Source organism: Haladaptatus sp. AB618 (genome assembly GCF_024136965.1).
In the GTDB taxonomy this organism is placed as follows: domain Archaea; phylum Halobacteriota; class Halobacteria; order Halobacteriales; family Haladaptataceae; genus Haladaptatus.
The window spans coordinates 893693-1004627 of the sequence record NZ_JAMYJX010000001.1 but is presented as its reverse complement, the minus strand read 5'-3'; the positions used below and the strand labels follow the sequence as shown (position 1 = coordinate 1004627).

Annotated in this window: 119 protein-coding genes, 1 tRNA gene and 1 pseudogene (1 of these 121 only partly in view); 64 read left to right on the top strand and 57 right to left on the bottom strand. The window is 61.4% G+C overall.

What is annotated here, in order from left to right; all coding sequences use genetic code 11:
* Positions 1–295: the final stretch of a DNA repair protein NreA gene (nreA, locus tag NKF26_RS05375; protein ID WP_253227202.1), read on the top strand. Its footprint begins 965 nt before the window's first position; the window shows 295 of its 1260 coding nt (coding positions 966–1260); its start codon lies off the left edge, out of view; the stop codon is at positions 293–295.
* 18 nt (positions 296–313) lie between these two features.
* On the opposite strand, the gene corA is transcribed toward nreA, so the two are convergent.
* The 7 genes from corA to NKF26_RS05340 all read right to left on the bottom strand — a co-directional run bounded on the left by corA (position 314) and on the right by NKF26_RS05340 (position 5536).
* A complete protein-coding gene (corA, locus tag NKF26_RS05370) occupies positions 314–1294 on the bottom strand; it encodes a magnesium/cobalt transporter CorA (RefSeq protein ID WP_253234063.1) in 981 nt (326 codons plus the stop codon).
* A 48-nt stretch (positions 1295–1342) separates the two neighbouring features.
* Complete coding sequence (locus NKF26_RS05365) at positions 1343–1513, bottom strand: hypothetical protein (RefSeq protein WP_253227201.1); 171 nt, start codon at positions 1511–1513, stop codon at positions 1343–1345.
* A 40-nt stretch (positions 1514–1553) separates the two neighbouring features.
* Positions 1554–2189, bottom strand: coding sequence for a DUF6517 family protein (locus NKF26_RS05360; RefSeq protein ID WP_253227200.1), 636 nt, complete (start codon positions 2187–2189; stop codon positions 1554–1556).
* Between the two features lie 345 nt (positions 2190–2534).
* Positions 2535–4022 (bottom strand): cysteine--tRNA ligase, encoded by a 1488-nt coding sequence (gene cysS, locus NKF26_RS05355; protein WP_253227199.1) that lies wholly within the window; start codon positions 4020–4022, stop codon positions 2535–2537.
* A gap of 134 nt (positions 4023–4156) precedes the next feature.
* Positions 4157–4657 carry a hypothetical protein gene (locus tag NKF26_RS05350; RefSeq protein ID WP_253227198.1) on the bottom strand — a complete coding sequence of 167 codons (501 nt, stop codon included), beginning with the start codon at positions 4655–4657 and terminating at the stop codon, positions 4157–4159.
* A 92-nt stretch (positions 4658–4749) separates the two neighbouring features.
* Positions 4750–5301 carry a hypothetical protein gene (locus NKF26_RS05345; protein WP_253227197.1) on the bottom strand — a complete coding sequence of 184 codons (552 nt, stop codon included), beginning with the start codon at positions 5299–5301 and terminating at the stop codon, positions 4750–4752.
* Between the two features lie 49 nt (positions 5302–5350).
* Entirely contained in the window at positions 5351–5536 is a 186-nt protein-coding gene (locus tag NKF26_RS05340) for a methytransferase partner Trm112 (protein WP_253227360.1), read from the bottom strand.
* 229 nt (positions 5537–5765) lie between these two features.
* Between NKF26_RS05340 and NKF26_RS05335 the strand changes: the two genes are divergently transcribed.
* Both NKF26_RS05335 and NKF26_RS05330 read left to right on the top strand, forming a co-directional pair.
* On the top strand, positions 5766–6872 hold the full coding sequence (locus NKF26_RS05335) for a hypothetical protein (protein ID WP_253227196.1): 1107 nt from the start codon (positions 5766–5768) through the stop codon (positions 6870–6872).
* Between the two features lie 120 nt (positions 6873–6992).
* The gene (locus NKF26_RS05330; protein WP_253227195.1) at positions 6993–8537 is read left to right on the top strand and encodes a molybdopterin-dependent oxidoreductase; all 1545 of its coding nucleotides are present in this window, start codon (positions 6993–6995) and stop codon (positions 8535–8537) included.
* Between the two features lie 25 nt (positions 8538–8562).
* On the opposite strand, the gene NKF26_RS05325 is transcribed toward NKF26_RS05330, so the two are convergent.
* On the bottom strand, positions 8563–9927 hold the full coding sequence (locus NKF26_RS05325; RefSeq protein WP_253227194.1) for an adenylosuccinate synthase: 1365 nt from the start codon (positions 9925–9927) through the stop codon (positions 8563–8565).
* 233 nt (positions 9928–10160) lie between these two features.
* Here NKF26_RS05325 and NKF26_RS05320 point away from each other — a divergent pair, with 233 nt between their 5' ends.
* Positions 10161–10466, top strand: a complete 306-nt coding sequence (locus tag NKF26_RS05320; RefSeq protein WP_066142221.1) for a hypothetical protein — start codon at positions 10161–10163, stop codon at positions 10464–10466.
* Here NKF26_RS05320 and NKF26_RS05315 read toward each other — a convergent pair.
* From NKF26_RS05315 to NKF26_RS05305, 3 genes are all read right to left on the bottom strand, one after another.
* Positions 10463–12430 (bottom strand): hypothetical protein, encoded by a 1968-nt coding sequence (locus tag NKF26_RS05315; RefSeq protein ID WP_253234062.1) that lies wholly within the window; start codon positions 12428–12430, stop codon positions 10463–10465. The genes NKF26_RS05320 and NKF26_RS05315 overlap by 4 nt on opposite strands.
* A 109-nt stretch (positions 12431–12539) precedes the next feature.
* Positions 12540–12818 carry a UPF0058 family protein gene (locus NKF26_RS05310; protein WP_066142214.1) on the bottom strand — a complete coding sequence of 93 codons (279 nt, stop codon included), beginning with the start codon at positions 12816–12818 and terminating at the stop codon, positions 12540–12542.
* Positions 12819–12888: 70 nt separating this feature from the next.
* Complete coding sequence (locus NKF26_RS05305; RefSeq protein ID WP_066142210.1) at positions 12889–13104, bottom strand: ribbon-helix-helix domain-containing protein; 216 nt, start codon at positions 13102–13104, stop codon at positions 12889–12891.
* A gap of 144 nt (positions 13105–13248) precedes the next feature.
* Here NKF26_RS05305 and NKF26_RS05300 point away from each other — a divergent pair, with 144 nt between their 5' ends.
* The 5 genes from NKF26_RS05300 (at position 13249) to NKF26_RS05280 (ending at position 17754) form a co-directional block, all read left to right on the top strand.
* Positions 13249–13416, top strand: a complete 168-nt coding sequence (locus NKF26_RS05300) for a hypothetical protein (protein WP_253227192.1) — start codon at positions 13249–13251, stop codon at positions 13414–13416.
* Positions 13417–13583: 167 nt separating this feature from the next.
* A complete protein-coding gene (locus tag NKF26_RS05295) occupies positions 13584–14180 on the top strand; it encodes a sulfite oxidase-like oxidoreductase (RefSeq protein WP_253227191.1) in 597 nt (198 codons plus the stop codon).
* 33 nt (positions 14181–14213) lie between these two features.
* Complete coding sequence (locus NKF26_RS05290; RefSeq protein WP_253227190.1) at positions 14214–15536, top strand: isochorismate synthase MenF; 1323 nt, start codon at positions 14214–14216, stop codon at positions 15534–15536.
* On the top strand, positions 15533–17302 hold the full coding sequence (menD, locus tag NKF26_RS05285; protein WP_253227189.1) for a 2-succinyl-5-enolpyruvyl-6-hydroxy-3-cyclohexene-1-carboxylic-acid synthase: 1770 nt from the start codon (positions 15533–15535) through the stop codon (positions 17300–17302). The genes NKF26_RS05290 and menD overlap by 4 nt, the downstream gene beginning before the upstream one ends.
* Positions 17303–17370: 68 nt before the next feature.
* Entirely contained in the window at positions 17371–17754 is a 384-nt protein-coding gene (locus NKF26_RS05280; RefSeq protein WP_253227188.1) for a hypothetical protein, read from the top strand.
* A 29-nt stretch (positions 17755–17783) separates the two neighbouring features.
* Here the strand turns inward: NKF26_RS05280 and NKF26_RS05275 are convergent, their stop codons facing one another.
* On the bottom strand, positions 17784–17996 hold the full coding sequence (locus tag NKF26_RS05275; protein WP_253227187.1) for a hypothetical protein: 213 nt from the start codon (positions 17994–17996) through the stop codon (positions 17784–17786).
* A 38-nt stretch (positions 17997–18034) separates the two neighbouring features.
* Positions 18035–19276, bottom strand: coding sequence for a tripartite tricarboxylate transporter permease (locus NKF26_RS05270; protein ID WP_253227186.1), 1242 nt, complete (start codon positions 19274–19276; stop codon positions 18035–18037).
* Positions 19277–19427: 151 nt separating this feature from the next.
* Here NKF26_RS05270 and NKF26_RS05265 point away from each other — a divergent pair, with 151 nt between their 5' ends.
* From NKF26_RS05265 to NKF26_RS05255, 3 genes are all read left to right on the top strand, one after another.
* A complete protein-coding gene (locus NKF26_RS05265; protein ID WP_253227185.1) occupies positions 19428–19670 on the top strand; it encodes a glutathione S-transferase N-terminal domain-containing protein in 243 nt (80 codons plus the stop codon).
* Positions 19667–20200 carry a cob(I)yrinic acid a,c-diamide adenosyltransferase gene (locus NKF26_RS05260; protein WP_253227184.1) on the top strand — a complete coding sequence of 178 codons (534 nt, stop codon included), beginning with the start codon at positions 19667–19669 and terminating at the stop codon, positions 20198–20200. The genes NKF26_RS05265 and NKF26_RS05260 overlap by 4 nt, the downstream gene beginning before the upstream one ends.
* 90 nt (positions 20201–20290) lie before the next feature.
* Positions 20291–20512 (top strand): hypothetical protein, encoded by a 222-nt coding sequence (locus tag NKF26_RS05255; RefSeq protein WP_253227183.1) that lies wholly within the window; start codon positions 20291–20293, stop codon positions 20510–20512.
* 36 nt (positions 20513–20548) lie between these two features.
* On the opposite strand, the gene NKF26_RS05250 is transcribed toward NKF26_RS05255, so the two are convergent.
* Positions 20549–21691: an acyl-CoA dehydrogenase family protein gene (locus tag NKF26_RS05250; RefSeq protein ID WP_253227182.1), complete on the bottom strand. Its 1143-nt coding sequence runs from the start codon at positions 21689–21691 to the stop codon at positions 20549–20551.
* A gap of 138 nt (positions 21692–21829) precedes the next feature.
* On the opposite strand from NKF26_RS05250, the gene NKF26_RS05245 reads away from it, so the two are divergent.
* From NKF26_RS05245 to NKF26_RS05230, 4 genes are all read left to right on the top strand, one after another.
* Positions 21830–22648, top strand: a complete 819-nt coding sequence (locus NKF26_RS05245; protein WP_253227181.1) for an RIO1 family regulatory kinase/ATPase — start codon at positions 21830–21832, stop codon at positions 22646–22648.
* Between the two features lie 45 nt (positions 22649–22693).
* The gene (locus NKF26_RS05240; RefSeq protein ID WP_253227180.1) at positions 22694–23197 is read left to right on the top strand and encodes a cupin domain-containing protein; all 504 of its coding nucleotides are present in this window, start codon (positions 22694–22696) and stop codon (positions 23195–23197) included.
* A gap of 100 nt (positions 23198–23297) precedes the next feature.
* Positions 23298–24833, top strand: coding sequence for an aldehyde dehydrogenase family protein (locus tag NKF26_RS05235; RefSeq protein WP_253234061.1), 1536 nt, complete (start codon positions 23298–23300; stop codon positions 24831–24833).
* A 536-nt stretch (positions 24834–25369) separates the two neighbouring features.
* Positions 25370–25867, top strand: coding sequence for a ferritin-like domain-containing protein (locus NKF26_RS05230; protein ID WP_253234060.1), 498 nt, complete (start codon positions 25370–25372; stop codon positions 25865–25867).
* Positions 25868–25888: 21 nt separating this feature from the next.
* Here the strand turns inward: NKF26_RS05230 and NKF26_RS05225 are convergent, their stop codons facing one another.
* On the bottom strand, positions 25889–27595 hold the full coding sequence (locus NKF26_RS05225; RefSeq protein WP_253227177.1) for a tRNA uridine(34) 5-carboxymethylaminomethyl modification radical SAM/GNAT enzyme Elp3: 1707 nt from the start codon (positions 27593–27595) through the stop codon (positions 25889–25891).
* A gap of 126 nt (positions 27596–27721) precedes the next feature.
* Between NKF26_RS05225 and NKF26_RS05220 the strand changes: the two genes are divergently transcribed.
* From NKF26_RS05220 to NKF26_RS05210, 3 genes are read left to right on the top strand one after another with little or no spacing between them, the layout of a single operon-like run.
* Positions 27722–28219, top strand: a complete 498-nt coding sequence (locus NKF26_RS05220; protein ID WP_253234059.1) for a PH domain-containing protein — start codon at positions 27722–27724, stop codon at positions 28217–28219.
* Complete coding sequence (locus NKF26_RS05215; protein WP_253234058.1) at positions 28216–29727, top strand: PH domain-containing protein; 1512 nt, start codon at positions 28216–28218, stop codon at positions 29725–29727. Before NKF26_RS05220 ends, NKF26_RS05215 begins: the two co-directional genes overlap by 4 nt.
* Positions 29728–29758: 31 nt before the next feature.
* Positions 29759–30109, top strand: coding sequence for a hypothetical protein (locus NKF26_RS05210; protein ID WP_253227174.1), 351 nt, complete (start codon positions 29759–29761; stop codon positions 30107–30109).
* Positions 30110–30214: 105 nt separating this feature from the next.
* Here NKF26_RS05210 and NKF26_RS05205 read toward each other — a convergent pair whose 3' ends face one another.
* The 6 genes from NKF26_RS05205 to NKF26_RS05180 all read right to left on the bottom strand — a co-directional run bounded on the left by NKF26_RS05205 (position 30215) and on the right by NKF26_RS05180 (position 34644).
* Positions 30215–32329 (bottom strand): DHH family phosphoesterase, encoded by a 2115-nt coding sequence (locus NKF26_RS05205; RefSeq protein ID WP_253234057.1) that lies wholly within the window; start codon positions 32327–32329, stop codon positions 30215–30217.
* 82 nt (positions 32330–32411) lie between these two features.
* Positions 32412–32585: a zinc-ribbon domain-containing protein gene (locus NKF26_RS05200; RefSeq protein WP_253227172.1), complete on the bottom strand. Its 174-nt coding sequence runs from the start codon at positions 32583–32585 to the stop codon at positions 32412–32414.
* A 120-nt stretch (positions 32586–32705) separates the two neighbouring features.
* Positions 32706–32954 carry a hypothetical protein gene (locus NKF26_RS05195; protein WP_253227171.1) on the bottom strand — a complete coding sequence of 83 codons (249 nt, stop codon included), beginning with the start codon at positions 32952–32954 and terminating at the stop codon, positions 32706–32708.
* Between the two features lie 130 nt (positions 32955–33084).
* Positions 33085–33348: a hypothetical protein gene (locus tag NKF26_RS05190; RefSeq protein ID WP_066142152.1), complete on the bottom strand. Its 264-nt coding sequence runs from the start codon at positions 33346–33348 to the stop codon at positions 33085–33087.
* 85 nt (positions 33349–33433) lie between these two features.
* The gene (locus tag NKF26_RS05185) at positions 33434–34021 is read right to left on the bottom strand and encodes a thymidine kinase (protein WP_253227170.1); all 588 of its coding nucleotides are present in this window, start codon (positions 34019–34021) and stop codon (positions 33434–33436) included.
* A gap of 41 nt (positions 34022–34062) precedes the next feature.
* Positions 34063–34644 (bottom strand): NADPH-dependent FMN reductase, encoded by a 582-nt coding sequence (locus tag NKF26_RS05180; RefSeq protein WP_253227169.1) that lies wholly within the window; start codon positions 34642–34644, stop codon positions 34063–34065.
* 56 nt (positions 34645–34700) lie between these two features.
* Here NKF26_RS05180 and NKF26_RS05175 point away from each other — a divergent pair, with 56 nt between their 5' ends.
* On the top strand, positions 34701–35498 hold the full coding sequence (locus NKF26_RS05175) for a hypothetical protein (RefSeq protein WP_253227168.1): 798 nt from the start codon (positions 34701–34703) through the stop codon (positions 35496–35498).
* Here NKF26_RS05175 and NKF26_RS05170 read toward each other — a convergent pair.
* The gene (locus tag NKF26_RS05170; protein WP_253227167.1) at positions 35488–36393 is read right to left on the bottom strand and encodes an A/G-specific adenine glycosylase; all 906 of its coding nucleotides are present in this window, start codon (positions 36391–36393) and stop codon (positions 35488–35490) included. The genes NKF26_RS05175 and NKF26_RS05170 overlap by 11 nt on opposite strands.
* 164 nt (positions 36394–36557) lie before the next feature.
* Between NKF26_RS05170 and NKF26_RS05165 the strand changes: the two genes are divergently transcribed.
* Both NKF26_RS05165 and NKF26_RS05160 read left to right on the top strand, forming a co-directional pair.
* Positions 36558–36833, top strand: coding sequence for a hypothetical protein (locus tag NKF26_RS05165; protein WP_066142124.1), 276 nt, complete (start codon positions 36558–36560; stop codon positions 36831–36833).
* Between the two features lie 39 nt (positions 36834–36872).
* Entirely contained in the window at positions 36873–37196 is a 324-nt protein-coding gene (locus NKF26_RS05160; protein WP_253227166.1) for a hypothetical protein, read from the top strand.
* Here NKF26_RS05160 and NKF26_RS05155 read toward each other — a convergent pair.
* From NKF26_RS05155 to NKF26_RS05140, 4 genes are read right to left on the bottom strand one after another with little or no spacing between them, the layout of a single operon-like run.
* Positions 37187–37561 carry a hypothetical protein gene (locus NKF26_RS05155; protein ID WP_253227165.1) on the bottom strand — a complete coding sequence of 125 codons (375 nt, stop codon included), beginning with the start codon at positions 37559–37561 and terminating at the stop codon, positions 37187–37189. The two genes, NKF26_RS05160 and NKF26_RS05155, sit on opposite strands and share 10 nt — an antisense overlap.
* A 60-nt stretch (positions 37562–37621) precedes the next feature.
* On the bottom strand, positions 37622–38284 hold the full coding sequence (locus NKF26_RS05150; protein ID WP_253227164.1) for a helix-turn-helix domain-containing protein: 663 nt from the start codon (positions 38282–38284) through the stop codon (positions 37622–37624).
* 30 nt (positions 38285–38314) lie between these two features.
* Positions 38315–39646: an aminotransferase class III-fold pyridoxal phosphate-dependent enzyme gene (locus tag NKF26_RS05145; protein ID WP_253234056.1), complete on the bottom strand. Its 1332-nt coding sequence runs from the start codon at positions 39644–39646 to the stop codon at positions 38315–38317.
* 46 nt (positions 39647–39692) lie between these two features.
* Positions 39693–40964, bottom strand: a complete 1272-nt coding sequence (locus tag NKF26_RS05140; protein ID WP_253227162.1) for a DUF4010 domain-containing protein — start codon at positions 40962–40964, stop codon at positions 39693–39695.
* 93 nt (positions 40965–41057) lie between these two features.
* Here NKF26_RS05140 and NKF26_RS05135 point away from each other — a divergent pair, with 93 nt between their 5' ends.
* Positions 41058–42281 carry an AI-2E family transporter gene (locus NKF26_RS05135; protein WP_082837744.1) on the top strand — a complete coding sequence of 408 codons (1224 nt, stop codon included), beginning with the start codon at positions 41058–41060 and terminating at the stop codon, positions 42279–42281.
* Positions 42282–42314: 33 nt separating this feature from the next.
* Here the strand turns inward: NKF26_RS05135 and NKF26_RS05130 are convergent, their stop codons facing one another.
* Positions 42315–42587: a PadR family transcriptional regulator gene (locus NKF26_RS05130; protein ID WP_066142107.1), complete on the bottom strand. Its 273-nt coding sequence runs from the start codon at positions 42585–42587 to the stop codon at positions 42315–42317.
* Between the two features lie 266 nt (positions 42588–42853).
* Between NKF26_RS05130 and NKF26_RS05125 the strand changes: the two genes are divergently transcribed.
* The gene (locus NKF26_RS05125) at positions 42854–45142 is read left to right on the top strand and encodes a glycoside hydrolase family 3 N-terminal domain-containing protein (RefSeq protein WP_253234055.1); all 2289 of its coding nucleotides are present in this window, start codon (positions 42854–42856) and stop codon (positions 45140–45142) included.
* A gap of 332 nt (positions 45143–45474) precedes the next feature.
* On the opposite strand, the gene NKF26_RS05120 is transcribed toward NKF26_RS05125, so the two are convergent.
* Positions 45475–45621 carry a hypothetical protein gene (locus NKF26_RS05120; RefSeq protein WP_190303728.1) on the bottom strand — a complete coding sequence of 49 codons (147 nt, stop codon included), beginning with the start codon at positions 45619–45621 and terminating at the stop codon, positions 45475–45477.
* A 253-nt stretch (positions 45622–45874) separates the two neighbouring features.
* Here NKF26_RS05120 and hisD point away from each other — a divergent pair, with 253 nt between their 5' ends.
* Together hisD and NKF26_RS05110 are read left to right on the top strand one after the other, a co-directional pair.
* Entirely contained in the window at positions 45875–47146 is a 1272-nt protein-coding gene (hisD, locus tag NKF26_RS05115) for a histidinol dehydrogenase (protein WP_253234054.1), read from the top strand.
* Positions 47147–47236: 90 nt separating this feature from the next.
* Positions 47237–48094 (top strand): formate/nitrite transporter family protein, encoded by an 858-nt coding sequence (locus NKF26_RS05110; protein WP_253227159.1) that lies wholly within the window; start codon positions 47237–47239, stop codon positions 48092–48094.
* Positions 48095–48097: 3 nt separating this feature from the next.
* On the opposite strand, the gene NKF26_RS05105 is transcribed toward NKF26_RS05110, so the two are convergent.
* Entirely contained in the window at positions 48098–49297 is a 1200-nt protein-coding gene (locus NKF26_RS05105) for an ABC transporter substrate-binding protein (protein WP_253234053.1), read from the bottom strand.
* Positions 49298–49475: 178 nt separating this feature from the next.
* Between NKF26_RS05105 and NKF26_RS05100 the strand changes: the two genes are divergently transcribed.
* Positions 49476–50501 carry a DUF4352 domain-containing protein gene (locus tag NKF26_RS05100; RefSeq protein ID WP_253227157.1) on the top strand — a complete coding sequence of 342 codons (1026 nt, stop codon included), beginning with the start codon at positions 49476–49478 and terminating at the stop codon, positions 50499–50501.
* Between the two features lie 45 nt (positions 50502–50546).
* On the opposite strand, the gene NKF26_RS05095 is transcribed toward NKF26_RS05100, so the two are convergent.
* On the bottom strand, positions 50547–51731 hold the full coding sequence (locus NKF26_RS05095; protein ID WP_253227156.1) for an alanine--glyoxylate aminotransferase family protein: 1185 nt from the start codon (positions 51729–51731) through the stop codon (positions 50547–50549).
* Positions 51732–51923: 192 nt separating this feature from the next.
* On the opposite strand from NKF26_RS05095, the gene NKF26_RS05090 reads away from it, so the two are divergent.
* From NKF26_RS05090 to NKF26_RS05070, 5 genes are all read left to right on the top strand, one after another.
* Positions 51924–52604 (top strand): four-helix bundle copper-binding protein, encoded by a 681-nt coding sequence (locus tag NKF26_RS05090; RefSeq protein WP_253227155.1) that lies wholly within the window; start codon positions 51924–51926, stop codon positions 52602–52604.
* A gap of 330 nt (positions 52605–52934) precedes the next feature.
* The gene (locus tag NKF26_RS05085) at positions 52935–53879 is read left to right on the top strand and encodes a metal-dependent hydrolase (RefSeq protein WP_253227154.1); all 945 of its coding nucleotides are present in this window, start codon (positions 52935–52937) and stop codon (positions 53877–53879) included.
* A 104-nt stretch (positions 53880–53983) separates the two neighbouring features.
* Positions 53984–54595, top strand: coding sequence for a hypothetical protein (locus NKF26_RS05080; protein ID WP_253234052.1), 612 nt, complete (start codon positions 53984–53986; stop codon positions 54593–54595).
* Positions 54592–55239 carry a hypothetical protein gene (locus NKF26_RS05075; RefSeq protein WP_253227152.1) on the top strand — a complete coding sequence of 216 codons (648 nt, stop codon included), beginning with the start codon at positions 54592–54594 and terminating at the stop codon, positions 55237–55239. The genes NKF26_RS05080 and NKF26_RS05075 overlap by 4 nt, the downstream gene beginning before the upstream one ends.
* 96 nt (positions 55240–55335) lie before the next feature.
* On the top strand, positions 55336–55533 hold the full coding sequence (locus tag NKF26_RS05070; RefSeq protein WP_253227151.1) for a dodecin: 198 nt from the start codon (positions 55336–55338) through the stop codon (positions 55531–55533).
* Positions 55534–55591: 58 nt separating this feature from the next.
* Here NKF26_RS05070 and NKF26_RS05065 read toward each other — a convergent pair whose 3' ends face one another.
* The 3 genes from NKF26_RS05065 to NKF26_RS05055 all read right to left on the bottom strand — a co-directional run bounded on the left by NKF26_RS05065 (position 55592) and on the right by NKF26_RS05055 (position 57643).
* A complete protein-coding gene (locus tag NKF26_RS05065; RefSeq protein ID WP_066142078.1) occupies positions 55592–55960 on the bottom strand; it encodes an iron-sulfur cluster assembly accessory protein in 369 nt (122 codons plus the stop codon).
* Positions 55961–56149: 189 nt separating this feature from the next.
* Positions 56150–57145: a DUF1028 domain-containing protein gene (locus tag NKF26_RS05060; RefSeq protein WP_253234051.1), complete on the bottom strand. Its 996-nt coding sequence runs from the start codon at positions 57143–57145 to the stop codon at positions 56150–56152.
* Positions 57146–57256: 111 nt separating this feature from the next.
* Positions 57257–57643, bottom strand: a complete 387-nt coding sequence (locus NKF26_RS05055; RefSeq protein WP_253227149.1) for a hypothetical protein — start codon at positions 57641–57643, stop codon at positions 57257–57259.
* 363 nt (positions 57644–58006) lie between these two features.
* Here NKF26_RS05055 and NKF26_RS05050 point away from each other — a divergent pair, with 363 nt between their 5' ends.
* Complete coding sequence (locus NKF26_RS05050) at positions 58007–58723, top strand: TFIIB-type zinc ribbon-containing protein (RefSeq protein ID WP_253227148.1); 717 nt, start codon at positions 58007–58009, stop codon at positions 58721–58723.
* Between the two features lie 19 nt (positions 58724–58742).
* On the opposite strand, the gene NKF26_RS05045 is transcribed toward NKF26_RS05050, so the two are convergent.
* From NKF26_RS05045 to glyA, 4 genes are all read right to left on the bottom strand, one after another.
* Positions 58743–59636 carry a bifunctional methylenetetrahydrofolate dehydrogenase/methenyltetrahydrofolate cyclohydrolase gene (locus NKF26_RS05045; RefSeq protein WP_253227147.1) on the bottom strand — a complete coding sequence of 298 codons (894 nt, stop codon included), beginning with the start codon at positions 59634–59636 and terminating at the stop codon, positions 58743–58745.
* A 98-nt stretch (positions 59637–59734) separates the two neighbouring features.
* On the bottom strand, positions 59735–60187 hold the full coding sequence (locus NKF26_RS05040; protein ID WP_253227146.1) for a hypothetical protein: 453 nt from the start codon (positions 60185–60187) through the stop codon (positions 59735–59737).
* Between the two features lie 5 nt (positions 60188–60192).
* Complete coding sequence (locus NKF26_RS05035; protein WP_253227145.1) at positions 60193–60363, bottom strand: hypothetical protein; 171 nt, start codon at positions 60361–60363, stop codon at positions 60193–60195.
* A 63-nt stretch (positions 60364–60426) separates the two neighbouring features.
* Positions 60427–61674 (bottom strand): serine hydroxymethyltransferase, encoded by a 1248-nt coding sequence (glyA, locus tag NKF26_RS05030; RefSeq protein ID WP_253227144.1) that lies wholly within the window; start codon positions 61672–61674, stop codon positions 60427–60429.
* A gap of 106 nt (positions 61675–61780) precedes the next feature.
* On the opposite strand from glyA, the gene NKF26_RS05025 reads away from it, so the two are divergent.
* The 4 genes from NKF26_RS05025 (at position 61781) to NKF26_RS05010 (ending at position 67288) form a co-directional block, all read left to right on the top strand.
* Entirely contained in the window at positions 61781–63883 is a 2103-nt protein-coding gene (locus NKF26_RS05025; RefSeq protein ID WP_253234050.1) for a hypothetical protein, read from the top strand.
* A gap of 480 nt (positions 63884–64363) precedes the next feature.
* The gene (locus NKF26_RS05020; protein WP_253227142.1) at positions 64364–65188 is read left to right on the top strand and encodes a transcriptional regulator TbsP; all 825 of its coding nucleotides are present in this window, start codon (positions 64364–64366) and stop codon (positions 65186–65188) included.
* An 82-nt stretch (positions 65189–65270) separates the two neighbouring features.
* Positions 65271–66977, top strand: coding sequence for a YcaO-like family protein (locus tag NKF26_RS05015; protein ID WP_253234049.1), 1707 nt, complete (start codon positions 65271–65273; stop codon positions 66975–66977).
* A 149-nt stretch (positions 66978–67126) separates the two neighbouring features.
* Complete coding sequence (locus NKF26_RS05010; RefSeq protein WP_253227140.1) at positions 67127–67288, top strand: hypothetical protein; 162 nt, start codon at positions 67127–67129, stop codon at positions 67286–67288.
* On the opposite strand, the gene NKF26_RS05005 is transcribed toward NKF26_RS05010, so the two are convergent.
* The 3 genes from NKF26_RS05005 to NKF26_RS04995 form a co-directional block, all read right to left on the bottom strand.
* Positions 67285–68415, bottom strand: coding sequence for a DUF63 family protein (locus NKF26_RS05005; RefSeq protein WP_253234048.1), 1131 nt, complete (start codon positions 68413–68415; stop codon positions 67285–67287). The two genes, NKF26_RS05010 and NKF26_RS05005, sit on opposite strands and share 4 nt — an antisense overlap.
* Positions 68416–68458: 43 nt before the next feature.
* Positions 68459–68926: an Lrp/AsnC family transcriptional regulator gene (locus tag NKF26_RS05000; RefSeq protein ID WP_253227138.1), complete on the bottom strand. Its 468-nt coding sequence runs from the start codon at positions 68924–68926 to the stop codon at positions 68459–68461.
* Between the two features lie 85 nt (positions 68927–69011).
* Complete coding sequence (locus NKF26_RS04995) at positions 69012–69818, bottom strand: inositol monophosphatase (protein WP_253227137.1); 807 nt, start codon at positions 69816–69818, stop codon at positions 69012–69014.
* 88 nt (positions 69819–69906) lie between these two features.
* On the opposite strand from NKF26_RS04995, the gene NKF26_RS04990 reads away from it, so the two are divergent.
* A tRNA-Leu gene (locus NKF26_RS04990) sits at positions 69907–69991 on the top strand.
* A gap of 227 nt (positions 69992–70218) precedes the next feature.
* Here NKF26_RS04990 and NKF26_RS04985 read toward each other — a convergent pair.
* Positions 70219–71916, bottom strand: a complete 1698-nt coding sequence (locus NKF26_RS04985; RefSeq protein WP_253234047.1) for a Na+/H+ antiporter — start codon at positions 71914–71916, stop codon at positions 70219–70221.
* Between the two features lie 175 nt (positions 71917–72091).
* Positions 72092–73672, bottom strand: a complete 1581-nt coding sequence (locus NKF26_RS04980; RefSeq protein WP_253227135.1) for a S8 family peptidase — start codon at positions 73670–73672, stop codon at positions 72092–72094.
* Between the two features lie 215 nt (positions 73673–73887).
* Between NKF26_RS04980 and NKF26_RS04975 the strand changes: the two genes are divergently transcribed.
* The 5 genes from NKF26_RS04975 to hmgB all read left to right on the top strand — a co-directional run bounded on the left by NKF26_RS04975 (position 73888) and on the right by hmgB (position 80174).
* Complete coding sequence (locus NKF26_RS04975) at positions 73888–74352, top strand: NYN domain-containing protein (protein WP_253227134.1); 465 nt, start codon at positions 73888–73890, stop codon at positions 74350–74352.
* A 46-nt stretch (positions 74353–74398) separates the two neighbouring features.
* Positions 74399–75247: a TatD family hydrolase gene (locus tag NKF26_RS04970; RefSeq protein ID WP_253227133.1), complete on the top strand. Its 849-nt coding sequence runs from the start codon at positions 74399–74401 to the stop codon at positions 75245–75247.
* Positions 75248–75457: 210 nt separating this feature from the next.
* Positions 75458–76039, top strand: a complete 582-nt coding sequence (locus tag NKF26_RS04965; RefSeq protein ID WP_253227132.1) for a DUF2150 family protein — start codon at positions 75458–75460, stop codon at positions 76037–76039.
* A 44-nt stretch (positions 76040–76083) separates the two neighbouring features.
* Positions 76084–78768 carry a hypothetical protein gene (locus NKF26_RS04960; RefSeq protein ID WP_253227131.1) on the top strand — a complete coding sequence of 895 codons (2685 nt, stop codon included), beginning with the start codon at positions 76084–76086 and terminating at the stop codon, positions 78766–78768.
* A 68-nt stretch (positions 78769–78836) separates the two neighbouring features.
* Positions 78837–80174: a hydroxymethylglutaryl-CoA synthase gene (gene hmgB, locus NKF26_RS04955; protein WP_253234046.1), complete on the top strand. Its 1338-nt coding sequence runs from the start codon at positions 78837–78839 to the stop codon at positions 80172–80174.
* A gap of 82 nt (positions 80175–80256) precedes the next feature.
* Here hmgB and NKF26_RS04950 read toward each other — a convergent pair whose 3' ends face one another.
* Positions 80257–80481: a hypothetical protein gene (locus NKF26_RS04950; protein ID WP_253234045.1), complete on the bottom strand. Its 225-nt coding sequence runs from the start codon at positions 80479–80481 to the stop codon at positions 80257–80259.
* Positions 80482–80523: 42 nt separating this feature from the next.
* Between NKF26_RS04950 and NKF26_RS04945 the strand changes: the two genes are divergently transcribed.
* Positions 80524–81609, top strand: a complete 1086-nt coding sequence (locus NKF26_RS04945) for a helix-turn-helix domain-containing protein (RefSeq protein ID WP_253234044.1) — start codon at positions 80524–80526, stop codon at positions 81607–81609.
* A 31-nt stretch (positions 81610–81640) separates the two neighbouring features.
* On the opposite strand, the gene NKF26_RS04940 is transcribed toward NKF26_RS04945, so the two are convergent.
* The 5 genes from NKF26_RS04940 to NKF26_RS04920 form a co-directional block, all read right to left on the bottom strand.
* Positions 81641–82252 carry an NUDIX hydrolase N-terminal domain-containing protein gene (locus NKF26_RS04940; protein ID WP_253227127.1) on the bottom strand — a complete coding sequence of 204 codons (612 nt, stop codon included), beginning with the start codon at positions 82250–82252 and terminating at the stop codon, positions 81641–81643.
* Between the two features lie 96 nt (positions 82253–82348).
* Positions 82349–83152 carry an archaeal proteasome endopeptidase complex subunit alpha gene (locus tag NKF26_RS04935; RefSeq protein WP_253227126.1) on the bottom strand — a complete coding sequence of 268 codons (804 nt, stop codon included), beginning with the start codon at positions 83150–83152 and terminating at the stop codon, positions 82349–82351.
* Positions 83149–83775, bottom strand: a complete 627-nt coding sequence (locus tag NKF26_RS04930) for a proteasome subunit beta (protein ID WP_253227125.1) — start codon at positions 83773–83775, stop codon at positions 83149–83151. Before NKF26_RS04930 ends, NKF26_RS04935 begins: the two co-directional genes overlap by 4 nt.
* 48 nt (positions 83776–83823) lie before the next feature.
* Positions 83824–84048, bottom strand: coding sequence for a hypothetical protein (locus tag NKF26_RS04925; protein ID WP_253227124.1), 225 nt, complete (start codon positions 84046–84048; stop codon positions 83824–83826).
* A 226-nt stretch (positions 84049–84274) separates the two neighbouring features.
* Positions 84275–84982 carry a helix-turn-helix domain-containing protein gene (locus tag NKF26_RS04920; protein ID WP_253227123.1) on the bottom strand — a complete coding sequence of 236 codons (708 nt, stop codon included), beginning with the start codon at positions 84980–84982 and terminating at the stop codon, positions 84275–84277.
* A gap of 280 nt (positions 84983–85262) precedes the next feature.
* On the opposite strand from NKF26_RS04920, the gene NKF26_RS04915 reads away from it, so the two are divergent.
* Together NKF26_RS04915 and NKF26_RS04910 are read left to right on the top strand one after the other, a co-directional pair.
* Positions 85263–85874: a metal-dependent hydrolase gene (locus tag NKF26_RS04915; RefSeq protein WP_253227122.1), complete on the top strand. Its 612-nt coding sequence runs from the start codon at positions 85263–85265 to the stop codon at positions 85872–85874.
* A 24-nt stretch (positions 85875–85898) separates the two neighbouring features.
* Positions 85899–86384, top strand: a complete 486-nt coding sequence (locus NKF26_RS04910; RefSeq protein WP_253227121.1) for a GNAT family N-acetyltransferase — start codon at positions 85899–85901, stop codon at positions 86382–86384.
* A gap of 58 nt (positions 86385–86442) precedes the next feature.
* On the opposite strand, the gene NKF26_RS04905 is transcribed toward NKF26_RS04910, so the two are convergent.
* Positions 86443–86922, bottom strand: a complete 480-nt coding sequence (locus tag NKF26_RS04905) for a dual specificity protein phosphatase family protein (protein ID WP_253227120.1) — start codon at positions 86920–86922, stop codon at positions 86443–86445.
* A gap of 66 nt (positions 86923–86988) precedes the next feature.
* Between NKF26_RS04905 and NKF26_RS04900 the strand changes: the two genes are divergently transcribed.
* The 3 genes from NKF26_RS04900 (at position 86989) to NKF26_RS04890 (ending at position 88141) form a co-directional block, all read left to right on the top strand.
* Positions 86989–87363, top strand: a complete 375-nt coding sequence (locus NKF26_RS04900) for a cyclic nucleotide-binding/CBS domain-containing protein (RefSeq protein WP_190303725.1) — start codon at positions 86989–86991, stop codon at positions 87361–87363.
* Positions 87364–87441: 78 nt separating this feature from the next.
* Entirely contained in the window at positions 87442–87906 is a 465-nt protein-coding gene (locus NKF26_RS04895; RefSeq protein WP_253227118.1) for a DUF5804 family protein, read from the top strand.
* Between the two features lie 76 nt (positions 87907–87982).
* Entirely contained in the window at positions 87983–88141 is a 159-nt protein-coding gene (locus NKF26_RS04890; RefSeq protein WP_253227117.1) for a hypothetical protein, read from the top strand.
* Between the two features lie 226 nt (positions 88142–88367).
* On the opposite strand, the gene NKF26_RS04885 is transcribed toward NKF26_RS04890, so the two are convergent.
* Positions 88368–89450: a PLP-dependent cysteine synthase family protein gene (locus NKF26_RS04885; protein ID WP_253227116.1), complete on the bottom strand. Its 1083-nt coding sequence runs from the start codon at positions 89448–89450 to the stop codon at positions 88368–88370.
* Between the two features lie 98 nt (positions 89451–89548).
* On the opposite strand from NKF26_RS04885, the gene NKF26_RS04880 reads away from it, so the two are divergent.
* On the top strand, positions 89549–89920 hold the full coding sequence (locus NKF26_RS04880) for a thioredoxin family protein (RefSeq protein WP_253227115.1): 372 nt from the start codon (positions 89549–89551) through the stop codon (positions 89918–89920).
* Positions 89921–89947: 27 nt separating this feature from the next.
* Here NKF26_RS04880 and NKF26_RS04875 read toward each other — a convergent pair whose 3' ends face one another.
* From NKF26_RS04875 to NKF26_RS04865, 3 genes are all read right to left on the bottom strand, one after another.
* Positions 89948–92092 carry a thioredoxin domain-containing protein gene (locus NKF26_RS04875; protein WP_253234043.1) on the bottom strand — a complete coding sequence of 715 codons (2145 nt, stop codon included), beginning with the start codon at positions 92090–92092 and terminating at the stop codon, positions 89948–89950.
* Between the two features lie 369 nt (positions 92093–92461).
* A complete protein-coding gene (locus tag NKF26_RS04870; protein ID WP_253227113.1) occupies positions 92462–94717 on the bottom strand; it encodes an NADP-dependent malic enzyme in 2256 nt (751 codons plus the stop codon).
* 74 nt (positions 94718–94791) lie between these two features.
* Entirely contained in the window at positions 94792–95904 is a 1113-nt protein-coding gene (locus NKF26_RS04865) for a Xaa-Pro peptidase family protein (protein ID WP_253227112.1), read from the bottom strand.
* Between the two features lie 424 nt (positions 95905–96328).
* Here NKF26_RS04865 and NKF26_RS04860 point away from each other — a divergent pair, with 424 nt between their 5' ends.
* The 5 genes and pseudogenes from NKF26_RS04860 (at position 96329) to NKF26_RS04840 (ending at position 101165) form a co-directional block, all read left to right on the top strand.
* Positions 96329–96808 (top strand): COX15/CtaA family protein, encoded by a 480-nt coding sequence (locus NKF26_RS04860; RefSeq protein ID WP_253227111.1) that lies wholly within the window; start codon positions 96329–96331, stop codon positions 96806–96808.
* 94 nt (positions 96809–96902) lie between these two features.
* A complete protein-coding gene (locus tag NKF26_RS04855) occupies positions 96903–97733 on the top strand; it encodes a transporter substrate-binding domain-containing protein (protein WP_253234042.1) in 831 nt (276 codons plus the stop codon).
* A gap of 17 nt (positions 97734–97750) precedes the next feature.
* Positions 97751–98581, top strand: a complete 831-nt coding sequence (locus NKF26_RS04850) for an amino acid ABC transporter permease (protein ID WP_253234041.1) — start codon at positions 97751–97753, stop codon at positions 98579–98581.
* Positions 98582–98637: 56 nt separating this feature from the next.
* A pseudogene (locus NKF26_RS04845) lies at positions 98638–99371 on the top strand (amino acid ABC transporter ATP-binding protein).
* A gap of 78 nt (positions 99372–99449) precedes the next feature.
* Complete coding sequence (locus NKF26_RS04840) at positions 99450–101165, top strand: Na+/H+ antiporter NhaC family protein (protein WP_253234040.1); 1716 nt, start codon at positions 99450–99452, stop codon at positions 101163–101165.
* A gap of 144 nt (positions 101166–101309) precedes the next feature.
* On the opposite strand, the gene NKF26_RS04835 is transcribed toward NKF26_RS04840, so the two are convergent.
* Positions 101310–102788, bottom strand: a complete 1479-nt coding sequence (locus tag NKF26_RS04835; protein WP_253227107.1) for a replication factor C large subunit — start codon at positions 102786–102788, stop codon at positions 101310–101312.
* A gap of 167 nt (positions 102789–102955) precedes the next feature.
* On the opposite strand from NKF26_RS04835, the gene NKF26_RS04830 reads away from it, so the two are divergent.
* Complete coding sequence (locus NKF26_RS04830) at positions 102956–103102, top strand: hypothetical protein (protein ID WP_253227106.1); 147 nt, start codon at positions 102956–102958, stop codon at positions 103100–103102.
* 62 nt (positions 103103–103164) lie between these two features.
* Here NKF26_RS04830 and NKF26_RS04825 read toward each other — a convergent pair whose 3' ends face one another.
* Positions 103165–104052: a PhzF family phenazine biosynthesis protein gene (locus NKF26_RS04825; RefSeq protein ID WP_253234039.1), complete on the bottom strand. Its 888-nt coding sequence runs from the start codon at positions 104050–104052 to the stop codon at positions 103165–103167.
* A gap of 172 nt (positions 104053–104224) precedes the next feature.
* On the opposite strand from NKF26_RS04825, the gene NKF26_RS04820 reads away from it, so the two are divergent.
* Positions 104225–104674 (top strand): pyridoxamine 5'-phosphate oxidase family protein, encoded by a 450-nt coding sequence (locus NKF26_RS04820; RefSeq protein WP_253227105.1) that lies wholly within the window; start codon positions 104225–104227, stop codon positions 104672–104674.
* Positions 104675–104739: 65 nt separating this feature from the next.
* Here NKF26_RS04820 and NKF26_RS04815 read toward each other — a convergent pair whose 3' ends face one another.
* Together NKF26_RS04815 and NKF26_RS04810 are read right to left on the bottom strand one after the other, a co-directional pair.
* On the bottom strand, positions 104740–105003 hold the full coding sequence (locus NKF26_RS04815) for a HalOD1 output domain-containing protein (RefSeq protein ID WP_253234038.1): 264 nt from the start codon (positions 105001–105003) through the stop codon (positions 104740–104742).
* Between the two features lie 102 nt (positions 105004–105105).
* Complete coding sequence (locus NKF26_RS04810; protein WP_253234037.1) at positions 105106–105831, bottom strand: bacterio-opsin activator domain-containing protein; 726 nt, start codon at positions 105829–105831, stop codon at positions 105106–105108.
* A 146-nt stretch (positions 105832–105977) separates the two neighbouring features.
* On the opposite strand from NKF26_RS04810, the gene NKF26_RS04805 reads away from it, so the two are divergent.
* The 7 genes from NKF26_RS04805 (at position 105978) to NKF26_RS04775 (ending at position 110645) form a co-directional block, all read left to right on the top strand.
* A complete protein-coding gene (locus NKF26_RS04805; RefSeq protein ID WP_253227102.1) occupies positions 105978–106571 on the top strand; it encodes a GNAT family N-acetyltransferase in 594 nt (197 codons plus the stop codon).
* Positions 106572–106577: 6 nt separating this feature from the next.
* Positions 106578–107186, top strand: a complete 609-nt coding sequence (locus tag NKF26_RS04800; RefSeq protein ID WP_253227101.1) for a GNAT family N-acetyltransferase — start codon at positions 106578–106580, stop codon at positions 107184–107186.
* Complete coding sequence (locus tag NKF26_RS04795) at positions 107183–107416, top strand: flagella cluster protein (RefSeq protein ID WP_253227100.1); 234 nt, start codon at positions 107183–107185, stop codon at positions 107414–107416. The genes NKF26_RS04800 and NKF26_RS04795 overlap by 4 nt, the downstream gene beginning before the upstream one ends.
* 19 nt (positions 107417–107435) lie before the next feature.
* Positions 107436–107981: a GNAT family N-acetyltransferase gene (locus NKF26_RS04790; RefSeq protein WP_253227099.1), complete on the top strand. Its 546-nt coding sequence runs from the start codon at positions 107436–107438 to the stop codon at positions 107979–107981.
* A 177-nt stretch (positions 107982–108158) separates the two neighbouring features.
* The gene (cyaB, locus tag NKF26_RS04785; RefSeq protein ID WP_253227098.1) at positions 108159–108713 is read left to right on the top strand and encodes a class IV adenylate cyclase; all 555 of its coding nucleotides are present in this window, start codon (positions 108159–108161) and stop codon (positions 108711–108713) included.
* Positions 108714–108855: 142 nt separating this feature from the next.
* Positions 108856–110055: a methionine adenosyltransferase gene (locus tag NKF26_RS04780; protein WP_253227097.1), complete on the top strand. Its 1200-nt coding sequence runs from the start codon at positions 108856–108858 to the stop codon at positions 110053–110055.
* Positions 110056–110159: 104 nt separating this feature from the next.
* On the top strand, positions 110160–110645 hold the full coding sequence (locus NKF26_RS04775; protein WP_253227096.1) for a pyridoxamine 5'-phosphate oxidase family protein: 486 nt from the start codon (positions 110160–110162) through the stop codon (positions 110643–110645).
* Positions 110646–110935: the final 290 nt, after the last annotated feature.

Genomic DNA, 110935 nt, shown 5'->3' with positions numbered 1-110935 from the left:
CGGAGCGTACTACGCCTCCCGCCTCGGCGTCCTCGAACATCTCGAAGACATCGGACGGCAAGCCAAGGCACTCGTCCTCCGCGAGGTCAGCGACGACTACTGGGCACCCGTCGGCGTCTGGCAGGTCCGCGAGAGCGTCCGCAACGCCTTCGACGGCCGATTTGGGGAATCAGAATCGTTCCACACGGCCGTCCGGGAAATCGTCCCGCAACTCCCCATCTCGATGAACAGCCTCCGTCGCAAATCCGAGATGGTCTCGGGCGTGCAGGCCAACCTCACTGACTTCGCAAACTGAAACGACGACTGTGGTTCGTCACAGCCACCCTTCCTGACGGAAGTAGACGACCAGAATCGCGGTCATCAAGAACATCCCGAGCATGACGGCGGGGTAGCCGTACTCCCACCCGAGTTCGGGCATGTTGAACGGGCTGTTCTGAAAGTTCATCCCGTAGACGCCGACGATGAGGGTGAGCGGGAGGACGATGGTGGCGACGACGGTCAACTTCTTCATCACCTCGTTGGTCGAGACCGAGAGCATGTTGAGGTAGATGTCACGTGCGCCGCCCGCCAACTCGCGGTAGGTTTCGGTCAGATCCACGAGTTGGACAAGGTGGTCGTACACGTCGCGGAAGTACTTCTCCGTCTCCGGGCGGACTTCCTCGGGGTCGCCGCGGGCGAGGTAGCCGACGGCTTCGCGGGTGGGCCACGCGAGTTTCCGGAAGGCGAGGAGTTCGCGGCGGACGCCGTTGATGGATTCCAGCGTCTCGATGCTGGTGTCGGTGATGACAGCCTCCTCGACGGTTTCTATCTCGTCCTCGATCTCGTCGAGGACGGTGAAGTAGCTATCAACGATGCCGTCGCAGACGCGGTAGGCCGTGAAGTCCGGCCCCCTGTCGAGGATACGGCGGTCGCCATCGAGGGCGGCCTGCCAGATACGGCGGACGGCGTCCACGTCGTGTTCCGAGAGGGTGACGAGCCAGTCCTCGCCGATGAACATGCCGACGGCCTTGACCTGTGTTTCCTCCTCGAAGGTGGTTTCACCGCGGCTCAACTCGACCGTCTTGAGCAGGAGGAAGGTGTAGCCCGCGAACTCCTCGGTCTTCGGTCGGACCCCGTTCTTGATGTCTTCGAGCGAGAGGTGGTGGATGTCGAACGACTCGGCGACGCGTTCGAGTTCGACGGGGTCGGCGTTGTTCGCTCGCACCCACACGATGCCGGGTTCGATACGAGCGGCTTCGTAGTCCTCGACGGTTTCGACTTCGCCTTCGGAAAACCGCAGTGCCTTGATAGTCATCGTCCGCCCTCCAGACCGGGACTCATCGTTCGACCCCCGTGTCGATACTCATCGTACCTCCTCCACGCCGGCCGCGTTGGCGATGGCGAGAAGCGTGATACCGACCATGACGCCGGTGATAGAGAACGCCCGGCCCGGATACGGCGTCTCGATGCCGATGAGGTATCCCACCAATCCGAGCGCGGTGAGTCCGAGTCCCGAGGCGTACGTCCGGTTCATACCACTCGTATCCGGAGGGGGAAGAAAAAACGTTGCCCGTTCAGCCGTCGTGTTGAACGCCGGAAATCAACTGGGACACGTCGTCGGACTCGTCCAACTTCTTCGGGTAGACCGCGAGCACGACGATCCAATCGCCGTCGTGTTTCACCTTCGTAGCCTGAATCGTCACATCGATGCTCACGCCGTGTGTTTTGGCGGTTCCGGTGAACTCGGTGACTTTCGTCTCCGTACCGAGCAGCGTCACGTTCTTCGACCCGACGGTTTTCACGTCGCGGACGTTGGCGTACCCGGCGACGAACTTCTCGACCAAGTCCCTGTTGTCGAACTTCGCCAGCGGGTTGAACGATTTCTTCCCGACGGAGACGGACGGACTGCTCACGACGGTGAACGTCGCAACCGTCTGCTCCCCGACGCCTTCGATGCCGATGGATTTGTGATACTGCGCCACCCAGTTCGTCACCTTCACGTCGCGGCTCTGCCCCGCCGCCTTGAAGGTCCGTTTGATGCCCACCTTCTTGACCTTCGCTTGGTCGTATCCAGTTTGGGAGAGCGTATCGTCCCCCACCGTCGCCTTCGAGGCGCTGACCGATACGGTATCCCCGAGGAGGAACCCGAGACAGCCACTCGAAAGCACGAGGACCGCCAGAAGCGCGCCAGCAACCAGTTTCCGGTTCATTGGTACCTTGCGTGTATGCGCCCCACTATATCAATGCCTTGGTCGGGAATACGCAATATTGGCGGGGAGATATGTTTCCTATTCGAAGATCATTTTTAGTGATCTGAGTCGATGAGGAATATGGATTCGGAGTTGCGAGATGTTCTAAATGGGATCATTTTTAACTTAGTGTTATCACGGGACGTATACTAACGATATATTTGATTGCGGGTGAAGGGAGGACCAGTCCTATTCAGCGAGATCACTGGGTGCCGTTGTTTACGAGCACGATCGTGTTCGCCGTCGCGTATTCGTTGCGATGTCTCGATCAGCTACCGAAGGAGTTCTGAGAACCGGTTTCGGACGCTACGGGAGCTTGAACGACGGGCCGGAATCGGAGTCCTGCACGTCCACGCCGAGCGCTTGCAGGTCGTCTCGCAGCGCGTCGGCGCGGTCGTAATTGCCCTCTTCACGTTCGTTCTCACGCAGTTCGAGGACGAGTTCCACGAGGTCTTCGGCGAGTCGCACGTCACCGCCAGTCTCGCCGCCGAGCGAGAAGCCGAGGACCTCGCCGCCGAGTTCCTCGAACGTCTCGACGGCCGACTTGAGCCCTTCGTAATCGTACCCGTCGCCGTCATCCACGTGCCGGTTGACCGCCGTCACCAGATCGAGCAGGGCCGCGAGCGCGCGCCGCGTGTTGAAGTCGTCGTTCATCGCGTCTTCGAACTCGGCTTGGGTTTCGGCGACCGCCTCGCGCAACTCGTCGTCCTCGACCTTCGTCCGGGCGTTCTCGCTGTCGAGGGCTTCCACGGCGCGGTCGTAGCCGTCGGACAGTCGTTCCCAGCGTTCGACGGCCTCGTTCACGGTCTCGTCGTTGAACGTCTGGCGGTTCGAATACGAGGTCGAGAGCAGGAACATCCGGACGGCGTTCGCACCGATTTCCGAGATAGCGCCGCGAACCGTCGAGTAGTTGCCCAGACTCGAACTCATCTTCTCGCCGTCGGTTTCGAGCAGGCGGACGTGGAGCCAGTAGCGGGCGAACTGGTGGCCCGTCGCGGCCTCGCTCTGGGCCACCTCGTTTTCGTGGTGTGGGAAGACGAGGTCCTGTCCACCGACGTGGATGTCGATGGTCTCCCCGAGGTGTTTCATGCTCATCGCCGAGCACTCGATGTGCCAACCGGGGCGACCCTCGCCCCACGGCGACTCCCACGTCTCGCCGGTCGGGCAGGAGACGGCGTACTCCCGGTCCGACTTCCGGTGGTTCTCGATGGCATTCTCGCTCACGCCGTCGGCCTTCCACAGCGCGAAGTCGCCGGGATTGCGCTTCTCGGAGCGCTCGTCGCTCTCGCCCTGTGCTTCCATCTCATCGACCTTCTGATTCGAGAGTTTGCCGTACTCCTCGAACTTCGTCACGTCGAAGTAGACCGACCCGTTCGATTCGTAGGCGTAGCCCTTGTCGATCAACGTCTCGATGAGGTCGATGACTTCCGGGACGTGTTCGCTGACTCGGGGGTACACGTCGGCGCGCTTCAGGTTCAAATCGCGCATGTCTCGGATGACCTGCGTGATGAAGGTCCGTGCGACATCGGCCTCGCTGTCGCCGAGGTCGTCCTCGCCGACGCGGGCCGCGATCTTCTCGTTCACGTCGGTGAAGTTTTCGACGTGGTGGACGTCGTAGCCGAGGTGTTCCAGCCAGCGATGCATCACGTCGGTGTGAACCCACCCACGTGCGTGGCCCAGATGGGCGAGATCGGAAACGGTCAGCCCACAGTAGTACAGCAGGACGGAATCCGGGTCCCCTGGTTCGAACGGCTCCCGTTCCCCCGTGAGCGTGTTCGTTACGGAGAGTGTCATAGGGAACGGTAGTGTCAGCAACCGTTTTAAATCGTCGGAAGCGACACCAACCGCCTCGACCCACCGAATCGACGCAACCGATCCAACCAACGCAACCGATCCAACCACCCGATTACCGCACCCGTCTCGATCCGCTACTTCGGCACGGCGTCCAAGGCGTCCTCTACGAACCGAACCGCATTCGCGCCGTCCCGTCGTTCGACGACGACGACGAGGGATTCCGCGACGGCGGCCGCGACGACCTCCACGTCTTCGGTGAGGAGGCGGGAGAGGACGGACGCCAGTGACGCGGCATCGACGTTTCCGGTCACGACGATGCCTGTCAGCGACCCCGAATTCGGCGCGAATCCCGTCCCACCCACGGAGAGGACGGCCTCGTCGTCATCGTCATCCTCACCCGTTCGATCCAAGCCGCTCCGCATGGTGACGCGGACGTCACGAGATTCGGTTTCGTACGTCGGTAGTTCGTCGGCGAACCGGGAGAGCGCGGTCGAAACCGCGTCGGTGTCGTCGGCACCGACTTCGGCCGCGAGAAATCCCGCGGCCGCAGTGTAGTTCACGACGTCCGCACGGAGCGCGGCGAGGAGAAACGGTCGTCGCCGCGCCGCGGTTCGGGTGGCTTCTGCGAGAGACATTATCGGGATGCATGAGGAGAGCGGGAAAAAGGAATGCGATTGGGACGTGGAGGCAGTTGAGACGTGTGGAGACGATTGGGACGAGGAATCGGCTACTGCGTGAGGAAGTACGTCGCGACGCCGATACCGATCAGCACCGAAATCGCGCCGAACAGCGCGACGACCCAATCGACGAGGATACCGACGCCGAGGACGAGAACCACGGCCAACACGATGAGGACAATAAGCGGGAGGTTGCGCGTCAGTTCCGACGCTTCGGTCGACTGTTGGGGGGACCGCGGCTTGGGCTTCGAGAGGGCTTCGTCCACCAGAATCTCGTCGGCATCGGGGTCGAACTCCTCGATGTCGACGTCCACATAGGACGTTTCGGCCCCGTAGCTCGTGACGATTTTTAGTTTTCCGCGACCGGGACCGTTGCGGACCGAGATCGGGACGGCCTCCGTTTCGTCCTCCTCGATGTAGTGGTTCGTCGCGGACAACGAGGCCACTTCGGAGAGTTCGTCGTCGAGATGGAGGTGTACGTGGATCGGCGCACCGTGATTTTCGAGCACGACGTCGAACGAATCGTCGGTTTCGAACGACTGCGCTACGTCGATGTGATGCAGGCCGTCACGGTTGATGTGTATCGATAGCGTTCCAGACACAGTACACCTCGTTCGTTAATTGTGCTAAACTCTTCAACTATTAAAAGATTCAGGCCTCTCGCATGTCCGGCGGCAAGAGGTTCGGGATGCCGTCCTCGATGGGATACTCCTCGCTACACTCCGTGCAGGTGAGCGTCCCGAAGAGGACTTCCTCATCCTCTTCCTGGCGCACGTCGAGTTCGAGTTCCTGTTTATCAAGCGGACAGCAGATAATGTCCATCAGGGATTTCTTCATGTCCGGATGCACGAAGGGGCGGGGCAAAAACGTGACGGGTTCGATGGTAGCGACCACGTCGGCGAGTTCATCACTGGTAACGCGGATTACCGGCGCGGAAGCCACGCTACTGCCCCGCGATGGCCACTTCAGCTCGGATTGGCAATCGAAATCCCAGTTCCGGGAAAGGGTGACACTATCCGAGAACGAACGTCGCGTTTTATCGAATCTCTCATCGACTAGATTCCCCATGGTGACCGGAACTGTGAGTCGTCGCCAACTCCTCGCGGGGGTTGCTGGGGGTATCGGGATGGGGCCAATCCAACGGAACCGGCAGAAACTACCGAACGTCCTCGTCATTTTCGGTGGAAGCCCGGGAAACGTCATCGAGTACGAGTTCAGCGTCACTGGCCGCGTCCGAAAGACACGGGAAAACGGTGGTGCGCCGATCGATACGCGATTTCTCACCGTCGACAAGGAGGACAACGTCGGTAACGGAAACGTGACGGGGGCTATCGCCGGAGGCGGCGACGCGTACCGATATTCGGGCGTTATCACGTACTTCAAGGTGAAGGGAAAGGCGAACGTGTATCTGAACGGGAACAAACGCACACCGAAAGAGCTCACCGCGCCAACCGGGTCCGTCAAATTCGACGGGTGTCAGCGGGTGCGCGTCAAGGGGCCCTTCCAAATCGTCGCCATCAACACGGCGTGGTTCGACCAGGTCGGATTCGCGACCTCGTACTTTCAGTTCGGACCGATTCGGCGGCGGCGCGTCCTCCCGCCGAGAGCGCTCGCCGACGAAGGGATCTCCGGGTTCGTCGTGACGAGCGTCACGGCGTACAAGCGATATCCGGACGGACCGCAGATCGACGTGACGAACCCCTCGATCAAGCGGTGTATTCGGCGAATCCGTCCGCCGCGAGTGGAACCCTACTTCGTGGACTGCCGACCGAACGGGGACGGGACGATTCGAGTGCTATTCGGGTACAACAATCCGACCACAACGACGCTCCGTCTTACTAGTTCGTTCGAGGGAACCGTCGAGGGGCGTGCACCACGTCGGTTCCGCCCGAATCGACACGCCTTCGCGGTCGATTGGAAACCGACGGGAGACGACGACCGACTCGTCTGGCGGCTTAATCTCGAATCGTTCGGCTACGCACGGGATGGTATCGCGGTCACGCCGCTCGCCGCGGATTGCGCCGAGACGACTACGACGACCACGACTACCACAACGACGCAAAACGAAGGAACGCCGACTGAAGGAACGCCAACGGAACAACCACCGACGGAGCAACCACCGACGGAACAGCCACGAACTGAACGGGGAGGCACGACGACTTCGTCTTCGTAAGGGGCGACGGGGTCGAGCAGTTCGAGACCGATCAGTAACTCGTCGGAGGGAGAAGACTACTTCCGTCGTCCACCCACGAACGCTATCGTCGTTCCGGCCGTAGTTTCACGAGGGGAGAAAATGGCTCATTCGACGGGGCGCGATGCGCTCGTCGCGCTGCTCGCAGGGAGTGCTGGGGTCGCCGGTTCGTACGCGGTCACCGGGAACACGCCGGACTTCGTCGCCGCACCGGTGAATGCGTTCATCATCGAGGTCACGCCACCGGAGCTCATCGCGTTTTCCATCCAAACACTCGGTGAAGTCGGCGATAAGCTGGCGTTCGCGGTAGCACTGATGCTCACGATACTGCTGTTCGCACTCGGCGCGTTCGTCGGACTCGTCGTCGGGCGGCGGGCGGGGAGGACCAGCGGGTTCGTCAGCGTTCTTCTCGCCGGGGTGCTTGCGTGGGGTACCGCAACCGTACTGACCGGGGCATTCGTGCCCGCGCTCGGCTCTGCACTCGGCATCGGAATCGTCGTGGGAATCGCCAGCGTACCGGTCGGAAACCCGGCGTTCGACACGGGACGACGACGAGTGCTCGGGTCGTTGGTCGGCGCGCTCGGCGTCGGTATCGCGGGCTATCTGCTCGGGTCGCGGCGGACCGGTCAGCCTCGAAAACTACCGGAGCGAACGCCGCCGGAGGGTCACACCGACCAGTCCAATCGGTCGTCGAGTAAGGGGATGGGTAGCGGGAAGAAAAAGCGGATGCCCGACATGCGAACCGTGGAGGACCTGCTCGCGGAAGCCAAACGGAAGTCGCTCGACGTGGAGGGGCTTCCCGGGCTGGTGAGCAGCACGGAAGAATTCTACGAGGTGGACATCTCCTCGTTCAATCCGGACGTGAACGAGACGGAGTGGTCGCTCGCGGTCACGGGAAGCGTGGAGAAGGAACTGCGGCTCGATTATGCGGACCTCACGTCGATGTCGTCGGTGAACGTCTACAAGACGCTTCGCTGCGTCGGCGAGCAGTTGAACGCCCATCTGCTGAACAACGCGATATGGACGGCCGTCCCGATGATGGACGTCATCGAACGCGCGAAACCGAAGGGCGACTGTGGCTGCGTGATGCTCCGAGCGGCCGACGGCTACTACGAGGAGTTTCCGCTGGCCGCGCTCGAAACCGGCCTGCTCGCGTTCGGCATGAACGGGTTCTCCCTGCCGCGAAATCACGGGTATCCCGTCCGCGCCCTGATTCCCGGCCACTGGGGGGAGATCAACGTCAAGTGGCTCACTGAGATAGAGGTTCTCGACAAGCCAGCCGAAGGCTTCTGGGAGGAGAAAGGTTGGCACGGGACGGGACCGGTCACCACCGTGGCGAAACTGTGGGTGGAGAACACGCTCTCGGACGGTCGAAAACAGGTCGGTGGACTCGCCTACGCCGGAACGCGCGGCATCGAGCGCGTCGAGGTATCGACCGACGGCGGTGAGACCTGGGACGATGCACGCCTGTCGAAGCCGCTGAAGGGAGACGACGTGTGGCGGCAATGGACGTACGAGTGGAAACCGTCGGGAACCCACGAGGTCGTCGTGCGGGCAGTCGATGGAACGGGAAAACTGCAACCGAGAGCCGAAAATCAGCCGTACCCGAACGGCGCGACCGGTTGGGTGTCGGAAACGATATCGTAGTCGTTCGACACGTGGTTCGGAACGGTTACTCGAACGGGCGGTTCAGGATGACGGTGTCCTCCCTGCTTGGGCCGACACCGACGGCGTAGACGGGCGCGTCGAGTTCGTCGCTGATGTATTCGAGGTAGGTCCGCGCGTTCTCCGGAATCGCGTCGTAGCCCTCGTCGGCAACCTCGCTCCAGTCCACTTCCGGCCAACCGCCGAAGGAACGGAAGTTCGGCTCACAGCGACCCCAGCGTTCGGTCGTGGCGGGAACCGTGAATATCTCCTCGCCGTCGACATCGTAGCTGTATCCGACTTTCACCTCGTCGAGACCCGCCAACACGTCGATGTGATTGACTGCGAGACCGGTGAACCCGCTGGCGCGGGCGGCGTGGCGGAGCATGGGCATGTCGAGCCACGCGACCCGACGCGGGCGGCCGGTGACGGTACCGTACTCGCCACCCTCCTCGCGGATGTACTCGGCGAGGTCCTCGTTTTCGCCCGCCCCTTGTTCGTCGTAGTCGGGCGTGTCACCGACGACGCCGCCGAGTTCGGTCGGAAGCGGGCCGCTCCCGACGCGCGTGAGATACGCCTTCACGATGCCGATAACATCGCCGTCCCCGACGATACCGGGGCTGAGGCCCGTCCCCGTCGCGGCACCGCCCGCGGTCGGGTTCGAGGAGGTGACGTACGGATAGTTACCGTGGTCGATGTCGATGAGGGTACCCTGTGCGCCCTCGAAGATGATTTCGTCGCCGTCATCGAGACGCGAGGCGAGGAAATCGCCAGCTTCGACGGTCATGTTCTCTTCCTTCATGCGCTCGCCGTAGCGCTGGTACTGCTCGTGGACCGCATCGACGTCGAACGCCTCACCGGTCTCGACGCCGTAGACCTTCTCGGCGAGTGCTCGTTTTTGGGGGACGACGTATTCGAGTTTCTCGCGGAGGAGTTCGGCGTCGAGCAGGTCGCCGACGCGGATACCGCGCCGACCGGCTTTGTCCTCGTAGGTCGGGCCGATACCCCGTCCCGTGGTTCCCACCTTACGGTCCGAATCGCTCTTCACGTCCTCCTCGATGCCGTCGAGCACGCGGTGATACGGGAGAATGACGTGTGCTCTGCGGGCGAGTCGAACGTCGGGTTCGAGGCCACGTTCGCGGAGGGTGTCGATCTCGTCGAAAAGCGTCTCGGGGTTGACGACACAGCCGTTGCCGAGAACGCCGATCTTGCCTCGGACGACGCCGCTCGGAACGAGGGAGAGTTTGTATTCGTTGCCGCCCTCGACGACGGTGTGGCCTGCGTTGTCGCCGCCTTGATAGCGAGCGACCACGTCAGCGGCCGCGCCGTAGAGATCTACGACGCGACCTTTGCCTTCGTCGCCGAGTTGCGAACCCACGATGGTTACGGTCATACCGAAGATGGTTTCTCCCGCACCTCCTAAACCGATTACGGTCTTCGAAGCAAAAGGATACACGAACGTGATCATTTCGGTGTCCGAATCGCGTCAATTCTAGCAGCGACGGGGATATTCACGCGACGAATTCGGAAGTGTTAACTTGTCTCAAGAGAAAGTTTCGTTCTACTCTTCGGCATGCGATGCGGACAATAACCTTTAAAAGCTTCTAAGACAAGTTAACACATGCCATGATAGATCGACTGGAGAAGGAAGTCGATATGCTGGAACGCCACTTGCAGGTCCTGAAAATGGTCATTGAGAGTGAACCGATCGGCATCGTAAAGATGTCGAACGAGACGGGATACCCCCATCACAAGGTTCGCTACTCGCTGCGAGTTCTCGAAGAAGAAAACCTCATCTCGCCCTCCAACCAGGGCGCGATAACGACTGACCGAACGGAGGAGTTCGTCTCCGAACTCGACGAAAAACTCTCCGAAATCACGACCAAGCTCGACTCGATGAAGATCGGCGAGAAGGCGGAAGCCGAAAACTAGAGTTCTGGAACCGTCAAGTGGAATTCACCGTTACGTGATTCGACCAGACACAGATGATATCCCCGCTTTCGGGATAGCTTGACGAAACTCTCCCTTTTTTCTCGCGTTAGCAGCCCGCCACTGGTTGCGTCCTCCGTCGTCTCCAGTGCGGCCGGTTCGAAGAAGCTCTTCGTCACCTGGAACGCCGCGCTGAGTTCGTCGTTCACGCTGGCGACGCTCGTCGCGGCATCGACGAGGGACCCCATCATCTCGCCCGTCGCGGGGTCGCGCGAGTCGTTGATGTTCGCCACGACGAGCGGGTTGCCCATCCGGTCGCGGAGGATGACGTCGAACGTCAGTTCGGTCTCCTCGCCCTCCTCGTCTTCCGTCACCAGATTGCCGTGGAGTTCGATCCGATCGATCTCCTGAATCGCTTCGAACAGGTCACCGAGCCCGCGCTGATGACCCGTCTCGATGATTTCGTACAGGAGGTCGACGACAAGCCACGAGACGAACGTATACTCCATCGAATCGTGGAGGAACGCCTCGAACTCCTGCCCATCGACCGCGATGCCCTCCGCGTCGAACTGCGTGTGATGTTCGAGTTGCAGGTTCGACTCGATGGTCTCGCGGCTGGCATCACCCGCCGCCGCGTCGGCCAGCGTCCCTTTGGCTTTCGACCCGTAGCGAACGAAGAAGTTCGTCTGCGCCAGCGCTTGTTCCGGCGTCAGCTGTCGTTCGGCAGTGATACCCGGACCCTTCTCACGGAGCGTTTCGAGTTCGTCTTGCAGTTCCTCGACCCGTTCTTTCAGTCGGTCGCGTTCCGCTTTCAGTTCGTCACGCTCCGATTCGGCTCGGGCGAGTTTCGACTGCAACGTTTCGATCTTTTCGGCGCGCGCGGTCAGTTCGGCTTCGACCTCCTTCGCCCTGCCAGATGTCGAACGGCTCTGTGACCGTTGTTGCGGAGGTTTTCGCGTCGGACGACGCTGTTTGACACCCACGTCGTGCGACTTCGCGGAGCTGCTCTTGTCGGGGTCGAGCGACGGAATGGTCGTGGTCTCCCGCCACTGCTGTTCGTCCGAGAGCGGATCGGATGCTCCCGTACCTGCGGCGCTTTCCGCGCCGCCGTCGTTTCCAGCGCCCCCGGAACTCGACGCGTTCGGCGTCGAGTGTGCGGACTGGGCTGGTCGTGCGTCCGCCTCGGTCGGCGACTGCTCCATCTCCACCGAAGAGGGTTGAACGGCCTCCGCCTCCGTCGACGACCCCGTTCCTTCAGCCCGTTCCGGCGTGCCGGGGGAGGACTGTGCGGACCCTTCCGGTGGCGTCTCCGGTTCGTTCGTTTCCGCCGGTTCCGAGGTCGAGGTAGATTCCGGTGTCGGTGTTGAGACTGGTTCCGATTCCGGTGTCGCGACTGGCTCAGGATCCGGTTTCGGCTCCGATTCCTCGATCTCCGGCAGGTCGATGACGTTCACGTCGGCCGCGACGACTTCGTAAATCCCGACCTCGTCGTTGGCGCGGGAAAGCGCCTCGTCGCCGGTGTACAGTTGCTCGCTCTGACCGACGTACGCGGCGCTCATCGACCGTCCACCGTGGTACACCACGTAGTAATCGCCGCTGAGAACGTTTTCACTGAGTTCGATGTACCCAGTGAACTTGTTCGATGCGAGCGTTTCGCTCGCCTCCTTCAGCGGTGTGTCGTTCGTGTAGTATTTCGCCTGTGTCTTTCCGCCTCGCTCCTTCATGCTGAACAACAGCGGAAGCGAAGGGTGAGGGGCGTCGAACAGCGTCCCGTCTGCATCCTCGAACGAATCGATAGTGCCGTCAAATACGCCAATGACGCGGCCGTTCAACATGAACAGCCACGCGCCGCCCGCGTCGACCGCACCGGAAAATTCCTCGTCGGCAAGCGTGTGGAGCGTCTCGAACCCACCGGAAAAGGGACGAGAATCCCACTGGGATATCTGCTCGACTGTGCGCGCGTCCATAATACGTCAAAACGGAATCCTCCTCAAATAGTTTCGGGTTAGTCGGATACACGCATCAAGTGGGGGGCCCTCGTCGGGGATGCATAACCGCGCGATAACGCCCGAAAAATCAGATCTTCTGCTCGGCGTCGTCGGCCAACTCCTCCATGCGCTTGCCGATCCGGCCCGCTTCACTGAACTCGTCTTCGCTCATCACGTCCGCGAGCGAGTTGCCGAGAACGAAGACGGCGTGTTTGTGCTCGCTCTTCGATTTGTGGACATGCGAGGGATCGACGTCGAGCTGATCGTATGCGTCGAACGCGCCGTCGGGGACGTCGTCCTGTTCACGGAAATACTCCATGATGGTCACCATCTGCTCGTGTAGCTCGAGAAGCTCATCCTTATGCATGCAGGGCCATTAGAAGTTGGCCGGTTTAAGAGTTTCTGAGAACTATTCACACATCGGGGTGAAACGCCCGCTAGAAGACGTACTCGTCCTCGTGACCCATCATCCCCTCGTCTTCGAGTCCCGGTTCTCTATCGTTGTCCATCGGTCCGCTGGTCTTGTATGCCTTGAGACCAGTTGCGAGCAAGTCCTCGATAGCTTCCTCCCGGTTGACGAACTCACCTTGTTCGACCATTTGGGCGATTTGCATTTCGAGGTGCTCTGGGACGGTAATCTCTACCTTTGGCATTGGAACAGTTGTGGGCTTCGGGAGGGGTGTTCTTAAGTCTGACGGGGCAGATAGTACAGCTATTGAAAACAATAATTTCCTTTATCAAATTATACTTTCCGACATCTGTTTATATTTTTCATTACTTCCGAAGATCGGTCGGGAATGGGACCGAAGAAACGAAAACTTGTTCGTCTCGGTTTCGCCGCCGTCGAACCGATGGTCGTTCGGGACGAGGTCGAACCGATTTCGTACCTGGCCGTCTCGCGTACGACGGTCAGTGACGACACGACGGCCGTCCGCGGTCGGTTACGAAGCTATCGTTTGCGATAGACGACTTTTGTTACTCGGTCCGTACCGAGCCACAGGGTCACGTTGGGCGAAGATATCTGGATTACCCTCCGCCAACCCACGCGTACACTCGACGCTGGACGCAGTCGGTACATCCGACGTTGACCGCAGTCGGTACATCTACGTTTCCAGCGACCCGAGTTCGCTCCATGAGTACGACGGACAAGACGGAGCTCCACCGGGAGTTCGACGGGAAGCGATTGCCGCCGGGGCAACGGAAGACGAACAAGTTTCCGGTCCTCTCGAAGGGGTCAACGCCGGACTGGGACCCGGAGACGTGGGAGTTTTCGGTGACGGGGGCGGTCGAAACCGAACTGGCGTTCTCGTGGGAGGAGTTCCGTGACCTATCGAACGAGACACAAACGCAGGACTTCCACTGTGTCACCGGCTGGAGCAAGTTCGATTGTGAGTTCACCGGCGTCACGTTCCCGACGCTCGCGGAACTGGCCGGTGTGGACGATGACGTGGTTCACGTGATGTTTTCCGCACTCGACGGCTACACCACGAACCTCCCGTTCGAGGACTGCATGCGCGACGAAGTGCTGTTCGTCTGGGAGTACGACGGCGAGGCGCTCCCCCGCGAACACGGTGGACCGCTTCGCGTCGTCACGCCACACAAGTACGCGTACAAAGGGGCCAAATGGGTCGATGGGGTCGAGTTCCTCACTGAACCCGAACGTGGATACTGGGAGAAACGCGGTTACTCTAACACCGCAAACCCGTGGAACGAGGAGCGATATAGTTAGGCTGAAGGGTCACCGCTCCCGAGTTGTCACTAAATGCCACCGCACCGTGACGGTCAACTGTCGGCGGGTTCGCCGCTCGTAACCCGAACGTGCAGAGTACCCGACGTTTCGTTCCGCTCCTTTCTCGCGGGACAGGCGGCTCCACGCCTCTACTGGACTTCTCCGGACGGTCTCGAAATCGCCGCGACTGGCGCAGTCGCGCGCATCACTGCCACTGGTGGAGGGCGGTTCGACGCGGTTCGCAGCCAAGCGACCGATCTCTTCGATTCTGTCGATACCGACGACGGGCCGGACGCGACGCGTCCGCGCCTGTTCGGCGGGTTTTCGTTCGATACCGAACACCAACCGGAACCGCCGTGGGACGGTTTTCCAAGTGCGGAATTCGTTCTGCCACACGTCCAACTGACGCGTACGGAAACCGAGACGTGGCTCTCGGTTTCCGCCCCCGAAACAGCGACTGCCGAGGAAACGCTCACCGAGATGCAGGCGGAAATCGAGACGCTACCGACGATGCGCCCCCGTGGTGAATCGCCGGGAATCGAGTCCACGACCCCCATCACCTCGCGGGAGGAATGGTGTTCCCAGATACGCCGCGCGACGGATCGGATCCAGGGTGGCCAGCTAAAGAAGGTGGTCATCGCGACCGCGCTGGAGGTCGAACTCGGCGAATCGGTCATCGTTCCGGACATCCTCGAACGGCTTCGAACGTCCTATCCGGAGTGTTATCGATTCCTCGTGCAACCCACGTCGTCGGGCGGGTTTTTCGGCGCGCCGCCGGAACGCCTCGTCTCCCTTCGCGGTGGGACGGTCGAGACGGAAGCGCTCGCCGGATCCATCGGCCGCGGCGAGACACCCGAGGAGGACGACGAACTCGCGACTTCGCTCGCGGACAGCGAGAAGGTTCGGGAGGAACACGAACTCGTCGCCGAAACCATCCGTGAGCGGCTCGAACCCCTCGCGTCGTCCGTTTCGGTCGGCGAGCGACGACTCAAGCGACTCTCGACCATTCAACACCTACAGACGCCGATTTCGGCGGATATCGGCGACGGCGAACACGTTCTCTCGGTCGTCGAAGCTCTCCATCCGACTCCCGCGGTCGGCGGGCTTCCGCTGGAAGACGCGATGCGAACGATTCGTGAGACGGAAGGGTTCGACCGTGGCTGGTACGCCTCGCCGGTCGGCTGGTTCGACGCCGACGGGGACGGCGAATTCGCCGTCGGCCTGCGTTCCGGTGTCGCAGCCAACGACCGTGTCACCCTGTTCGCCGGAAACGGCATCGTCGCCGATAGCGAACCCGAAGCGGAATGGGACGAAGTGCAGTTGAAATTCCTGCCGATTTTGAACGAACTCGAATGACCTATCCGAACCGAAACACGCTGTGGGCCGAAACGTTCGTGGACGAGTTGGCCGCTGGTGGGGTCGATTCCGTCTGTCTCTCTCCCGGTAGTCGGTCGACGCCGTTGACCGTCGCGTTCGCCCTGCACGACGATATCGAGGTGTTCTCCCATTTGGACGAGCGCTCGGCGGCCTTCTTCGCGCTCGGGCGAGCGAAGCGCACCGGCAAGCCGACCCCCATCGTCTGCACCTCGGGAACGGCGGCGGCGAACTTCCACCCGGCCGTCATCGAGGCCGACCGAGCACGGGTCCCGTTGCTCGTCTGCACGGCGGACCGACCGCCGGAGCTCCGCGATAGCGGCGCGAACCAGACCGTAGACCAGGAGAAACTCTACGGCGACGCCGTTCGTTGGTACGCCGACGTCGCCGAACCGGAAGCCACCCCGAGGAAACTGCGCTACCTTCGCACGACGGCCGCCCGCGCCCTCGGTTCGACGACCGGAACACCGCCGGGACCGGTGCATCTCAACTTCCCGTTCCGAAAACCCCTCGAACCGACCGACGTCGCTGGGGACGTTCCCGACTCGTTCGCGGACGACGAACCGCTCGCGGCCGAGGGGCGTGACGGGCCGTTCGTTCACCTCTCACAGGGCGTTCCCGAACTCGATTCCGCCGCGCTCTCCCGACTCGCCGAGTCGGTGGGCGACGCGGAACGCGGCCTGCTCGTCGTCGGCCCCGCCGACGCGCCGACACCGGGCCGTGACGAATTGGAAACGCTGGCCGATGCGACCGGCTTTCCCGTGCTCGCCGACCCGCTGTCGGGGCACCGGTTCGGCCACGACCGGCCCATCGTCGGCGGCTACGATTCGTATCTCGTGCCGGACGTGACCGACGAATGGCCCGACCCGGACGTGGTTCTTCGGTTCGGCGCATCCCCGACTTCGAAGACCCTTCGTCAGTATCTCGAACGCGTCGAAACCCAGCAGTTCGTCGTGGACTCGGCGGGCGGATGGCGTGAAGCCTCGTTCACCGCGACGGACCTCGTCGTCGCCGACCCGACGCGCCTCGCTCGGCGACTCGCCGACGAACTCGAAGACGGAGAAAATGGAGGGAACGACGAGTGGAGGGCACGGTTCGAGCGTGCGGATTCCGCCCACCGGTCGCTACTCGCGGAAACGGAGGAGCATTTCGAGGGCGGCGTGCTCGCCGATGTCTCGCGACTCGTTCCGGATCCGGCGACGCTGTTCGTGTCCAACAGCATGCCGGTCCGGGATTTGGACCGCTTTGCCCGCCCGCGGTCGGCCGACGTGACCGTCCTCGGAAATCGCGGTGCAAGCGGTATCGACGGCATCATCAGCTCTGCACTCGGCGCGGGGAGCGCGACGGACGACCCTCTCGTCCTCGTCACCGGCGACATCGCGTACTACCACGACATGAACGGACTGCTCGCACTCGACCGCTGTGGAGTGGACGCGACCATCGTCGAAATCAACAACGACGGCGGTGGCATCTTCCACATGCTTCCCATCGAATCGTTCGACCCGCCATTTTCCGGGCAGTTCCGGACGCCACACGGACTCGATTACGCCGCGACTGGCGACCTCTATGACCTCGATTTCCAGCGCGTGGAGACGCGTTCCGAATTCCGTGACGCGTTTTCGGATTCCCTCGATAGCACCGGGACGCAGGTCATTGAAGTGCTCACGGACGCCGAACCGAGCCATCGGATTCGGGAATCGTTCCAAGAGCGTCTCGTCACCGACCTGTCCTCCGATTTCGGAGTCTAGTTTTCAGCGAAGATAATCCCGGGAAGATTCATGTCTTTCGTTAGCGAACGTGGAGACGGATAGTTATTATGTCTCATACAGCTACGGAATCCAAAGAACTCGTTACGTATCTACAGGAGCACGTCGGGGACCTTCTTCGAAGCGTTCTCTACTACGATGCCGATTCCTGCGAACTGCTCTACATCCGTGACGACGTCGCCGACGCTTACGACGAACAGGAGCGTGCCGACGTACGCCGCGACATGCGACTCGAAGCCATCGAGAAATCGCATCAGGAAGACCTCTACAATCACGGATCGCTGAGCTGTACCATCCGTTGTTTCGACGACGCCATCGAGATGCACTTCACGCACGGCGAGCTTTGCGGTACCGCCGTCGCGCTCGACGGCGAAGCGTTCGCGGTGCAGAACACGTTCGTCGGCGCCTGCCTCGATATCATGAACGGGGAGTAGCCCACGGCGGTCACCGAACTCGGTCACTTCTACTCTCGTTCTCGTTCTCGTTCCCGCGTTTCGAGTTCCGTTCGCAGTTCGTCGACCTCGTCTCTCAGTTCGGATACCTGCTCTTGTGACCGTCGGTGGAGCACGAATATTCCTCCGAAGATGGTCAATGGAACGCCGAACAGCAAGATTGCCATGATGAAGATGACGATCAACTCCATGCCGCCCGGGACGGGACCGAACAGAGGGATCATGACCTCAAATTGACAGCAGGTGCGTAAATGCTTCGTGGTTACACGCCGACGATGAGCGGGCCGAGCAACACCCCCATGAGATGGACCCGTCGGCACCCCAATCGCGGTGGCAGGCAACCGAGGATGGCACTGCAAACGAAGAGACCGACACCGACGACGCCCGCGAACAGGAACGACGCCGCGATCAGCAGACAGAGGATACCGATGGAGAGCCGTCGGTAGTTCAGCCGACCGACCGCTTCGAGGTAGGTGTCGCCGAGAACGAGGACGAGGACGAACCCGACGACACCCGCGATGGCGACGCTGGCGAGAAGCACCGGCAGGTCGAGCGGCGCGTTCGTCTCGCGCAGGGCGACCATCACGCCTGTTCGCGGCGTTCCGAGCGAGACGAGCGCGAAAAGCGCGAAGATGGTGTTCGCGGTGTTGACGCCGCTAGTCGCCACGATGAATCCACGTGCTTCGGTTCTTCGGGGGACCAGTGCCAGCGCGATGACGGCCGCTATCGCGCTCGACACGCCGGGGAGATATCCGACGATTCCACCGGCGAACGCACCCGCGAGTGCGGTTACGGCGATTGCCCGATGGGTCATCGTGAGCGTTGCTTCGGCCTGTGGCGGAACCCCCGCTCCATTCATCGCGTCTACGAGCACCGGCGCGCCGAACAACCCCGCAAACAACGGCGTGAGTACCCCGCCGATACCGAGAGGTGCCGATGGTGAGAGCGGAAGGGCCAGGATACCGAGCACGGCACTCGTGCAGAAGACGACGAGGCCACCGACTTTCCCGCGAGTCGTCGGTTCCGTGAGCACGAGAAACGCCGTGATTCCGACGAGAAAGAACGGGAGATGGTTCCGAACCAGCGGGTAGGCATCCGTCATCGCCGTCGTGACCGGAATCGCCAGCGGCACCGCGAACGCCACCGCCAACCCGCTCCCCAGCGCCGAGAGCCGAAGCGCCTCCCTGCCTTGGCCTTCGATGACCAACCGATGACCGGGGAGCGCCCCCGCCGCCATCACCGGGTCCGGGACCCCGAGCGCCAGCGACGGAACCACGTCCAGAAACGAGTGGACGACCCCCGCCGCGAGTATCGCCGCACCGACCAGTTTCGGCGGTCCGGCTATCGACCCTGCCACCGACGCCAGCAAGAGCGCGAGGTTGTTGACGTGAATTCCCGGTGTAAGCCCGCTTATCGTACCGACAACGATCCCGCCGAAGACGAACGCGAGCGTGGTCATCGTCGTCGATGGACGCAGTAGGAGTCCGGTTCCGAGCACCTCCATTGCGCCGGAGTGGTCCCGTTTCGGTATTTAAAATTCGGGGTACTCGCGTTTGCGGATACGAAGCAACTTCGCGACCGGCCGGAGGCTTTCGAAGTCCGTTGTAGTCTCCGAGACGGTAGCTTACTTTACGCTCGCGCCCCATCGTTGCGATATGAGTTCGATAACGCTGTACTCGCTCGATGGCTGTCCGTTCTGTCAGAAGGTCCACGACGCGCTCGATGAGGCGAACATCGAGTACGAGACGGAGTGGGTCGAAGCGCTCCACTCGAAGCGGAACGAGGTCAAACGCGTCAGCGGTCAGCGCGGCGTGCCGGTGCTCGTGAACGAGGATTCGGGCGTCACGATGGCCGAGAGTGAAAAGATCGTCGAGTACGTGGAGCAATCGATCGTATGAAGATCTACACCGGTCGCGGCGACGCGGGGCAGACCGACCTGCAGAACATGTCCCGCGTCTCGAAAGCCAGCCCGCGAATCGAGGCCTACGGGACGGTGGACGAGGTGAACGCCCTCATCGGTCGCTGTCGACCGACGGGACACGACGACGTGGACGAACACCTCCACGAAATCCAGAACCACCTCCACATCGTGCAGGCCGACTTGGCCAACCCGGAACCCGACGAGGACGACCCGCAGGTGAGCGCCGAACACGCCGACCTGCTCGAATCGTGGATGGACGCCTACGACGAGGAACTGGACCCCCTCACGTCGTTCATCCTCCCCGGTGGCAGCGAATCGGGGGCGGAACTCCACCACGCCCGCGCCGTCTGCCGCCGCGCCGAACGTCGCGCAGTTGCACTGGCAAGCGAGGAGGAGATCAACGAGAACGCCGTGACGTACCTGAACCGGCTATCGGACGCGCTGTTCATCCTCGCCCGCGTCGTGAACAAACGCGACGGGGAACGGGAAGAGAGTCCGACGTACTGAGTTCTTCTTTTACTACAGCGTCCGCTGTTCACACGAAAGAGTGTTCAGTTCACCCACAAGCTTATGCCCCGGAACGAGAATCGTGGCGATATGCCTCCCGCATTCTTCACCCTCTTCATGGTCGCGTTCGTCGCCATCGGCGCGTTGAACGTGTTGAAACCCCGTGCGATGGCACGACACCAGATGCGAGTGCGATACGGCGCGAAAGGAGACATCGAGTTCAGCGATACGCGCATTATGCTCCAGCGATTGGTGTCGTTCATCGTCCTCGTGGTCGGCGTCTGGACGATGTTCTCGTGGGGGGTTTGGTGAGAGTAAAAAGGCTTCCGACGAGGATTTTTTCTCGGCTTACAGTCCCAGTTCCCGTCCGATGACGAGGTGCTGAATCTCGCTGGTCCCTTCGCCGATTTCCATCAGTTTCGCGTCACGCAGGAACCGCTGCGGGGCGAAGTCCTCGGTGTAGCCGTAGCCGCCGAGCACCTGTACGGCGTCCTCGGAGACCTTTCGAGCCGACTCGCTGGCGTCGAGTTTTGCCAGCGCACTCTCGTGGGAAACGGAGTAGCCTTCGTCGTACTTGCACGCCGCTTTGTGGGTCAGCAGGCGCGAACGCTCGATCTTGCGGTCCATGTCCACGATCTTGTTGCGGATGGCGTCGAACTTCGAGATCGGCTTGCCGAACTGCTCGCGCTCCTGGCTGTACCGGTGGGCCGCCTCGTAGGCACCCTGTGCGATGCCGGTCGAGAGCGCGGCGATGCTGATTCGGCCGCCGTCGAGCGTCTTCTTGGTCTGCTCCCAGCCCTCGCCCTCCTCGCCGAGCAGGCGGTCCTCGGGAATCCGGCAGTCGGTGAACTGTATTTCACAGGTCGGCGAGGCGTTGAGTCCCATCTTGTCCCAGACGGTCGTGACCTCGAAGCCGTCGTCCTCCTCGGGATCAACGATGAACGTCGAGATGCCGCCGTAGCCTGCATCGGAGTCGGTGACGGCCTTCACCAGGACGCTTCCCGCCTCGCTGGCGTTGGTGATGAACTGCTTCGTGCCGTCGAGCACCCACTCGTCGCCGTCCTTTTCAGCCGTCGTGTCCATGTCGCTCGCGTCGGATCCGGATCCGGGTTCCGTGAGCGCCCACGAACCGAGGTAGTCGCCCTCCGCGAGCGGCGTCAACCACCGTTCTTTCTGTTCTTCGGTGCCGAACAGCTCGATGGGTTTCGATGCCAGCGAGATGTGTGCAGCATACGAGAGGCCGATGGATCCGGACACCCGGCCCAACTCCTCGGTGACGAGCGCGTACATCAACTGGTCGCCGCCGAGTCCGCCGTACTCCTCGCTGATGGGAACGCCCATCATGTCGAGAGCGGCGAGTTCGTCGAAGACCTCCGCGGGGAAGCGGTGTTCGCTCTCGATTTCCTGTGCGATAGGTTCGATTTCCTCGTCACAAAACTCCCGGACGGTGTCGCGTACCATCCTGTGTTCGTCGGGGAGATTGAAATCCATACGCAATTTTTGCGCGGGTTTCGCTATAATGTCTTCGACTGGTCCCTCGTGAGCGGAGCGAACGAGGGGAAAGCAGGTAAAATGAAACCTCCCTGACGGTGAGTGAGTTTATCAACGATGGGGACGAACCGGACTCCAATGGGTATCCGGCGACTGGTACGTGGGACGATCGAGTGGCCGCGTATCGAGGCAGTCATTCGAGAGATCGCGGAGCGATACGACCGCGAGGAAGTTCGCGTCGAGTTCATCGACGCCGACAACTGGCTCTCGACGCCCTGTGTGGTGGACGACGAGTGGTTCGTCAAGATCACGACCGACCAGAACTCGCTCGTTCACGCGCTCTTCACCAGCGTGCGGAATCTGGGCGCGTTCAGCAGCGGCACCGAGGGATTTTTCGAACATTTCGCCGGGCCGGACGAGATGGCGGAACACGAGCTAGAAGCAACGAAGAAGATGCGAGAAATCGGGTTGAACGTCCCGGCACCGATAGAGGCGTTCGAATACGACGACCTCGGCGTGTTGGTCATGGAGTACCTGCCCTCTTTCGAGACGTTCGAGGGGATTCCCGAATCGGACGTGCGCAAGTACGCCCCCGACCTGTTCGGCGCGCTCGCCCGGATGCACGAACACAACCTCGCACACGGTGACCTGCGCGGGGAGAACGTCCTCGTCGCGGACGGAGAGATATACTTCATCGACGCGACGAGCGTCAACGAGGAGCGAATCGACGAGGCCCGTTCGTACGACCTCGCGTGCGCGCTGGCGTCGCTGACGCCGCTCATTGGCGCTCGTGACGCGGTGCTGGCCGCCAACGAGCACTATTCTCCGGAGGAGTTGCTCGCCGCACGCGAGTTCCTCGACTTCGTGAACATGCGTCCCGACCACGATTTCGACGCCGCGAGCGTCAAAGGTGAGATCGAAAAGCTCGCCGACAGGGAAGAGGCCGAGAGCGGCTAATCGCTCGCCGGTGACTATTTATCAATCGTTTGTGATTAGTCGAGCATGACCGACGGGCGACCCCAAATCGTCAACGAATCCGCCCTCGACTGGGACGAGCAATCACACGGCACCGACTTTCAGATCCGCCGCAAGCAACTCGGTGGTGCGGCAGGCGGCCAGCGGTTGGGCTGTAGTCTGTACGAACTCCCGCCGGGGAAGAAATCGTGGCCGTACCACTATCACACCGGAAACGAAGAGGCGGTTTTCGTCCTCGACGGCGAGGGAACGCTCCGAATCGAGGACGACGAACGGAGTCTCGAAGCGGGCGATTACGTCGCGTTCCCAGTCGGGGAGGAGTACGCCCGCCGCGTCATCAACGACTCCGAGGGGACGCTTCGCTACCTCTGTTTTTCGACCATGCGCGAACCCGACGTTTCGGTGTATCCCGATTCGGGGAAGATGGGTATATTCGCCGGGACCGCACCCGGAAAACACGAGGGGAGAACGTTGAGCGGCTACTTCCCGCTCGACGGAGAAGTGGACTACTGGCGTGGAGAGGACGAATAGCGGCTTGGATTTCTCTCGTGTTCCCCTGAACCGCCCGTCGGTGTGCTCTCCAAGTAAGAGTCTTTTTTAAGGTGCCGCGTCAAATTTTACCGAGTACAACATGAGTCAACAAGCCAGCGAGCAGGTTTACAGTCACTACATCGACGGTGAGTGGCGCGACGGGGCGGGCGACGAAACGTTCGAGAGCGTCAACCCGGCGACGAAGGAATCGCTCGGCGAGTTCCACCGCGGAACACCCGAGGACATCGAAACCGCCCTCGACGCCGCGGAGGAAGCGAAGGACGAGTGGCGCGAGCTTTCGTACATCAACCGCGCGGAGTACCTGTGGGACATCTACCACGAGCTCCGAGAGCGAACCGACGAACTCGGCGAAGTCATCACGAAGGAATGTGGGAAAGAGATCTCGGAAGGGAAAGCCGACGTTGTCGAGGCCGCGCACATGGTCGAGTGGGCCGCAGGCAACGCTCGACACCCGCACGGTGACCTCGTCCCGAGCGAGATTCCGAGCAAGGACGCCTACATGCGCCGCAAGCCGCGGGGCATCATCGGCTGCATCTCCCCGTGGAACTTCCCGGTCGCCATCCCGTTCTGGCACATGGCCATCGCGCTGGTCGAGGGGAACACGGTCGTCTGGAAGCCAGCCGAGCAAACGCCGTGGTGCGGTCAGATCATCGCCGAGATGTTCGAGGACGCCGGCATCCCGGACGGCGTGTTCAACATGGTCCAAGGCTTCGGTGACGCCGGAAACGCCATCGTCGAGGACGAGCGCGTCGACACCGTCCTGTTCACCGGTTCATCCGAAGTCGGTCACAAGATCGCGGGCAAGGTCGGCGGCGAACCCGGCAAACTCGCGGCCTGTGAGATGGGTGGCAAGAACGGCATCGTCGTCACGGAGGAAGCGGACCTCGACGTCGCTGTTCACAGCGCCATCATGTCCTCGTTCAAGACGACGGGCCAGCGCTGTGTCTCCAGCGAGCGCCTCATCGTCCACGAGGACGTGTACGACGAGTTCAAGGAGCGCTACGTCGAAACCGCGAAGGAAGTCTCCGTCGGCGACCCGCTCGACGAGAACACCTTCATGGGGCCGATGGTCAACGAGGAACAGGTCGAGAAGTTCGGCAAGTACAACCAACTCGCCAAGGACGAGGGTGCCGAGGTTCTCGTCGACCGCGAGGAACTCGACGACGAGGAGATTCCGGACGGCTTCGAGGACGGCTACTGGGTCGGTCCGTTTGTCTACGAAGTCGATTACAGCCCCGACCTGCGCTGTATCCACGAGGAGGTCTTCGGTCCCCACGTCGCTCTGATGAGCTATTCGGGTGACATCGAAGAGGCAGTCGAAATCCACAACGACACGCCCTACGGATTGGCCGGCGCAATCATCAGCGAGGACTACCGTCAAGTCAACTACTTCCGCGACAACGCGGAAATCGGCCTCGCCTACGGTAACCTTCCGTGCATCGGCGCGGAGGTCCAACTCCCGTTCGGCGGCGTGAAGAAGTCCGGCAACGGCTACCCGAGCGCCCGTGAATCCATCGAAGCCGTCACCGAACGCACGGCGTGGACCCTCAACAACTCGAAGGACATCGAGATGGCACAGGGTCTCTCGGCGGATATCAAGACCGAGGACGAATAATTGACCGGGAGGAGTCGAACGGAGTGAGACGACTCCCCGCAATTTTCGTTCTCGCTGAAGACGAATAGACGGACTGCTCCGTTTTTTATTTTTATCGTGGTAAACGTCGGAAAGTACGGCAGACGAAAGTATTGACCGATCCGCGTACTGAACCTTCTCGATTCGTCGATAAGACAGTATCTCAGTTATAGTGGCAGTACAGCTGAAATAATGGTTCCGCGTAGAAGACGACGTTTCGATTTAGGTTTGCAAAGGGTGGAGACGACGGAGAGACGAGACGGATGGTGGGGTGGTGGCTTCCGGAAGCCGATGTGGGTCCGACCAGTTCCCACGCGACGAAGCGCACAGTCCCAGTTGAGTTGCCAACATACGACGAGAAAAGCGTCGCATACCGGCATATGTCCATTTTCGTTTCTCCGTCTTAAATCTGTGCAACTTGGCTCGCAATGGGAACGGTTCGCGGAGTCGTCGGTAACTCGCCGCGGGCACGGCAAAGCTTAGGGCCGTTGTTGTAGTCGTACCAATGTCGACTTACCATGACCGGAGATTCACTCGACGACCTCTTTTACGAGGGGCTGAAGGAGATGTACTACGTCGAAAACGAACTGTTCGACGCGCTGGACGAACTGGCGACAGAGGTCAACGATGGCGAACTTCAAAACGCGTTCGAGGAGCATCGGGGCGAAACGAAACGACACGTCGAGCGACTCCAAAACGTGTTCGACCACATCGGCGAACCGGCCAAGAGAAAGCAACTCCGTGCACTCGACGCCCTCATGGAGGACCACGAGGAGTTCGTCGACGGGAATCCGGATCAGGAACTCCGGAACCTGTTCGACAAGGGAATCGCTGAAAAGCTCGAGCACCTCGAAATCGCGACGTACGGCAACCTGATGTTCATGGCCGACACGCTGGGGCACGACGAAGCCGCCGACCTCCTCGAGAAAAATCTCCGTGAAGAACGAGACATGCTGGACGAGTTGAAAACCATCGGCGAGCAGTACGACGTCCAATCCGTGCCGATGCAGGACTGAGCGTGTTCCTTTTTTAGCCGATCAAATCTGCTTGCTCACGTACGGCCCGTCCTGATGATAGCCGAGTTTATTACGGTAGTACTCGCGTGCGCCGATTCCGGAGATGACGCTGACCTTGTCGTAGCCCGCGTCGGCGGCGAGTTCCTCGGCCTTGGCGATGAGTTTTCGTCCGTAACCACGGTGCTGGTGCTGGGTGGCCTCGCTCGCCGCACCCACGGTCACTTCGCTGCCGTAGACGTGGAGTTCGCGGACAAGCGCGGCGTTGTCGAGTTCGCGCCGCACGGGGTCGCCGGGGAAGCGAAGTCGGCAGAAGCCCAGCAGGAGGTCCTTTTCAAAGTCGCCGGATGCAATCCGGCTATCAGCCGAGCGCCGCTCGGCGAAGTCCTCGAAGCTGATGAAGTGCTCCGTGCCGCCTGCCGCCTCGTAGGTCATGACGTCGAGTTCGACGTTCTCGGGTTCCTCGTCGTTCATGCCGACCTCGCGGCAGCGGATGCAATCGCAGGTCCACCCGTGTTCTTCCATCCGCTGGCGTGCGAGTTGACGGAGGTTGGACTTCCACACGCCGCCGTCGATGAAGTCCGCCGGAATGTCGCGCTGGACGCGCTGGAGGCGGACGTACTTGGGAATCATCGACTTGATTTCGGCGACGAGTTCGGCCGCCTCCTCGTTGCGGAGCGGTTCGAACTCGCCCTTGTACCACCAGTCGTAGGTCGCGGTGCCGCGGACGACCAGCGTCGGATAGATCTTGAGGTAGTCCGGCTTCCACTTCTCGTCCTCGAAGATTCGGCGGAAGTCCTCCACGCACATCCGCTTGGACATGCCGGGTTGGCCGGGCATCATGTGGAATCCGACCTTGAACGCCGAATCGCGGAGGCGCTGGTTGGCCTCGATGGACGCCTGTGCGCCGTGCCCACGGTGCATCTCGCGGTTGATACGCTCGAAGGTGGTCTGGACGCCGACCTCGACTTTCGTGCCACCCAAATCGAGCATCCGGTTTATCTGCTCGGGGTCACACCAGTCCGGCTTCGTCTCGAACGTCGTCCCGATGTTGCGGATGTCACCCGTCTCGTTCTCCGCGATGACGTCCTCCAGATAGCGGAAGTCGTGCTCCTCGGGGCTCTGAGCGAAGCTCTCACCCTCCGCCGGTTCGGGTTCCTTGTTCACGTCGTAGTCGTTCATCGCCTCCAGCGCGCGCTTGACGAACCATTCCTGATAGTCGTGGCTCCGAGCGGTCATCGTCCCGCCCATCAGGATGAGTTCGACCTTATCGACGGGGTGACCGATCTGTCGCAGTTGTTCCAAGCGGAGCGTGACCTGCCCGTACGGATCGTAGTCGTTCTGCACGCCGCGGGCCGCCGCGGGTTCGTGACCGGTGTAGCTCTGGGATGAGGAGAACTCGGAGGACGGGCCGCCCGGGCAGTAGAGACATTTGCCGTGCGGGCACTGCTCCGGGCTGGTCATGATTGCGATGGGCGAGACGCCCGACGCGGTGCGGACCGGTTTGCGCCGAAGCACGGCTTCCAGTTCCTCGCGGCGCTCGTCCGGCGCGTGGTCGAGAATCTCGGAGTTCTTCGGCACTTTCGGCGCGGAGAACTCCGAACAGGCGTTGAGCTTGGCGCTCTCTACGTCGTCGCGCTCGACCTCGCCCGCGAGGATGCGGTCGATCAGTTCCTCGCAAACCTGCTCGAACGCCTCCGTCTCCGTGGCGTCCGGCGTCTCGGTACTCATTACGTGATATTTGGTTGGTTCGGGCGGATAAGCGTGTCGTCTACGGATACGGGTTCGGAGGTGGCGTATCGAAATCGATGATGGTCATTTTAAATTCGAAGACAGTATAATCCATTGATATAACGGATGGAATCGTTACAAAAGAAAGTCCGCTACGTTTGGTTCACGAAAACGGTTGGAGCGGGATTGATCGGTGGAATCATCGCCGGGATAATCGCCTTACATTCCACCATCGTTCCAGTCTGGAGTCCGATACCAATCGTTCTCTGTATGCTCGTGGTCGCCCTCCTCGTACCGCCAATTCGATACAGAGCGTGGCGCTTTGCCGTAGACGAAGACGGAGTGACGATCAAACACGGAGTGGTGCGTCGACGGGAGACCTACGTTCCGATAGACCGCATTCAACACATCGACATCAACCGTGGTGTTCTCGAACAAGCCGTTGGGTTAGCGAGCATCATGATTCACACGGCCGGGTCGCGCCGTTCGAATCTACTGCTCCCGGGGCTTCGACCGCAACGCGCCAACGAACTCCGCAGTCGAATCCTGAGCCTCCGCGAGGAAAATCGCTCGGACGAATCGCTCTCCGAGGCGAGCGACGTCATCCGAGGTGACACTGTGTGAGATTACACCCGTACAGTGTCCTCCGAGGAACGATAGACCGACTAAAAATCCATCCCCTGATTTTCGCCGTCGGTTTCGGACTGTATAATTACAAAGACACACCGCTCACCTATATCGTCGGGTTCGCCCTGTGCTACGTCCTGATTTACGTCGTGCGTGAAGGAATACGATGGTATTTCGTCTCCTATCGTTTGGAGGACACCGCAGTAGAGACGGAATCCGGTATCTTCGACAGACAACATCGCGTGATTCCGTACGACCGAATCCAGGAATCGAGCGTCGTTCAGAACGGATTGGATTCGTTCCTCGGAATCGCGAACGTCTCGTGTGAAACGGCGGGGAGCAGTAAAGAAAGCGAACTGGAGTTGCGCTACGTCGGTATCGAAGAGGCTGAACGAATTCAAGACCGTCTGAGGAACGGAAGTACGGTCTCGACGGAGGACGAAAAGGAGAAACTCTATCGACTTCGTTCGGGAATGCTGTTCGCTCGAAGCGTCCTGTCATCGCATCCGAAACACCTCTTCCTCTCGATTTCGGTCGCGATGTCTATCATCTTCAGTCCGGCGTGGCTATCGGATTTCCTCACCCCGACGTTACCCGCGTCGCTGGTCAACGGACACTTCACCGTCGAGAAATTCCTCGTCGTCGGTGGGGCAACGGTCGTCGGCGCGTGGGTAGTGGGAGTGATACAGTCCGTGCTCGAATTCCACGACACGTCCGTCGAGTTTCGGGACAGGGAAATCCATCAGTCCGGCGGACTCGTCTGGCACTATTCGAACGACATTCCGCTGGATAACATGCAACTGTTGCGAATCTCCACGAACCCCCTACAGAACGCCTTCGGATTCGCACGGTTGACCGTCGAATCCGCGGGTGCGGCCGATTTCGACATCTGGCCCGCTCGGACACCGGTCATCCCGCTGGGGAATCGGTCGGAAGTCGAGGAGGTTGCGAGGACGATTCCCGACCACGACGACCCGGAGTTCGAGCGCCCACCGAAGCGTATGCGACGCCGCCTGGCGACTCGGTATCTCATCGCCCTCGTACTGCTCTCTTTCCTCCTCTACGCCGCACAGTTCGTGTGGAGCGGGTCCACCGTCCCGTGGCTACTTCCCCTCGTCGGCGTACCGTTTGCACTCGTCGCTGCACACGTCCAGTGGCGATATCGCGGCGTCGCCATCGACGACGACTATCTCGCGGTCCGAAACGGAATCTTGGTTCACAGCGAGTTCATCGTTCCGCTCGCGAACGTTCAATCCGTTTCGAAGTCACAGTCGATTTTGCAGCGACGGTTCGACCTCGCGACGCTATCCATCGAGACTGCGGCATCGCTACTGTCCGCCGGAACCCGTGCTACGGACTTCGATACGGAGACGGTCGAGATGATATACGAGACGGTACAGGACAGTTCCGGGGAAGTTGCTCCTCGGACGGAAACACGACGAGTAGGAACCCAAACAGGGAAATCGATAGACTGCGGTTCCGAAGGAGAACGGTCCAATCAGTAGCTATTTGTGACAAACGAGGGAGAGTTGAAGCATGGTTGAAGAGAACGAGTCCAGTATGCAGAACCTGAGTCGGCTGACAACTCTCGGTCTCCTGATGGGTATGGTCATACTCGCCATCTATTCTGCCGTCTCGGGCAGGGACGTATCCACAACGCTCGCGTATTTCCTCATGGCCGCAGTAATCGTCTATGGCGCACACCAGGTGCTCGATGATCAGTCGGTTCCTGCAGTCGCCTCCGCGCTGGCTCTCTGGGTCGGTGGGGTTTACGGAATCCTCCTAACCTATCGTGGTATTGACATCGGTGACAATTACGTGGTCCTCGGGTTGCTGGCAGTCGGCGTGATACTCACCTACCGGGACAATAATCCGCTTACAAAGTGAGGGACTACCCGCTCATCCGGACGCTCGTTCTCACCGAAATCCAACGTATCGCCGGAAAAATCGTTCAAAGAGAAGAAAACCGAGAAGTTCCGATCAGCGTCGCGTTCAGTTCAGCTTCGCGCTGACGGCTTCGATGACGGCGTCGAGCGCTTCGTCGCGCTCGCCGCGGAGGAATTCGAACTTGCCGTCGCGCGTGCCGACGGGGACGATTCCGGCTTCCGGTGCGCGGTCCTCGACGTCCTCGGCGATGTCGCGGACGTTGATTTCCCCGTCGCTTCGGATGTGAACCTCGTCGTCGGCGAGACCGAGGGTGACGTTCTGGTCACCGGGTTGTCCCGTCATGTCGCGGCGGTGGAGCGCGTCGAGGAGCACGGCCGTCGATGGGAAGTCGAAGCGGTGGGTGTACGCCTCGGTGTCGAGGACAGTGAAGGTGACGCCGTTCGCGCCGCGAACCGTGAGGTTCGGCTCGGCGGTGTCGAGTTCGTTTTCGAGCTTCGTGCAGAACTGCTCGCTGACGTGCTCGGCGAGGTCGCGCTTCGCGTGCTCGAACAGCAGGTCGGTGATGAGTTCGCGCTTGTCCTCGTAGGACTGGTAGTAGGCTTCCAGCGCGACTGCCTCGCGCAGGGCCGTAACGTGGTCTTCGTCGTAGCCCGCATCCGTCGCGAGGTCGGTGTATTCGGACGGGGTGTCCTCCCAGTAGCTGACTGCGGGGAGGTGGGAAACGTCGTCGCGCACCTCGTCGTTGACGTGGGCCGCGACGTTCGCACCGAGGACACCCGCGGTCACGTCGTCGCCCGAGTCGCCGAGGAACGGGTTGACGACGACGTCGGCGGTTTGGGCGACTTCGTCGTCCGGGTAGTGCGTGTCGATGACGACGTGGGGCGCACCGTAGATGTCGAGGAGCGAGAGTCCGTCGCTCGATTCGACGGTGCTTCCGGCATCGATGAGGACGAAGAGGGGCAGTTTCTCGTCGTGGCGCTCGCGGTTGTCGAGCATCATGGTCGCGTCCTTCGTCGCGTCCTGCATGTCGTAGAAACCGTCTTCGAGCGGTCGGCGGTCGAAGTAGTGATACTGGGCGTCACTTCGTGCGTGTTCGTCGCGCACGAGCGGGAGGACGGCACGTTCGATGGCCGCTCCGGCCACGTAGCCCTCCGCGCTCGCGTTGTGTCGGACGATAACGGGGCGGGATTCGATGACCGCGCGGCGGATTGCACCGGCGGCGTCACGGACGTCCCCGTGAATGGCTTCGACGGCAGAGTCGTCGGCGAGCGGTTCGACGTCTTCGGGACGGGCCTCGTCTTCGAGCGCCTGTGCCAGTCGGTCCTCGACGGTCGCCTCCTCCTCTTCGGTGAGGGCTTCGAGGTGCTCGGTCTCGACTTGGAGTTCGTTGTTACGGAGTTCGACCTCGCCGACCAATCGGGCGATGTCGCCGGTATCGACTTCGGGGTAGGCACGAACGCCTGCCTCCTTGAACGCGGCGCAGTCCACGACCGCGGTTTCGTCACGGAGTTCGAACACCGTCGGGCCGCTCGTCTGGCTCGCGCTCACGATTTCGCCCTCGATTCGAACGCTGTCGCCGACTCGGTCGCCCAGCGTTTCGATCTGGACGCGTTCAGGCTGTTCCGTTTGGGAGGAGACGGTAGCGCCTCCGACCGCGTTCCCGGAACCGTCGGTCGTCGCCGGCTGTTCCGATTCGGATGCGGATTCGTGTTCGGACGTGGCTTCGTGTTCGGACGCGGCTTCGTGTTCGGACGCGGCTTCGTGTTCGGACGCGGCTTCGTGTTCGGACGCGGATTCGGAATTCGATTCCGATTCGTCCGACGTGGTTTCGTCGTTCGATTCACTGGGGAGGTGCACGTCGGTACCGTCCTGAATCAGCTTGCCGCGGAACTCGCGTTCCGATTGACGAATCGACGAGCTGAGGTCGACGTTGCCGTTGTCGCGCACACCGATGACCTCGACGAAGACCGTGTCGCCTTGGTCCCAGTCGAGGCTTTCGAGCCGCTGGTCCAACTCGCTCTTGTGAAGCAGGCCAGTGACGCGGTCACCGATGTCGATGAAGACGCCGAAGTCGGCGAAACCGTCGACGGTACCTTTGTAAAATCGTCCAGTAACGAGCTGCTCCGGGCTGTTTCCGTTGAATTCAAAGAGAACGTCCTGCTCGTGGCTCGAACAAATCGGGCCGTCAGCAGGCGTCCCGCAAATGACGCAGTTACCCATTTATACTGGCAAAGAATAGTCCAGGCCTAAAACGATTGTCGAATTCCCGGCGCGGTTCTGAGCCGACCACGCGAACGCCAACTCAGTAATAGTAGAACGAAAAATCGTCGCCACAGGATTGGCATCGGACGAGCGTCCCCTTCAACTGGTCGTCGGATTCCGCTCGACCCTGTCCGTCGGGTGCGATATCGACAGTCGATGCGGACCCACAGTGGGGACACCCGATGTTCATACTGCTCGTAACTGACTGAGACATACGCTTCCTTTCAGCGGTCGAGCCCATAGTTATACCCTCGTTAACGAAATCGGCACGAGGAGCGAAACCACGAAACGGTCGGATTATAGACTCGTTACATTCACGCGCGATACGTTCAATTCACGCTCGATACCGGTGACCGAAGACGAGTGCGACGACGTTCAACACAAGCAACAGGACGAACGTCTGCTGTTGTCCAGCGGTATCGAGACCGCTGATGAACAGCGGAATGTAGAGAAACGGGAGTACGACTGCTCCCCAAAAACCGATAAACCGAAGCGAGGTGACGACGGAATACGGGAACGATGAACGTCGCTCGCCGTCGTCCGATGAGTCACCCAGTTCGTCCGGGGCGATGATGGTTGACATGGTCTCCGAACAATGGTACACCATGACACGATATTATTATTGATTCCTTAACGGATCGGGGAGGAAAAACAGGGCGAAACGGACAGTCGGATGGGATAGAATGGAGATTGGAAGGGTCCCCGTTCGGTCGCTACTCGAAGACGGGACTGTCGTCTTCGAGCGTTTCGATGTCGTCGACGATCTTCTTCGCGACGTCTGGGAACAGCGCGACTTGTACTTCGTTGCCGTCCTCGTCCTCGAACACGAGTTTGACGCGTTTGTCCCCGAACGCACGCGCTTCGGCGGATTCCACGTTGAACAGCTTCGCCGACGCCGTTTTGTTCGCGGGTCCGACGTTCTTCAAGGAGCCGTCTTTCAGTTCGACCATGAAATCGTCCAGCCGTAGGTTGAGCATACCCTCGATACGCACTCACACCTTTAGTTACCACGGAACGACGTGCGCCGGTTCGATCGTCGCCATCGTCGCCGTCACGACTCCGCTACTCGCGCCGTAGGATGTGGCAGTTTCGACACCGGGCTTCGTAGGACTCCTGTGCCCCCACCAAAATCGTGGGATCATCCACGTGTGCGGGTTCGCCGTCGATGAGCCGCTGGTTTCGCGTCGCGGGTTCGCCACACTGCGCACAGATGGCTTGGAGCTTTTCGACGTACTCGGACACGGAGATAAGTTGCGGGACCGGATCGAACGGCTCGCCACGGAAGGTCTGGTCGGTACCGCTGATGATGACGCGTCGTCCGTCATCCGCGAGGAATTCACACACGTCGACGAGTTCCGCGGAGAAGAAGTTCGCCTCGTCGATGGCGACGACTTTCTCGCCGTTCAATCCCCTCGGGATTTCCCACACGCCGTCGTCGTCCGGTTCCACGACGGTCGCTTCCCACGAACTGCCGTCGTGGGAGCCGACCGTGTCCTCGCCGTAACGGTCGTCCAGTGCGGGTTTGAACACCGCGACTCCCTGCCCCGCGATTTCCGCGCGGCGAAGCCGTCGGAGCAGTTCCTCGGTCTTCCCGGAGAACATACAACCGGTGATGACCTCGATCCACCCGCTGTTCGTGATTTTGTGCATATCCGTGTGACGCTCAATCCGACGGCAAAAGAGTTGCTCATTCAATCGGCCGCGCCGATATTTTCCCCGCTCTCGAAACTCGGCGGGCAGGGCTCGATGTGCGAGTAGCGGACTATCTGCCGTCCGAGCGTGACGACGCGATTTTCCAACTCCTCGTCGGTGAACGCGCCGTCCATCACCGCGCTGTGCGAGCGGGGAATCGCCACCTCGTACGGGAGCACCCACGCATCGAGCGCGCGACAGACGGACCGGAGGTGGTCCATCGCGGTGACCGGAAACCGACCACCCGCCACGGCGAGCAGGCCGACGGTCTTCCCCTCGAACTCGTCGAACCCGCAGTAGTCGAGCGCCGCCTTCAGCGGCGAGGAGTACGACCCATGATAGACGGGTGTGCCCAGGACGACCGCGTCCGCCGCGCGCACGCGACGTTTTAGTTCGGGGACATCACCCGCTTCCCGCTCACCGGGGTCGAACTGCGGCAGGTCGAATTCGCGGAGGTCGAGGAGTTCGCCGGTTCCACCCGCCCGTTCCACGCCGACGAGGACGTGTTCGAGCGCGAGTCGTGTGGTACTTTCCTCCCCGAGACTGCCACAGATCGCCACGACGTGCGGTTGATTGGTCATACCATAGCATGGGTGCGGAACGCGAATATAGCTACGCGACAGATAACGGACAGTAAATGGAGTCCCCCGATTTCGACGCGTTCCCGATCACGCACGAATTGCTCGTGAAGTCCGCAGGCTATCACGAGGCGACCGCTACGATTTTGTCACTCGTACTTCGTCGCGCATCCACGGGATACGTCCGAATCGAGCACGATCAGTTGGAAGCGACGTTCGAAGATACCCCGCGCTGTCGAGAGACGTGGGAGGCGGTTCGCGATTCGCTTTCGTGGACGGAGGATGCCCAAGGAGGTGCGTGGTATCGCGGCGATCTTCCTGAAACTGCGGGCGAGTTCGAGCGGCTTTGGTCGCTTTCCGATGGTCTGTGTGGTGTCCACTTCGTCCACGAAGTCGCGCTCTACGACGAAGACGGGTGGTTGTTCTACGCCGTCCCACATCACACCTACTGCTGGCTTCGTGACTCGAAGGGAATCTTCATCAGCGACGTTGACGACGCGTTAGCGAGTCAACGAGCATGCGTTCTGCCCGCGGAAACGACTGTAGAGTGGACACGAGATGGCCGGAACTACTCAATCATGGGGACGTCGCTCTGTGTCGAAAACGGACGTCTTGGAACCAGCAACTGTTACGGATTGGCGAATCTCGAAACCGTGAAGGCGAACGAGAGAGCACGGACCCTCTCACTTGCGTGGCATCCCGACCCGATACCGGGTCTCGTCGGACGGGCGTTGATGGGCGCGATGTCGCTGGTGTACAATCCGTCTGAACGGTTGCAGTTCGAGGACGAAGGGAATTTTCGGAAGGTGGAGTCGGTTCTCCGAGAAATCATCGACAAGCGCGAGGCTACTGCCTGAGTCGTGCGACCCACTCCTCGCGCTCCTCCAACTCCACCAACCCATCTCCTTCCAGATCCGAACACAATTCTCGAAGCCACTCCTCGCCGTACTGCCCGCCGTAGTCGATTCGCACCCGCGGACCGAGTTTCGAGAGCGGGAGTTCGTCGTACTCCTTCAACAGCGAGACCACTCTCCCGCGCATCTGCCGACGGCTTCCCTCGAACTTGGGTTGGGTGGGCACGTCGGGGGCGGTGAAGTCGCCCGTCTCGTAGGCGTGACACCACTCGCGCCACGGGCACCCGGCGGTATCGCAGGAGGGCGTCTTCTCGCAGGCCACGCCGCCGAGTTCCATGATGGCGTTGTTCCAAACGCGGGACTCCCCGTCGGGCATGACGTCGCTCGCGACCTCCTCGAAAACCGAATCGTCGTCCGGCACGTCGAACGCCCGGTACAGCACGCGCTTGACGTTGGTATCGACCACCGCGTTGCCGTTGTTAAACGCGAACGAGGCGACGGCGTTGGCGGTGTACGGCCCGACGCCCTGCAAGTTCTGGAGTTCGTCCGGCGTCTCGGGGAACGTGCCGTCGTACTCATCGATGACTTGGTTCGCGGCCTCGTGGAGGTACTTCGCGCGGTTGTTGTAGCCCAGACTGTGTGAGGACCAGAAGCCGACCACGTCCGAGCGGTCGGCCGCCGCGAGGTCCTCCGGGGTCGGCCAGCGGTCGAGAAACGCCTCCCACGCCGTCACGACGCGGCCGAGTTGCGTCTGCTGGCTCATCACCTCGGAGACGAGGATGGCGTATGGGTCGTCGGTTTCGCGCCACGGAAACGACCGATGGTCGTCCTCGTACCACGAAACGAGGGCGTCGCGTACCGCGTCTCTGTCGGGAATCGACGGCGCCGTTTCGGTCATCAGTGGCGTTTTGGACGGCGACGGTTTACGGATAGCGGTTTTCGAGAGGGAACACCGAAACGTGTGAGCGCTTTTCGGCTGTCACGGCCCGTTCCACGACACCGGGTACCAAACGGCCGAGTTAATCTGAAGGCTTATTGCACGTTCGTCTTAATCTTCGCTGGATGCACGTACGTCCCTCCACACTTTTCCTCATCGGCGTCGGCATCATCGTCGCGCCAGCGGCACCACTCGTGTTCGCCCGCAGTCCGTCCGTGTGGATCGCCGTCGGGTGTACGTTCATGCTCGCAGGTGCCGGCATGTCGCTTCAAGAACACCGAGGACAGCGCTCCGCACGCGAATCGAGTCCACAGTCCTATCACTACATCGTCTGTGGGAACTGTAGCGCTCGCAACTTCGCAAGCCGGGACGAGTGTCGGTGCTGTGACGAACCGTTCTAGAGCGAAAGCCGTATCCCGCTACCGCACAACCACCCGGCAATGAGTCTAGACGACCTGAACGACGACGTTCGAGCCACCTACTCGTCACTCGACGAGGACTTTTCCGTCTCTCTCGACCGTGAAACGCGCAACGAACTCGCCATGCTCGGCACCGCGTTCGACACCGACGATTCCGCGGAGATCATCCGACGTGCCGTTCACCGACTGTTTCAGACGACGGTCGAATCCGGAACGCTCGACTTCCATCTCCGAAGCACGTACGACGTGACCTACGACGAGTATCTCTCGGGCATGACGTTCGAAGAAATGACCGGTGCAAATCAGCTTCCCCAACGCGACGACGAGCGCCGCTATCAGTTCTGAGCGGTATTGGCGACCGAAAGCCGTATCGTCTCGTCTTCTCGATCCCACTGAATCAACCCGGAATCGTCGAGTTCGGGCAGATGTGCGTGGTTGAGAATCATCGTTGCCCGGCGGCGGTTGGTTTCGGCACCTGTCGCCGCGAGATAATCGGCCATCTCGGTGACGGGTACCTCCCTGTCGAGGCCGTACAGATACGCGAGTACTTCCCGTCGTGACTCGGCCGCCAGTGTCTCATGTAACTCCGTCGGCAAACGGAGAAGGACGCCCAATCCGAACATCCCGACAGCGTCGCCGAACGTCGTGGTCGGGTTGCATGGGGGTGCTGTGGTCCCGCTCGATTGTCGGTCGTCTCGCATTTCGGCCATCGTATTCTCGAAAAACGGAGTAGTAAGGATAGCAATGGTGCCTGTTATTACAGCCCACTTTTACGTAGGCCCAGTGTCCCGCCCGTTCGCCTCCAGGAGCACCGCTTCGAGGACGCTTCCGGTCCCGCGTCGGACGCGTTCGGATACCGACTGCTGGGTGACGCCGAGTTCGTCCGCGAGTTCGCCGAGCGTCACGCCGCGCGGAACGTCGAAGTAGTCCCGTTCGAGTGCCAGCATCAGCGTCTCGCGTTGTTCGGGTGTCAACCCGAACTCCTCCCGCTCCTCGGCGAGGTCCGTCACAACGCGATCCAATGTGTAGCCGATGTTCCGGACTTCACAGTAGTCGTGGAACGCCGAAAGTGCACCGTGATCGTGAAACCTGAGTCGAAATCGCCAGACACGATCGCCAGTCGCTTCGAGGATGGTCGCACCGACTTCCGCGATACCGTATATGAAACTCTCGACTTCCTCGCTCCACTCGACACGATAGAGAACACGCCCTTCGATCCTGTCGAGCGCGATGAGGCTCTGCACGTTCGGATTGCTCCGCACGTCGTTCTCGAACGTCTCGAAGTCCGACCCGATGGCCCAGAAAAACGGGAGTACCTGCCGTGAGGAAGGGACGACCCGCTCCAGTTCGATATGAACGTCGGCATCTGTAAGGAGGGCAGTGCCGAGAACGAACTCTTCTCCGGATATCGACAAATCAGCCGTGACGCTCATACTAGAGGAACGTCTCGGCCGGATATAGCGTTACGCCACCTCGTCGATGGAGTCGAGCAAGAGGTTGACACCGAGGTCGATTTCGCGCTCGGTCACGTCGAGCGGCGGGAGCAGACGGAGCGTCTTGTACCCACAGCCGAGGGTGAGGAGGCCGCGCGAGAGTGCGGCGTCCACGACGGCTTCGCGTCGGTCCTTCGAGTCGAACTCGACGGCGAGCATCAGGCCACGGCCGCGAACGTCCACGACGGATTCCGGCGCGGCGTCCTCGATGATTTCACGCGCCTGTCGTCCGCGCACGGTGGCGTTCGCGAGCAGGTCGTGTTCCTGAATCGCGTCGATTGTGAGCACGCCCTGCAGCGACGAGAACACGTCGCCAGCGCCCCACGTCGAGGAGAGTCGGCCTTTCTCCTCCGGGAACACGTCCGAACGGGAGATGGTCGCGCCGACGCGGAGCGCCTTCGCGCTGGTGATGACGTCGGGTTTCAGGTCGAGGTGGTCCACTGCCCACATCTCGCCCGTTCGGCCCATGCCGGACTGAATCTCGTCGGCGATGATGGTGATACCGTAGGTGTCCTGAATCTCGGCGATATCCGCGACGAACTCGTCGTTCGGGACGCGGTAGCCACCCTCTCCCTGCACCGGTTCGAGGATGATGTACGAGACTTCTTCGGGGTCGATGACGCCCTGGGCGGGGTCGAGTTTGTCGGCGATGATGTTGCCGCCCGGACCGTCGGTCTTCCACCCACAGCCACACTGACCCTCACAGGAACAGTACGGAACGCTCACGATGCCCGGAATCTCGGGGTAGCCCTTACGGTGGGCGACTTTCGAGCGGTTGAGCGAGAGCGCGCCGAGCGTCCGTCCGTGGAACGCGCCGTCGAAGTTGAACGCGCGGTGGCCGCCTTTGTTGTAGCTGATCTTGATGGCGTTCTCGACGGCTTCCGCGCCGGAGTTCGACAGGAAGACGGTGTCCATGTCGTAGTGACTCGTGACCTCGGTGAGTCGCTCCATCAACTGGGTCGGCCCGGGGAATTCGGGGTCCTCCGGCGGCCAGCCACCGGCGGCGTAGAAGTCCTGCCCGGCGATTTTCGTCGGGTCGGGGAGGGGGAACTCGTCGAGTTTGTCCTTGATTTTTGGATTGTTGTATCCGAGTGGGGAGGCGGCGACGTGGCTCGTGAAATCGAGGAGGACGTTTCCATCCACATCAGTACAAAACGGCCCGACCGCATCCTCGGTCAAGTCCCAGACGAAATCGTATACGTACGTCGTCGGCGCGGCAAATTTGTGATGATACTCTGACCACTCTCGTGCCTTCTGGCCCGGCATGTCCCGAACCTGTGGCTCGACTGTTTCGCGGTCCATGTAGCTGATAGGAATAGCCCCATTTTAAACGGTTCGTTATATGTCCTCACACGACAGCGACGATTGCCGCAATTCCCGACCCGGCGAGCAGAACTGTACTCCAGACGGCAATTCGGCGTGCGAACGAACGGTTCGGTGCAGAGATGGTCAACGCTGCCTTGACGATGATGCTCGATGCGGTGGCGAGTAGGATGCCGAAGACGGCCGTCTGCTGGCTCACGTTGCCCCCGCTGTACAGCGTGACCGCCGAGGCCGTCACGCCCGCGCTCGAAACGAGTCCCGACAGCAGTGCGGTGATGTAAAACCCCGTCTGACCGAACTGGCTCTTGGCGATGGCGCCGCCGATGACGACGAGGAGGAAGATAGCACCGAACCCGAGGGCGTTTCGTAGCGAGAACGGGCTTTCCAAGTCGATGTCCATCCGTTGGGACCAGTCGGCCGTGTACGCCGCGATGGCGATGCTACCGACGATGATCGTTCCGAGCGGGATGATGGCACCGTAGAGCGTTTTGTGTGGAGTACCGATGGTGAACGCCAACGCGATGACGAGGTTTCGGAGCGCCATCGCGGCGTCGGCCAGCAAGATGGCGGCGACGCCGTACGTCGCCGCCTCCGGCTGCTGGCGAACGTGGTCGAGCATGGTGCCGACGACGGCCGTCGAGGAGGCTAACCCGCCGAAAAACCCGGTGACGGCGATACCGCGTCCACCGTACGTCTCGACCACGGCGTAGTTGGCGATGCCGATTCCGGCGACGGTGACGACCATCAGCCAGATGAGGCGGGGACTCAACGTGACGCCGCCGAGTGCGACTTCACCGGACGGGAGCAGCGGGTAGATAACGAACGCGAGGATGGCGAACTCACCGGCGGAACGGAGTTCCTCGCGCGACAATCCCCACGCGAACGAGTGTAGTTCGCGCTTCAGGATGAGCAGAAGCGAGGAGACGACGGCGACGGTAACGCCGACGAGGATGTACCCTTCGGCGACCAGCACGCCGACGCCGAACGTCACGAGCATGGAGACGGACGTCGTCAGCGAAAGACCTGTTTCCTCGTCGTCGTCCAGGAGTCCCTGCACCGCGAGCAAAATCCCTTGCACGATGACGAGCAGGCCACCGAGCGCGAGCAGAACGTCCTTCCCAACGATGGTAAACGCCGCACCGAGGAGGCTGATGAGGGTGAACGTCCGGATACCGGCGGATTTCTGCGACCATTCACGCTCCAATCCGAGGAAGAGACCGAGCGCTCCGGCGAGGGCGATATGGACGACGTCACTGCCCAACGTAGTCGACGTGACGAGGTTTTCGAATCCGGACACTCCCCGTACTACGCTCCTATTCGGTTAAAAGGATTGTTGCTATCGTCGTCCCGTGCGCGAAATCTTTAAGGCCAGCCCGCAAACTTCTGTGGTATGGTCTCCGGATTGAACATTGACAAGTCCCGGGCAGCGTGGTGGACCATCGGTGGGCTACTTGGTCTCGCGGCGCTGTTCGTCATCTACTCGTTCATCGGGACGTTCGTCTTCGGTCTGTTTCTCTACTACGCGACGCGGCCGGTATATCGCCGACTCCAACAGCGGGTTCGCCCGCGAAGTCTCGCTGCCGCGGTTGCGTTACTGCTGCTCGCCCTTCCCGCGATCCTGCTCGTCGCCTACACCGTCTCCATCGCGTTTCACGAACTCACGATGGTCGCGAAGACGGCCAATATCGGCACGCTTCCGGAGCCGATACAGCAGTACAGCGACATCTCGAAGTTGACCAAAAATCCCGAACAGCTCCTCCAGAACAAGGACAACACGAAGCTCATCCAGCAGGCGTTCGGTTCGACGTTCCAGTATCTCAAGTTCGTCGGGAACGGGGCACTCCACTTGTTCGTGATGATCGCTATCGCGTTCTACCTGCTCCGGGACGACCACAAACTCTCGCGGTGGTTCCACCGGACGTTCGCGGACAGCGGTGGGGTCCTCGAAGCGTACGTGGCCCGCGTGGATTCGGACTTCAACAGCATCTTCTTCGGCAACATCCTGAACGCCTTCATGACGGGCACCATCGGCGCGATTTCCTACAACCTCCTCAATATGATCGCACCCCCCGGCTTGGCGATTCCGTACCCCACCGTCGTCGGGTTGCTGACCGGCGTCGCCAGCCTCATCCCCGTCGTCGGGATGAAACTCGTCTACTTCCCGGTGACGGGCGTCATCAGCGCCGAGGCGTTGATGGCTCGTGACCCCGGCATCCTCTGGTTCCCCGTCGTCTTCGCGCTCGTCTCGTTCGTCATCGTGGACACCATCCCGGACCTCGTCCTGCGGCCGTACGTCTCGGGGCGCAACCTCCACGTCGGGATGGTGATGCTCGCGTACATCTTCGGGCCGTTGCTGTTCGGCTGGTACGGGATCTTCTTGGGACCGATGATACTCGTGCTCGTCGTCCACTTCGTGAAAATCGTCCTGCCCGAACTCATCACCGGCAACCCGATTCGACCGTGGGCCGTGGACCCGACGTATCTCAAGGACGCCGATATGCATCCACAACCACCTCATGACCCGTCCGATTCGGATGACGAGGAGTTACCGCCGGGTGGTGACGAGATGCCCGTCCAAGCGCCGACGCCCACGGATGGGGATGGTATCGACTGACGGGGTATTCGGTGACTGCTGATACCGTCCGGTTCAGTCGAGAAACCGCTCTTCCCACGTGCGTCGGTGTTCGAGGAGCGACCGACCCCGCTCGGTCAGCGCGTAGTAGTTCGTCCGCTTGTCCCGTTTCCCCTTCTCGACGAGTCCATCATCGACCAACGAGTCGAGGTTCGGATACAGACGACCGTGGTGGACCTCGGTGTCGTAGTAGTCTTCGAGACCGTCCTGAATGGCGAGTCCGTGCGGCTCGCCGTGTCCGGCGATGACGTACAGTATGTCCCGCTGAAATCCCGTCAACTCGTGCATTGTTACCACTCGGAATATGTGTCTATTTAGGATAAGGATATCGGTTCCGACAGTTCTGGAGGAATATAGTATCGGAACGATCGTTGGTGAATTCAACAACGTTCTCCGCCATTTTCTCGGATGGCTCACCCTGCCAGCGAGGTAGTTCTATTTTCCAATCAAAATCGATACTGGTCGTGATCATTTCAAATAAGTATTTGCTCAGTAAAAATCCATATATTTATAAGAAAAAATCTTATTGATTCTTGCTTCCCAGTTTTTATGGTATGTCAAAGGATACCACGAGCGGCTCGTCGCGGCGAACGTTCCTGCAAGCGTCCGGGGGAATCACGCTGGCAACGGCACTGGCCGGATACCTCGGAGAGTCCGCGGTCGCCACGAAGCAACGAGAGCCGAGTCGCCACGTAACCGAACTCGTCGACGAGATGACGCTCGAAGAGAAGGTCGGTCAGATGACACAGATGGCCGCGGGCGAGATTTCGACCGACGACCCGGCCGAGACGCTTCGGAAGTACAAGCCGGGGTCGCTCATGTACCTGACGTCGTTCGATCCGGAGGAGGTCGCTCGAACCAGCAACAAACTCCAGAAAGCGATGGTGAACGAGACCCGTCTCGGCGTGCCGTTCGTCTACGGTATCGACTCCGTTCGCGGCGACAACAACGTGGCGGGGGCGACGTTGTTCCCGCACAACCACGGCGTCGGCGCGACATGGGACGCGGACAAGGCCGAGGAGATGGCGACCGTGACGAGCAGGGTGATGCGTACAACCGGTACCCACTGGAACTTCTCGCCCGTTTGTGACATACAGCGTGATCCACGATGGGGACGGTTCTACGAGGGGTTCAGCGAGGACCCGTTCCTCGCCTCCCAGATGGTCGCCTCGAAGGTTCGCGGCTACGAGGAGGAGACGAACGGGTACAAACGAACCGGGGCCTCCATCAAACACTTCGCGGGGTATTCGGCACCGGCGAACGGGAACGACCGCACCGCCGCACTCATTCCGTATCGGACCTTCGTGAGTTCCATCCTGCCGTCCTATGCGGCGGGTATCAACGCCGGAGCGGAGACGGTGATGGTCAACAGCGGGTCGTTGAACGGGCTCCCCGCCCACGCTTCGAAGGAACTGTTGACGGACATCCTCCGCGACCAACTCGGGTTCGACGGAATGGTCGTCACCGACTGGCACGACTTCTACCGGATGATAAAGGTCCACGGCTTCGCCGAGGACCTGAAGGAGGCGACCAAACTGGGCATCAACGCCGGGATAGACATGTACATGGTCCCCGCCGCGGGTATCGAGGGCGACGACGCCGCGGGCTATCAACAGCGACTCATCGAACTCGTGAAGGAAGGCAGCGTCAGCCGGGAACGAATCGACGACGCGGTGACGAACATCCTCGCGTTCAAGGAGCACGTCGGCCTGTTCGAGGACCCGTACGGGACGCCATCGAAGGTGAGCGACGTGATCTCCGACGGGCGGGACCTCGCGGAGGAGGTCGCCACCGAGTCGATGACGTTGCTCACCAACGACGGGACGCTCCCGCTCGACTCCGGGAGTTCGATCCTCGTCACCGGCCCGAGCGCCGACAGCGTGAGGAACCAGATGGGTGGCTGGGCGCTCGGCTGGCAGGGCGTCGGCGACACCGAGCCACCGGCGACGACGGTCCTCGAAGGCCTCAGCGATGCGGCGGATTCGTCCACGTCCGTCACGCACGTCCCGACCGGCCTCCACGAGTTCACGAACGAGGACGACGTTCGACGTGCGGCCGAGTGCGCCGACGTCGTCGTGGCCGTTCTCGGCGAGGGTCCGTACGCCGAGGAGAAGGGTGACACGGACACGCTCGCGCTTCCCGAGGCACAACAGCGACTGGTAGAGGTCGTGTCGGGAACCGAGACACCGACCGTCGGCGTGATCATGGCGGGCCGCCCGCGCGGCACGGACGTGTTCGACGACCTGTCCGCATCCATGATGGCCTATCTGCCGGGAACGGCCGCCGGACCGGCCGTCGCCGCGACCCTGTTCGGTGACGCCAACCCGAGCGGTCGGTTGCCGTTCACGTGGCCGACGGGGACCGGGCAAATCCCCAACCTGCACAACAACTATCCGCCGGACGAGTTCAACAAGTCCACGAACGTCAACCCGCCCCAATCACACGAGACGCCGCTGTTCGAATTCGGCCACGGGCTGAGTTACACCGAGTTCGAGTACTCCGACCTTCGCGTGGCCCCGACGAAACTCCAGCAGAAGAACGCGACGAACGACATCACCGTCTCCGTCGCGGTCAAAAACACGGGGGACGAGGCGGGCGAGACCGTCGTCCCCGTCTACGGCGGCAGAGATCTCGGTCAGGTGATGTATCCACAGGAAGTCGTCGTCGGCTTTGAACGCGTCGCGCTCGACCCCGGCGAGACGAAACGCGTCGAGATCCGTTCGACGATCCTCCCACTTGCGACCGTCCTCGGCGACGTCTTCTCCCGCGGCGAGTTGGTCATCGACACGGGCGAGTACTGGCTCTCCGTCGGTGACCTCACCGAGACCGTTTCGGTCGTCTAAGGTCTGAGATCCCGTTTTTCACGATGCCGTCTTTCCACCTTATTTTTGAATAACATACCAACAATCGGTCAGATAGCAGTCGCTCGGGTCGGGAACGGCGAAACCACTATCTATCGGTAGGAACGATGTGTACGAAGCAGTGGCTCAGAATTTGATTTTCGAAAGGAAAGCGGAACACGCGGGGGCGAAAAGACCCCGCGTACCGCTTGCCGCCCTGAATTGGTCCCCGCTGACGCTTCGGCCCTCCAAAGCGAAGCGTCAACTGCAACAAAACGGCGTAGTGACTTAAAGGTAACGATTTCGATAACTGTGGATCGCTGGGTGAAAAAAAGCTAGATGTACTCCTCCTCCAGCGTCCATCCCAACGCCCGCTTGTAATACGTGAACATCTGGCGGATTCCCTGATGGTTCATTTCGTCGCTTTCGAGCTGTTCTTTGAGGAACTCGTACTGCTCCCGGATCTCTTCTTCGTCACGCATATTTCGCTATTTCGTGGCTTCGGCGGTTATGCGTGTTGGTGGATTCGAGGGAATGGTTCGGAGTGGGCGGAGCTGTAAATTCACCAACTACTGAGAAGTAATTGTTGAGAAGACTGACCGAGTTACATTGCCGGAGTGATTTTGGATGACATGTGGTTATGACTGTCGTAAAGACTACCTCGAAAGCCCCCGCCCACTCGCCCGTTCATCCGAGAGCGCAACGTGTTTTTCCGCCCGCTTCGAAATACCGTCCATGAATCCAACGGAGACCTCCGAACTCGGGCCGAACGAGCGTCAGGCGCTGTTCGACCGTGACGCGGGTATCGAGGGCGTTAGGGGCGACGTGCGCGACATCATCGACCGAGTGCGCGAGGAAGGCGACGTGGCGGTCCGGGAGTTCTGCCGCGAGTTCGACGGCGTCGAGGTCGGCAACATCGACATCACGGACGACGCCGAACGCGCCTACGAGGAGATAGACGACGACGTACGCGAGGCCATCGAGGACGCGGCCGACAACATCCGCGCGTTTCACGAGTCCCAGGTGCCGGAGGACTGGCGTGCGGACTTCGACGGCCGCGAACTCGGCCGTCGATTCCGCCCCATCGAGCGTGTGGGCGTGTACGCACCCGGCGGCACGGCGGCGTACCCCTCCAGCGCGCTGATGGGCGTCATCCCAGCGAAAGTGGCTGGCGTGGAACAGGTCGCGGTCGCCACGCCGCCCGGCGAACCGCAGAACGACATCACGCTGGCGGCGATTCACGCCGCTGGAGCAGACAAAGTGTACCGCGTCGGCGGCGCGCAGGCCATCGCGGCGATGGCCTACGGAACCGAACAGATCGACCGTGTGCAGAAGGTCGTCGGTCCCGGCAACAAGTGGGTCACGGCGGCGAAAGCCGAAGTGCAGGGCGACGTGGCCATCGACTTCCTCGCCGGACCGAGCGAACTCCTCGTGCTCGCCGACGGGACCGCGAACCCCGCGTTCGTGGCCAGCGACGTGGTTGCACAGGCCGAACACGACGAGAACGCCTCGTCCGTGGTCGTCACGGACGACGCCGAGTTCGCCGAGGCGGTCTGTGAGGAGATAGAGAAACAGGCGAGCGAACGCGAACGCGAGGACGTGATTCGGGCCGCACTCGACAACGACGCGAGCGGCGTGTTCGTCGCGCGGTCGATGAGCGAGGGCCTCCTGTTCGCCGAGGAGTACGCGGCCGAACACCTCTCGATACAGGCCGACGACGACGAGGAACTCCTCGACAGGATCGACAGCGCGGGAAGCGTCTTCCTCGGGTCGTACACCCCAGTCGCGGCGGGTGACTACGCCTCGGGGACGAACCACGTGCTCCCGACGACCGGACTGGCGAAGATAACGGGCGGCCTGTCGGTCGACACGTTCCTCCGCTCGACCACCGTCCAGCGGTTGGACGAGGACGCGCTCGACTCCCTCTCGACGACGATCACGACGTTGGCAGAGTCGGAAGGACTGGACGCGCACGCCGAGAGCGTGCGGAAACGGTTCGAAGAGTAACTTCGGAAGGCGAGTACCGCCTCGCGCTAGCCATAACCGCTTTTTTCACTGACTACTACTGGAGAGTACACGGCATTTTACATCCATCCTATGGCACAGTCTACTAACTCCGATACGCAAGCCGACGGCCTGAAATCGTACGAGAACATTCTGAGAGAACAGATCAATCTCGGACTGGAGGAGTTACAGCGTCCCACCAGCGGCCTCTTCCTGTCCGGGCTTTCCGCCGGGTTGGATATCGGATTCGGTCCCCTCCTCATGGCGGTGATGACGGGGCTGATGACCGGGTCCCTGTCGAAACCCGTCACGGAGCTACTCATGGCGAACATGTACGCTGTGGGGTTCATCTTCGTGATTCTCGGCCGCTCAGAACTGTTCACCGAACACACCACGCTGGCAGTGCTTCCCGTCCTCGACAAACGGGCGTCGTACGCCTCGCTCGCCAGACTGTGGGTCGTCGTGTTCGTGGCGAATATCATCGGAGGGGCACTGTTCGCCGCCTTCGCCGTGACGATCGCCCCGAAACTCGGCATCGCGCACGCCAAAGCGTTCACCGAGATTTCGGCGGCATTGGTCAAACACGACTTCCTGGTTCTGGTCGGGAGCGGCATCTTCGCGGGGTGGCTCATGGGCCTGCTGTCGTGGCTCGTCACCGCCGCACGGGACACCGTCAGCCGCGTCCTCATCATCTGGATCGTCACGACCGCCATCGGATTGGCCCACCTCCCCCACTCCATCGCCGGAAACGTCGAGGTCCTGATGGGGATGTTTCTGTCCGCGAAAATCACGTTCGTCGATTACGCCCGCTTCCTCCTCGCCGCGACCATCGGCAACGCTATCGGTGGCGTGTTCTTCGTCGCCCTGCTGAAGTACGGGCACGTTACCAGAAATACGGACGCCGAGAATGTGGATGAGGTGGATACTGCTACCGCCGCCGAATCGGAGTAGGCGTCAGAACTCCCCGTTGACGATGTCCGCGACGCGCTGGTGATCGTACAGTTTTTCGTCCACGCCGTACAGCAGTTCGGCAGTTCGTTGCGTGAGGACGAGGTTCGTGATCGGTCCTTGGTACAGTCCACCGGCGCGGTAGACGTCGCCGTTTTTGACGGCTGTGAGATTGCTAGCGGTGTTGTTGTTCTCCAGGAATTTCACCACCGTGTTCTCGAACTCCTCTCTGCTCTTGTCTTCGTAGCCGCGGAGCAGGAGCACTTCCGGATCCACCTTTAGGAGCACTTCGAGGTCGATGGCCGCACGGCTTCCATGGAAATCCTTGACGTCCGTCTTCGCCAGCGCGTCATCGACTTTGAGGTCGTTCAGGTGTTTGAATCCGGTTCCCTTGCCGATGATGTACGGATAGAACTTCTTCGGTTTGTCGCCGACGCCCCAGACGACGGCGGCGGACGGCCGTTCACCCTTCGACGGGACGACCGACTCGATGTTCGACTGGAAGTCGGCGTGGAGGTCCGCGAACGCCTCGTAGCGGTCGTGCCGCTTGAACACCTTCGACAGTTTTTCGAAGCCCTCCATGAGGGTGTAGTATCGGTAGTCGTCGTGCCACGTGTAGTGCTGTGCGTAAATGCAGTTGCCGAACAGCGGGCCGACGTTCTTTTTGATCTCGTCCACGTCCGACTGGGACCATCCCTTGAACCGGTTCATCAGGAAGTTGGGGTCCATCACGTGCACGTCCGCGTCGAGTTGGTAGAACAGCTCCTTGTTGACGCCGTCCTGGTACAGGTCCTTCATCCCGCTCTTGTCCACCGAGACGCCGTCTATCGCGTCGTAGTACTGGGTGTGATACCGACTGGTGAGCCAGACCGCTTTCGGCGGTTCGAGGCCGAGCGCGATACCCATGTCCGCCCAACTGCCGTTGTTGGCGACCCACGTCTTCGGAACGCTCTCGAACTCGACTTCGCCGACGGGAACCATCGAGACGGAGTACGGACCGTCCGTGGTAGTCGTCGATTCGCTCGTCGTGGACTCGTCCGACGAGGCCGTCGTGTCGGTGCTGGTCTGTGTGCTATCAGCGCCGTCGGAACCGTCATCGCTGTCGCTGGTACAACCGGCGAGCAACCCGCCGCCGAGTGCCGCGCCAGTTCCCTTGATGACGGTGCGTCGCGTCCGTAATCCGCGTCGCCGTGAATCGTCAGGCATGCTTTTAGGCTCGCCTAAACACCTATAGTCGTTTCGAACTTTAGGTAGACCTAAGACAGAGATAGCCGTGGAAACGGCGGTTTCGGTGGAGAGATCGACCGTACCTCATTTGATCATCTCGGACAGATGTTCAATTAACATCATATACTTTTAACAGTCGGGACGGGTCTTCTGTGTCATGGAGAAAGGGGCGCTCGTCGGTCGACGGACAGTTATCGCGGTGAGTGCAGCGGCGCTCGCCGGGTGTACCAGCCAAGGGAGCGACATGACGGACGCGGACACGTCGTCTTCCTCGACGAGCGCGGAATCGTCCACTTCGACCTCCGGGACGGACGAAAACGGCGACACGGAACGACGGCGAACGGAGACGACCGTGTCGGTCGGTTCGGTCGTGAAGGACGATACGCTCGCCATGGTCGTTCGCGAGGTGACGACCGAGGACAAGTTGAGCGAGTTTCGGGATGCGGAGGAGGGCAAGACGTTCGCGGTGATTCGAATGGCAGTCAAAAACCGGGGAACGGAGTTCATCGATTTCGAGGACTTCCTCGACGCGAGCGTCGTGGATGGGGAGAATCGGACGTACGACCCGTCGGTCAGTTCCCCCGATCACCCGATTCGAAGCGGGGTGCTCGCCCCGGGTGAAGTCGTGCGCGGCGACATGGTCTTCGAGGTGCCGAAGGGGACGCACGGGCTATCGCTTCGACTCGACTTCGATTCGTTCACCAGCTTTCGATTCAAGCAGGTAACCGTCTCGCTCGGGAAGAAAGCCGACTCGATTGCCGACCTGAAACAGTCGCTCGACGACGTACTCTCGTCGGGAGAGAAGGCCTCACGCGGCAGCGTCTCGGTCGTCGTCCACGGAGTCCGAACGACGAAACAATTGAACGAGATTACGGACGCGGCCGACGGACACGAGTTCGTCGTCCCGGACATCGAAATCACGAACGACGGCGACGAGCGACTGCTCGTCTCGACGCTGCTCCAGATGCACGTGAAGACGGGAGCGGGTCTCGCGTACACGGCGGACATCGGTGCGAGTTCCGGTTTGAAACAACCGCTCAACGAGAGTTCCGACATCGAGTCCGGGGAGTCTCACCGCGGTGAACTCGCCTATCAGGTCGAAACTGGCACCAAGCCGCTCTACTGGGCCTTCAACTTCCTCGAAGCGGACGAACCGTACAAGGGGTTTTGGAAACTGCGCTGACCGTTCGGTAGTCCGCCCGTGCATCCGTAGAAATCGGTTTTCGACTCAGTTGCCGAGCGCTTCGCTCGTCGCCGCGAGTCCCGCCTCCACGTCCACGTCCGCGCCGTGTTCGCGGAGCGCGTCGCCGAGCGCGCTCACGAGGTACGAGACGGTTTCCGGGCGGGCGGAGTAGCCCATGCAACCGATGCGGAAGATTTCGCCGTCCAAATCACCGAGTCCGGTAGCGATTTCGAGGTCGTACTGGTCGAGCAGGTAGCTCGTGATGTCGGTGTCGGTGACGCCGTTCGGTACGCGAACCGCGTTGAGGCTCGGGAGCCAGTACTCCTCGGGCGCGTTCATTTCGAGACCCATCGCTTCGACGCCCGCCTTGAGCGCACCGGCAACGTCGCGGTGGCGCTCCCAGCGCGATTCGATGCCTTCCTCGCTGACGAGCCGAAGCGCCTCACGGAGTGCATATACGTTCGTGATGGGTGCCGTGTGGTGGTACGCCCGGTCTTCACCCCAGTAGCCTTCGAGGAGCGAGAGGTCGAGATACCACGAGCGGGGGGATTCCTCGCGGGAGAGCACCTTTTCCATCGCGCGGTCGTTGAGCGTCAGCGGACTCGCACCCGGCGGGCAGGAGAGACATTTCTGCGGGCCGGAGTAGGCCACGTCGATGTCCCATTCGTCGACCTTCAACTCGACGCCCCCGAGCGATGTCACCGAGTCGGCGATGACGTAGGCGTCGTGGTCGTGGGCAATGTGCGTCAGTTCGGAAACGCCCGGTTGAACGACGCCGGTGCTCGTCTCCGCGTGGATAAATCCGAAGATATCGGGCTGGTGTTCCTCGAACGCGACCTGCACGTCGGCGGGGTCGAGTGGTTCGCCCCACGGCGCATCGACGTGGACGACTTCGCCACCCGCCCGTTTCGCCATGGATTCCATCCGGCCGCCGAAGTAGCCGTTAGTCGGAACCAACATCGTGTCGCCGGGTTCGACCAGGTTTCCGATGGCGGCCTCCATGGAGGCGGATCCGGTTCCGGAGACGGGAATGGTCCATTGATTCTCCGTTCTGAAGGTGTACCGGAGGAGGTCCTGAACCTCGTTCATGATGTCGATGAACGACGGATCTAAATGGCCGACCAACGGCGTGCTCATCGCGCGGAGGACGCGTGGATGTACCTCGCTCGGACCGGGACCCATCAGCGTTCTGTCGGGCGGTGTCAACTCGCCTACCGTAGGGTTCTCCATGCCTTTCCGTATCACGTGCGGTGACAAAAACCCCGCCGTCCCGGCAGTCGATACCCAACGGACCGTTAAATCGCACAACGCGGCGTTTCTCCCTGCGAACGGATCCCGAACGGTCGAAACGGTCGGTCCGGTTTATTCGGGTCATGGGCGTAGGACGGGGTACCCCAGCACGTTGCTGGGTGGAGAAATACCATGACACAACAGAGACCCATGCAGCACTCGCAGGCGCAGAGCAGCGGTGGCAACGAGTACGGCACCGAGTATCAGCAGGGGTACGGGCAACCGCCCGTCAGTCAGCAGCGTGGCCGACGAGGGGGAATCGGCCAGCAGATGCCCAGTCAGGGGTATGGCGGTGGAACCGGCCACGGCGGAATGGGCCAACGAGAAATGGCTCAGCAAGGGACGCCCCAACGAGGGGGAATCGGCCAGCAGATCGGACGAGGGATGACACAACCGGGCGGCCAGTTCGACGACCAGTTGCCGGGCGAGATGCGTGTCGCGCTCGAAGATTTCGAGCAGGCCGCGAAAGTCTGTGATTGGTGTGCCGATAAATGTCTCGACGAGGGGCCGGAGATGGCCGAATGTATTCGGCTCTGCCGTGACGTTGCCGACCTCGGAACGCTGAACACGAAGCTCATCGCGCGTGACTCGGTCTTCGGACCAGAGCTCGCCGAAACCTTCGCGAACGCGGCCGAGGAATGTGCAAGCGAGTGTATGCGACACGAGAGCCCGCACTGTCAGGAGTGTGCGTCGGTTCTTTCCCGGGCCGTCGATTCGACCTACCGATTGCTCGACCAGCTGAGGACGACAGGGCAGGAGCCGCCGACCGGTGGAATCCAGCAGGAAATCTCGGGCGAGCAATCGAGGTTCTAACTCTCACTTTTTTGGGCTATCACACGTGCGACGCGAAACGTCTCGTACTCGATTCCAAGCGGCTATTTCTTTCCGAACGGTCGGACCGGTTTATGCCGACGACGACTGAAGAGCAACTGCTCCAGCGAGGAGTGGAGAACAACGCTGTCACAACAGCACCAGCGACCGCACACGGAATCGCTCGGCGAATCGACCGGAATTGGCGGGCGTCCTCGACCGGACGACCGAATCGCTTTCGAAGGCCATCGAGACGGTGCAGACCGAAGGTCGGATGCAGTAGGGGTCGAACTGGAGAGAAGCTTATGACGACTGAACGCGAAGGATAGTTCCATGATGGTCGGCCACGCGCTGCTCGCCTTCGGGGTGGCAGCGCTCGTCGCCCGGCGATTCTGGTCCACAGAGCGTGCACTCGCATTTGGGGTCGTCGCGGGCGTCTTCGCTACTGTTCCGGACGTTGACATGACTTACGCGGTGATCGGTCTCGTACAGTCGGGGTTCGGCGGCGTCTGGCGGATGACAGCCGAGTTCTGGGGGAGCGCACACCTCGTTCACCGCGCCGTAACCCACTCGCTCGTCGTCGCCGCGATCGCCGGTCCCGCGTTCGTGTTGGCGACCGGGGATCGGTGGAGGAAACTGCTGTCCGCGGCCCTACTGGCGGGACTCGTCTGGATCGCGTTCGCAAACAGCGGCTTCCTCGGAGCGGGCGTCATGTCCGTCTTCGTCGTCGTCGGAACGGTCGCCGCGCTCGTCGCCGATTCGCGCACCGACCTCGGGCCGAGGGAGTTGGTTCTCGCCGCCGTCTTCGGACTGATGTCCCACCCGTTCGGCGACGTGTTCACGGGGGCACCGCCACAGTTCTTCTACCCCTTCGACGTGACGCTGCTGCACTCCCGCATCGCCATCCTTTCGGACCCGACGCTGAACCTGCTCGCCATCTTCGGGCTGGAAGTCGTGCTGGCGTGGTTCGCCGTCTCGGTGTACTTTCACCTCAACGGCGGCCGCGTTCGTGAGCAGTTCCGCGAACACATCCACCCGCGCGCCGCGCTCGGGGTGGGCTACGCACTGGCCGCGCTGGTGATTCCCGCCCCGACGCTTTCGGTCTCGTATCAATTCGTGTTCTCGGTGCTCGCGGTGGGTGCCGTCGGCGTCGGACCGCAACTGCACCCCAAACGACCGTTCCGTCCGGTTCGGAATCCAACGGCGTGGCTGTGTACCGGCATGGCTGCGGTGACACTCGCGGCCGTCGCGTACGCCGCGGTGTATCAGTTCGCCTGAACCGCTTCCCCGACCGAATAGTCCGTTCAGCTGAAATTCCCGACGGATTTCGTTTTTCGCGTCCTTTCCTATCATTTCTTACCGCCAGCGCTCGTATTCAGGGTATGGCACAGCGGGTCAGCCAGTTGGACGCACTCGTGGAAGACAAGCGTGTCAACGCGGGACTGGCGTGGCTACTCGTCGGATTTCTGGTGATCGTGATGATCGGAAGCCTGGTGCAGGACGACCTGTTGTGGGCAATGTTCGCCGGAAGCGTTGCGGCGCTCGCGCTGGTACCACCAGTGGCCTTTCGGAACACCGAAGCGATGCTCCCGTGGGAAGTGCTCATACTCGCCGCACTCCCCGTCCTCGGACGGGAACTCGCGACCCTCGCGCTCACGACACGGGTCGCCACGTACCTCTCGGTCGCCGCGCTCGCGCTCATCGTCGCCGTCGAGTTACACGTCTTCACCCCGGTTCGGATGAACCACTGGTTCGCCGTCCTCTTCGTGGTCATCGCCACGATTGCGACGGCCGGGGTCTGGGCGGTCGTCCAGTGGCTTTCGGACATCTACCTCGGAACGCACCTCCTCCACAGCGAGTATCGACTGATGTGGGATTTCGTCTACGCGACGGTCGTCGGCATCGTCGCTGGAATCGTCTTCGAGTGGTACTTCCGGCGAGTCATCCCGGCCGAAGAACGGTTGCCCGCCGAGATTCAGGAGCATCTCGAATGAGAGTACGCGAACGCCTCGGCATCTCCGAGCGGAGACAACAGCAGTTGACGCGCGTGATGGAACTCTGCCTCGTCGGCATCTTCTTCGTCGGTATGGACAGGGGCAACCTCGGAATCATGATCAACAGCGCGCTGGCGTTCGCGGTCACGCACACCCCCGCGGTTCTCAAGCGCGATTACGGGATTCCGATGGACGCCGGGTTGACCCTGTGGATCACCACCGCCGTCTTCCTCCACGCGGTCGGCACCCTCGGACCCTATCAGAACGTCTGGTGGTGGGACCACGTCACGCACATGCTGTCGGCATCGCTCGTCGCTGGCGTCGGCTACGCCACCGTCCGGGCGCTCGACTCACACTACGAGGACGTGTATCTCCCACCCCGGTTCATGTTCGTCTTCATCCTTATGTTCGTCGTCGCGTTCGGCGTCATCTGGGAAGTGACCGAGTTCGCCGTCAGCGGCCTGGCGTCCATCGTCGGCGGACGCGCGGTCCTCACCCAGTTCGGACTCGGCGACACCATGCTCGACTTGGTGTTCGATACGGCAGGCGGCCTCGTCACCGCACTCTGGGGGACGGCCTACCTCACCGACGTGACGGGTGCCCTCGCGGCCCGCCTCGATGCACGGATGCAGGGGTCCGAGTAACGAACGGAATACGGAACGGGATGGGAGGAATACGGGACGGGATGGGACCGGGACGGCCGATGCGGTTTTTACCGGTGCGGAACAATCACATACGCCATGGTGTTCAAGAAGATCACCCTCATCGGAACGAGCGACGAAGGGTTCGACGAAGCGACCGAAAACGCCATCGATCGGGCTGAGGAAACGCTCGACAAAATCAAGTGGGTCGAAGTCGACACCCTCGGCGTCGAAGTCGCCTCGGTCGAAGGGCGTCAGTACCAATCCGAAGTAACAGTCGCGTTCGAACTGGACTGACGGAAAAACAGCCACCGATCCATTCTTTTACCGATACCGCGGGCTTCGTCGCGTCGAATCAGGTTCGGAAGCTCTCGCCACAGCCACATTCGGAGACCACGTTCGGGTTCTCGACGTGGAATCCCGCACCTTGGAGACCGGTCTCGTAATCCACGACGCTCCCCTCGATGTAGTTCATGCTCGCCGGATCGACGAACACCCGCAGACCGTAATGTGTGAACACCGTATCGTCAGGCTCCGGTTCGTCGTCGAACCGCATCCCGTACGACAGTCCGGCACAGCCTCCCTGCTGTACGAACAGTCGAAGCCCCGCTACCGAATGGTCGAGGCCTTCGCTGTCCAGCAACGACAGCGCTTGTTCCGCTGCATCTTCGGTCACCTCGATTGTCGGGCTTTCCTCCCCGTTCGGTGCGGCATCTGTACTCATAGATACTGCTTGTCGGTCAAGCCTCATTAACGTTAGCCCACTCGCAAACGGCTCCGGAATCGGTTTTCTCCGAACCACAAAAACCGCACCCCGTCCTCTCCAACCGATTCCCCGGGAGAGCGACGCTCTCCCGTGCTCTCGTTCAATTACAGCGAAATCGAAATCCGAAAATTCCCTCTCCTATCGCCGTCACTTCCGTTGCAGTCGGGAGAGGCCGTGCCAGATGGCGTCGACCATCTTTCCTTGGCCGTCACCGGACGACTCGTCCCAGCCGCGTGCGAGGGCGTCCTCCAGCACGGGAAGCGAGTGGTTTTCGAAGTTGTTCAGGCCGCGGAAGTCCTCCAGGGCGTCGCGTTCCTCGTCGCCGAATTCCGTCGATGGTGTCCCCTCGAAAAAGCCCATCTCCGCGAGCGTGCCGCTGACCTGTTCGGCAACGTCGCCAGTCAGTTCGCGCGTCTCGTCCGGGGCTTCGCGCTCCAGAAGGGTCACGTCGTAAATCTTGAAGACGCGTTCCAGTTCGTCGATTGGAGTTTCGTGGTCGTCGACGCGAACGTCCACCCAATGGTCGTTACGTCCCTCGTAGCCGCCTTGCGGTTTGGCGATGTAGAGCGCGGCGCTCTGTTCGCCGCGTTTGTCCCCACCGGCCTCGTTGCCCGCGTGGAGCGCGGCGATGAGTCGTTCCGGTAGTCCGCCGTCGGTCTCCTCGAACGTCTCGGCCATCGCTTCGAGGGTAGCCCGGTTTTCGAGGATGTTCCCCTGCACGGTATAGTGAGCGCCCTGAATGTCGCCCGCGTAGTCGAAACACTCCATGCCCGTGAACGCGGCTATCGAATCCTTCTGTGCGCCCACGTTGTGGGATTTCGTCCGGCGGCGGGCGGCGATGGGTGCCTCGACGACGCCGAGTTGTCGCGACTCGAAGTCGGGGTCGGCCCCGGTGAGTTCCATCACGACTTCGTCGGCAGGGGTCCCCTTCCGGAGCAGTCCGAGGCCGTCCGGTCCGTAGGAAACGTTGGCGAAGCTTTGTGTGGCGATGGCTCCGGCGTCAGCGCTGACGAACGGGACGACGCTGCCGACGCTGACGAACTTCGATTGGACGGCGACGCCGATGGCGTCCTGTTCCGGGTCGCGAGCGACGATAGAGAACGTGGACGGTCGCGGTCGACCGTCTGTGGCGTGGTGTGACATACGCGGGACGAAGCAGTCCACCCCGAAAAGCGTTCACTAGTCGGAAGCGTCGTCGGGGTTCCCGCGTCGCTCTCCGTGTACTATTCGTCCGCGTGTCGTTCGTCCGCGTTTCTACCCGTCCGTTTCACTCTCCTTCTGCACGGTAAGTGGCTGACGCGAGACGAGTTCGCAGTCGAACTCGGGGTGTTCGGCGAAGTGATGGACGAGTATGTGACGTCGTCCGCCGGTCAGTCCGCGTTCGTCCACGTCATCGGCGGTGAACACTCCGGGAAGTCGGTCGTACAGGTCCACCAGTACGTCGAAGCGCTCGAACACCTTTCGATGACCAGCAGAATCGGCACCGCGGCGCGAGACGACGTAACTCCCGTCGTCGCGGTATTCCCCGGCCGTGTAGAGGTATTCGCGGCGTTCGGTCAGCGCTCGACCGAGAACCTCCCGCAAGTGGGTGGCCTCGCGTCTAGTGAGTTCGTGTGTCTCGCCAGAGACGGTCAGCGACACGCCATCGTCCGTTCGCTCGGCGGAGACTGACGTCTCGGCGGGAGCGGACGAGTCGTTCGCGGAATACTCCGCAGAATCAGCGGTACAAGTGGCCGAGAATTTCTCGACCAGCCGCCACGGGGCGACTTACTCTATCCTCCGAGCTTGTTTCACTCGACATAGTAATACGGAGTAGTTCGTGACCGCTGATAAATGTACTGGGGAGAAAGGAACTGTAGCGGGGACCGAAGCTGAAAGAGGAGCGGTGAAAGGGAGGGACGAAAGGGAGGGACGAAAGGGAGGGACGAAAGGGAGAGGTGAAAGGGAAAGAGGAGACCGCTCACGCGCGTGAAAGTTTTTACCGCGGGCCTGTAACGGATGGGCATGAAAGTTCGCGGAACCCGTGAGTGCAAGCGCTGCGGGAACCAGTGGTCGTACTACGAGACGGGGAGCGTCACGTGTCCCGACTGTGGAAGCATGGAGAGCGTCGGCTTGGACGAGAATCGTCTCCAACAGACCGACCGTCCGGCGACGCTCGACCTGGTCGAAATACGGAACGCACTCGACAAGGAACCGGCGCGCGAGGTCGCAGACCTCGCGGCGAAGGAAGGCCGCAGATACGTCAGAAAGCGTGGATTCATCCGCGGCGGCGAACTCCTCCCGCTCGACGGCACCTACCTCGCCGCGAACGAACTCCGCCACGCGGGCGAGTTGTTCAGTCGGTCGATGCGGATGACCGACGACGAGGAGATTTACTTCTACTCCCTGCTCAGCGGGGCCGACGAGGGCGAACGACCGGACACCGAGGACCTCCCGGAATCGATATACGAGATCCGCGGGTTGGCCGACGCCGAATCGCTCAAGGAGTATCACCGGGAGATGGGGGAGTGGACCAGGGAACACGACGTCAGTCGGGAGAGCAGGAGTACGCTGGAAACCCTCGGGGAACACGTCCGCAGGGCGCAGGCGCTCGAAGGCGGAACCGACATCGACACCGCGGAAGTGCTCGTGTCGGCCGCCCGTGAGTTGCGGCGGTATTTCGACCAGGACGATCCGGACGCCCTCGCGAGCAGTCGGGACAGACTCGACCGGTTAGGATAGCGCCGTTCGACTCTCCGCTTTACGGCAGTTCGACGTCGATGCCCGTCTGTTCTCCGGCGGCCTTCACCGTGTTGTAGAGCAACATCGCCCGCGTCATCGGGCCGACGCCGCCCGGCACCGGTGTAATCGCGCTCGCTTTCTCCTTTGCGCTCTCGAAGTCCACGTCGCCGACGAGTTCGTAGCCCTTCTCGTTGTCCGCATCCACGCGGTTGACACCCACGTCGATGACGGTCACGCCCTCGGAAAGCATCGAACCGTCGATGAGTTCGGGGACGCCGCAGGCCGCGACGACCACGTCCGCTTCGCGGGTTTTCGCGGGGAGGTCATCGGTACGGGAGTGACACACCGTCACCGTCGCGTTGCCACCCTCGGCTTTCTGAATGAGGAGGTTCGCGAGCGGTTTGCCGACGATGTTCGACCGACCGACGATGACCACGTCCTTGCCTTCGGGGTCCACGCCCGCCGATTCGAGGAGTTTCTGGACGCCGTGTGGCGTGCAGGGTTTGAATCGCGGGTGGCCCGCCACGAGCATGCCGACGTTCTCCGGGTGGAAGCCGTCCGCGTCCTTTTCGGCGTCGATGGCGCGGAGCACCTTCTGCGAGTCGATGTGGTCCGGAACGGGCATCTGGACGAGAATCCCGTGGACGTCGGGGTCCTCGTTCAGGTCGTCGATGGTGTCGTACAGTTCCTCGGCGGGTGCCTCTGGGTCGATTTCGATGTGGATTCCGTTGATACCGACCTCCTCGCAGTCCCGCTGTTTCATCGAGACGTACGTCTCGCTCGCCGGATCGTCGCTCATGAGCACCGTCGCCAGTCCCGGCGTCACACCCTCCGCCTTCAGCGTCTCGATGCTCTCGCCGAGGTCGCTTCGAATGCCCTCCGCAACCGCACGCCCGTCGATGATGTCCGTCATTACCGACCACTGGCACTCGAAGCCCCTTAAACATCCGGGTTCGTGCGTATTTTTGAGATTGAAAATACGAATATATGCACGAACGTGTATTATATTGGTTAGAGAAACTGCGACTCCATGGTGACGACTTGAACGGGAATCGAACGGGCGTACGTATCGCCGTGATATTCCGCAGTCGTCTCCACACGCACCGGTGTGATTTCCTGCAATCGGTCGAACGAAATCGATGGCTCGGTGACGGTGCCATCCTCGTTTCGCCACCGCTCGTGGTACACTTTCACGGTCTTCGTAGCACCGTTGTCGGTGGAACTGATTCCGGTTCCGACCCCGGAAATCTCTCCATCCACTCGTTCGTTTAGCTCCTCCCAGACGACATCCTTCGCAGCATCGGCAGCCCGGAATTCGACCCATTTTTCGACCGGCATCGTATCGTATTCCGTTTCCCCACCGATGTACTTCGGATACCGAACCACATCCTCCCCTTCGACGTATTCGACGCTTCCGTCCTCCACATGTATCGTCACCCGAAGAACGTCTGAATCGTCGGTCATCGGTATCACCGAGTCGATTGAATCCGGTCCACCTGCTCGCGCGGATGGAACTGGTTCGCCGTCTCCGTCTGAATGCGAATCCAACCCGGGTAGATGGCGACGGTCACGTCGGCGAGGGATGTTCCATCGGTGAACACGATATCGGCGCGTTTGAAGCCCGCGAGTTGTTCAGGCATGGTCGAACCTCACGGCGTGCCGAATTAGCTGTGTCGCTCGTGAAAAAGAAACGTTGAGACGACTTATTCGTACAGCGGGTTCTCTTCGCAGAGGGCCTGCACTTCCTCGGCGACTTCCGCTTTCACGTCCTCGTCGTCGATGTGATTTATCGTGCGGGCAATCAGGTCGCCGACGCGTTCGATGTCGTCCGCGTCGAAGCCGCGGGTCGTCAGCGCGGGGGTACCGGCGCGGATACCGCTGGCGACGAAGGGCGAGCGCGTCTCGCCCGGAACCGTGTTCGCGTTGAGGACGATGCCGACGTCTTCGAGCGCCTCCTCGGCGTCCTTGCCCGTCACGTCCTCGTGGGATTCACGCAGGTCCACGAGCACGAGGTGGGTGTCCGTGCCGCCGGAGACGAGACCGAAGCCGTGGTCCTGGAACGTCTCGGCGAGCACTTTCGCGTTTTCGACGGTCTGGGCGGCGTACTCCTCGAACTCGGGTTGGAGCGCTTCCTTGAATCCGACCGCTTTGCCCGCGACGTTGTGCATCAATGGGCCGCCCTGCATACCGGGGATGACCGCCGTATCGACGGCGTCGGCGTACTCCTCGTCGCACATGATGATGCCACCGCGTCCGGCGCGGATCGTCTTGTGCGTCGAACCGGTGACGAAGTCGGCGATGCCGACCGGCGAGGGGTGTTCGCCAGCGGCGACGAGGCCCGTGATGTGAGCGATGTCGGCGAGATGGTACGCATCCGCCGCGTCGGCGGCCTCCTGAATCCGCTCCCATTCGACCTGTCGCGGGTAGGCGGAGTAGCCCGAGACGATGATGTCGGGGTCGAATTCGACGGCGTGATCGTAAATCGCGTCGTAGTCGAGGTAGCCGGTTTCGGTGTCCACCTTGTACTGTTCGACGTCGTACAGCTTTCCGGCGAAGTTCACCTTGTGACCGTGGCTGAGGTGGCCGCCGTGGGTCAGGTCGAGCGAGAGGATCTTGTCGCCGGGGTCGAGAACGGCGAGGTAGACGCCCATGTTCGCCTGCGAACCGCTGTGCGGTTGGACGTTGACGTGTTCCGCACCCCAGAGTTCCTTCGCGCGCTCGATGGCGAGACTCTCGACCGTGTCGATGTGCTCACAGCCACCGTAGTATCGCTCGCCGGGGTAGCCTTCCGCGTACTTGTTCGTCAGGGTGCTTCCCTGTGCTTCGAGAACCGCCTCGCTGGCGAAGTTCTCGCTGGCGATCATCTCCAGCGTGTCGCGTTCGCGTTCGACTTCCGCTTCGAGAGCGTCGGCGACTTCCGGATCGGTCGCTCGAACGTGGTCGTACTCCATGTGAAATCCCGAGACACCGCGAGGTATAAGTTTACCCTTCGCACGGCAGATCGCCGTCCCCGACAGAAATATAAACTAACAGTGAGATAACGCTTCTATTACCGGTATGATCGAATGGGAGGAAACGGAAACTGGGGTTCGCGCGTTCGACCGGACAAAAACGGGGGTCACCATCGATGCGCCCGACTGGAAGTCCGGCGGCGAGACGCAGGAAATCGAACCGCCGGTCGACGAGTTAGTCCCCGGCTACGCGTCCGAACTCACGTTTCCTCCGAGTTTGGTAAACATCACCGAAGTCGAAACGGGGGAACAGTACAAGCACGGTAATGACACCAAACCCCTCGAACTTCCCGACGGAGAGTACCTCGCAAACATCCACGGGAACGTCAAAACGTATCTCCGATTTTCGGGGTCAGCGTCCATTCGTAAAACGGACGATTTCGAATCGTTAATCGTCGATTTCCACGAGTGGATTCCGATTACGTTCGGCTTTCGGAGCCATCACAACGTCCCACTCGATACGATAACCATTCCACCGACGACGGAAGGGCTAGCGACAGCAATCTCGTACGCCTCCTCATCTCAGAAGGCGACCGGCCCGGACAGGTCGTATCCGACCCTTCGTGGGCATCCGCCCCAGTTCGAAGTGGGAAACGAGTTACACATCCCGGACCCAGTGCGAGCGGAGAAAAAGGACGTTGGCATCGAACTCCGCGTTCCCGACGATTTCAGGACGTTGTTCGTCACCGCACCCCTCGCGTACTATCTGCAAGCGGACGTGGTGGTCGAAGAGCGCGATGCACCGGTGCTTTCGGCACCCGAGGTCAACTTCACGTACGTATTCAGTCCCCTCCCGTCGTATCAACACGAAGTCGCGGACATGCTCCGTCGGTTGTTCTTTCTGGACTGTCTCGTCCGCAATGAGGGACCATACTGCTGGGAGCTCGCGGAGTTGGATCTACTCGATGAGATCGATATCGACGCGAAGGCAACCTACGAGGCCACACCGGCCGAACAATTGGTCACCTACGACCTCGTGGATTTCGACCGTATCGACGATGGACTTCCGGACTGGCATCTAGCGATGTACGTCGAGCCGTCGCTGGAAAACGTCTCCTCGCTCCCGTATCTGCTTGCAAACCTGAGCCTCATCTACCTCCCAGAATCGTCAAATCTACAGAAGAACGAACTGTTGGACGTATCGCTCGGCGACTTCTATCGTGGTAATCCACAAGCCGAACCGTCGAAGCCACGTGCGGTTTCGGCCGACAGCCCGTACCGGACGACGAACAGCGTTACGTCAGTCGATAGGGTGATGCCCGAACTTCACAGGGGGCGTGTTCATGGATGGCTGGCGGACGGCGTACCCATCGACGTGTTCAAGGTCGAACCGAGTGCCTACGAGAACCGGTTCAAGTACCTCGAAGAGTCGGAAGGGGACATCGACGTGACCCTGATATTGAACGACGAGACGATGGAAGACGAACACGAGGACGTGGCCGATATCTATCTGGACCGGTCGGAAAATCTACCGATCGATGTTACGGTTCGTGAACATCTGACATGCACGGAACTCGCCGAGGTGTTGGAAACACCGAGCGATTTCGTCCACTACATCGGTCACTGTGAGAAGTCCGGACTGCGCTGTACCAACGGCACTCTCCCGGTGTCGTCCATCACGGAGAGCAACGTCCAGACCTTCTTTTTGAACGCATGTGGATCCTACTACGAGGGGATGGAACTGATTAGGAAAGGTAGCGTGGCCGGTGCAGTGACGTTCAACAAGGTGTTGAACAAACAGGCCGGGAAAGTGGGTGTTTCGTTCGCTCGACTGTTGATAAACGGCTTCAGCATCCAGCGAGCCCTTCAAATCGCTCGACGGCGAATAATGATGAACAAGGACTACGCAGTCGTCGGTGATGGGACACACCAGTTAACGCAGTGTGGGACCGTCTTTCCGACGATAGGACGCCTTACAAAGGTCAACGGATGCAAGTTCAAGTTATCATACAGTTCGATCGCGGAGCGAATGCATGGTGGATACTATCAACCGTTTTTGAAGGAGGACAACAAGATGTACCTCAATGGACACGATGCAGTCTTCACGCTAGATCAGGCTGAACTCAAGTCATTTCTCACGCGGGCAAAAATTCCGATTGTGTATGATGGTGAACTGTACTGGTCGAGCAAGTTGGAATCGTTGTTGTAATCAGGGTCCACCGCCAGCCGTACCGGCTTCCAGGGGTGAAATGATGCCACCCGTGTACACGACCGATGCGAACATCAAGGTGAATGCTGCGTTCAACGCCCACGGATGACTCGCGAACCACTGTCGGATTTCGGATCGCATGGTATGTGTTGAAACACCACATCCATCATACTTCATCCTTTCGGACTGTTCACGCAATCTTGATTTGGTAATTACCGCTTACCCAACGGAATTATCCGGTTATTCCCGGCCAACAACAGTTATCGGAAGGTAAAATTACGCGATATTGTGCGATCTGGGCACTCTCGCGGGGACACTGAAAAATTCAAATTCACTGAAGAGATATCGGAGATCAGGCCGATATTATACAAATTTAGAGATTATAATTACGTCGTTGACTAATTGTTCATGCTACATAACCTATGATTTCCGTTGAGTTCGAGCGTTAAAATTAAATACATGAATCTCTTCCCTGCTACCATGGAAACAAAATCGAACCTCTTGAACCAAAGCGTCCACGAAATCCTGCAGACGGTCATCGATCAAAGTCCCGACGTCATGCTCGTCGTGAACCCATCCGCGAGCGCGATCGAGGACCTCATCGACGCCGCAACGGAATACGAAGGTGACCTCCCCGAGATGCGCATGCTCGCGGACGAGAGTACCTTGAAGGACGTGATGGAGGACTTCATCATCGCCAGTAACGCCGCAGACCTCATCGACGAGGATGCACTCACCCTTCGCACGACTGACGACACCTCCGGCAACTCGCTCCTCGTCACCGACGACGTCGTCATCGCGCTCGTCACGGCGGGCGACCGCGTAGGCGGTCTCACCTCGGACGACGACGACTTCGTTGACGCCGCATACGGCACGTACACGGAGTTCTGGGACGACGCAGGCTCCTTCTCGCTCCGCACGCCCCCGATCACGCGTGTCCGCGAGACGCTCGGCGACGAGATCAGCCCCGAGGCAGAAGACGACTTCAACAGCGTCCTCGCGTCCCTCGAAACCGCACGTGGCGACGGAGACGGTCTGGACGAAGTGACGATCAGCCTCCTCGTCGCGGCCAAAAACGAAGCACTGCTCTACGACATCAGCAAGTGGGGCGAGGACGTCGGCATCGCAAGCAAAGCCACGTTCTCCCGCACGAAGACAAAGCTCGAAGACATGGGCCTCATCGGCACGGAAAAGGTCCCCATCGACGTCGGTCGCCCACGCCTCCGCCTGAAGCTTGCCAACGACGAACTGCAGAGCGCGGACACCGACCAGCTCGCTGGCGTCGCACAGAGCATCCTCAACTAAGCCGAACTCCTTCCGTTTTTTCAGTACCCGTGAGCGGTAGCTATCCGCCGTATTTTTGCCACCACGCCGTCTCGTCCCGTGCATGAACAGCGTGCTGGGCGTGGTCGGACAGGGACGTGGTGCGGATGCGGTCGTCGCGGCGCTCTCGGATATCGAAGGAAGCGTCGAAGAACTCGACGACGACGCGATCGACGAGGCCGATTTCGCGGTCGTCATCGACGAGGTCGGGGCACCCGTTTTCAGGCGTGCGAATCGCGCGGGGGTTCCGTGGATCGCCGTGGAACTCGGTGGCGTCGGTGGACATGCGATCGCCGGGGTGGATGCCGCGATTTCCGGATTTTCCCCGGAGACTGCCTGTTTCGACTGTCTCCGTGCACGTGTGGTATCGAATCGAGAGGAAGAAGGAGAAAGCGTCGAGTACGACGGCGTCACCGAACGATACGCTGGCGCGGTCGCGGGACGGGAGGCGGCGAGACTCGCAAGCGGGGAGGAATCGTCGCTCCTCGGCGGGGTGCGAGAGATTCCTCACGCCGAACGGCGACTGCTCCCGATTCCGGGATGTCCGACGTGTGGGGAATCGCGGGACAGGACGCTCGGTATCGCGTACGAGGAGCGAACGTTGGACGATGCGGTGGGCCGTGCGGAACTGGCGATGGACGAGCGGATCGGAATCGTTCGCTCGCTCGGCGAGGTGTCGTCGTTTCCCGTGCCGTACTATTTGGCATCCATCGCGGATACGAGCGGGTTCAGCGACGCACGCGCGGCGGCCCAATCGGCCGGTGTTTCGGCCGACTGGGACGAAGCGTTGATGAAGGCGCTGGGCGAGGGGATGGAGCGCTACTGCGCAGGAATCTACCGCGAGGAGGAGTTCGCGGTGGCACGGCCGTCCGAACTCGGAAACGCCGTATCGCCCGCCGAGTTCGTGTGCCCGACTGGATGGGAGGACCCGAGCGACGAAGAGATCGAGTGGGTGTCGGGTCGGAATCTGACGACCGGAGATCTCGTTCATCTCCCGGCCGAATTCGTCCACTTCCCGCCGCCGTCGATGCGGTTCAAGCCATCCATCACTACCGGGTTAGGGTTGGGCAATTCGACGGTAGAGGCGCTCCTGTCGGGGATATACGAAGTCATCGAGCGCGATGCGACGATGCTCGCGTGGTACTCCACGTTCGAACCGCTCGGGTTGGCCGTCGAGGACGGGGGTTTCGAGGCGCTGGTCAAGCGAGCACGCGCGGAGGAGTTGGAGGTAACGACCCTGTTGGTGACACAGGACATCGACGTTCCCGTGGTGGCCGTGGCGGTTCACCGGGAGGGCGAATGGCCGAAGTTCGCGGTCGGATCGGGTGCGAACCTCGATCCGGACGCGGCGGCCCGGTCGGCGCTCGCGGAGGCGTTGCAGAACTGGACCGAACTCAAACTGATGGGGAAGGAGGATGCGGCGAACGAGGACGGGTCCATCGGCCGGTATGCGGTATTTCCGGACGCGGCCCGGGAGTTCGTCGCTCCCGAGACGACGATACCGAGTTCGAGCGTCGGATCGACGGTTCCGGAGGGCGTGGAGGAGTTGGAAACCGTGGTGTCGCTGGCGAGGGACGCGTTTCAGGTCTACGGTGCGCGGTTGACCACGCGAGACGTCGCGTCGCTCGGATTCGAGGGGGCTCGCGTTCTAGTCCCCGACGCACAACCGCTGTTCACCGAGGATGCGTTCTTCGGCGAGCGTGCGCGGACGGTTCCCGACGAACTCGGGTTCGAACCGCGTCTCGATTGTGAACCACATCCGTATCCATAGCTGTCACCGCGCTCTCGAACTTCCTTCGGGGCGAAACATGAACCGCGCTAGCGAGACACATGGGTTTTATGTCGTGGGTGGCCGTAATTACTATACTAGAGGGTGTGAATAATGGGTAAATCTCCATACATGTTAGGAGTGGTAACCGTATGACGACCGAATTCGAGCTCTCGTGTGCGACGTGTGGGTCGTCCCTGTCGAAACGAAACGTCAGTATCGACCATCCGAACGCGGGAACGATCGAAGTGGCGGAGTGTAAAAACTGTGGCGACCGATATTTCCCGGAATCGACGTTGGAACGTCTGGGTTAGATTCCGAACGTTGCCCGGAGCATATCGCGGGTTCCCGGCCCGAGACCGACCGCGACGATGGCGATGAGCAGCAGAATGGCGTAGCGGGGGCTTTCTTCGAATATTTGCTCGTCGAACACCCAAACGACGGCGAGCGCGGCGACTATTTTCACGAGTAGGAACGGCCACGCCGTCCCGATGACGTTGGTTATCGACGGTGGAAGTACACCGGACGTGATGTCGATGATTGCCCGATTGACGGGGTGTTTCGCGGTGTAGGGTCCAGGGAGGCCGAGCGCACCGGACCAGTCGAGAACGGCGACGTTTGCGATGCCGTCCACCGAGTGTCCCCAGATGACGACCGCACCGATTGCGGCCGTTCCCGCGTTGACCTCGGGGGCGAACCGCTCCACCAACCACCAGACGATTCCGGTGACGAGCGTCGCACCGCCGAGGACGACGACGAGTATCTGTGGGTAGAATTTGAGTTGACTCGTCGTCATCGCCAGCACGACGAGATGGCCCACCGTGAGGGCGAGCACGAGCGTTCCGATTCCGGCGAGCGGATATTCGTAGTTCTCGACGATACCCCGTCGTTCGAGGACGACGCTCACGACGAGTGCCGCGAGTGTGACGGCGAAGACGGTAAAATAGATCACCGGGCTGATGATGAGGGTGTTCCACGGGAAGGGGATCGAGCTGTGCCCCGCTCCGAGCGCGTTGTTTGCGTCTTCGACGACCCGAAGGGCACCGCCGAAGAGCATGAACGGGAAGAGCGCGAAGAAGAGGCCTCGCTCCTCGCCGACGTGCAGGCGACGGAGCAGAAAGACGACGCCAATCAGGGCGACGATGAGCGTGACGGCGTAGCCGACTTCCGAGACGAAGGTGTAACCGGGGACGGCGACCGGACCGGGCGCTGTCGCGCACGTGCCCGCGTCGTAGATGTATTTCGTCGCGCCGCCGCTACGGACGGCACACTCTGCGCCTTTCGCGTCGGCCAGTACGGGTCCCCAAAAATAATGCCAGATGAAGCCGTCGTACACTTGTTTCGGGAACGCGAGCGCACCACCGATCAGGGCGACGATGGCGGCGGCGACCGCCCCCAACCACAGGCGCTCGTTTTCGAGTCCCTCGCTTGCGGTATCCATATCGCACGAAGCGAAGCGAACGGGTTTTAGGGTTCCGGTCTTGTCACTCCTCGGAACCCATTTTCAGGGGGAGTTCGTCGCTTTCGTAGGGTGACCCGAGGACGACCATCGTCTGTGAACGGGCGAAGCCGTCCATCTGCGCGATGTTGTCGAACATCAGTTCGCGGAGACTGTCCGCGTTCTCGGCATATACCCGTGCCAAAACATCCCACGATCCAGTCGTGAGGTGAACCTCCTGAATTCCCTCGATACCTTCGAGTCGCTTGAGCGTGTCCTTCTCACGACCCTGTTCCACGCGGAGACCGACGAACGCGGAGATACCGAGCGATATCTTCTTCGGGTCCACGCTGGCGTGATAGCCGGTGATGACGCCCGCTTCTTCCATCCGATTGACACGGTCGTGGACCGTCGCACTGGACATATCGATCTGTCGTGCTATCTCGCTGAACGGTGTTCGAGCGTTCACTTGGAGGGCTTTCAGAATGGCGCGGTCTGTGTCATCCAGGTTCATATCGCTACGGTAAGGCCCCACTGATAAATAATTGTACACCCGCATCGGAATCGAGTCGCAAATCGAAATTATAAATCATAATCGTCTACTTTTGAGACCGTTTTTCCGCATCGCGAGCCGCCGCGAGCACTTCGTCGTGCGCCTCCCCGTTGGAAGCGACCAGTCCCCGACTTTCGGTCGTCCACGGCTCGCCGTGAATATCCGTCACCGTCCCGCCTGCCTGCCGAACCATGAACACGCCCGCGACCGTGTCCCACGGGTTCGGGACGACGTTCGTCACGGTGCCGTCGAGCGCGCCGCTGGCCACCATCCCGAGAACGATCTGAGCACACCCGTACCGGCGCATGTCCCCGAAGCGCTTCACGATTCCCTCGACGGTCGCCGCGTACTCCTCCCGCCGGTCGAAGTCCCACCAAATCGTCGGACAGACCGTGAACGTCTCGGGGTCCGTGCGGTCGCTGACCGAAATCGTCTCGCCGTTCAGGTACGCGCCGTCCCCGTCCACGGTGTAGACGTCGCCCAGCGCCGGGCAGACGTTCGCGGCCGCGACGGTTTGGCCGTCGCGGACCGCCGCGACGCTGGTCGTCCACAGCGGAATCCCGCGGACGAAGTTGTTCGTCCCGTCGATGGGGTCCACGACCCACACGTCGCCCTCTACGGGGACTTCCTTCAGCGCGTCTTCCTCCTCGCCGACGATCGCGTCGTCGGGGAACTCGGCTTCGATAACTTCGATGACACGGCGTTGACTGCGCCGGTCGAACTCCGTCACCACGTCCGTCTTGTTGGATTTCGTCTCGACTGCGAGGTCGTGTCGGAAGCCCTCGGCCGCGATTTCGCTCCCTGCGGTCGCGGAGCGTTCGGCCAATTCGAGGCGAGAATCGACGTTCGTCATGGTTCGAGAGGCGCGGCGATATGGAAAAGGAGTGTCGTTTCTCGATTCGGAACGTTTTAACACCCGGAGGATGGAATAGAAACTGCGTGCGAGGGTAGCCAAGCCCGGCCAACGGCGGCGGACTCAAGATCCGCTCCTGTAGAGGTCCAAGGGTTCAACTCCCTTCCCTCGCACTCACACGAGTGCGGGAAGACCGCCACAGAGCGTTCTTCCCTCGCAACAACGCGAAGGGGCCTAACCACAGGCTCTCGCAAAACTTCTGACGACGACTACGAACCGGACAGCGACGGGTCTAAATCGCGGATTTCGTTCGGTCCGGGGGCTTTCGAGGTCGTCTTCCCAGTGTTTAGAATCACAACAGAATCAAAACCAAACACGATTCTTCCCCATCGTCGCTTTCCTAGTCGTCGTCAGCGGAGGACGTATCGAGGCCGTATTCCTTCACGCGAGCGCGCCAGAACTCCTCGTAGGCTTCGTTGTCGGGGTCGTCGCGGACGGTGCTCTGACCGGTATCGACGCGGTCGAGTTTCAAATCGACCTCTTCGAGCAGTCGTTCGCCGACGTCGTCGCTGATGACGCCCGAGCGCATGGCGTCCATGACGGCGCTCTTTTCCTGTTTGAGGACGCGGCGCTCGCCGACGAGGAGTTCCTCCCGGCGGAGTTCGGGGTTCTCGTGGAGCAGGCGGGAGATGGTCGTGTTCAGGTCGTCCTTCTCGGCCTCGTACTCGCCGCGGAAGTCGTCGTACACGTCGCCCGGGAGGTCACCGCGGTTGTGGAGGCGGTCGGCGGCTTCGAGCGCGGAATCGACCGCACGCGCGCGCCCGAGGAGGAGTTCGTACAGTTCCTCCGTCTCGGTTCGGGTGACGATGTTCAGGTGGTCGAGGAGGTTGCTCATGGTCAACCCTTGGACGATGAGGCTGAACGCAGCGACGCCGAACACCATCGAACGGAGTTCCCCGATGTGCGGGAACTCCGACGGAAGGCCCAGTACGAGCGCGATGGGAATCGAGGCGTGCAGGCCACCCCACACCATCACGTGCTGATAGGAGAACGGAATATCGCTCCGAGTGAATCGGTTGACCGCCTCGGTGAAGGGATAGACGGTGATGGCACGCACGAACAACGTGAGGACGATGGCGATGACGATGAGTTGCCAGTTATCGACCATCTGGTGGATGGGCGTTTTCGCGCCGATGAGGACGAAGATGAGCGTGTTGACGAGGAACGCGGCGGTGTCCCACGTGTTGAACACGGATATCTTCGTCTGGGGGCTCATCGCGTACTCCGCGCCGCGGTTGCCGATGAGGAGTCCGGCGGTGACGGTTGCGATGACGCCGCTGACGTGGAAGTAGTGTTCGGCGAGCAGGAAGCTCCCGTAGGCGAGGATGAGCGTGAGGACGATTTCGGTCATGTGCTCGTCCAGGTTGACCATGACGCGGTAGATGAGGTAGCCAGCGGCGAGGCCGACGACCAAGCCGCCGATACTGGCGAAGACGATTTCGATGGCGGTGTTGCCGATGACCTTCGGGGTGATGAGTTTCGAGAGTTCGATGTCGTTCTCCACCGACCGTTTCACGAGCACGAAGAGCGCGGAGAAGACGACGACGCCGACGCCGTCGTTGAGTAAGCTCTCGCCCTCGACCAGTACCGATAGGCGCTCGGGTGCGCCGAGTTCCTCGAACAGCGCCAAGACGGACACCGGGTCGGTTGGAAGGATCATCGCGGCGAACAGCGTGGCGAGCAACAGCGGATAGCCGAAGGCGTAGTGGCCCATCACCCCGAGGATGAGAATCGAGACGATGAGGCCGGGAACCGCGAGCGTCAACACTAACCCGAGGTTCTCGCGGAAGCTATCGAGGTCGGTGGTCGCCGCGCCCTCGAACAGGAGTGGCGGCAACAGCACGAGCAGGATGAGGTCGTGTGTAAGCGTGATGTCGATGTTGATACCAAGTATCGAAACGGCGAGCCCGGCGAGGAGGAGGGCGATAGTGTAGGGAAACCGTCCGACTTTGGCAACGAAAACACCCACGCTCGCCGCGATGATGAAAACGGCGAGGAGGTTGATGAGTCCGGCGGTGATTCCAGTCGGCTCGACCATGACCGACGATTTGTCGTAGCGAGGGATAAACCGCGTGGTGTCATCCGGTGTAAAATTCGGAGACGGCTCCACTGCCGTAGTTCGATACCAGTCGCTACCGAACCATCGTGGGAATTTCGCATCGTCGTCACTCTTCGGTTGTGAGAACGAGAGGAGGGGACCAATCGAATGGGGATTACTGGTATTCCGTGATCGTCACGGTGTAGCTGCCCGACCCGCTGTAGGAATCCACGTCGATCTGCATGTCGGTGGACGTGTCGGGGCTGTCGATGGTGATCGTTTCCTGACTGCCCGTGCTGGTGGACGAGTAGTCGTAGCTGCTCGGACTCGCCGCGCTCGACGTTCCCGTGTTGACGTAGAGGTCGAAGTCGGCGTCGCTCGGTCCGTCGAGCTCCACGACGACTTGACTCGGACTGCTGTAGTTCCACGACCACGTGTAGTCGGCGTAGTCGGAGTAGCCGGAGAGCGAACCGCTGGCGGATCCGCTCGTGGAATCGCTGCCACCACCGCCACCGCCGCCGCTTCCGCTGCCGGGGTCGGTAGTAACGGCGTTGTAGGCATCGACACGGCCGCTGCCCTGTTTATCCGAGGACAGGCCCACATCGACGGCCGTGTTCTTGAGGTGGCTTCGAAGTTCCGAGTTGGTGAGGTCCCACTGTGCGAGCGTCAGCCCGGCGACGCCGGAGACGACGGGGGTTGCCATCGAGGTACCCGAGAGCTTCTCGTAGGAACCGCGCGTCTCGGTCGTCGTCGAGAGGACGTCCACACCGGGGGCACAGAGTTCGACCTTGCTACCGTACTGCGAGAAGGAAGCGAGGTCGCCGTTCGAGTCGATGGCGGAGACAGCGAGACATTCGCTGTATCCTGCCGGGTACGAGACGCTGCTGGAGCCGTCGTTACCCGCTGCACACGCGATGAAGACGCCGTTGTTGGAGGCGTAGGTAACCGCGTTCTTCATCGTGCTCGTGTAGCCACCGCCACCGAGGGACATGTTGATGACGTCGGCACCCTGGTCCGCGGCCCAGCGGATGGCGTCCGCGATGTCGGACGTGGAACCGCTGCCACCCTCGTCGAGCGCACGGCCGTTGATGAGCGAGGAGTTACCCTGCCCTGCGACACCGGTGCCGTTGTCGATGACACCGGCGGCGATGCCGGAAACGTGGGTCGCGTGGTATTCGTCCTGCGGCGCGTCCGGATATGGGTCGCTGTCGTCGTCGGCGAAGTCCTTTCCGGGGTTCGATTTGTAGTTCGCCTGCAGGTCCGGGTGGTCGTACTGTGCACCCGTGTCCACGACGGCGATGGTGACGTCGTGACTGCCGAGGGTGGTGTCCCACGCGTCGTCGGAGTTGACCATCTGCGGCGCGTACTGCTGACCGAATTTAGGGTCGTCCGGCGTGAGGTACGTCGAATGCGTCGCGTTCTGCTCCGCGTATTTGATCCCTTCGCGCTTCTCGATTGCGTCGATGAAGCTCTGTCGAGCCGAGTCGGGCATCGCGCTCGGGAGCTTCACTGCGACGTAGCGCAGGTGTTCGTTCTTGTGAACGACGGTGATGTCCATCGGGGATTTTGCGGTGACTGCTTGTTCGATGTCACCGTGACCGGCCGAAACGCCGACCAGAATCTCGTCCTCTTTCGGTCCGGGCTCACGACCGGGCGTCGCCATCGTAACGCCACTCATGGCCGCCGCCGCACCGGCTGCACCTGTTGCTTTGAGGAATGTACGTCTATCGAACCGCGATATGTTGTCGTCTGCCATACGGCAAGTTAACGAAGTTCGCATATGTATTTAAATTTTATCCATTTGAATTGCTGAAATCTTATACTCTGGATTAATAAATAAAGGCTAAAGTTAAGAGTATTAATTAATTCTGTGCTGAACAAGTTTACTGATGTTAAATCAATCATTCTGGGAATAGGTCGGACGAAGAACGAACCGCCACCGCTATGTCCCGCTATCGTCTACCTCGGACCATGAGCGGCGGCTTGCGGTCTCTCCACGAGGGAGACGGCGATGAACACGAACGAACTGTTGCACTCTTCGTCGACGGACCGAACGTCCTTCGGGACGACTTCGACGTCGATCTGGACGACGTTCGAGCGGCGGGACGGCAACTCGGACAACTCGCAACGTCGCGTCTGTACCTCGACGAGCACGCGACACCGGGGTTGATTCAGGCGGCGGAAGCACGCGGTTTCGAGGTCGTCATCACGAGCGGCGACGTGGACGTGAAACTCGCCATCGACGCGACCGAACTCGCGCTCGATGACCAAGTGGATGTCCTCGCAATCGCCTCCCGGGATACGGATTTCAAACCCGTCCTCGAAAAGGCGGCCCGAAACGGGATTCGGACGGTTGCCATCGCGCCCGGCGAGTACGGCCGGTCGGACGCGCTCCAAAACGCGGCCCACGAGGCGTTCGTCCTCGAAGACGAGTAAATCGGAAAACCACGGGCGTTTTTTCGCTGGAACCCAACGAAAACGTATGAACGACCTCGGGACGCCGGTACTCGACGATCACCTCCATCTGGACCCCGACCACGGCCGGGGTGTCGAAGCGGTCAAGGATTTCGCACGGAGCGGCGGCACGCACCTACTCGTCGTCAACAAGCCGTCCTGGCTGCTCGGCGTCGAAGCCGAAACGGGAGCGGACTTTCGAACCGTCTTCGACACGACGGTCGAGGTGGTAGAACGTGCGAACGAAATCCTGCCGGGTCGAGCGTGGCCCGTCCTCGGCGTGCATCCGGGACTCGTCTCGAAACTAGTGGACGACCGTGACTTCACGCCCGCGAACGCGCGTGACCTGATGCAATCCGGACTCGAAGTCGCCGCGGAGTACGTCGCGGACGGGCGGGCCGTCGCCCTGAAATCCGGACGACCACACTATGACGTGACCGACGAGGTGTGGGACGCTTCGAACGCCGTCCTTCGGCGCGCGCTGGAACTGGGCGCGGAGACCGAAAGCGCGGTTCAACTGCACACCGAAGCGACGGACGATCTGACCGAGGTGGCCGAGTGGGCGGAGGCGGCTGGCTTGCCACCGGAGCGTGTGGTCAAACATTACGCGGGCGGCGAATTGGCGGGTGTAACGCCGAGCGTGATGAGCGACAAGGACCGCCTCGAACTCGCCGTCGAGCGCAGCGAGCCGTTTTTGATGGAGACGGACTTCATCGATGACCCCGACCGTCCCGGTGCGGTAATGGGGCCGAAGACGGTCCCCCGACGAGTGTCGTGGATGCAGGAACAGGGGTACGACGAGGCGATTCGAACGGCCCACGTCTCGACTCCCGAACTCGTGTACGGACTCGATACCGAGGCGACACTCTCGAAGTGAGCCGTCGCTCGGGAGTCGATTTTCGCTTGCCAACCGATCACACAGCCATCGTGCAGGCTTTTTGATCAGTTTGCGGCTATCCTAACTTCGATGGGTGGCGAAACATCCGCACGTCCCGGTGTAGCATGAGTTTTTCGGCCGTTTTGGGCGGTCTCACCCTGTTGAGGCAGCCTCGGAGGATTTATGAATCGTGCTATGCACGAAAGAGGTATGAGCGCTCCTCCAGAGGAGTTCTACTCCGAAGAACGCTGGCAGAACTGGTTGGACAGAATCAAGGACGAGGATATCGACCCGAAGGACGAAGATTCCGCACGGCTCCTGCTCAACCTGCAGGACGACGTGGCAATCGCCGTCGCCAAAATCGTCACCGCGTACGACGACGATGACATCGACGAGGAGACGGCCCTCTCGGAACTCACCGACATCCGAGAGACCGTCCTCGGCGAGGTCGAGTTCGAGGACGAGGAGAAAGCGATGCTCATCGACGGCGTCCAGACGAGCCTGCTCTGCGTGTTTTACGCGTCGGAGGAGTACGTCGCACAGGGCCCCGCCGAGGACGCGCCCGTCGAGGACTACATCATCGAAGCCGAGAAGGCCGAAGAAGCGGAGGATTTGGACTCCGCGCTCGGTCTCGTCGCGGCGGGTGGCACGCGCATCTTCGCGGGTGACGAACTCGACATATCAATCATGGAGGAGATGGAGTACGGTCTCGTTACGGAGTGGGTAAACGGCCTCGACAGCCTTCAGAGCGCGATGAGCGACCCGGAGCTCGTCGAAGAAGACGACGAGTAATCGAGTAACAGGTTTTTTATCCTTTTCACGTATCTGTCTCATGCATGACGTTCCGGTCGGACGACCGTGGCGTGACCGTGCAGGTCGGCGCGATTCTCCTGTTCGCCATGCTGGTCGTCGCCATGTCGCTGTATCAGGCGACTGCTATCCCGAGTCAAAACGCGAAGGTCGAATTTCGTCACGACGAGCGGGTGCAAAGCCAGATGCAGGACGTGCGCAACGCGATTCTTCGCACGGCCGCGACCGGAGCAGGCCAACCGACATCGGTCACGCTCGGCACGCAGTATCCCGGACACGTCCTCTTCGTTAACCCACCACCCGCCTCGGGGACGCTCCGAACGCGGGAATCGGGAACGGTCGACATCGAGAATCTGAAGGCGACCGACCCGGAGACGGCCGACTATTTCGACGCTAGCGAACACTCGTTTTCGACCCGGTCACTCGTCTACGTGCCGGGCTACAACCAGTACGGCAGCGCGCCCGACACGGTGTACGAAAGCTCCGTCGTCTACAACCGTGGACGTGACGGCAACGCCACCCTGACCGGCCAGCAACTCGTCCAGGGTAAGCGGATCACGCTCGTCACGCTGGACGGGAACCTCTCCCGAGCCCGGTCGGGGACGGTCAGCCTCGACCCACAGGCGCTGAGTCCCTCGACCGTGACGCGCACGATTTCGGTGCAGTCGGACGGGAGCGACCCGGTGATCCGCGTGTCGACGGCCCTCTCCGAGGAGAAGTGGAACCGATTGCTCGCGGAACAGAAAGCGAACGGCTACGTCGAGAGCGTGAGCGTCGAGGACGGCATCCTCGAACTCACGCTCCGTGGAGACGAGGACGGGACTCCCGTCACCTACGACCTTCGAATGGCGAAGGTCGGCGTCGGATCGGGGACGAAAGCCACGAGCGAGGAGTACATCACGAACGTCAGCGGCGGCGGGAACGTGGCAGTCGGAACGAAGACAACGCTCGTCGCGGAGGTGCGCGACAGGTACAACAATCCCGTGAGCGGCGTCATCGTGAACGCGAGCGGCGGGACGGCGGCGGGAAGCCATCGGACGGACGACCGGGGACGGGTTCGGTTCGAATACGACGCGACTGCGCCGGGTGACGAAACGGTGACGCTCTCAATCGACGACGACAGCGCGGCACGCGAGCGCGTCGAATTCCCCATCCACGCGGTTGCAGGCGGCACTGGTGGTGGGAGCGGCGGTGGAAGCTACGACGTCGAGTGGGTCGCGTCGAACGGACTCGACTGTACCCCCTCGCTCGACGAGTGTACCCTCGACAGGAGCGAGCGTTCGTCCGCCACGCTGACGGCGAACGTTACCTACGACGACCAACCCGTCACGGGGACGGACGTCGATTTCGGTCTCAACCGAACGGGGATCCTGAGCACGTCCCCGACGAGCGCGACGACGGATTCGAACGGGGAAGTTCGGACGACCGTCGAGGCGAGTTCGACGGGCGACGTGAGACTGCTCGCCGCGAGCGGCGGGGACGCCGACCCGGTCGTCGTTCACGTCGTTCGAACGGACGGGATACCCGGTCGGTTCGTGTACGGCAACGACGCCATCGCAGTCGATGGGCCGGACGATGGCGACACGAAGGGCGGAATCGAGTTCAGCCTGCGGAACGGGTTCGCTCAATCCGCCACGATCACGAACGTCGAGATCGATCCCGCCGACACCGGTATCGACGTCATCGCCGACCGGTCCGGTGACGACGGTTCGGTCGGGCACAGCGAAGTCGTCGTCGAAACGGACCACGACTCGGGGTACGTGGATTTCAGCGACCTCTATTTCCCGACCGCCCGGGACGGAACCTACCTCGGGAACTCCTACGACCTCGATGACGATGGTCGCGTACACGGCCACAATCCCGTCGTGTCGAGTGACGGGACGGCGACGTTCTCGCTGTACGAACTGTTCCGGGGGAGCTACCGGAACGGATATCGGAACGTGGACATGGTCGGGAAACAGGTGACCGTCACCGTCGATTATCGCTTGGAGAACGGGACGACCGGCGAAAAGCGGGTCACGTTCGTTCCGAGCGAGGACGACGGTAACGATGGAAACGGCGACGACGCGCGAACGCCACGGATCGAAATGCGAGTGGACGACCTTTCGCACGTGGATCAGGACAAGGTGCGATACACCACGTCCTACGACGTGACGAGGACTAATTCGTCGTTCGAGCGCGTGCAAGTCGTCACCGACGACCTTCAACGCGGAAACGACGCGAGGGGGACGAACACGTCCACGTCGAAGCGTGGCAGCGCCGCCTACCGATTGAACTACGGTTCGGACGAACGGTGGCGAATGACGGTGCAGGTCATCTACGAACACGCCGACGGGACGGAGTACGTCGCGGCTGAGCGGTCGATAACTGACGAAGCGGACAGCCTCGATCCGGACGGAAACGACGACTTGAGCACCGCCGACAGCGCGACTATCGATTCGTACAGTGTCGACGACCGGACGAAATACGGCCAACCGCGATACACGCTCGACTACGACCTCTCGTCGGGAAGCGATTTCACCAGGGTCTCGGGCGCGGCCATCAGCCGTGGAAACGGGGACGCCGTATACGACAGCAGCACGGACCGTCACGGCTCGTTCCGGTTGGATGGCGGGTACGGCGGTGGAACGAAGTTCACGATAAAACTGCTCGTCTACGATTCGGATGGCGTCATCGTCGACTCCGTCGAGCGATCCGACACGGCCGGATAGGGTTTCGACGACCGTCGATACTTCTATCGACAAAAACTTATACTGTGTTATGCAACGTGGAGGCAAGAATGACCGCCGTCGGTATCGACGCCATCGAAATTTGGACTGGGAAGCTGAAACTCGACCTCCCGGAGACAGTCGCACCGGTCAAAGACAAGGATCCGGCGTACTACACGAAGGGATTGGGACTGAACGCCAGTTCGTTCCCCGACGCGTACGAGGACATCGTGACGATGGGCGCGAACGCGGCCCATCGCCTGATGAAGCGCAAGGGACTGACGCCGGACGACATCGGTCGTATCGACGTCGCCACGGAGAGCGCGTTCGACAACTCCAAGCCCGTCTCGACGTACATCGCGGGCTGTCTCGAACAGGTGTACGACGGCGACTTCCACCACGCCAACAAAGGTGAGCGCAAGTTCGCCTGTATCGCCGGAACCCAGAGTTTGGACGACGCCTACAACTGGATCAAAGCGGGTCGCAACCGCGGGCGCTCCGCGCTCGTCATCGCGACCGACACCGCGCTGTACGCCCGTGGCGACCCTGGCGAGGCCACGCAGGGTGCCGGTGCCGTGGCGATGCTCATCAGCGAGGACCCGTCCCTCGTCGAACTCTCGACCGAACAGGGCTACGGTAGCGCCGACGAGACGGACTTTTTGAAGCCCAACCAGCAGTTCCCCAGCGTGGACGGCAAGCGCTCCATGCAGGTGTACCTCGCCCGCATGCGCGAGGCGCTGGAGGACTTCGAGCGCGCCGGTGGGGAGACCCACCCCGGCGATTACGTCTTCGGTCCGTACCACACGCCGTTCCCCGGAATGGTCCGCAAGGCCGGACTGTTCGCCTTCCGACACACCATTCGTGACACGGGTATCGAGGAGGAACTCGCCGCCGAAATCGGCCGCCAACCGCGCGAGCAGGATTACGACGACCGCGAGCAGTACGAGGAAGCCATCAGCGCGTACATGGACGACCTCAAGGCGACCGAACAGTATCAGGAGTGGTACGCGAACACCATCGAACCGACGCTCCGCATCTCGCGCGAGGTCGGCAACTGGTACACCGGGTCGGTCCATATCGCCCGCGCCTCGGCGCTTCAGTACGCCGCCGAAAACGACATGGAAATGGTCGGCAAGAAGCTCCTCGTCGGATCCTACGGGAGCGGCGCACAGGCCGAAATCCACGCCGAAACCGTCCAGGACGGCTGGATCGATGAGATCGACCAACTCTCCATCGACGAGCAGATTCGGAACCGCTACAACCTCTCCTACGACGAGTACGAGCAGGTCCACGACCGCCACAACCACGACAAGCGCGTCGAACTCGACGACTTCACCGAACCCGAAAACGAGTTCGTCTTCACCGGCCGCGGCGAGATGGAAGAGCGGACCTACGAATACGTCGAATAAGACGGCGAGGAAGGACGAAGACGGCGGGGAAGGACGGCGGTTTTCGTTTTGCGCTGCGGGTCTATTTTCTGCGAACTGACCTTCACCACGACTGCAATCGTTGTTGGGTGCGGAGGCGAGCCAGCGCGAAGCGTTGGCGAGCGAAGCACCCGCCGTCGGGTGTGTCTTCTGCCCAGTCGCTGAAGTCTGCTCTCCAGTCGAAAAACGACCATCTGATGAAGTCGTCCGGATTGCTGTTTTCCTCCACGTAGTCGCCGTGAGCGGACGACTTATCCGAGTCGCGCCCGTCCGTGCAACTAAGCGACACACGTCCGACTCCGAAATTCCACCTTAAACCAAACCGAACGAAATGACCGAAACCGAGCCGGAATCCCAGACGGCGGACGAACTGCCGGAGACAGTCGAGACCGAACTCGATTCCGAACCCGAGTTCGAAAACGAATCCGAACTCGTCCTCGAATCCGAAGCGGAGGAAGTGGACCCGACGGACGCCTTCAGCGTCCTCGGCAACGAGGTTCGGATGGCCGCGCTCCGCGCGCTGCTCGACGCCGAGACGGACGGCGAGGACACGCTGGCGTTCTCGGACCTGTTCGACGCGTCGCCAGCCGACAACACGGCGGGCTTTTCGTACCACCTGCGACAGTTGGCCGAGCACTTCGTCCGGAAGACGGACGGCGGATACACTCTGACCTACGCCGGTCGGGAAATCGCGCGGGCGATTCGCGCCGGGACGTACACCGACAGCGTGGATTTCGACCCGATTCGAATCGGCGACCCGTGTCCGTTCTGCGGCAAAGAGGAACTGGAAGCCCACGGGGAGGACAACTACGTCGTCGTCGAATGCCGGGCCTGCGAACGCCCGACGCTCACGTTACCGTTTCCACCGGGGGGGCACCGAGGTTTCGCAGAAACCTCGCAAGATCGCGGTGAAATTGCCGAGCAACGCTCGGCGGTCAGCCGGACTTCGTCCGGCGAAACCGCGAGCTACCGTGCTCACGACCCCGACGGCCTGCTGACGGCGTTCGACCGGCACCACCGTCACCGCCTGTCGCTCATGGCCGACGGCGTCTGCCCGGAGTGCAGCGCACCGGCGAACGCACACGTGGAGTATCACGACGCGGAAAACGACGAAACCGAAAATCGCCGCCCACAGGTCCAGTTCGACTGCGAGCGCTGTGGCTGTCGGCTTCGCTCGCCGGTCACGCTCGCGGTACTGGAGCATCCGGCGGTCATCTCGTTCTACCACCGCCACGGCATCGACATCCGGGAGCGCCCCGTCTGGAACGTCGGCGAGGAGTGGCGCGAAGCGGTCGTCTCGGAGGACCCGTGGTGCGTTCGGGTTTCGACGGCGGTAGACGGCGACGTGCTGTCGCTGTTCGTCGCCTCGAATCTGGAGGTCGTGACGGTGCGCGAAACGGGGCAGACCGCGTCCTGAGAGGTCAAGAAACGCTGCGACGACCACCTGCTCACGACGAGTTCGATGTCGCCTCGTGTCGTTGCTGCCACACGTCACGCGCTTCGTACGCTATCTCGTGAAAATCTCGGTGCCACGCCGGTACGTCCTCGATGTGCCAGTACCCGAGGTCCGAACTCTCCTCCGACCCTCGAAGCGTTCCGCCCAAGCGTTCACAGAGGTAGACGAGTCCGACGGCTTCGTTGACGTGGTGTTCGGTCGCCGGTTGGTAGTGTGCGCCGACCAGCGTCGTAACCCGGACGTCGAGGTTCGTTTCCTCTTTCGTCTCGCGAACCGCCGCCCGTTCGGGACCCTCCCCCGGGTCAAGGAACCCGCCTGGGACCATCCACTCACCGCTATCGGCGCGTTTCATCAACAGGATTCGTCCGTCGTCGTCGAAAATCGCCGCACCGGCCGCGATTTTCGGCGTGATATGCCCGACCTCCTCGGCGAACCGTTCACGGACCTCGTCCGGATTCACCGCGAGCGTTTCGCCGTAGTGTTCCGCGACGAGGTCGAGTATCCGACCGTACCGTCGTTCGTCGTGATGGTTATCCGCATATCGAAGCCCGTTCTGACCGATGATTCGGAGTTCGTCCAAGAGCGCGAGGAGGTTCGATTTCACATCGACATCTCGCACTCGAACGACCTTAATCCTCAGTCAGCTTCTCGCCCGGTTGCTATTTCAAGGGTTGTGGAAAAACCGAATTCCGAACTGCCGTTACGACGCCTGTTCGTCCAGTAGGTCCAACGACTCCAGCGTGTCTCGACGCTCCTCGATGCCGAGCGCCTGGTAGGTCGGTGCGACCGTCGCCACGTCCACTTCCTCGGGCGAGAGGCCACCTTCTTCGGATTCCGCGAGCGCCGACAGCGCGAGTTCGATGCCGGATTGAATCGAACCTTGCGGGTCGTAGTTGGCTTCGAGGTACTCCCGAACCGTCCCGTCTTCCGCGCCGATGGCGGTCGCCTGCCACTCGTAGAACGTCCCCGACGGGTCGGTCTCGAACAGTCGTGGTTGGGGCGGTTCGTCCTCGCTGGTAGTCGGTTCGACGCCGTCTCGCGGGCCAGGCCCGCTCGACGAGTTCGTCGAACGTGGGTCGACGCCACCAATCAGCAGTGCCGCGCCGAACGGCCGCGCGCCGCCCTGTTGGGTGAACTCCTGCACGTGATCGACCATGGCCTTCGTAAACGGGTCGGTCCCCATCGGTTCGCCGTAGCGCAGGCGGTCGGTCTGGGCGCGGCGGCGGCCGAAGTCCACGAGTCGGCGGGCGTCGGCGACGTGACCCGCGCTGGCGACGCCGATGTGGTCGTCGATCTTGTGAAGCTTTTCGATGGCCGTCGCCTCCATCAGCGGCGACCGGACGGCCTTCTTCGCCGCCAGAACGACGCCGTCCCGTGCGCGGACGCCGACGCTGACGCTTCCCCGGCGAACCGCCTCGCGGGCGTACTCCACCTGATAGAGGCGGCCGTCGGGCGAGAAGATGTTCGTGCCCCGGTCGTAGGCCTGCTGTTGTCCGCCGTTCATGCTGCCACCTCCGTGACCTCCGCGAACTCGTCGTAGGTCCGGATTTCGACGCCGTCACCCGTAACCGTGGCAATCGTCACGCCGTTGCCGCTGGCGGTGTCGCGCTGGACGGCGCTTTCGACGGCGTTGGCCGCGACGCGCCGTGCGCCTTCGAGGGAGAGGTCGGGGTCGTACTCGCGTTCGAGGACGCCGTAGGCTAGTTGCATTCCGCTTCCGGCGGCGATGTAGTCGTCTTCCATGACGCCGCCCGCACCGTCGAGGCTGTAGATGTGCGCCCCGGTCGCATCGACGCCGCCGAGCGTCGGTTGCCCGCCGCGGTAGGGACCGTTGCGAAAGAGGTTCCCGGCGAGCGTCGAGAGCGCAGCCATGTCGATGGGATGGTCGCGACGCGTCTCGTACAGGGAGGCTTCGGCGCGAAGCGTGCGGATGAAGGCCTGCAAATCGCCGACGCCACCGGCCATCGTCAACGCTGCCGTCGGGAGAATAGTCTGCACTTTCTGCACGTTCTTGTTGGAGACGAAGCGACCGCCGAGGCTGGCCCGGCGGTCCGCGGCGAGGAGGACGCCCTCGTCGGTCGTCAACGCAACCGTCGTCGTACCGGTCTTCACTATGGTATCGGACATGGTGAAACGAAAGGCCGGAGAGCGGAAAAGTGTTAGCTAAAATATATTTTAGCTCGTGTCAGGTAACTCCCATTCGACCATGTCGTTGACGTCACCCGAGAGCGGTCCTTCGACGAGCGTCCGGAACGCGCCACGCCCCGCGATGGTTCGGAGGTGAGTCACGAACTCGCGCCACTCGGCGGCACAGTCGGTGTGTAGCTGCCATCCCCTATCGTCGGGACGATGTTCGGGCGGGCGGCGGTCGGGCGGTGCGATTCGAACGGAATTGGACATATATTCGATACCTTCTGTACACCACGGACACGTCGAACTACAACCATCGTCCCCGTGCCGTGATTTCTCCACACTCATTAATCCAATCAGACACATCTGATATGGTTCAATTATGGCCTTCACCACGCCACCCTTTATTATGTCACGAAGTAGGTACAGTCGGATTCGATACGATTCGGAATGGTTCGGAACGGTTCGGGATGAGTCGAAATCATCCGACCGTTCGTTACGGGGCGAAGTCGCGCATGGCGTCCAACATGGTCTCCTTCTCGCAGTTCGTGACGGCGAGCGAAAAGCCGTCCAGTTGGGCCATCTTCGGCGCGTAATCCCACAACTCGTCCGCGTCGATGCCGTGGAGGACGACGGCGTTCGGCGTCGGCGTGACGACGCGCATGGCGACCAGCGGCGATTCCCCGCGCGTGACGTTCGTGAAGACGAGCGCGCGGTTCGTGCTCTGCCCGTACAGTCGGTAGAACTCCTCGCTGGAGAGGCGGGTGATGGCTTCGATACTGTCGATGACGGTGTGGCCCGTGATGCTCGACGTCGTCCCCGACGCGAGTTCCGTCGCGTTGATTTCGTCGTAGAAGTCGGCGAGCGGGATGCTCGTCGGGTATTCGCGCAAATCGTTGACGATACTGCTGTCGAATCCCGCCGACAGGACGCGGGCGTACTGTCGGATACGGTCACCGCCGCGACGTTCGTCGATGTCGAGCAGTGCCGTGACGGTGCGGCGGACGACGCCGATACCCGGATTCTCGCGCCGCCCGCTCTCGTAATCGGAGATGACCGACGACGAGACGTCGAGATGGTCGGCGAGTGCGGTCTGGGACACGTCGAAGTCGGTGCGCCACTTGCGAAGCGTCGCTCCGGGGTCGTCACTCAGCGTTATCTCGCCCGCGATCTGCTCGGCGAGCGTCCGGCGCGCGTTTGTCATATTTTGGCATGAGAGTGAGCTTCGGAAAAGGGTATCGAAACCAGCATTCGACGAGCGTCGAAGGGGAGATGACGGAAGACGAATCGTCCGCCGCGAAACGCCGTCACGATCGAGTAGTGCGGCGTAGGCGGAAGCGCTCCGAGACCCATTGCAGAAATCAGTTACACTCGACCAATCAGCGACAGTGCCCCCGACCTAGCTGTCCCATTCGAAAGTATGCTTCCCCTACGGCGACGGTTCCCACCGCACTACTTTCCGCGATGCGCTCGTTCATCGCCCGATGCCATCGACGGTGGTACACGTCGCGGTGGGGGCCTTACTCGCCACGTCGCTGCTTGCCGAACACTTCGACACGCGGGCGGCCGTGGTGGTGCTCGCTGCCGCCGCGTTCCCCGACCTCGACACGCTGCTGGGACTGTGGGTCCAGGGGGGACATCGAGCGATCCTTCACACTCTCCTCCTCCCGACAGCGATCGGAATCGTCCTGCTCGCCGACCTCGTCGGGGAGAACAGAATCGAACAGCGATGGGGACCGTACGGCGTTCGCGTCGCGTGGGTCGCGCTCGTCGCTTACGTCGGCGCGGGGATCGGACTCGACCTGTTCACGAACGGCGTGAACGTCTTTTACCCGATCCACGATCAGTTCTACAGCGTCTCCGGAAAGCTCAGTTTCTCGAACAAGCACGGAATCATCGACACGTTCCTCCAACCGGAAACCCACGGAACGACGCACACGACTCACTACGATACCGGCTTCGACCTCGCGCAGGGACCCGACCCGAGCAACGAGGAGCGGATGTTCCCCATCGTCCGAAGCGGACGGCAGTTGCTCCTCGGCGCGATGAGTTTCGGCATCCTCGGCTTTCGAATCTGGGAATCACGTAAGAAGTAAGCCCCTATCACACCCACAGGGGGTATGGAAATTCGACCGTACGAACCGAGCGATGCCGACGAATTTTGGGCGCTGAAACGGGCGTTCGAACTCGGTCTCGGGAGCGGAACCGGCGGCGACGACAAGGCCGACCTGTACGAGGGGAAACTGACCGACGAGTACCGCGAGCGCTACCTCGACTGGGTCGAGTGGTGCGTAAATCGGGACGAACGCTGTGTGACGGTCGCCGACGCGGGCGACGAACTGGCGGGCTACGTCTTCGTCCTCCCGGACGAACTGGCGTTCATCTGGGACGCCGCCATCCTGAACGAGGTCTTCGTCCGCCCGGACCATCGCGGAACGGGCGTCGCCGACGAGTTGATGGACGCCGCCGTCGCGCTCGCCGACGACCAGAACCTCCCGCTCGACCGCCTCGTCCTCGATGTGGACCGCGAAAACGACCGCGCCGGGGCGTTCTACGAGCGCCACGGGTTCGACCACTGGGGAGAGATGGTCGCAAAAGAGTTGTAGTCGCTACCGTCGCACGCAGAGCGACGTCCGCGCGAGCAGTCGAAATCGAACGACGCGGCTACGGGTTCGCCGCGAGGTAGATCACCGCCAACTCGTGGAGTGCGGGGTTGGGCATCGCGTACGGTCTGGCCTCCTGGACGAGGGCGAGTGCGTCGTGAAACCGTCGATCCTCTTCGGCGGCGAGCGTGGTTGCGACGAGCGTGGAACTGCGTGAAACCCCCGCCTTACAGTGAATCAGTAGGGAGCCGTCCGCTCGATACAGTCGGCGCGCGGCGTCCACCGCCGATTCGAACGCGGACCACTCGTTTCCCGTCCCGTCGATGAGCGGATGGTGGTGAGTCGTCAGCGGATGTTTTTCGGTGGACGCCGAGAGGACGTGGTCGAACTCCCGGTCGTGGTAGTCGGGGCGCGCCGCGAACCGGTTTCCGAGGTACAGATTCCGGTCGCCGAGGCGACGGATCACCGCCCGGTCTTCGACGTACCCCACGGGGCGAACGAGCAGTTCGGGTGCGTTTTCGTCGTCGTCCTTCCCGGACATTTCGTTCGTTGTTTCCCCCTCGTAGCGGGAAAACAACAATGGTCCCTCGCCACATCTATGGGGTGGATGAGCAATAACGACAGAAAACAAGTCAGAGATATGATGTCGACGCCGCTGATGACGGTATCGAAGGATGCGACGATCACCGAGGCCGCGAAGGTGATGCGCGACAACGAAATCAGCGCGCTCGTGGTGACGACCTCCCCCCGAGCGATCATCAGCAGCTCCGACGTGCTCGAAGTCGCTGCTGACGGTCTGGATCCCACGCAAGTAACGGTCGGGGACGTGATGACGACGGACGTCGAGACTGTCACGCCCGACCTCTACATGGAGGAAGTCGCCGCGATGATGACCACGTACGGAATCAAGCACCTCCCCGTCGTCGATGACGAGTACGTTGGGATGGTCTCGTCCACCGACGTGACCACCCTTCTCTCCTGAACGTCGTCCACACCGAAACTCGATTTCGGGTTCGGTGGAAGACGAAATCGCTTTAGTTCGCCGCTGCCACCGAAAACTGTGACCCGTGTCCTGCTCGTCGGTTCGGAGGAAGTCGAATTGCGCGCCGAACTGTTCTCCAGGGAGACGGCGCGCGACGCGCTCGGGACCTACCAACTCCGCGAACCGTATCGCAACTGCCTCGAACTGGAGACCATCAGCGTCGGCTCGGCGACATCGCTGTTGAACGACCTGAACTGGTATCTGGTTCGGTTCGTGGACGAGGCGCTCGTGCTCGACCCGAGCGTGAGCGACGAGGAGTGGCTCTCCCGAAAGCTCGCCGCTCGGGTGCGCGACCGCGAAGTCGAACCGGTCGAAACGGACCCGCTCCTGAAGGTGTACGGCGTCGTGGAGGACGAGTTCGGCGCTGAACTCGTCGAACCGATGTACGTCGCCCGAACCGTCGATGGCGTCCCCGAATACGATCTGCGCGACGTGGACGACACCGTGGTCGTCCGCGTGACCGAAGAAGAGTTTCGCTCGTAGAAGAACGCCGATCGAACCGATCCTGACATCGACATCCGGGTTTTACACGTTTCTCGACGCGCGGATAGGAGTTCGTGTGAGTTCAAGGATGCACGCTCGATCCGACTCGAACATCGCATCTACCCCGACGAAGAGCAGACAGGCGGTGATGGATGGCTCGATGAGCCTCGCAACTGCAATGCGGTACCTCCAAAACTACGTCGCGGTACTTGTCGAAGCCCGGGAGAGCGAATAGTCGGGAGAACGACTAGGGGTGGGGAGTGGGCGAGTACTGTGGGGGGACCGAGTTGGGTGCGTCAGCAAGACCATTGGGAGGCATGAGTCACTCGTGTCCGAACCCAATTCGACACAGGAGGTCCGACCTAAAAACGGCGGACCATCGTTCTCAGTTTGTGAAAACGGTGCAGTAGCGTACGATGTCGGTGGTGAGTAGATAGAAGACAGTGGCGCGGGACGATACCTCAGTCGAACATCCCGGTCGAGAGATAGCGTTCGCCGCTGTCGGGGAAGATGGTGACGACGAGCGGGCAGTCGTCGTAGTCGACGCCACCGTCGGATTCCATCCGACGTATCGTCGATCGATCATCGACGCCACCGTCAGACTCCTTCTGACCTACCGTCGATCGATCATCGACGCCACCGTCAGACCTCGCTTTTTTGCTTCCTTCGTCCATCGCCTCCTGCCACTCCTCCGGGACTTCGGGGCAGTTGAGGTCGGGTTGGGCGAGGCGCTCGGCGACCCGGTAGGACGCGATGCTCGCCGCGCCGCTGGACTGGCCGACGAGGATACCCTCCTCGCGGACGAGTCGGCGACATTCGTCCTCGGCGGCCTCCAGCGGGACTCGCTCGACCGAATCGAGCAGGTCGGTGTCGAGCAACTCGCTCACGAATCCCGGACCCATCCCCTGATACTCGTCCTCGCCGGGTTCGCCGGTCGAGAGGACGGGGTTACGGTCGGGTTCGACGGCGACGACTTCCATCTCCGGATACTCCTCCTTGAGGCGCGAGGCGGTTCCGGTGATCGTTCCGCCCGTGCCCACACCTGCGACGAAGGCGTCGATTTCGCGGCCATCCACCTGCTCGATGATTTCCTCGGCCGTCGTTCGATAGTGGGCGTCCGCGTTTGCCGCGTTCTCGAACTGACCGAGTTGTATCGCGTCGCCGGATTCCGTGAGTTCGTTCGCGCGCGCTTTCGCGGATTCCATGTTGCCATCGACGAGTTCGAGGTCGGCGCCGTAGGCCTTGAGCAGTTGTCTGCGCTCGGGCGACTTCGAAGCGGGCATGACGATGGTCAGATCGTAGCCGCGGGCCGCACAGACGACAGCCAGACCGATTCCCGTGTTGCCGCTGGTGGGTTCGACGATTCGGTCGCCGGGATGGAGTTCGCCCGCGCGTTCCGCGGCCTCGATCATCGCCAGCGCCGGGCGGTCCTTCGCGGACCCCCCAGGGTTGAACGATTCGAGTTTCGCGGCGACGGTCGCACCCTCGGGTGAGCGGACGTGGACGAGTGGCGATCCTACCGCGTCGAGGATGGAGGATTTCATGATCCACGGTACGAATTCCACGCCTAAACACCTACTGGACACCGGCAGGCAGTGCCGGAAGCGAGAATCCTTATTCGCGTTCGCCCCCATGCTCGCCTATGGAATCGACAGTACCGAACCCCGACTGGAATGCGAGCGAGCACAGCGAGACGATAGACGCCTTCGAATCCGGTGCCGGTGAACTCGTCTATCGCGTCTGGGGTGCCGACTGGTGTGGCGACTGCCGGTCGCGCCTCCCGGACTTCTTCGCCGCGCTGGACGCGGCGGGCATCGAAGAGGACAGGATTCACGTCTACGAGGTCGACGACGACAAGAACGGCGAACTCACCGAGGAGTACGACGTGACGCTCATTCCGACGGTCGTGGTGGAACGCGCGGACGAAGAAGTCGCCCGCTTCGAGGAGAAAGAAGACGTCCCCGCCGCCGACTATCTCGCCCGCGAACTGCTCGCGAGCGACGCGTTGGCCTGATCCCGCGACGACTCCGTTTCTATACCGTCACTCCGGCGCGAGGTCGTCGGCCCACTCCAGTCCCGCGTCGATGTCCGTCACGGGCGGCGAGCATGTGAACGACCGACAGACGTACAGCGTCGGTTCCGCCTCCGAGCCTCGATCCGCCCAAATCGGCGGCACTTCGTCCAGTTCCAATTTCTCACACCACTCAGCCACCCCGTCCGCCGTCGGCGGTCTGCGAGTCAGGATTCGCGTCGGGAGATACGTTTCGGCGAGTCGGTCGTGCCACTCCTCGGGGAGTTCGTCGCCCGCGACCGTCAGTTCCAGCGATCCGGTCGCGTTGCGGTCCGCGGCGAGCGCCAGCGTCGCGTACTGGAACGGGTTCGATTCGATGGTTCGGGCGTGCGTTTCGAGGACCGCCTCCGGAATCCCCGCGAAGGCCTCGTCGGGCGCGAACTCCGAGAGGACGGCCAACGTGTCGGTCGCCACGCCGAGGCTGGACGGCGTGGACTGATCGGCAAGTTCCTGCGGGCGAGCGACCAGTCGCTCGCCGCTCTCGGGGGTGAAATACAGCGTTCCCTGCTCTTCGTCCCAGAACTCGCGCTCGATGGCGCGCGCGAGGTCGAGGGCGAAGCCGAGATGGTCCGGGTTCCCGGTCGTCTCGTACAGCGCGAACGCGCCGCGGGCGAGGAATGCGTAATCTTCGAGGTAGCCGTCGATGGCCACATCGTCGTCCTTGAATCTCCGGGACAGTTTCCCTTCGGACTCGTCCCACAGGTGCTCGCGCACGAAGTCCAGCGCCTCCGCCGCGCGGTCGGCGTAACGGTCGTCGAGGACGAAGCCCGCTTCCGCGAGTGCGGTGATCAACAGGCCGTTCCACCCAGCCAAAATCTTCTCGTCGCGGGGCGGCCGGGGCCGGTTCTCCCGGAACTCGAACATCGACTGGCGAGCGTCTTCGAGCAGGGTCCCGACTTCCTCCTCCGATAACTCGTACTTCTCGGCCAGTTCGGGGACACCCATCCGCAACGTGAGGACCGTCCGACCCTCGAAGTTGCCCGACCGGGAAATGCCGTAGCGCTCGCAGACGATGTCGGCCCTCGTCTCGGCGTCGATTTCGGTATCGCTATCTTCGGCGTTGACGGCCTCGAACACCTCGCTCGGCGTCCAAACGTAGAACTCACCCTCCACGTCCTCGCCGTCCTCGTTTTCGCTCCGGGCGTCGAGCGTGCTGTAGTAGCCGCCGTCCGGGTGGCGCATCTCGCGGCCGAGGAACTCGAACGTCTCGCGGACGACCTGCGCGTAGCGTTCGTCACCCGTGAGTTGATAGCCCGCGAGGAACGCGCGCGGCAGTTCCGCGTTGTCGTACAGCATCTTCTCGAAGTGGGGCACCGTCCACTTGCGGTCGGTCGCGTAGCGGTGGAACCCGCCGCCGACGTGGTCGTACATCCCTCCGTTCGCCATCGCGTCCAGCGTTTCGACGGCCACGTCGCGGTACTGTTCCCCGCCGAGTCGGTCGTCGGCACGGAGGAGCAACTCGATGCGCGCCGGTTGCGGGAACTTCGGTCCCCCCTGCCCGAATCCACCGTGCTCGCGGTCCGCGCTGCGAATCGTCTGGGAGGCCGCGCTGGAGAGCAGTTCCGGGCCGGGGGCGTCGTCCGCGTCGGGCGTCGATTCCAGTTCACTCTCGATGGCGCTCGTCCACTGCTCCCCCCGGTTTTTCATCTCCTCGGGGTTCTCCTGCCACGTGTTTCTGACGTTTTCGAGCAACTCGATGAACCCCGGACGGCCTTGCCGGGAGCGCTTCGGGAAGTACGTCCCGACGTAGAACGGCTTGCCCTCCGGCGTCAGCCACGCCGACAGCGGCCACCCGCCGCCGCCCGTCACCTGCTGGCAGATGCTCATGTAGATCGCGTCGATGTCCGGGCGCTCCTCCCGGTCCACCTTGATCGGCACGAAGTTCTCGTTCAGCAGTTTCGCCACCTCCTCGTCCTCGAAACTCTCCTCGGCCATCACGTGACACCAGTGGCAGGCCGAGTAGCCAATCGAGAGGAAGATGGGGACGTTGCGCTCCTTGGCCGCCTCCAGCGCGGCGTCGTCCCACGGTTGCCAGTTCACCGGGTTGTCGGCGTGCTGGCGGAGATACGGACTTTCCTCCTCGTCCAGTCGATTTCGCTCGGTGGGTGCGGTCATAGTTGTGGGTGAGTGGATTCAGAGAGGTAAAGATGGGGATTCGACGGAGACAGGTTGTGAAAAGTGAACGAACTTCGAACGCCCCTACCCGCTCGCTATGAGACGATTTTTGTTGTTTTGCGATTACAGTTACTGGGAAGAAGACTGTCTCGAAAGCCCTCGCCCGCTCGCGCTTGTTCAGTCGTCTCGGCGACCTCTCTCGTCGAGGCAGGCGGTTATGCCGAGGCGAGATGTCGCTGAGCGACTGCGAACGAACGGGGCTTTCGAAATCTTCCTCGTAACTGCTGTTATCGCACCAGCAGAACCAAACGCCTCACTTCGTCGTGAAATTCCTCAAAAAACAGCCAAATCGAGCGTTATTCGCGTTTCTTACTCCTTCTGCGCGTCCACGACAGCCACGCCAGCCAGGTTCACGATGTCCTTGACTTCGTCGCCGCGCTGGAGGACGTGGACAGGTTTGTCCATGCCGACGAGCATCGGGCCGATGGCCTCCGCGCCGCCGAGGCGCTGGAGGAGTTTGTAGCCGATGTTACCCGCTTCGAGGTTGGGGAAGACGAGGACGTTCGCGGGTTCATCCAGTTCCGAGAACTCGTAGGTACCGTTGAGTATCTCCTCGACGACGGCCGTGTCGGCCTGCATCTCGCCATCGACGGGGAAGTCCACGTCGGGGTCGTTGCGCAGGATCTTGGAGGCGTCACGCGGTTTGCGCGTTCCCTCGTTGTTCACGCTGCCGAAGTTGGAGTACGAGAGCAGCGCGGCCCGGGGTTCGACGTTGAACCGACGGGCGAGTTTGGCGGTCTGCTTCGTGACCTCGGCCAGCACATCCTCGTCGGGTGCCTGATTCACCGTCGTGTCGGCACAGAACACGACCCGGTTCTTGAACGTGAGCATGTACACACCGGCGGCGTACTCCACGTCCGGCGCAGTGCTGATGACCTGGAGGGGCGGGCGCAGTGCGGACGGGTAGTGGTGGGTCAGCCCCGTCAGCATGGCGTCGGCGTCGCCCTGTTCGACCATCACGCTGCCGAAGTAGTTCGAATCCTTCTCGATGAGTTCGCCCGCCTCGTTCCGAGTGACGCCCTTCCGCCCGCGCAGTTCGTACAGTCGGTCGGCGTAGTCGTCGTAGTCGCCGTTCTCGGGGTCCGCGACTTCGGGTTCGAAGTCGAGACCGAGGTCCTCGACGTTCGCCTCGATTTCCTCGCGGTCGCCGATGAGAACGGGGTTGGCGATACCCTCCTCGCGCATCTGGTAGGCGGCGCGGATCATCTTCCTGTCCGTGCCTTCCGAGAGCGCGACGCATTTGGGGTCGCTTTTGGCCTTGTTCAGGACCACACGCATCATCTCGCGGGACTTGCCGAGGCGCGCTTCGAGCGTCTCGACGTACTCGTCGACGTCGAGTTCGCTGCGGGCCACGCCGGTTTCCATGGCCGCTTCCGCGACTGCGGGTGCGACCTCGAACAGCACGCGCGGGTCGAGCGGTTTCGGGATGATGTAATCCGGGCCGAACTGAAGCGGTTGGTCGCCGTAGGCTTTGACGACGGCGTCCGGAACGTCCTTCTTGGCCAGTTCCGCCAGCGCGCGTGCGGCGGCGACTTTCATCCCCTCGTTGATGTCGCTCGCGCGCACGTCGAGCGCGCCGCGGAAGATGAACGGGAATCCGAGCACGTTGTTGACCATGTTCGGGTAGTCCGAACGGCCGGTCGCCACGATGACCGTGTCGTCGCGGGCGTTCTTGGCATCCTCGTAGCCGATTTCCGGGTCCGGGTTGGCCATGGCGAAGACGAACGGGTTGTCGGCCATCGAACGCACCATGTCCTGGCTGACGATGCCGCCGACCGAGAGGCCGACGAACATGTCCGCACCCTCCATCGCACTCGCGAGGTCGCCGCCGGGGATGTCGCGGGCGAATTCGGTCTTGAACTCGTTCACGTCGCCCTTCTGGACGCGGTTCTCCGTGATGATGCCCGTGGAGTCACACATGATGATGTTCTCCTTCTTCGCCCCGAGCGAGACGTAAAATCGGGCCGAAGCGATGGCGCTCGCGCCAGCGCCGGAGAAGACTATCTTCAGGTCTTCCAGGTTCTTGTCCGTGATCTCTGCGGCGTTGATGAGGGCGGCCCCGCTGATGATGGCGGTGCCGTGCTGGTCGTCGTGGAAGACGGGGATGTCCATCTCCTCGCGCAGGCGCTCCTCGATTTCGAAGCACTCGGGCGCTTTGATGTCCTCCAGGTTGATGCCCCCGAACGTGGGTTCCATCGCGCTCACGGTTCGAACGATGTCGCCGGGGTTCTGCTGATCGAGTTCGATGTCGAACACGTCGATGTCGGCGAATCGTTTGAACAGAACGCCCTTCCCTTCCATCACGGGTTTCGACGCCTGTGCGCCGATGTCACCGAGACCGAGAACGGCACTGCCGTTCGAGACGACCCCGACGAGGTTCCCCTTCGCGGTGTAGGAGTACGCATCCCCCGCGTCGTCCGCTATCGCCTCACACGGCGCGGCGACGCCGGGGGAGTAGGCGAGACTCAGGTCACGTTGTGTGTTCGTCGGCTTCGTCGTCGAAATCTCTATCTTTCCCGGCGGGTCGCTCCGGTGGTAATCGAGTGAATCCTCGTCAAGTCCCATGCCGGATACTGTTTCTACCCGCGTGTAAAAAGCTATCCGTCTGCGTCGAAATCATCCTTCGACATTTGTCGAACTCAGAGTTCGAGGATGGATGGGCGCGGCAGCGTCACGTCGTCGTCGAGTGCAATCACGGCTTCCGTCGGCCAGTCGCCCGTCTGCGTGAGGATTTCGATCCGGTCCTCGTCGACCAAGGCGGTGTCCTCGCTCTTTGCCCCCTGCACCGTCGGGTTCCAAGCGTACGCCATCGGCAGTCGAATTACGTCGTCCGTCGTTGGTGTCGCGATCCACTCACGTCCGGCGTACCCCGCCGCGCCGCCCTGGTGGTGGTACTCCCACTCGCCCGGATAGCCGACGCGGTCGTAGGCGTCCTGAATCGCCGCGAACACGTCCTTCGCCCGTCCGTCCCTTCTTCCACTCCCCTCGCTTCCTCCGACTGCTTCCGTCCCAAACCGCTGTGTTGCGGCGAGTGCCGTCGTCTCGACCGTCGCCGCCGCCTCGTGTCGCTCCGCCAGCCACTCCGGCGCATCGAACGCGACGGTGCGGGTACAACTCGCGTGTAGCCCCGCCCGTTCCGCCGTCACGGAGACGTGTGCATAGTCCCCCAACTTCGCCTCGGTCGGCGTGTAGTGGCGATACTTCTGTGCGCGTTCACTCCCGCCGACGAGCGCCACCGGCGTCTCGATGTCGCGCGCGTCGAGCGCGCCGCGGACCGCCGAGACGATTTCCCGTTCGGTATCGTCCGGATCCAGCTTCCGGCAGATGGCTTCGACTGCGGCGGCGGTCTCGGTGCCCAGTTGCCGATACGCGTCGGCGTCCTCGTCGGTGAGCGGTTGTCGAAGCGGCGAGGCGTCGACCGATTCGAAGCCCGGCACGTCGAAGTCGGCGGCGGCGGGCGTCTCGGCGTGCTCCGCCACTGCATCCGCCAACGACGATTCGTACCAGGGGTACTCGGTGACGGGCATCCCGTCCGGCAGTTCCTCGTCCCGAAGGCGGGTTCCTTCGATGGAATTGGTGACGACGCGGAACGTATCGCCGTCGTAGCCGACGGCGGCGACGCCGACGTCGCCCTCACGGTCGATGACGTTGTCGCCGCCCGTGAGCCACGCGAACGAGTTCGGACGCGCGAACCAGACGGATTCGATATCGCGCTCGGCAAGGAGGCTGTCGAGACGGTCTCGTTTGGTCATGGTTCCCTTATTGCGAGCGGCCTCCTTCAAACACCTGCTTGAGTCCACTGTTGCCGTCTTCTCGACAGTATTTTTCCACAAAACTTATTATTGATTTACAGAAAGGTGAAGAAGCCAACCCAGTCCTGCCCGCTGGTGGTATCACAGCTGTGTGGTCCCGGCTGAACTCGCTCCGCCCCCACAACCAACCCCCGTCTTTCCGACACTTCTTCCGGCTTTCCCAACACATGCCCTCCTTTTCCGATGTTCTCTCTCCCCGCCCTCCGGTTCCATTCCGTCTTCCGATTCCTTCCCCGCCCTCCGGTTCCATTTCGTTCGGCTCTCACTCTCCGGGAAAGTCGGACAGACCTAAGTACGGTCCTTCCCAAATCCCGAGAAAGGGGATCAGTATGATAGGAGAAAACCGACCCGAGGTGTGTAACTAATGGGGACCCGATTTCGGCGTTTCGCCGCCGTCACGACAGTACTGACGTTCGTACTCATTCTGCTCGGCGTGTACACCGCCGCGATGGGTGCGGGTCTCTCGTGTGGTCAACAGTGGCCGTTCTGTGACGGTGGGCTGATTCCACAGACGTTCCCGAGTTTCATCGAATGGTTCCACCGACTCGTGGCGATGGTGACCGGATTTTTCATCCTGGGAACCACCGTCGGCGCGTGGAGATACTACGAGAGCACCCGTATCCGGGCCGCCGCGACCCTCGCGTTGGTCGTCCTTCCGGTGCAGGTACTCCTCGGCGGGGCAACCGTCCTGATCTACGGTCCGGCCGTCCTCGTGGCCCATCACGCCACCGCGTTGCTGATATTCGCGGCGCTGTTGGCGACGACGCTGTGGGCCTACGAGGAACCAGACCGGGCCACGACGTCCGCGACGGATTCACCCGGCGCATATCCGTCTGACGACTAACATATCACCGCGGAAATTTTATCGAACTGCCGCTAGAAACCGATAGTAGCTTTCTATACGCTGTTTGACTATGTAGTATCGGGGGAGAACCACAATGCACAGACGGACCTTTCTCAGGGGGAGCGGCGGAGCTATCGCTGGCCTGACGTTCGCGGGCAACGCGAGCGCACAGGGCGGCACCATCAGAATCGGCTCCGACATCCCGTATCGACCGTTCGAATACCGAACCGCAACCGGGGAACTCATCGGCTTCGACGTGGACATCGCAAACGCGATTTTCAAGCAACAACTCGGGGACAACTACGAGTTCGTCCAGACGAGCTTCGACACCATCATCCCGAGCCTGAACAACGGAAACTTCCGCGTCATCATGAGCGCGATGACCATCACGCCGGAACGAGCGAAGCAGGTAGATTTCTCGGACCCGTACTTCACGGCGTACCAGACCGTCCTCGTCCTGAAAAACAGCGGCATCACGAGCGTACAGGATTTGAAGGGACAGACGGTCGCCGTCCAGAAGGGGACGACCGGCGAGGCTGCCGCCCAGAAGCTGAAAAAGCAGTTCAACGGCAACCTCACCATCGACAGCTACGACCAGATTCCGGACGCGTTCTCCGCGCTGGGGAACAATCAGGCCGCGGCAGTCATCAACGACAACACGGTCAATCAGGCGTTCGCACAGCAGAACGACCAAGTCACCTTGTTACAGGGGAAGGGCGCGGCTGAGCGGCAGGGGAAGAAGAACGCACCGCCGTACCTCACGCTCACCGTCGAGGACTACGGAATCGCGTTCCGGAAGAACGACGACAAACTCAGAAAGCAGGTCAACGGGGCGCTTTCGACCATTCGGAAGAACGGTACGTACGATAAACTGTACAACAAGTACTTCCAGACCTCGGGTTCGGGAGGCTCGACCAGCGGCTAAGTGCCGCGGGAGTCCTCATGGCGGAGACATACACCGAACGCGGAATCGAGCAACCGACTGAAGGCGAGGAAAAGTGGCTGACCGACCGCCGGGTCAAAGTGCTCGGCATCGCCGTCGCGGGTATCTTCACCCTCGGCGTGCTGTTCTTTCTGCTGTTGATCCTCACGCAGTTCGTCGACTACCAACTGCTCGTGACGATCCTGCCGCAGTTCATCGACGCGCTGATCCTCGTGTTACAGATCATCGTCATCTCGGCCGTTCTCTCGCTCATCTTCGGCGTGCTGGTCGGGTTGGGTCGCGTCTCACAGACGGGGTTCACACAACGCATCGCCACGCTGTACGTCGAGTTCTTCCGCGGGACGCCGCTTCTGTTCCAGTTGTTCGTCGTCTACCTCGGGATTCCGGCGCTCTGGGCAAACGGGCAGTTCCCGCTCAAGAACTGGAGTTTCGCCGCGGCCATCATCGGCCTCACGCTGAACCACACCGCCTACATCGGCGAGGCGGTCAAAGGCGGCATCAACTCCGTCTCCGGCGGGCAGTCGGAGGCCGCGCGGTCGCTTGGCATGTCGTACATCGATTCGATGCGCTACGTCATCCTGCCACAGGCGTGGCGGAACGCGCTCGCGGCCATCGGCAACGACCTCGTCATCCTCGTCAAGGACACCTCGCTGCTGACGGTGCTGGCGATTCCGGAACTCATCAGCGTCTTCCGGAACGTCAACAGCGCGACGTTCGACGCGTGGACGCCCATCGTCGTGGTGTCCGTCGCCTACCTCGTCATCACGGTACCGCTCGGCAAAACCGTCCGGACGTTGGAGTCGCGCTCGATGTGGGGGTCCGAACGATGAGCCTTCCCGAGGACGAGGACGGTGCGATGGACAGTCGTGAGCGAGCGGACACCACGATGAACGTCCCCGAGGTCGAGTTCGACGGCGTTGACAAGTACTTCGGCGATCTGCACGTGCTCAAGGACGTGTCCCTCTCCGTCGATGACGGGGAAGTGGTCGTCATCATCGGGCCGAGCGGGAGCGGAAAATCGACCCTGCTTCGGTGTACGAACCGCTTGGAGGAGATTCAGGGCGGCGAAATCAGACTCGAAGGCGAACCCATCTCCGACCCGGACGTGGACGTGAACAGCCTCCGCCAGCACACCGGGATGGTGTTCCAGAGCTTCAACCTCTTCCCGCACAAGACGGCGCTCGAAAACGTCGCGCTCGGCCCGATGGTCGTCAAGGGGTTCGAGGAGGACGAAGCGGAAAAATGGGCGAAGGCCATGCTGGACCGCGTCGGCCTTTCGGACCAAGCCGAGAAGTATCCCAATCAACTTTCGGGCGGCCAACAACAGCGCGTCGCCATCGCCCGCGCGTTGGCGATGGACCCGCACGTCATGCTGTTCGACGAGGTGACGAGCGCGCTCGACCCCGAACTCGTCGGCGAGGTGCTCGAAGTGATGCGCAACCTGGCCGAGGAGGGGATGACGATGCTCGTCTCACCCACGAGATGGGCTTCGCCCGCGAAGTGGGCGACAGGGTGGTCCTGATGTCCGAGGGTCGCATCGTGGAATCCGGAAAACCGGCGGATTTCTTCGCCCATCCCGAAACCGAGCGTGCGAAGCGATTTCTCGAACGCGTTCACTGACGGGTAGGTTTTTGTTGGTGATCCGTTGGTTTTGCAACCGCCCAAAACCCATTTATTCGACTGGTCGGGAACAATGGTATGGATACGATTCATGCGGGCGTCTGGTCCGTGATTCCGGCACTGGTCGCCATCAGCCTCGCGTGGTATTCACGCGACGCGATCATCGGGCTGTTCGCCGGAATCGCCAGCGCTGGCGTGGTTTACGGTGCGTTGAAGCCGGAGTCTGCGGGCGTTCCGAAGCATTTCATGGGTGACGTCCTGATTCCGAAAACGTCGCTTTTGCATACGTCGTTCGGCCCGATAACGGCGGGAAACGTTCTCGGCGGGATATTCGGCCTGAAACACGTCCCGACGATAATGGCCACTTCGCCGATGTTCTCGGACTCGTGGTACGTCGAGAACGTCCTGCTGGCGATTTTCGCCATCGGCGGGGTGATCGGGTTGATGATCCGGTCCGGCGCGCTTCGTGGCGTCCTCGAAGCCCTCACCGCACGGACCGATTCACCCGCTGACGCGGAGAAGGCGGCGTTCCTCGCGGGGATCATCATCCACATCGACGACTACTTCAACTGTCTGGTGGTCGGGTCGATGATGCGCCCGCTGACGGACAAGTACAACGTCTCGCGGGCCAAACTCGCCTACTACGTCGATTCCGCTGGCAGTCCCGCCGCCCGGCTCGCCTTTTACTCGACGTGGGGCGCGGCGCTCATCGGGTTCATCGGGAAGGCGCTCGTCACCGCACAGAAACAGGACAAACTCCCCGACGGGATGAGCCAGTACGTCGCCGGACAGGGCGACAAGGCCCACGCCGTGACGAATCAAATCTGGCCGCTGTTTTTCAACAGCATCTTCTTCGGTTTCTACTCGTGGGCCGCGCTCATCATCGCCGGACTCGTCGCGTGGCAGGTCGTCCCCAACATCATGGGCATGGGGGACGAGGAGTCGCGGGCGCGCAACGGCGGCGGCGTCGTCGGCGACGACCACGAACCGATGATTTCCGACGAGATAGACGAGTACGAGATGTCGGACACCGCAACGCCCGACTGGCGAAACTTCGCTATCCCCATCGTGACGATGATTATCGTCGGCCTGAGCGCGATGTTCTGGCGTGGGAGTCCGGTCATCCAAGCGCCGCACATGAACACCCTGTTCTCGCTCGGCGGCTATCACCTCGTGCTCCCCGGCAGCGGGAAGTGGTCGTTCAACATCGGCGGCGTCCAACTCGGCCTCGCCTCGTTCTCGGCGCTCGTCGTCGCGTTCATCCTCTACCGCGTGAAGGGCGACATCCCGAGCAACAAGGACGCGACGGAGGCGATGACGCGCGGGTTCAAGGGCATCCTGCTCGCGGCGGTCATCCTGATGTTCGCCAGTTCCATCCAGAACGCCGTCTCCCTGCTCGACATCTCCTCGTTCGTCACCAACAACTTCTCCGGCGTGCCGCCGCAACTAGTCCCCGTCTCGCTGTTCCTCATCACCAGCATGGTGAGTTTCTCCGACGGCAGTTCGTGGTCCACCTACGGCATCATGTTCCCCATCGCCATCCCCATCGCGTTCACCACTGGCGCGAACCTCCCGCTCGTCATGGGCGCGGTGTTCAGCGGCGGCATCTTCGGCGACCACAGTTCGCCGATCAGCGACACCACCGTTCTCGCCTCCTCGACCAGCGGCAGCGACCACCTCGTCCACGTCCGGACACAGATTCCGTACGCCGTCCTCTGTGCGACCATTGCGGCAGTGCTGTTCCTCACCCTCGGGTTCTTCCTCCCCGGGAGCTTCCGCATCTTCCCGTACTGAGACGGGCAGCTTTCATTCCTCGTTCCGATCGGTGTACTATGATACCATCAGAACACGAATATAGTCAGAATGCTATTATAGTTAGAACACAAACATATTCGGGATGCGAATATAACCAGAATACGAACATCGTCGTGATGTTCGTTACAGGAAGTCGCCGAGTCCGGACTGTCCGTCGCCGGATTCGGGAGCGTCCGTCGGTTCGGGTTCCGCCGCCGACTCCTGCGGTTCGGGGTCTGAACCATCTCCCTTAGCGTCCTCGTCCCCGTCCCCCTGCACGGATTCGGCATCGTCCGACACCGAATCCGACGCGAAGCCCTCGAAGGCCCCACCCGAATGTTCGATGGCGAGTTCGTGCTTTCGTTCCTCGGCGTCGGCCACGATTTTCTCGACCTTGTTCGTCGTCTTCCCGCTCCCCGTGATGAACGAGACGTGCTTTTCCTCCAAATCGTAGCGCGCCGCCATCGTCACGGTCAACTCCCGGTTCTTGCAGTGATGAGTCATCTCGGAGAGGAACGGAATGACTTCGCGGCGGGCCGTGCTCATGCTGATGCCGCTCTCCTCGGCTATCTTCCGGGCGATGTAATCCCGCGTGTCGCGCTTGCCGCGCGAACTGCCGAGCTTTCGCCAGTAACTCGGCGGGCCATAGCGCGTCCATCCGCCCTTCTTTCCATTTCTGGCGACGGCCACCCCGGCGGTCATATTGTCGCCCGCGTAGCGCCAGTACTTGTAGTTCTGCGTGGCCCGCACCCGTCCGAGCCAGCGGTCCGCGTTGGCCATGTAGCCGTAGGCGTCCGCGAGTTCCTGTCCCTCGTAATCCTTCGGCAGGTTGTCCTCGATCCAGTTCAGCATGTTATCGGGCGTCTCGTCCACATCGTAGGACGCCTTCAGCGCACCCTCGGCGTCCTGTTTCTTGATCAGGTCGTCGAGGAAGTCGAAGATGCCGCTGGTCGTGTCGCGCTCGCCCGTTACCACGTCCTCGCGCATTAGCCGTCCGCCAGTAGTGGCGACCGCTTGCAGGTCGTTCACCGCGGAGCGCAGGTCGCCGCTGTCGTTCTGTGCGATGGCATCGAGCGCGTCGTCGTCGTACTCGATATCCTCCTGTCGGCAGATGTCCCGAAGCGCGGGGACGATGCTTCGGGCCGACACGTCGCGGAACTCGATGGTTTCACAGGCGTTTCGAAGCGAGTTCGACATGTCGTAGAACTCGTTCGCGATGAGGACGAGCGGTTGGTTCGCCGATTTCACCACGTCCGTGATGGCCCGCGAGCCACCGCGGTCGGCGTTGTGTGTCAGGTTGTCCGCCTCGTCCATGATGACGATTCGTCGCCCCGACACGCCGCCGGTGAGGGTACCGCTCTTCGCCGCCTCGCCCGCGATGCGTTTGACGACGTCGCCGGTCCGCTGGTCGCTGGCGTTCAGTTCGATGGTCGGCCAGCCCATGTCGTTCGCCAGCGCGTGGGCCGCCGAAGTCTTCCCGACGCCGGGGCTACCGTGGAGGATGACGGCATCCCCGTGATTCTCCCACGTCTCGGCCCATTCTCGCAGTTGGTCACGGGCCTTGTTGTTCCCCCGGACCTCCGAAAGCGTGGTCGGGCGATACTTCTCCGTCCAGTCTACCATTGAAGGAGTGTAGGGATGTAGGCCGTTTAGTGATTGCGGAGCGCGGTCCGATGGAGTCCGGGACTACGGAACCGTCCGCTTCACACGACGGTCGAACGACGATACAATCTATCTGAACCATGGTCGATTTGGAACAACTAGATGAATCTGTTTTCAACTAGCTCTCGATGGCCGGAACGAACGCTCGAATCGGACGGTTGCTCACCGACGAATTCGGGGAGTGTTGTGACGCGGACGTCGAACGGGTCCGTGATATCCGGGACGAGATCGAACGGCGCGCTGTTGAACTGTTCGACGAAGTAACGGCAAAATAACGGCGAGCGGACGAACGGACGAATGGAAGGACCACAGTTTCGACGGTATTCCGGTAGATTCGCTACAACAACCGTCCTTCGGCGACCGGAATCACTCGGCCCCCGACCTCCACGTCGATGACATCGTCCGCTCTCGACGCGCGGAGGTGGAGGAGCGAAGGGCGACCCATCTCGTACCCTTGTTCGACTCGAACGTCGATTTCGCTCGTATCGAAGTACTCGTGTTCGACCAGCCACGCCGCCAGACAGCCGTTCGAGGAGCCAGTCGCGGGGTCCTCCGGAATGCCAGCGTAGTCGGCGAACACTCGCGCGTGGATGTCGTTTTCGTCCTCGGTTTCGGGCGCGAAGAGGACGATGTTGTGACCGCCGTACGGTTCGATGAACTCCTCGTAGTACGGGTCGTGATTCGTCTCCGCCCGCCGAACCGCTTCGAGCGACCGAAGCGGGACGACGAGCGTCGGCAAACCGGTCGAAACGATCTGGACGGGGAACGTGTCGTCCACGTCGCTCACTTCCAGACCGAGAACCTTCGCAGCGAGGGAGTGCGGGACGGTTTCCCCGAACGTCGGTGGTACTTGGTTCATCCAGAACAATTCGTTGCCATCCTCGTCGCGCTCGACGTGGACGGGGATTTGCCCGACACCGAGGTTGAGCGTGAGTTCGTCGGGGTGGTCGTCGCGGACGAACTCGCGGACCACGAACGCCGTTCCGAGCGTTGGATGACCGGCGAACGGGATCTCCTCCGCGGGATCGAAGATACGCACGTCGTACCCGCCGTCCCTCGTTTCCGACGAATCGATGAACGTCGCCTCGGAGAAGTTCGTCTCGCGAGTGATCTCCAGCATCTCGTCTCCCGTCATCGACGCCGTATCGTGGACGACAGCGAGTTGATTGCCCGCGTACTTTTCCTGTGCGAAGACGTCCACCACGTGAAATCGGTTGCCCGCCATACGTAGCCGTCTCCGTGATGAAAGAAAGCGGTTCCCATCAGTATTCCCCCAGTTCTCGGTGTTCCCTCTGTTCGTTCCACGATCCATGGGTTTCGACCGGCGTGATCATCCACCTTTTTCGACCGGCGTGACCACCCACCTTTTTCGACCAGCGCGACGTATCTCGGTTGCCATGGGGGACATCGAATCCGTCCGAATGGACGACGAAGAGCGGGACGAATTTCTCACCAGTGGGGGAACGGGTGTCATCTCGTTTCCGACGGGTATTGACGAATCGCCGTACTCGATACCGGTGTCGTACGGCTACGACCCGACCGACGTCCACTTCTATTTCCGGCTCGCGGTCGAGAAAGGCGGCGAGCGCGACGAAGTCATCGACCGCCCGGTTACGTTCGTCACCTACGACCACACTGACGATGGCTGGCGGAGCGTCGTCGTGAGGGGAGAGTTGGACGAAGTGGCGGAAGCGGACATCACTTCGGAGGTGGTGCAGGGGGTGCAACGGGTCGATATTCCGCTCGTCGACCTGTTCGAACGCGATTCGCGCGAAGTGACGTTCGAGTTCTTCCACCTCCATCCGACGGAGATAACCAGTCGAAAGGAAGCGACTACGGAGGGATAGAGAACGACGGCAGCCATCGATATCGATAGCTCCGTATGACCGGTGAGAAACTCGAAGCGTGTCCGTCAGGATTCCTGTCGGACGTGAACTGTGCTGTCGCTCTCGACGGTTACCCGGTACCCTGCGAACGAAAACGAGAGTTCGAGGTCGGCAGCGTTACTCCTGACGACTGCGTTGAGAGCATCGGGGTCGAGGAAGTCGTACAGCGGTGGCAGTTCGGTTACCTGCACGTCCGCTCGATTTGCGACGGCGAGCACAACGCGCTGGGTTATCGGCTCTCCTGGATGCGATCCGTTCGTCGCTTCGTGGGGTGAGTTCGTGGTATGCATCGTTGGAAATGATCGACCGAAGTAGCTCGTATCGAGTCGGTCGTCGTATCCGTTCCTGAGGAACGACGCCACCTGACCGCGTCGCCTCTCTCGAAAGGTTCGCTAGGGGATATCATTTAGCACATTCGCCTCCGTATCTTCATCCGGTTCGAACATGGCAGTGAGCAATTTCCCCAATCCAGTCCAGAGGTGTTGACTGAAAGTCGGCTGTGAGACGTTCATCTTCGCTGCACATTCCGTCGCGGTACTCTCCCGCGGCCACATCAGATACCCTTCGCGTGTCGCGATTTCCACTGCCCGCAACTGCTTGTCGGTCAACTCCGCCGTGAGATGTGCGTTTTGTGCTCGGTTCGAGAGAGCGGGAATGGTCCGCCCGAGCGTCCGTTTGGAGAGGAGTTGGGCGTCATCGTATCGGTCGAAAAAGCGGTTTACGACCCGCCGGACATCTCCATTGGGCGAAACGTCCGCGACGATGCGAGCGTGGCCGCTCTTGGCAGTCGCTTCACGCACCATCGCACCGGTATCCGCCAACGTCGCCGTGACACACGAGTCAGTGACGATGAACTCCATCAGCGTCGTGTTAGGGTGTTCACTCACGACGCGTGCATCGCGCACCGACGGGAGGTCATCGGCGATATGGAGAACCATCTCGGGTCGTGCACCGTGAACGGTGAAAAACTCGAGCATGTTTCCGTCCTCCCGATGAACTGCACCCTCAGCGACGAGTCCGCAGTCCGCTCGCTCGGACAAAGCGACGAAAAAGCATCGCTCGTCGTGAAACGAGAAAACCAATTCGACGCTTCCCGCCGGTGATCGTTGGTTCACCATCTAGTTCCGTTATGAGTTGAACACGATTATGCACTCTGTGTCTCTAGTGAACACCCATCATGGTACTCGTGTCGCCCTCGGATTGCCATGTCAGGAATTGTCATTCACTCAGTAAACTTTTGTCCGCCTGCCGTCTCGTCAGAGGTATGTTTCCCGAGGAACTCGAAACCGACCGCCTCCGGTTGGAGGCGATCACACACGACCGTGTGGATACTTTCGATCTCTACCGACACACGGCACACGACGCCCCCGATATCGAGGAGATCACCGAACATCTCTCGTGGACGCCGCACACGACGCCGAAGGAGACGAAGGAGTTCATCGATATGTCGGAGAAGAACCGCGCCGAAGCGGCCGGTTCGGAGTACATCATCCGACCCAAAGAGGGCGAGGACGGCGCGGGAGAAATCGCCGGGACGACCGGCCTGAACGTCAAGTGGGAAACGAGAACCGGAAGTCTCGGCCTGTGGCTCCGCAAGCCGTTCTGGGGGCGGGGCTACTCCGGCGAACGCGCGTCGGCGCTGATGGAACTCGCGTTCGACCGCCTCGATCTCGAACTCGTCGCGGTCGAACATCTCGCGGGGAACGAGAAGTCACGCCGCGCCATCGAGAAGTACGTGGAAGCGCATGGCGGGCAGTACGACGGCATCCTCCGGAACCGGCACCCCGACGGCGACGTCGTCCGCGACGCACATCGGTTCACGGTGTCGCGGGAACAGTGGGCCGAAAGCCGGGAGTGACGGATCGTGTCACATCTCTTCTCCGAACGTCTCGAAACCGAGCGACTCGTGCTCGAAAAAGTCTGTCCCGAGAACGTCACGACCCACGAACTGTACGACCTCTTCTCGGGTCAGGAAACGAGCGACGTATTCGAACACGTTCCGCAGTCGCCGTATCGATCGTTGGACGAACCGAGGGAGATGATAGAGAACGCCGCCGAGAGTTGGAGGGACGGAGCGATCGCCTCGTACGCGGTCCGCCCGAGCGATGGGGAACCGGATGCAGGTGCGCTGGCCGGAACGGCGCTATTGTATCCGGAGTGGGAGAAACGAAGCGCCCGCCTCGGACTCATTCTTGGCAAGCGATTCTGGGGACGAGGGTACTCCGGCGAACGCGCGTCGGCGCTGATGGCGATGGCGTTCGACCGTCTCGGCCTCGAACTCGTATCGGTGAGCCACAACGCCGGGAACACGAAATCCCGGCGCGCCATCGAGAAGTACGTCGAACGGTTCGGTGGGGAACACGACTGCCTGCTTCGAAATTGGGTTCCGATGGACGACGAAGTGAACGACGTCCACCGCTACACCATCACGCGAGAACAGTGGAAAGCGAGCCGTGAGGAGGACGAATCGTGACCGAGCGGTTCGACGAGCACGCGATTCGCCACCGCCTGAAATTGAAGAAAGATGCCGGACACAGTTCCCTGTTCGAAAATCGGGATTCCGTGGCGTGTTCGGTCTGTGGCGAACCGTTTTCGGAGGTGTTCGTCACGGAAGAGCGGGGGCACAGTTTTCAACCGACCGGGTCGATGCGTTTCTGCATCCTCCGCGACGACGATCGAACCTGCATGTTCACCCACGAATAATATGTGCCACGAGTAATCCATGCCGGGAGCACGAATCACGGACGGTGATCGAGTCACGCTTCGGACGGTAGAGGAGGAGGACGTTCCGTTCGTTCAGCGTGCACTGGCGAACCCCGAACTCCGCTACCCGATGGGAAATCCGGTCATGAATCGGGACGAGGTTTCGAAACTTCACGAGGATGACGGTGCGGATCGGTTCCTCGTCTGCGTGAATGGAGAGGATGGGGAGGGTGGGGAAGCGGACGAGGTGCGGCGAATCGGCCAAGTGAACGTGATGGACGCCGACTACAAACGCCCCGAACTCGGCTACTGGCTCGTCCCGGCGGTGCAGGGCAACGGCTACGGGAAGGAGTCCGTCTCGCTCGTTCTCGACTACGTTTTCCGGAAGTACGACACACCCGCCATGGGCGCGGAGGCGTACGACTTCAACGAGGCGTCCCGCGGCCTGCTCGAATCGCTCGGCTTTGTGGAGGAAGGTCGCCGCCGTCAGTACATGTTCGTGGACGGCGAACACCGCGATATGGTACAGTACGGACTGCTCCGGGAGGAGTGGCGGGACAGCTGACGGGTGTGACGGTGGCCGGGTGTGACGGTGGACGGGCGTGACGGTGGCCGGGTGTGACGGTGGACGGGCGTGACGGTGGCCGGGTATGACGGTGAAAGGAAATCGAGAAAGGCTGGGAACGGAGAGAGCCGAGCGTCCGTCGTGTATCTTTTCAACCCCCCGCTCCTCCCTCCGACCATGTACGAAGTCGAAGTGAAGGTACGAGCCGACCACGCGGCGGTTCGAGAACGGTTGGACGACCTCGATGCCCACTCCGTCGGCGTGGTCACGCAGGAGGACTTCTACTACGACGCGCCCCACCGTGACTTCGCGGAGACGGACGAAGCGCTCCGTATTCGCCGTGAAGCCGACGACGACGATGCGGTGGAGGTCGTGACGTACAAAGGCCCGCTGGTGGAAGAGGAGTCGAAGACGCGCAAGGAACACGAAACCGTCATCGGCAACGGTGACACGGTGGATGAACTGCTCTCGGCGCTCGGATTCGAATCGGCCGCAACCGTCCACAAAGAGCGGGAACGGTACGAACTCGACGGCTACGTCGTCAGCCTCGACGCCGTAACCGGACTCGGGGAGTTCGTAGAAGTCGAGACGGAAACGGACGAGGAGGGAGACATCGAATCCGCCCGTGTGGGTGCCTACGACGTACTTCGTGAGTTGGGGTTGGACCCGGAGGAGCAGATTCGAACGTCGTATCTCGGATTGCTACTCGAAGGGAAGACGGGTGATGAGTAGCGAATGAACAGCGGGAGAACAGCGAGTGAAAGAAAGAGTTACTGTGGGATGGGTAATCACCACTCGAAAATGAGTAACAGTAATCAAATCGGGGAAATGCGTTTCCGCAAGTTATAGAATCCGTGACCGTGAAACCGATATAATGACTGAGCGGAACATTCAGGTGGAACCTATCGACCGTCGGGCAGTCGAAGATCAGGACATCGAAATCGTGGAGCGGAAGGGAATCGGTCACCCTGACTCTATCTGTGACGGTATCGCGGAAGCGGTCTCTAGCGCACTTTCGCAGACCTATCTCGACCGTGTCGGCAAAGTCCTTCACTACAACACCGACGAAACGCAACTCGTTGCGGGGAGTTCCAACCCGCAGTACGGCGGCGGCGAACTCGTCGAGCCGATCTATATCCTCCTCGTCGGTCGTGCGACCAAGGAGTACGAAGGGTTGAAGATCCCGACCGACACCGTCGCGTTGGACGCCGCCCGCGAGTATCTCAACGAGAACATCCCCGAACTCGAAGTCGGCCACGACGTCATCATCGACGTGAAACTCGGCGAAGGGAGCGGCGACCTCCAAGACGTGTTCTCCGAGGAGGGCGCGACGGTACCGATGGCGAACGACACGAGCTTTGGGGTGGGTCACGCACCACTCTCGGAAACCGAGAAGATCGTCCTGAACGCCGAGAACCGTCTCAACGGCGAGTTCGCGGCCAATCACCCCGAACTTGGTCCGGACGTGAAGATCATGGGCAAACGCGAACGCGACACCATCGACGTGACCGTCGCCGCCGCGATGGTGGACAAGTACATCGACAACCGTGAGGAGTACGACGCCGTCGTCGAGGAGGTACGCGACTACGTCCACCAGGTCGCCCACGAGTACACCGACCGCGAAGTGAACGTCTACGTCAACACCGCCGACGACGACGAGAGCATCTACCTGACGACGACCGGCACCAGTGCCGAGATGGGTGACGACGGCTCCGTCGGCCGTGGAAACCGTGCCAACGGTCTCATCACGCCGAACCGCTCGATGAGCATGGAGGCGACCAGCGGCAAGAACCCCGTCAACCACATCGGAAAGATCTACAACCTACTGAGCACCGAAATCGCCGAAACAGTGGTAGCGGAAGTCGACGGAATCCGCGACATGCGGGTCCGTCTGCTCTCGCAGATCGGGCGACCCATCGACCAACCGCACGTGGCCGACGCTCACGTCGTCACCGAAGATGGTGTCGAACTCGGCGACATCGAAGACGACATCGTCGCCCTCGTGGACGAGGAACTGTCGAACGTGACCCACATCACGAAGCGCGCCATCGACGGCGACGTGAGGACGTTCTGAACGAGCGAAGGACGTTCTAATCGGACGCTTGGCGGTTTTTATTTTGGTGTATTCACCGTCGATTGACACGTATCTCTTTGGCCCTTGGTGACGTACTCCAAATGATGGTGGGGAACGACGTTACGGAATACGACGCACATCGAAGCAGACCGGTGACCGAGGAGAGCTATGGAATTCCCGACGAGGAAGGGGAGATGGTTTCGTGGACGTTCGTACGCGATGCGATGGCGGAGGATCAAAACTACTGGCTGTGCACGACGCGGCCCGACGGCCATCCGCATGTTCGTCCGGTTTGGGGTGTCTGGGTCGATGACGCCCTCCACTGCGGTGGCGGCGAACGAACTCGTTGGGTTCAGAACATCCAGGCCGATTCCCGTATCGTCGCACATCGGGAAAGCGGCGAAGCGGTCGTCATCATCGAAGGCGTTGCAGAGCGTGTCACCGATACGGACCTCGAAGAACGACTCGACACGGCGTACCAGGGAAAGTACGGTATCCAGCACGGAACACCGTTTTTCACGGTTCGTCCCAAAACCGTCTTCGCGTGGAGCGATTATCCGAACGACGCGACTCGATGGCAGTTCGGGTGACGGTGGGGTCGGAAGACGGAGTCGATCTCGGAGGCAGATGGTAAGACCGAGGATGGAGGAGTGGTTGAGAGTGGAGGAGTGGTTGAGAGTGGAGGAGTGGCCGACTGGGAAGTAGCGATCCGTTACGAGGTAGACCTCTGATGTATTCAGAGAGTATTGTCTGAGACCCCACGTTGCCGTTGTAAGTGGGAGTTAAAGGCTGTGTTCCTTGGGAAACGGAAGAAATTGCCGATTGAAAGAGTCGGGCAGAGACGAGGAGATGATGGCACGCATTCATGTGAAGGAACAGC

Coding starts and splice junctions, on each gene's coding strand:
- NKF26_RS05240 (WP_253227180.1), top strand. CDS start 22,694: ATGACCGACGGGCGACCCCAAATCGTCAACGAATCCGCCCTCGACTGG.
- NKF26_RS05305 (WP_066142210.1), bottom strand. CDS start 13,104: ATGCCAAAGGTAGAGATTACCGTCCCAGAGCACCTCGAAATGCAAATC.
- NKF26_RS05350 (WP_253227198.1), bottom strand. CDS start 4,657: ATGTCTCTCGCAGAAGCCACCCGAACCGCGGCGCGGCGACGACCGTTT.
- NKF26_RS04920 (WP_253227123.1), bottom strand. CDS start 84,982: ATGACAAACGCGCGCCGGACGCTCGCCGAGCAGATCGCGGGCGAGATA.
- NKF26_RS04840 (WP_253234040.1), top strand. CDS start 99,450: ATGGATACGATTCATGCGGGCGTCTGGTCCGTGATTCCGGCACTGGTC.
- NKF26_RS04775 (WP_253227096.1), top strand. CDS start 110,160: ATGGTGGGGAACGACGTTACGGAATACGACGCACATCGAAGCAGACCG.
- NKF26_RS05100 (WP_253227157.1), top strand. CDS start 49,476: ATGGAGAAAGGGGCGCTCGTCGGTCGACGGACAGTTATCGCGGTGAGT.
- cysS (WP_253227199.1), bottom strand. CDS start 4,022: ATGACACTCTCCGTAACGAACACGCTCACGGGGGAACGGGAGCCGTTC.
- NKF26_RS05330 (WP_253227195.1), top strand. CDS start 6,993: ATGGCTCATTCGACGGGGCGCGATGCGCTCGTCGCGCTGCTCGCAGGG.
- NKF26_RS04820 (WP_253227105.1), top strand. CDS start 104,225: ATGGGGGACATCGAATCCGTCCGAATGGACGACGAAGAGCGGGACGAA.
- NKF26_RS05160 (WP_253227166.1), top strand. CDS start 36,873: ATGAGTCTAGACGACCTGAACGACGACGTTCGAGCCACCTACTCGTCA.
- NKF26_RS05315 (WP_253234062.1), bottom strand. CDS start 12,430: ATGGACGCGCGCACAGTCGAGCAGATATCCCAGTGGGATTCTCGTCCC.
- NKF26_RS05005 (WP_253234048.1), bottom strand. CDS start 68,415: ATGGATACCGCAAGCGAGGGACTCGAAAACGAGCGCCTGTGGTTGGGG.
- NKF26_RS04900 (WP_190303725.1), top strand. CDS start 86,989: ATGAGCAATAACGACAGAAAACAAGTCAGAGATATGATGTCGACGCCG.
- NKF26_RS05190 (WP_066142152.1), bottom strand. CDS start 33,348: ATGCTCAACCTACGGCTGGACGATTTCATGGTCGAACTGAAAGACGGC.
- glyA (WP_253227144.1), bottom strand. CDS start 61,674: ATGGAGTACGACCACGTTCGAGCGACCGATCCGGAAGTCGCCGACGCT.
- NKF26_RS05325 (WP_253227194.1), bottom strand. CDS start 9,927: ATGACCGTAACCATCGTGGGTTCGCAACTCGGCGACGAAGGCAAAGGT.
- NKF26_RS04815 (WP_253234038.1), bottom strand. CDS start 105,003: ATGCATACCACGAACTCACCCCACGAAGCGACGAACGGATCGCATCCA.
- NKF26_RS04995 (WP_253227137.1), bottom strand. CDS start 69,818: ATGACGAACGTCGATTCTCGCCTCGAATTGGCCGAACGCTCCGCGACC.
- NKF26_RS05335 (WP_253227196.1), top strand. CDS start 5,766: ATGGTGACCGGAACTGTGAGTCGTCGCCAACTCCTCGCGGGGGTTGCT.
- NKF26_RS05130 (WP_066142107.1), bottom strand. CDS start 42,587: ATGCACGAGTTGACGGGATTTCAGCGGGACATACTGTACGTCATCGCC.
- NKF26_RS04915 (WP_253227122.1), top strand. CDS start 85,263: ATGCCATCGACGGTGGTACACGTCGCGGTGGGGGCCTTACTCGCCACG.
- NKF26_RS04925 (WP_253227124.1), bottom strand. CDS start 84,048: ATGTCCAATTCCGTTCGAATCGCACCGCCCGACCGCCGCCCGCCCGAA.
- NKF26_RS05120 (WP_190303728.1), bottom strand. CDS start 45,621: ATGCGTGACGAAGAAGAGATCCGGGAGCAGTACGAGTTCCTCAAAGAA.
- NKF26_RS04780 (WP_253227097.1), top strand. CDS start 108,856: ATGACTGAGCGGAACATTCAGGTGGAACCTATCGACCGTCGGGCAGTC.
- cyaB (WP_253227098.1), top strand. CDS start 108,159: ATGTACGAAGTCGAAGTGAAGGTACGAGCCGACCACGCGGCGGTTCGA.
- NKF26_RS05165 (WP_066142124.1), top strand. CDS start 36,558: ATGCACGTACGTCCCTCCACACTTTTCCTCATCGGCGTCGGCATCATC.
- NKF26_RS05310 (WP_066142214.1), bottom strand. CDS start 12,818: ATGCATAAGGATGAGCTTCTCGAGCTACACGAGCAGATGGTGACCATC.
- NKF26_RS05135 (WP_082837744.1), top strand. CDS start 41,058: ATGGTCTCCGGATTGAACATTGACAAGTCCCGGGCAGCGTGGTGGACC.
- NKF26_RS05290 (WP_253227190.1), top strand. CDS start 14,214: ATGCCACCGCACCGTGACGGTCAACTGTCGGCGGGTTCGCCGCTCGTA.
- NKF26_RS04860 (WP_253227111.1), top strand. CDS start 96,329: ATGGGGACCCGATTTCGGCGTTTCGCCGCCGTCACGACAGTACTGACG.
- NKF26_RS04810 (WP_253234037.1), bottom strand. CDS start 105,831: ATGGTGAACCAACGATCACCGGCGGGAAGCGTCGAATTGGTTTTCTCG.
- corA (WP_253234063.1), bottom strand. CDS start 1,294: ATGACTATCAAGGCACTGCGGTTTTCCGAAGGCGAAGTCGAAACCGTC.
- NKF26_RS05320 (WP_066142221.1), top strand. CDS start 10,161: ATGATAGATCGACTGGAGAAGGAAGTCGATATGCTGGAACGCCACTTG.
- NKF26_RS05075 (WP_253227152.1), top strand. CDS start 54,592: ATGAGAGTACGCGAACGCCTCGGCATCTCCGAGCGGAGACAACAGCAG.
- NKF26_RS05180 (WP_253227169.1), bottom strand. CDS start 34,644: ATGACCAATCAACCGCACGTCGTGGCGATCTGTGGCAGTCTCGGGGAG.
- NKF26_RS05105 (WP_253234053.1), bottom strand. CDS start 49,297: ATGCCTGACGATTCACGGCGACGCGGATTACGGACGCGACGCACCGTC.
- NKF26_RS05250 (WP_253227182.1), bottom strand. CDS start 21,691: ATGGATTTCAATCTCCCCGACGAACACAGGATGGTACGCGACACCGTC.
- NKF26_RS05225 (WP_253227177.1), bottom strand. CDS start 27,595: ATGAGTACCGAGACGCCGGACGCCACGGAGACGGAGGCGTTCGAGCAG.
- NKF26_RS05145 (WP_253234056.1), bottom strand. CDS start 39,646: ATGGACCGCGAAACAGTCGAGCCACAGGTTCGGGACATGCCGGGCCAG.
- NKF26_RS05095 (WP_253227156.1), bottom strand. CDS start 51,731: ATGGAGAACCCTACGGTAGGCGAGTTGACACCGCCCGACAGAACGCTG.
- NKF26_RS05175 (WP_253227168.1), top strand. CDS start 34,701: ATGGAGTCCCCCGATTTCGACGCGTTCCCGATCACGCACGAATTGCTC.
- NKF26_RS04885 (WP_253227116.1), bottom strand. CDS start 89,450: ATGAAATCCTCCATCCTCGACGCGGTAGGATCGCCACTCGTCCACGTC.
- NKF26_RS04870 (WP_253227113.1), bottom strand. CDS start 94,717: ATGGGACTTGACGAGGATTCACTCGATTACCACCGGAGCGACCCGCCG.
- NKF26_RS05300 (WP_253227192.1), top strand. CDS start 13,249: ATGGGACCGAAGAAACGAAAACTTGTTCGTCTCGGTTTCGCCGCCGTC.
- NKF26_RS04880 (WP_253227115.1), top strand. CDS start 89,549: ATGGAATCGACAGTACCGAACCCCGACTGGAATGCGAGCGAGCACAGC.
- NKF26_RS05270 (WP_253227186.1), bottom strand. CDS start 19,276: ATGGAGGTGCTCGGAACCGGACTCCTACTGCGTCCATCGACGACGATG.
- NKF26_RS04975 (WP_253227134.1), top strand. CDS start 73,888: ATGAGCGGCGGCTTGCGGTCTCTCCACGAGGGAGACGGCGATGAACAC.
- NKF26_RS05150 (WP_253227164.1), bottom strand. CDS start 38,284: ATGAGCGTCACGGCTGATTTGTCGATATCCGGAGAAGAGTTCGTTCTC.
- NKF26_RS04980 (WP_253227135.1), bottom strand. CDS start 73,672: ATGGCAGACGACAACATATCGCGGTTCGATAGACGTACATTCCTCAAA.
- NKF26_RS05280 (WP_253227188.1), top strand. CDS start 17,371: ATGTCTCATACAGCTACGGAATCCAAAGAACTCGTTACGTATCTACAG.
- NKF26_RS05080 (WP_253234052.1), top strand. CDS start 53,984: ATGGCACAGCGGGTCAGCCAGTTGGACGCACTCGTGGAAGACAAGCGT.
- NKF26_RS05210 (WP_253227174.1), top strand. CDS start 29,759: ATGGTTGAAGAGAACGAGTCCAGTATGCAGAACCTGAGTCGGCTGACA.
- NKF26_RS04930 (WP_253227125.1), bottom strand. CDS start 83,775: ATGTCCGATACCATAGTGAAGACCGGTACGACGACGGTTGCGTTGACG.
- NKF26_RS05260 (WP_253227184.1), top strand. CDS start 19,667: ATGAAGATCTACACCGGTCGCGGCGACGCGGGGCAGACCGACCTGCAG.
- NKF26_RS04965 (WP_253227132.1), top strand. CDS start 75,458: ATGAGCGCTCCTCCAGAGGAGTTCTACTCCGAAGAACGCTGGCAGAAC.
- NKF26_RS05110 (WP_253227159.1), top strand. CDS start 47,237: ATGGCACAGTCTACTAACTCCGATACGCAAGCCGACGGCCTGAAATCG.
- NKF26_RS05085 (WP_253227154.1), top strand. CDS start 52,935: ATGATGGTCGGCCACGCGCTGCTCGCCTTCGGGGTGGCAGCGCTCGTC.
- hisD (WP_253234054.1), top strand. CDS start 45,875: ATGAATCCAACGGAGACCTCCGAACTCGGGCCGAACGAGCGTCAGGCG.
- NKF26_RS05090 (WP_253227155.1), top strand. CDS start 51,924: ATGACACAACAGAGACCCATGCAGCACTCGCAGGCGCAGAGCAGCGGT.
- NKF26_RS05170 (WP_253227167.1), bottom strand. CDS start 36,393: ATGACCGAAACGGCGCCGTCGATTCCCGACAGAGACGCGGTACGCGAC.
- NKF26_RS05050 (WP_253227148.1), top strand. CDS start 58,007: ATGAAAGTTCGCGGAACCCGTGAGTGCAAGCGCTGCGGGAACCAGTGG.
- NKF26_RS05230 (WP_253234060.1), top strand. CDS start 25,370: ATGACCGGAGATTCACTCGACGACCTCTTTTACGAGGGGCTGAAGGAG.
- NKF26_RS04855 (WP_253234042.1), top strand. CDS start 96,903: ATGCACAGACGGACCTTTCTCAGGGGGAGCGGCGGAGCTATCGCTGGC.
- NKF26_RS04790 (WP_253227099.1), top strand. CDS start 107,436: ATGCCGGGAGCACGAATCACGGACGGTGATCGAGTCACGCTTCGGACG.
- NKF26_RS05205 (WP_253234057.1), bottom strand. CDS start 32,329: ATGGGTAACTGCGTCATTTGCGGGACGCCTGCTGACGGCCCGATTTGT.
- NKF26_RS05125 (WP_253234055.1), top strand. CDS start 42,854: ATGTCAAAGGATACCACGAGCGGCTCGTCGCGGCGAACGTTCCTGCAA.
- NKF26_RS04805 (WP_253227102.1), top strand. CDS start 105,978: ATGTTTCCCGAGGAACTCGAAACCGACCGCCTCCGGTTGGAGGCGATC.
- NKF26_RS04850 (WP_253234041.1), top strand. CDS start 97,751: ATGGCGGAGACATACACCGAACGCGGAATCGAGCAACCGACTGAAGGC.
- NKF26_RS05065 (WP_066142078.1), bottom strand. CDS start 55,960: ATGAGTACAGATGCCGCACCGAACGGGGAGGAAAGCCCGACAATCGAG.
- NKF26_RS05220 (WP_253234059.1), top strand. CDS start 27,722: ATGGAATCGTTACAAAAGAAAGTCCGCTACGTTTGGTTCACGAAAACG.
- NKF26_RS04825 (WP_253234039.1), bottom strand. CDS start 104,052: ATGGCGGGCAACCGATTTCACGTGGTGGACGTCTTCGCACAGGAAAAG.
- NKF26_RS04905 (WP_253227120.1), bottom strand. CDS start 86,922: ATGTCCGGGAAGGACGACGACGAAAACGCACCCGAACTGCTCGTTCGC.
- NKF26_RS05060 (WP_253234051.1), bottom strand. CDS start 57,145: ATGTCACACCACGCCACAGACGGTCGACCGCGACCGTCCACGTTCTCT.
- NKF26_RS04875 (WP_253234043.1), bottom strand. CDS start 92,092: ATGACCGCACCCACCGAGCGAAATCGACTGGACGAGGAGGAAAGTCCG.
- NKF26_RS05200 (WP_253227172.1), bottom strand. CDS start 32,585: ATGTCTCAGTCAGTTACGAGCAGTATGAACATCGGGTGTCCCCACTGT.
- NKF26_RS05255 (WP_253227183.1), top strand. CDS start 20,291: ATGCCTCCCGCATTCTTCACCCTCTTCATGGTCGCGTTCGTCGCCATC.
- NKF26_RS05275 (WP_253227187.1), bottom strand. CDS start 17,996: ATGATCCCTCTGTTCGGTCCCGTCCCGGGCGGCATGGAGTTGATCGTC.
- NKF26_RS05025 (WP_253234050.1), top strand. CDS start 61,781: ATGATCGAATGGGAGGAAACGGAAACTGGGGTTCGCGCGTTCGACCGG.
- NKF26_RS05365 (WP_253227201.1), bottom strand. CDS start 1,513: ATGAACCGGACGTACGCCTCGGGACTCGGACTCACCGCGCTCGGATTG.
- NKF26_RS04910 (WP_253227121.1), top strand. CDS start 85,899: ATGGAAATTCGACCGTACGAACCGAGCGATGCCGACGAATTTTGGGCG.
- NKF26_RS05195 (WP_253227171.1), bottom strand. CDS start 32,954: ATGTCAACCATCATCGCCCCGGACGAACTGGGTGACTCATCGGACGAC.
- NKF26_RS04865 (WP_253227112.1), bottom strand. CDS start 95,904: ATGACCAAACGAGACCGTCTCGACAGCCTCCTTGCCGAGCGCGATATC.
- NKF26_RS04830 (WP_253227106.1), top strand. CDS start 102,956: ATGGCCGGAACGAACGCTCGAATCGGACGGTTGCTCACCGACGAATTC.
- NKF26_RS04985 (WP_253234047.1), bottom strand. CDS start 71,916: ATGGTCGAGCCGACTGGAATCACCGCCGGACTCATCAACCTCCTCGCC.
- NKF26_RS05185 (WP_253227170.1), bottom strand. CDS start 34,021: ATGCACAAAATCACGAACAGCGGGTGGATCGAGGTCATCACCGGTTGT.
- NKF26_RS05155 (WP_253227165.1), bottom strand. CDS start 37,561: ATGGCCGAAATGCGAGACGACCGACAATCGAGCGGGACCACAGCACCC.
- NKF26_RS05015 (WP_253234049.1), top strand. CDS start 65,271: ATGAACAGCGTGCTGGGCGTGGTCGGACAGGGACGTGGTGCGGATGCG.
- NKF26_RS04835 (WP_253227107.1), bottom strand. CDS start 102,788: ATGGTAGACTGGACGGAGAAGTATCGCCCGACCACGCTTTCGGAGGTC.
- NKF26_RS05040 (WP_253227146.1), bottom strand. CDS start 60,187: ATGACCGACGATTCAGACGTTCTTCGGGTGACGATACATGTGGAGGAC.
- NKF26_RS05360 (WP_253227200.1), bottom strand. CDS start 2,189: ATGAACCGGAAACTGGTTGCTGGCGCGCTTCTGGCGGTCCTCGTGCTT.
- NKF26_RS05000 (WP_253227138.1), bottom strand. CDS start 68,926: ATGAACCTGGATGACACAGACCGCGCCATTCTGAAAGCCCTCCAAGTG.
- hmgB (WP_253234046.1), top strand. CDS start 78,837: ATGACCGCCGTCGGTATCGACGCCATCGAAATTTGGACTGGGAAGCTG.
- NKF26_RS05010 (WP_253227140.1), top strand. CDS start 67,127: ATGACGACCGAATTCGAGCTCTCGTGTGCGACGTGTGGGTCGTCCCTG.
- NKF26_RS05020 (WP_253227142.1), top strand. CDS start 64,364: ATGGAAACAAAATCGAACCTCTTGAACCAAAGCGTCCACGAAATCCTG.
- NKF26_RS05035 (WP_253227145.1), bottom strand. CDS start 60,363: ATGCCTGAACAACTCGCGGGCTTCAAACGCGCCGATATCGTGTTCACC.
- NKF26_RS04945 (WP_253234044.1), top strand. CDS start 80,524: ATGACCGAAACCGAGCCGGAATCCCAGACGGCGGACGAACTGCCGGAG.
- NKF26_RS05235 (WP_253234061.1), top strand. CDS start 23,298: ATGAGTCAACAAGCCAGCGAGCAGGTTTACAGTCACTACATCGACGGT.
- NKF26_RS04960 (WP_253227131.1), top strand. CDS start 76,084: ATGACGTTCCGGTCGGACGACCGTGGCGTGACCGTGCAGGTCGGCGCG.
- NKF26_RS05045 (WP_253227147.1), bottom strand. CDS start 59,636: ATGACGGACATCATCGACGGGCGTGCGGTTGCGGAGGGCATTCGAAGC.
- NKF26_RS05245 (WP_253227181.1), top strand. CDS start 21,830: ATGGGTATCCGGCGACTGGTACGTGGGACGATCGAGTGGCCGCGTATC.
- NKF26_RS05070 (WP_253227151.1), top strand. CDS start 55,336: ATGGTGTTCAAGAAGATCACCCTCATCGGAACGAGCGACGAAGGGTTC.
- NKF26_RS04935 (WP_253227126.1), bottom strand. CDS start 83,152: ATGAACGGCGGACAACAGCAGGCCTACGACCGGGGCACGAACATCTTC.
- NKF26_RS05295 (WP_253227191.1), top strand. CDS start 13,584: ATGAGTACGACGGACAAGACGGAGCTCCACCGGGAGTTCGACGGGAAG.
- NKF26_RS05340 (WP_253227360.1), bottom strand. CDS start 5,536: ATGAAGAAATCCCTGATGGACATTATCTGCTGTCCGCTTGATAAACAG.
- NKF26_RS05265 (WP_253227185.1), top strand. CDS start 19,428: ATGAGTTCGATAACGCTGTACTCGCTCGATGGCTGTCCGTTCTGTCAG.
- NKF26_RS04970 (WP_253227133.1), top strand. CDS start 74,399: ATGAACGACCTCGGGACGCCGGTACTCGACGATCACCTCCATCTGGAC.
- menD (WP_253227189.1), top strand. CDS start 15,533: ATGACCTATCCGAACCGAAACACGCTGTGGGCCGAAACGTTCGTGGAC.